Below are 112,004 nucleotides of genomic sequence, written 5' to 3' on the forward strand. Positions count from 1 at the left end.
AAATAGAGACGATCTGCTCAGTTAACAGATATATGTCAAACTCGCTCAAAGCATCAACAACTGGACTGGGAATTGTAGACAAGGCGCGGAAACGTCTTGGCTGGACGAAAACTAGTACGGCGCGTTGGTGGCAAGATGCTCATACTTCTAGAGCTACTTTACGGCGATTTTGGCAGGGCGATCGCATTCAGCAAGAAATTTTCATCGCTATTTGTCACGCTGTTGGCATTAACGATTGGCAAAGTATCGTAGAAATCCCTAATGCAGACTTCGAGGAAACTTCTACACAATACCTCGACTGGGATGAAGCACCTGATGTTGAAAGTTTTTACGGACGTAATCAAGAATTAACTCAGTTAGAAGAATGGATTTTAGGCGATCGCTGTAAACTAATCATCATCACAGGGATTGCTGGCATTGGCAAAACGTCTCTGGCTCTGGCTTTAGCTGACCGCATTCAGTTAAAATTTGATGGGTTAATCTGGAAAACTCTTCACTTTACACCATCCCTAGTTTCCCTTTTGGATGGACTCCTCCACACCTTTCAGCAAACTCCGGTTGATGATATTCTCTCAGATACCGCAAAACTCATCCATCATCTGCAACAGCGTCGGTGTTTGTTGATTCTAGATGGGTTGGATGAGTCAGAAAAACACTATCATCAATTTATCCAGCAATTAATCCGCGCTCATCATCAAAGTTGCATTATCCTCACCAGTCGAGAACAACCAAATATTATTGAATCGAATACTAAAACGGTTCGCAGTCTCACGTTAACAGGATTACCAAAAGATGATGCGGTGAAACTATTGCAAGCCAGAGGATTTACAGGTAAGGAAATCGGATTATCACCCCTAATTCAACTTTATCGCGGCAATCCTTTGGCACTCAAGCTTGTTACGCCGTTGATTCAGTCAGTGTTTGGTGGGAATATTGCGGCTTTTCTGAGTCAAAATGCGATAGTAATTGGCGATCGCTTGCGTGTTATCCTGAAGCAACAGTTTGAGCAACTGTGTGATTTAGAACAAAATATTCTCTATTGGTTAGCAATTTGGCAACAACCAATCTCTTTTAGCCGCTTGCAAACTCATTTACTGATTTCTCTCGACCCAGCTACAATTTTAGATGCTATTGTCAGTTTAGAAAGGCGATCGCTTTTAGAAAAATGGATTTGTAGTGATGCACCAGCTTTTACCTTACAACCACTGGTGATGAAAATTGTCACCGATGAATTAGTAGAACGTGGGACTCAAGAGATAATTCAGGTGGTGCAGAGTCAAAATATCGCTGATTTTAAAGTTCTGCGAACCCATTGGTTATTGCGTCCGGGTAGCGATGATATTGTAGGCGATCGCATTTTGCATCAACTACAAGAAAAACTCTGGCAGATTTATGGGGCAAATCTCGTACAAAATCTCCAGCAAATTCTATTACTTTTAAATAATAAATCCCCTTTAACAATTGGTTATATTGCTTGCAATATCACAACAATTATTAACCGATTAGGATAATAATATTGCTACCAAATTTTAGACATATTCAAGGAAAATCCTGGTAAAATTGGATCTGCGCTAACTGTCTCAGGATTTTCTAAACATTCTTCAGGTTGACCAGGACGATAAATATAAACTCGGCGGTGTTTGCGGTCGATTAAAAAACCTAACTGTACCCCTGACTCTTGCATATATTCTGCCATTTTATCTTTCAGGGGTTGGAGGTTGTCGCTAGGCGATCGCAGTTCAATGACAAAATCAGGACAAATGGGTGCAAATACCTGTTGTTGTTCTGATGATAAAGCATTCCAACGTTCTAATTTCATCCAGGAAGCATCAGGAGAGCGTTTTGCACCCGTGGATAATGTAAAGCCTGTACTGGAGTCAAAACAAATACCTGTACCATCTTTTTCTGACCAAACTCCTACCTGTAAAGCTACATTAAAGTTACGATTTCCTGTTTCTGAACCCGTAGGCGGCATAATTGAAATTTCTCCGAACTGATTCATTTCAATGCGTAAGTCACGATTTACTTGACAGAAATCAAAGAATTGTTCATCTGTCATTTGCATTGATGGTGGCATTTGGATCACAAAAGGAGATGACAGCATCATAGTTCAACATCCGACTTTATTTTCCATTCTTACGTAAATACAAAAAAACGCAAAGATAAAGCTTTGCGTCTTATATAAGAAACTACGTAAAAATTCATCTACTCAACACTGAATACTGATTTTCACTCAGCACGCGCTAAACGCCGCTAACAGCACTCATTACTCAGCACCGGCTAAACGCCGCGCTACCGCTAACAGCACTCATTACTTATTAGGCTGAGGAGTCATCCGTAAGTAGGGTTTAATTTCTTGGTAGCCTTTGGGGAATTTCTCTTTCAATACTTCTGGGTCTTTGAGAGAAGGTACAATCACACAATCATCACCATCTTTCCAGTCAGCAGGGGTAGCTACGCTGTAGTTATCGGTGAGTTGTAGTGAATCAATTACCCGCAACAGTTCATCAAAGTTACGTCCGGTGCTGGGGGGGTAGGTGAAGGAAAGACGCAGTTTTTTGTTGGGATCAATTACAAATACGGAACGCACTGTGACAGCTGCGTTAGCGTTGGGGTGAATCATGTCGTAAAGGTCGGAAACTTTACGATCTGCGTCTGCCAAAATGGGGTAATTAAGGGTGGTGCTTTGAGTTTCTTCGATGTCACCGACCCAGCCATTGTGAGATTCTACATCATCAACACTGAGAGCGATCGCTTTCACATTGCGCTTGTCAAATTCTGGTTTGAGTTTCGCAACTGTACCTAATTCAGTTGTACAAACTGGTGTATAGTCAGCAGGGTGAGAGAACAGCACTACCCAGCTATCACCAGCCCATGTGTAAAAATCTATGTCGCCATGTGTAGACGCTTGTGTAAAGTTGGGTACTGTATCACCAAGACGGAGAGCCATATAAGATTCCCTGTAGTTAAGTAAGGCTTATGTATTTTACCGTGTCGTCATGACACAACATCGGTTTCCCCATCGGCTTTTAGTGCTTTGTAACAAAATTTTAACTTTTTCGCAGCTAAAAGGCTATTTCAGATAGGGAACGATAACTCACGGATTCTGATTATTGCACAAATGGGATGTATTTGTTTTTTCTACACCGTGAACTAAATAATTTGATACCTTTTCGGGAATTGTCTGCATAGGGTTTGTGGTTTGTAGAGGTATGTAATCATCGAAAGTCAGTGATGCGGGATACCTATTTGACTTTTACAATACATCAGTAAAAATCAAAACAGTTTCTTCCCCATTCCCCATTCCCTATTCCCTAATAAATACATGATTTTCAAAGGGTCTTGGTCAATTAAGCGTTTGACAGCAGCCTTTGGTGTACTGTTACTAACCGCTTGTAATGGTAATGCCAACTCTGATGATAATTTTACGGGTTTGAAAGTTAAGCTTTTGGTGGGTAGTGCTTTGGGTGATTTTTGCACCCAAGCCGCAAAAAATTTTAATGCGACTCAACCGAAGTTAGATAACGGGACAGCATTTCGGGTAAGTTGTGAGGCGCAGGGTAGCGGCGACGTAGTTACCCAGGTAGTTAATTCTGCTACTCAGTTGAAAAATGGTACTTTATCAGCAGATGCGCCGGAATTACCCACGATTATTTCTCTGGATGGAGATATATATCACAGTCAGCTAATTTACCGCATTAACCAACTGTATCCAGGGCAAAATTATATTCCAGAAATTACCGATGCCCAGTTAATAGCAAACACGCCAATGGTGTTTATGGCGCAGCCAGATGTGGCTGAAGGGTTGAAGAAAGTCGCTGATCCTTATCAGGCTTTGGTGACGGCGAAAACTCACAAAGATATTGACCCAACTGCACCAGCGTTAACAGTTAACTATGTCCATACCGCGCCAACACGTTCTAATTCTGGGTTACAAACCTTGGTCGCTCAATATGCCAGTGTATCGGGTAAACGTCCAGAAGAGTTGACAGTTGCTGATGTGCAGAAGTTTCAGGCGCAAATTCAGCAAATTCAAAGTAAGATTACCCGTTACGGGGTTTCTACTAATTCTCTAGCCCAAGCGATGGTAAAAAATGGGCCGTTTTGGGCTTCTGTGGGGTCTGTGTATGAGTCTAGTGTGATTACGGCGAATTCTAGCTTACAACCAGGACAACAGCGTTATACAGCCGTGTATCCCAAAGTGACGTTTACTTCTAATATGCGGGCAATTATACCGAATGCGCCTTGGGTGAGTGGGGATGAAAAAGCTGCCGCAGAAAAGTTTATCACCTACTGGCGATCGCCGGAAACTCAAAAAATTGCTACCGATTTGGGTTTAAGGCCGGGAACTCCTGGTGTGGCTTTGGGTGGAAAGTTTGCGCCAGATTTTGGTGTGGACTCTCAAGCTAAGTATGATTCCCTCCGACCACCAAAACCAGAGGTGGTGGATGCAATGTTGAAGTCTTGGCAAGAAGCGTCTAAGAAACCATCGTTAGTGGTGGTAGTGGTCGATTCTTCCGGTTCAATGGAAGGAAATAAGCTACCAGCAGTACAAAACACTTTATTAAATTATGTGAAGAACTTGGGAGTTAAGGAGCAAATTGCCCTTATAGACTTTGATTCTGATATTCGTCCCCCAGTGTTAGTAGATGGTACACCCCAAGGGCGCGATCGCGGTCTGCAATTTATCAGTGGACTAAGAGCCGATGGTGGAACAAAATTATATGATGCGGCAATTTATGCACGCGATTGGTTACAAAAAAATCGTCGTCAAAATGCCATTAATGGGGTTTTAATCTTAACGGATGGTGAGGATTCTGGTTCGCAAACTTCTTTAGAACAACTATCAACTGAATTGCAAAAAAGTGGTTTTTCTACTGACCAAAGAATTGGCTTTTTTACAATTGGTTATGGTCAAGAGGGTGAGTTTAATCCTAATGCTTTGAAAAAAATTGCTGAATCGAATGGGGGGTATTATTCTCAAGGTAATCCAGAGACGATTTCGCGGTTGATGTCTGATTTGCAGGTGGAGTTTTAAACGCAAAGGTACGCGGAGTTTTTTATGGTGAAGTTAGTGAATCCGTTGTATTATCCGGTGGCTGTTTTAGTTGGTGGTTTAACTCTATTTGTTGGGGTGCGGTTGGGGAATTTGTCTAGTTTGGTAATGATACCTGTGGCGACTGGTGTGGCGGTGGCTGGTGCGAGTTTTTTCAAGTCTCGTGAAGGTGAAATATTAGAGTTAGATAACCCAGCGTTGGAACGGGAAATATTAACAGTTAAATCATCGGCTTTGGCATTAGCTAATCAAGCTAATGCTATGCGCTTAGAGGTGCAGAAACTATTAACTGATACCTTTCATGTGGAACTATTGACAACGGTTTTAATGAGTTGCGATCGCGCCGCCGAACTTCCTGGTAAACTTGATAAATTAGGAGTTAGTCTACATCACACAAATTCACTCCTTTCTATCGAAGCTTTACAACAGCAACTTACAGAAGTCAAAACCAAATTACCAAATAGTTCTGGTGTTGCTAAACGACATCTGAATCAATTAGCAGAGAGTTTAAAACGTAACATACAGTTAGCACAAGAAGGTGAAGATAGTCGTCTAGCTAGAGTCATCAATATTGCTACTCTAATTCAAGATTTTGCTGGTGTATTGCAAAAACTGCAAACAAGATTACGTACATCTGATTTAACTGACTCTGAGCAAATTAATGGTTTGCAATTAATTGCTGATGAACTCAATAGCCTTGCAGAAAATCTATATTTAGTAGTAAGACAATAATTATATTCAGTTTGTAGTAAGGGCTTTAGCCCTCAAAATCGAAAATCTAATTTTTTAACCGCAAAATTTGTTTGTATTGATAACCCTGGGATTCTTCACCTTCATTCAGAATATACATGAAGAAGAAAATCAGCCCTCTCAAAAAATTTACCTTTGCTGTCGTCGTTGCAGAGTCGTTGATAGTTATCCCTATGTTGGTATTGACGCTGGGTAAATCAGTTAACTTAAAATGTCAACGAATTGAGCCGAATTATGTCAAATGTCAGCAGCAGTTTAGCCATTTATATGGTTTGTGGTCAAATACGCCTACATCATTTAGATTAACTGGCGTGGAGCTAGAAGAGTATGTCTTTAAAGAAGATTTACCTGAAGGGACTTATATTTATCTCCAAACCAATAATCAAGGAGAAGAACTATATTTTTACGGAAGTAATTTAAAAATGGCATTAACAGATAAACAACGGCTGGAAACCCTACTAAGCAATAATGGTCAAGCATCCCTAGAAATCACAGTTAAAGATACTTATTTGAGTGCTTTAGATTTTCTGACAACCTTAGTAGGTCTCAACATTATTATTATCTTTTCGATAGCTTTATTCTCTTTGATTACTCTGATTATATTTGTGTTGACGCTAGTTACCGCTAGTTACTTCTTCAGTAAAACAAAATAATATGAAAAGCAAAAAATCTCAATTCAAGCGCAAAAAACAAGTTTTTACCTCTATTACGATTATCGCAGCAGCATTAGGTTTAACTTACGCCCCAATTCCTGGTTTACAGCAAACAGTGGTCATTGTTAGCGGGACAGAACTACAAGAACCACTACAACAACTCGAAGCTAAATTTGAGCAAGAAAACCCCAATATCAAGTTAGAACTCAAGTTTCAGGGTTCACAAGATATGATAAACAATTATGTTGACCAGAAAAATGATTTTAAACCTGCGGTGTTAATTCCAGCCAATGGAGAAATTTTAACAGAATTGGGCGATCGCCTCCGCACTACCACCCAAAACGAACCCTTTTATGAAACTCCTCAACCACTAGCTAAAACTCTACTTGTAGGTATTGCTTGGCCGGAAAGGGGTAAAGTTCTTTTTCCCAATGGACGCTTTCAATGGTCAAAACTAGAACAAGCAATGCAAGCTGGTAACTGGGGAAAAGTTGGCGGTGCAAGTAACTGGGGTAGTTTTGATTTTGTCACCACCGACCCCACGCGGTCTAGTAGCGGTCAGTTGACTTTAAACTTGTGGACACAATCAAAATTAGGTGGTGCTATTAACGCCGATAGTTTTAACAATTCATCAATACAAACGCTATTTAGTTTAATCAAAAAATCAGTTTATCAACCACCTCGTTCTACAGATATTCTCCTACAAGAATTTATTGTGAGAGGTGCTAATGATGCTGATGTCGCTACTGTATATGAAAGTGTAGCTTTATATCGTTGGCAACAATCAGCCGTCAGTAAAGGTAGACCATACCAAGTTTATTATTTAGACCCGTCAATTGAAACTACCGCCACCGCCGCAATTGTCAGGCGAGACGTAGACGCAGGGACAGCAAAAGCCGCCAAAAGATTTTTAGACTTTCTCACCCAACCAGAACAACAGGCTGTATTTGTTCAGTATGGTTTTCGTCCGATGAATAATAACGTTGACTTAAAGACTGTACCGAATAGTCCGTGGAATCACAATATTCCTGGTGTAGAAGTCAAGCCGAGTGTGAAAATTCTTCCACCACCTGATAGTAAAACAATTACAGAAATTCAACGTCAATGGGAAAGGGCGAATTAGGGAAATTCGCAATTCGCAATTCGCAATTCGCAATGGACTAACGTCCCGCTACGCTAACGCTTTTTCCGTATTGTAACGGGAATTTAGAAAGAGTCATAACACTGGTTGCTTGATAGAAGTCGTGGACTTAAACCCCTAATTTTTGAATTGCGTGATGTGAGTTAAAAATGGAATTAACCAAAGGATTGATAGTATTTTTCGTAATCTTCGTTTTATTTGTAGGGATTTTCTTCACTGGCTCAGAAAGTGAGTTTATCTTCTATCCTTTAATTGATACTCAATCACCTCCAGGTTTTACAGTGCAGAAGTTCGAGAGTATCAAACCAGGAATGACCAAATTTGAAGTATCGAAAATTTTACCAACACCGAAGTATTCATCAGAAGATGGCGGTTCATGGCATTATGGTGAAGATGGTGCAGCACCATTTGGTGATTTTGCGTGGTTTGACTTTACAATACACTTTGATGCAGAAGGAAAAGTGATGAAAACAGAACGCCAACAATTTAATGACTAAATTTTTACGGTCAACTGATTATAAGCTTGAATCATTTGGCGTGCGATCGCATCCCAGCTAAAATTTTCTAAAGCATAATTTCTCGCATTCAAACCCCGACGCTGACATTCTTGGGGATTTTGCAAAGCTGTTTGTAGTAATTCCACCAACGATTCTACATTTGTTGTTCCCACCCAACCAGATTCACTATCTCGCACCTGTTCCCAAATATGTACTTGGTCAGAAATTACCACGGGTTTTCCTGCTACCATTGCCTCAGCAACAGCAATACCAAAGTTTTCATAGTAGGAAGGTAAAACAAATAAATCAGCCGCCTGTAATAACCTGGTTTTTAATTCACCAGTGACAAAACCTGTAATTGTAGTGTGAGATTTTAAAGGCGAATTAGCAATTTGGTCTTTAATTTTTTGTTCATAATCTGGGTCTTGGGGACTCGCACCAGACAAAATAAAATGAAAATTATTTCCTAACTCTAGCAGCTTCTCCAAAGCTGGAATCAGCAGATTTAGCCCTTTTTTTGGGTCAAGCCGTGACATAAATAGCACCCAAGGGATATTCTCTTTTATTCCCCATTCCCCACTGATGAAAGTTTTAGCATTCTCAGGGGAAATTTGAGGCGGAATTACACCCAAAGGAATCACTAAATCTTTTGTATTAACACCAAATCTTGCTGATACTTTCGCTTCTTGCTCACTTGTAAAATGAATCGCAGCCGCATTAGCTAAATTACCCTTTTCAATAATTTCTACATATAGCTTTTTTAATTGTTTTTTCTTTAATAAATCAGCCGGATCAAGTGTACCTAAAGGACGTAAAATATAAGGTAAATTTTCCTGACGACATACTAAAGCCGCCGCACTACTTACAGGCGAGAATAAAGCGTGAATATGCGCTATATCAAACTCACTAGCATGATTTTTCAACCATTTGAGTAAATCTAGAGAAAATTTATAGCGACGAAATGGCGCGCAGCGAAAATAGATAATTTCATACCCATCCTGTGAAATGGGAACATTTAAAGGTACATCTAGAGGTTTTTGACCAGTATCACCATTACTATCTGTAGTTATTACCGTAACTTTCACACCTTCCTTAGCTAAAGCAGGTGCTAATCCCAAAACCATTTGACTAGGGCCACCATAAACCAAAGAAATAGAGGGAACAATTTGTAAAATTTTCATCTTTAGACAAGGGAGGAGTAATGAGTGCTGAGTGCTGTTAGCGGTAGCGCGGCGTTTAGCCGGTGCTGAGTGCTGAGTAATAAGTAATGACTATTGACTATTGACTATTGACTGATAAAACTCAAACTGCTGCTTGGCTAAAGCCTTATTTGTGTATTGAGTCATTGCTTTTTGATATCCCAATTCAGCTAATTTATGTGCTAAATCTGGCTTTTCTATTAGTTGTAATAAACAGTCTGCTAAAGCTTCTGCTTTACCTTCAGGAAATACCATACCAGCTTCACCAATTACATAAGGTATTTCGCCTGAGTCAGAACCAACCACAGGAACTTTACACGCCATAGCTTCAATAATTACATGACCAAATTGTTCTTTCCAACCAACGGAAGTCAGGGTTTTAAATTGATAGGTGGTTTCTGATGGTAGCACTAAGGTATTCATCAAATTAATATAATTAGCAACTTCATCATGAGGTACACTTTCTACAAATATCACTCTATCTTGTAGATTATTTTCGGCTGCTAATTGCACTAACTCTTCTTTTAAAATGCCACGCCCTAGTAACAATAATTTCCAATTTTTATCTTTTAGTATTACTAAAGACTGCAAAAGTGTTAATAAACCCTTTTCAGGTACAAATCTCCCCACAAACCCGACAACAAAATCATTCGCTGCAATACCCAACTTAGCGGCTAATTCCGGTTGTGATTTGGGTGTAAATAGTGTTTCGTCAACACCTAATTGTGGCATGACTTTAATTGCACCTTGATAACCTCTTTGTCGCAAAATTTCCGCCCCATCCTGATTACCGGAAATAATACCGTGACTATGATTGAGGTTATATTTTTCTAGTAAAGCTATTGGTGGTTTTAATTCGTAAGGTAAATTCCACCAAGTGAAAAAGATATTTTTCGCCTTTAGTCCTAATAACTGATTTAAGAAAATCATCTGAGTATAAGCTAAACTCCTAGAACCCTGTTCTACTTGAATGATCTGGGGGCGAAATTGTCGCAACAAGGAGATTAAATCAGCACCAAATGTTAGTAAGCCTTGATGATTTTGACTAAAGTTAGTAACTGGAACTATTTTAAATTTCCCTTCATCCCGATATTGAGTTTCAATGACTTTATTTTGTACACCGCCAGGTTTCCAGACTTTAGGAACTACAGCTGTTACTTCAATCCCTGGTTCTAACTGAGATAAGGCACGCAACTTTTCACAGTTGAGGTCTACAATATACGTATGACTTGCAACTAAGATTCTCATAAATATTTACTACTATTTAGCTGTCAATACTTAATTAAGTAGAACGGTGGAAATAATTAAAGGTTAGGGTTGGTAGTGAGGACTTCAGTCCTCTCTTAGAGACACTCCGCAAACAAATAAGGACTAAAGTCCTTACTACAAAACGAATTTCCCAATTTTTACATTGCTTAATGTAGTTTGGTTTTTTCGCACCGAATTACTTAGTTTTCACTAACGACTAATGACTAATGACTCTGAACTCTTAGTTATTGATTCTTGATCAAGACGACTATAAATTTGTCCATCATCCCAAAGAGATCGGATAAGACTCCGTAAAGCATTGAAAAAACCCAAGATATAGAAAATACCACGGGTTAAAACTTTAATTGGTGAACCACTTTTATGACAGGGGGGACGACCAAGGACGTGACAATCAAATAACCTGGCGTATAGACGTAACGCTTGGCTAACGGTGAGGTTTTTCATCGCCATCAGGAAATGATTGTGGTAGAAGGTGAATTGATATTCGAGCGATCGCATACTAATATCATGACACCCCCCTGTTTCTTCTCCTAAATGGACTAAACAAGCCTCTGGGTCATACCAAATTTTATATCCTGTCTGGCGGAACCTCAGACAAAAATCTGATTCTTCTCGGACAGCACTACCCCTAAATCTCTCATCAAACCGCAGTCCATACTTAGTGAAGATTTCCCGCCGGAAAGACATATTACAACCCCTCGCACTTAACACTTGTTGGGGCTTAATGGTATGTACTAAATCGATATGATACCAAGCAATCCCAGGGTTCATGGCCTCTGGGGGTAAATATTCAATCTCAAACTCTCCCTTAGACTCACCTAATTTCATTCTGTCAAACACCCGTCCAGCTACCGCCCCTATCTCTGGGCTTTGCAGATAATTTTTGACATGATTTGAGATATAGTCAGGCGTTAATTTGACATCATCATCAATGAAAATAATAATTTCACCCGCAGACCTTCTCACCCCATAATTTCGCGCCCCTGGTAAACTCGCCCAACTTAAGCGAAACCATTTAATTTTTGCTTTTGCGGCTAATTCTTCCAGATAGCTTTGTATGTCTGCTTGATGCGTCGGTGATTGATCTACTACCAAAACTTCAAAATTTGGGTAATTTTGATTTAAAACATCTGCAATGCTATCTCGCAGTGGTTCTTCTCGCCCATAGGTAGGGATAATTACAGTCACTAAGGGATGATGATTTGTGGAAGAATCAGAAAATTCCATAATTTTAACGTTTTTATACCCTTTATTTAGGTTTACATCTACTTAAATCTCAAACACTAAAGTCGTATAATTTTTAGAGTATGTTGCGTGCGATATCATTTTAGTTCCTCTAGCCTATAGGAAGCAAACTACACCACAGCGATCGCTCTCTAGTCAACCAAGTTTAGATTGACCTTACCGTAGCAGACGCACCACAACTGACGCACCCTACAGTTTAGATATTTTTTTATCTGGAAGTCCCTAACGAACGATTAACGATGATCTCTGTGAACCCACCCCTACAAATGTCTACAGAATTACAAGACTTTAATTCACATTAAAATCAATTGCCAAAAAAAGAACCAGGGAATATTTTCTCTGGTTCATAGATACAGACACAACAATCAATAACTAAATTATTTAGTTCAGCATGGAGTAAGTAGAGATACCACCTGAAATGAGCAAAAAACTTTTGCGGTTGGAGTGTTTATTTCTTGGTTTTTTGTACTAGAATCTACCTAGATAGTGCAGTCCTAAGATTGTTCCTGCTCCTAAAATGTGACCAAACGCAGTAGTTGCTAATAATGCAGGTAAACCGAAGCCACCGAAGAGATTAGCAGAAGGTAAAGCGGGTTCTGAACTGGGATGTTTGATGCTGGATTTACCAAAGGCAATGGCAATGATATTGGCAACAATCATGATAATGCCGATTGAGGGATTCCATTGCAATGGCGCAGTTGCAGCAGCGAGTAAGGTTGAAGTTAACACCTGAATAAGCTCCTGACATTTATTTTGATGATTGAGGATATCATCTGAAAAATCCCGCAATAAATTCAAGAGAAATTCCGATTTTGCATCAATATTTAACATTCATTTTCAATACTTCATAAATTTAGTGGTCTGACGTATTAAATATAAATGAGGGGTTTGTAGTTGCGATTTATCGCTGAAAAGTTAAATATGAGTCCTAAAGCTAAGTTCTTGATGTTGTATCTACTTTGACATCTTGATGAAGATTATTGTTATAATTCTTTAAGTTGTGATGCGATCGCCATCATCCGAAAAACCAATATATTGGAGGCGATCGCTAACAAGTGATGACTAATGACCAATCCCCTACCCGAAAGTAGGGGTTTTTTATTTTTAGGGGTGTGAGGGTGTGAGGGTGTGAGGGTGTAAGGGTGTGAGGATTTATATTGATTATTTCCCCTACACCCCTACACCCCTAAACCCCTACACCCCTATTTTCCAACAACCCGTTATGTCTGAGTAAAGACGCTGTACTTGGTTGACGACCACGGAATGATTGAAACACCTGCATGGGGTGTTGACTACCACCAAGAGCTAGTACAGTATCTCTGTAACGTCTACCGGTGGCTTTAATCGCTTCCTCGTCTTCTAGTCCCGCTTCTTCAAAGGCTGCAAAAGCATCTGCACTTAGCACTTCAGCCCACTTGTAACTGTAGTAACCTGCCGCATAACCACCTTCAAAAATATGCCCAAAGGCACACAAAAACGCATCCTCTGGAAGTGGGGGTAACACAGTCGTAGTTTTAGCTACACGGTGACGCACATCGGCGGCGGTTTCTTTCCCACCTGGACGATAGCGAGAGTGTAATTCTATATCTACACTACTAAAGTGAATTTGCCGCAAAATGGCACTACCACTCATGTAATTGCGCGCTGCTAGCAGTTTTTGATAATAATGCTCTGGTAGCGGTTCACCAGTTTCATAATGCTGCGCCATACTAAACAAAGTGGTGCGCTCATAACACCAGTTTTCCATAAACTGGCTCGGTAATTCAACTGCATCCCACTCGACGTTATTAATACCCGATGCTCCACTGTAGTCAACCTTAGTCAACATATGATGCAAACCGTGACCAAATTCGTGGAACAGGGTTTCAACTTCATAGAAAGTCATCAAGCTGGGTTTACCATCCACTGGCGGCGTTTGGTTACAAATTAAATACGCCACTGGTAAGCGGATAGACGTTACACCATTGTCCGTAATCTTGCGGCGATTGATACAGACATCCATCCAAGCACCACCACGCTTTTCAGCAGGACGGCTGTAGGGGTCTAGATAAAAGTAGGCGATGGGGCTACCTGTTTCATCCGCAATTTGGAAATAACGGACATTTTCATGCCAAACTGGGGCTTGACCATCAGCCGGGGTGACGGTGATGCCAAATAGCCGCTTTACTAAACCAAACAAGCCTGCTAAGACTTGGGGGAGAGGAAAGTAAGGACGTAATTCTTCGGCTGTGAAAGCAAATTTTTCTTCCCGTTGTCTCTCCGCCCAAAAACTTAAATCCCAGTGTCGCAAATTTTCGGCTTCGGCTGCACCTTTAGCAGCAGCAAAAGCTTTGAGAGCAGCTAAATCTTGGGTAGCAGCGTCATAACTGACACTACGCAACTCTTCTAAGAGTGCTTCCACCGCCTCGACATTGGGAGCCATTTTACTAGCTAAACTCAATTCGGCAAAATTCTCAAAACCCAATAAATTCGCTAGTTCTTGGCGTAATTCCAAAATTCGTTCGATGAGGGGGTGATTATCTAACTCCCCAGACGCAGCACGGGTGATGTAGGCTGTGTAGATTTTTTCACGCAAATCCCTGCGGGTACTATGCTGCATGAAAGGACTGTAACTGGGAAAGTCCAATGTAATGCGCCAAGGGCCATTTTCTGGTGTGGCGGTTTCTTCTCCTGCTGCGCGTGCTGCTTGTGCGGCTAAACTGAGTAAGCTTTGGGGTAAACCGTCAACTTCTTCTTTAGTGGTCAGGGTTAAACTAAAGGCTTTGGTAGCATCTAAGACATGGTTAGAGAACTTAGTAGAAAGTTCTGCTAATTCCATTTGAATAGCGTTGAAACGTTCCCGTGCTTCTCCTTCTAAGCCCACGCCAGAAAGTTCAGCATCACGAATAGCTGCTTCCACAATTCTTTGTTGTGCTGACTCTAAAGTCTGCCAACTATCACTAGCGCGGAGTTGTTTAAAAGCATTGTATATAGGTTGACTTTGGCCTAGTTTGTTCATGAACTGTATAACTTGGGGTTGTACAGTTTCATAAGCTTCACGCAATTCTGGACTATTTTTCACACCCATTAAATGATTAACTATGCCCCAACTCCAAGATAGTTTTTCACCCAGATGTTCTAGGGGTTCTACTAAATCATTCCAAGTGGGTTGGACATTAGCTTCTAAAGCGGTAAGTTGTTGGTCGAGTTCTGCCAACAGCTGCTCAAAGGCTGGTATGACTTGGTTTGGTGTGAGGTCAGCAAACGGAGGTAAGCCAGAACCTTTGAGTAGAGGATTTTTAGGAATAGAAGTATTTGCACTCATGGTTTTATTTTGAGCAGCAGTTGAAGGATAAAAATCGATTGTAATGTAATTTTTTTCTATTTTTCATGTAGTGATAACGGCAATCAACTGTGTTAACACTTAGCACAAAGTCACAGAAACGGTATAGAGTTTTGACACTTTTCCAGAGATAATCAATACCGATATAACCTTGGGTGCTGAGAAATGAAATTACTCCTCTCTGTTTTACTGACACCTATAGCCGTACTTTTAGCTTCTGGTCAGGCGTTAGCCGCACTGCAAACTAAAACTATCGAATATAAAGACGGGAATACAGTTTTAGAAGGCTATCTAGCCTATGACGATGCCATTAAAGGTAAACGTCCTGGTGTGTTGGTGGTGCATGAATGGGATGGCTTACAATCCTATGCTAAAAGACGCACTGAACAATTAGCAAAAATGGGTTATGTGGCTTTTGCTGCTGATATTTACGGTAAAGGTATTAGACCCAAAACTACGGAAGAATCAGGTAAACAGGCGACACTATACCGTCAAAATCGACCTTTATTAAGGTCAAGAGTTAATGCCGGGTTAAAAGTTTTACAATCAAATCCCCTAACCGATGTCAAACGTATTGCCGCCATTGGTTATTGTTTTGGTGGTGGGACTGTTTTAGAGTTAGCGCGTAGCGGTGCCAATATTGCCGGAGTGGTAAGTTTTCACGGCAACTTAGACACCCCCAACCCCGGCGATGCGAAGAATATCAAAGCGAAAGTCTTAGTATTACATGGTGCTGATGACCCATTTATCCCAGAGACACAGCTAAAAGCCTTTGAAACGGAAATGCGTCAAGCTAATGTAGACTGGCAATTAATTTCCTATGGTGGGACAGTCCATAGTTTCACCAACCCAGATGCCAAAGGTGAAATTAAAGGTGCAGAATACAACCCCATAGCTGACCAACGTTCCTGGCAAGCAATGCAGCAATTTTTCGCTGAGATATTCCGTAAATAGGGCATTGCGAATGGGGCATTGGGTATTGGGCATTGGGCATTGGGCATGGGGAAATAGTGCGGAGGTTATATGAATACTGGATTAATCTTTAATTAATATGGGAAATATTAATTCCCTATTCCCTATTCCCCATTCCCCATTCCCCAATATGCGTGCCATGATTTTGGAGTCACCGCGTCAACCACTGCGATTAGTTGACGTACCAATACCTGGTTTGAATGCTGGACAGTTGCTGATTCGGGTTCATGCTTGCGCTGTGTGTCGGACTGATTTGCATATAGTTGATGGGGAATTGACACACCCTAAATTACCTTTGATTTTGGGACATCAAATTGTTGGTACTGTAGAGGGGATTGCAGGTGATGTTCATAACTTCCAAATTGGGCAACGTGTGGGTGTGCCTTGGTTGGGATATACTTGCAATTCTTGCCCTTATTGTCTTTCTCATCGGGAAAATTTGTGCGATCGCGCTCAATTTACAGGTTACAATCTAGACGGCGGTTATGCGGAATATACTGTAGCTGACCATCGTTTTTGCTTCCCTCTAGACCCCAGTTATTCCGACTTGCAAGTTGCGCCTTTGCTGTGTGGCGGTTTGATTGGCTACCGCGCTTATAGAATGACTGGTGAGGCGCAAAAGTTGGGTTTTTATGGTTTTGGTTCGTCGGCGCATATCCTCATTCAACTCGCCCATCATCAAAATCGCCAAGTATTTGCGTTTACTCGCTCTGGTGATATCGCAGGACAAGAATTTGCCCGTCAATTAGGTGCAGTCTGGGCGGGGGACTCTGATGTATTACCGCCAGAACCACTAGATGCAGCCATTATTTTTGCACCAGTCGGGAAGCTTGTACCTGCGGCTTTACGGGCTGTGGCTAAAGGTGGTGTGGTGGTTTGTGCTGGAATTCACATGAGTGATATTCCCTCTTTCCCTTACAGTATTCTTTGGGAGGAAAGGGTGTTAAGGTCTGTAGCTAATTTGACGCGTCAAGATGGGGAAGAGTTTTTAGCTTTAGCACCGCAAGTTCCCATACATACTGAAGTTAACGCCTTTCCCTTAACTCAAGCAAATGAGGCCTTAGATGCGCTGCGTAGCAGCAAAATTGAGGGTTCAGCCGTATTAGTTGTAGAGTAAAGGAAAGTAGTGGTTAATAGTCAATAGTCATTAGTCATTAGTCATTACTCATTACTCATTACTCATTACTCAGCACGGGCTAAACGCCCCACTTCCGCTAACAGCACTCAGCACTCATTACTCATTAATCAACAGCCACACATTATCTATGGATGCGGAGAATATTCAACGGCGTTATACAGCAGGGGAGAGATATTTTCCCGCCGCCAACTTAATTCGAGCTAAGTTGATAAGAGCTTATTTACCAGGGATAAATTTATGGGGAGCAGACTTGAGTGGTGCTAACCTCGCGAGAGCTAAACTTTGGGGAGCAGACTTAAGTCGAGCCAATTTAGCTAATGCTAATTTGACTAGAGCGAATTTATGCGGTGTGAAGTTAAATGAGGCAAATCTGCGCGGTGCTAAACTTCATCTCACCAAGTTGTATGGAGCAGATTTAACAGGTGCTTATTACGATGACAGCACCCGCTTTTCTCAGGGTTTTGATCCTGTCAGTCGAAAGATGCACAAGTTTGAATGATTGCTTTTTACTCAATAACGCGCTTCACCTCAAAAACCCGCAAGCCTTCCGGGTGTTCATATTCGACTTTAACATCTTGCACCACTGCCGCAGGGGGGCCAGCATGACACCAGCGTAGTATCTCTTCCACAACCTCCCGCGCCCCTTCAAATACAGCTTCTACGCGTCCATCAGGAAGATTTCGCACCCAACCAGTTAAACCCAACTGGCTAGCAGTCTCGACAGTAGCGTAACGATAACCTACTCCCTGGACTCTACCGGAAATGAAGACGTGAGCGCGAACTAGTTTTGCTTGTGGTGTAGGATTTGGCATTGACCAATCTATACTTTACAATCACCAGTCTACATGGTTTGTGACTGAGGAACTGATATTTTAAATTAAAACTGCTAATGTAAAATTTTCAATTCTGCGTTGCTTATGTCTGAACTACCACCACTCAATACAGATACTATCTGGGGTATTCTCAATGATCAAATTGATGATGCAACAGTCATGCAATTAGTCTGGTATTACTTGGGTTATCGCTATGACTCTACAACAGACAAGTGGGATAACAGCTTGGTTACAGCAGAATGGCGAGATGAGTATCCAGAACCACCCAATTTTTTAGATAGCCGTCCTGCTACTATGAAGTTAACTCGCTCTATTCCTCAACAATATAAACAAATTACGAAGGAAAAGCTGGGTTTTAAGGGGTACAAAATTGGCACATTTACACCACGGGAAACTCGCAGAGCAACTGCTGCTAATTGGTTATTGAGTCATTTGCAGCAAACCATTGATCAAAGTAAATAATTAATCAAAGCAAATATTCGGTAAATATCACAGTTTCAAAAGAATGCGCTCCATATTTGAGAAGTTGTGATCATGCTATAAAATGGCTACCGAATATTTGCTTTTATATATATCTGTGGGTAGTAGACAATTACTGAGTATCTGATTCAGGAAAAATTGTTTGAAGATAGATTAATAAGTGACCTATTGATATATTACAGACTCAAACTCAGGATAGAGGAACTCAGCTATTAATTATATCCTCTGATTGATTTGCAAATTGATTATTAGTTAGAAAATAATCATGACTGACTTTTCATAATTTGATAAATTTTCATGAAAAATTCCATTGAATTTAAGTTATTTGCACCCTATAACAAAGGCGCGGCTGTCATAGGGGATTTCTCAGATTGGCAGGAAATTCCTATGGAAAAAGGCGATGATGGTTATTTTCGTACCCATGTTGACTTAGCAGATGGCACTTATCAATATAAATTTCGGGTACAGACAAACTCTTGGTTTTTTGAAGATGATCAGTGGGTTGATGTCACAGACCCCTATGCAACTGATATTGATGAATTAAGCGGCAAAGATAATGGTGTTATCCGCATCAAAGATGGGGAAATTATTGTTGATACTTATGTCTGGCAATATGATGATCAACCTTTACCAGCCGACCATGAATTAGTAATTTATGAATTACACGTCAGTGATTTTTCTGGTGGTGAGGATGATCCCTATGCACGGGGAAAATATAAACACGTTATTGAGAAATTAGATTACTTATGTGAATTAGGCATCAACGCTATTGAGTTAATGCCTGTGAAAGAATATCCTGGTGATTATAGTTGGGGTTACAATCCCCGCTATTTTTTTGCAACAGAATCTAGCTATGGTTCAACAGCAGATTTAAAACGTTTAATTGATGAGTGTCATCACCGGGGAATTCGTGTGTTAATGGATGGATTTATAACCACTCAGAAGCCTCTAGTCCCTTAACACAAATTGACCATGATTATTGGTACCACCATGCACCCCGTGACCCTGATAATAACTGGGGGCCAGAATTTAATTATGAACTCTATGATGAAAATTTAGATATCTATCCAGCCCGAAAATTTATCGGTGATACGGTGCGGTTTTGGATTGAAGAATATCATATAGATGGCATTCGTTATGATGCGGCTAGACAACTAGGTAACTATGATTTTATGCACTGGATTGTGCAGGAAACTAAAAAAACTGCCGGTGCAAAACCATTTTATAATGTGGCAGAACACATCCCAGAAACTACTAGCATTACTAATGTTGACGGGCCGATGGATGGCTGTTGGCATGATAGCTTCTATCACACCATCAAAGCTCATATTTGCGGCGATACCTTTGACTTAGAGAACCTCAAAGATGTGATTGACTGTAAGCGTCAAGGCTTTTTAGGTGCAACTAATGTGGTGAATTACTTGACTAACCATGACCATCATCATCTCATGGTGGAGTTAGGCGATCGCAATATTTTTGCCGAAGAAGCTTTTAAACGCGCTAAACTCGGCGTAGCTATCCTATTAACATCTGTCGGTGTACCCCTAATTTGGATGGGTGAAGAATTTGGGGAATACAAACCTAAACAGCAGGAATCAGCAAAAATAGATTGGCAACTCTTAGGTAATGACCTAAATAGTAGTTTATTTGAATACTACAAAGGCTTGATTCAATTACGTAAAAATAACCACGCTCTCTACACAGAAAATATTGATTTTATTCACGAAAATCACGAAGCTAAGGTATTAGCTTACAGTCGTTGGAATGAAGAAGGTTCTCGCGTGGTTGTAGTTGCGAATTTCTCCGAAAATTTCCTTGCAGGTTATCACGTTCCTAATTTCCCCTGTGGTGGTACATGGCACGAGTGGACAGGAGATTATGACGTAGAAGCTGGTGATGATGGGATTATGACTGATATTGGGCCTTACGAAGCCAAAGTATTCGTTTGGCAGTAATAAAATATACCGAAATCTCAGGTTCAACTTCTAGGGAGAGGAAATACTCTCCCTTTTTTATTGCCGTAACCCTAGCTGTTATGTCTGATTTTTCTGACTTGCCAAAAAAGTAAATGAATCTGTATCCTGTGTTTCATTTACAATATGGATACTAATCGGACTCAAAAATCCATCTCAACCATCAAGACAACTTCTCCATGCACAACAAATTATTTAACACCAATATTAAAAATTGCCACGTTCTCTTAACCCCTAACGAAATAAAATCTAAAGTACCCTTAACAAAAACTGCGGAACAAACTGTTTGGCGATTTCGCAAAGAAATAGAACAAATTTTAGACTTTCAAGATAGACGTAAATTTATAGTAGTTGGCCCCTGTTCAATTCATGATCCAGAAGCGGCATTAGAGTATGCAAAACGACTGAAAGATTTAAGCGATCGCGTCCAAGATAAGCTGCTATTAATTATGCGGGTTTATTTTGAAAAACCCAGAACAACAGTAGGATGGAAAGGCTTAATTAATGACCCTAATATGGATGATTCTTTCCATGTCGAAAAGGGACTAATAATTGCGAGGAAACTATTAGTGCAATTGTCAGAATTAGGATTGCCTAGTGCTACAGAAGCCTTAGATCCCATTATTCCGCAATACATTGGCGAATTAATTACTTGGTCAGCAATTGGCGCACGCACAACTGAATCCCAAACTCACCGCGAAATGGCCAGTGGGTTATCAATGCCTGTAGGGTTTAAGAATGGTACAGATGGCAACATTCAAGTTGCCTTAAATGCCTTGCATTCTGCTAGAACTCCCCATAATTTCTTAGGAATTAATCCTAAAGGACAGGTGAGTGTATTTGAAACTAAAGGTAATGCTTACGGTCATGTAATTTTACGCGGGGGTAGTCAACCTAACTTTGATGCTGAGAGTGTACAACAGGTAGAAACACAATTAAAACAGGCTAATTTACCGCCGCGTATTGTCATTGATTGTAGCCACGGCAATACGAATAAAAATTACAAATTACAATCGTCTGTGTTAGAAAACGTCGTCCAACAAATTATTGATGGTAACACATCTATTGTGGGGATGATGTTAGAATCACATCTATCTGAAGGCAATCAACCAATTAATTGTCCCAAAGAGGAACTCAAGTATGGGGTTTCTGTAACTGACCCCTGTATCGGTTGGGAAGAAACAGAAAAAATTATTTTAGCTGCCCATGAACAGTTAAAGTAAGAGCAGCTAACACCATTTTGGATTTTATGCCAAGAATCGAATGTAGATTGGCGAAAATGGTTAAAATCTTAACTTCTTATACTGTGTCGGTGTCAGTACCTTTTCACAGCAGCTAGTGCAGAATTTAGGTATCATTATCATTTGGTAGGTCTTGTTGACAATACTTGACCTATCTTTTTTTACCCTAAAACGGTCACGCTCCTCTACTGAATAAGCTTCAGCCCCTTTGTCACCCCGTCAGAAAATCTATGTAGTTGATTTTTATCCACACACCTACTTACATCATTTCTTCTCAGGTCATGAAAAATGGCTATTTTATTTGTTTGATCAGATTTCAAAAATAATAAATGAGAAAAATACTTGAATGATTGATACATTTAATTGAATGACAGTATCATCTTCTGAGTTGGATAAAAATCACAAAAATGCGATTATGCAGACCCTCAAATTTACTGTCTACACTAATCCAGTTCGGGAATACTCATTTGATAATACGTATTTTGTTGACGAAAAGTGTTTAGTTATTGGTAGTGGTCAAGATAGTCAAATAGGAATAAGCGATGCCAGTATAGATGTACGTCATGCCGTTATTCTCAAAAAAAATCATCAATACTATTTAGCGGACTTAGACACTACTCAAGGTACAAGACTAGGGGCTGATAAACTACAACCCAAGCAAGTTTATCTTTTATCCAATGAATCTTTAGTACAAGTTGGTAATGTAATTATTGAAGTAACAATTACCACAACAAAAACAACTATAGTATCTCCATCAACTACCCCAACCCAAGTCATAAATTCTACATCGCAGACCAAATCAGGCTTTAGGTTAGACGCAATTAACTTAAGAAAATCCAGTCGTCCATTGTTTGGTACAACACTAATCAATAATATCTCACTATCCATCTTACCCAGAGAGTTTGTTGTAATAGCTGGAGTCAGTGGCGGTGGTAAGTCTACCTTGATGGATGCACTGAACGGACAACGCCGAGCCAGAGGAAAAGTGTTGGTAAATGGTAGTAATCTTTACACTAACTTCAGTGCATTCAAAGATAAAGTTGGCTACGTGCCACAAGATGACATAGTTCACCCAGAGTTAAGTGTTGTGGAAGCACTCAGCTATGCGGCCCGGCTAAGGTTGCCATCGCAATCGCCAGCAGAAAGGAAACAGCGAGTGCAAGAGGTACTAGAACAATTGCAACTGACGCAACGGCAGAATGTAGCCATCGGCAGATTGAGTGGAGGACAACGCAAACGAGTTTCCATAGGGGTTGAGTTAATTAGTAATCCTCGCTTGTTTTTCTTAGATGAAGCCACATCAGGCTTAGATCCTGGCACGGAATTGCAAATCATGGAACTGCTACGGAGTTTAGCCAATGCTGGAAGTACCGTAGTGTTGATCACCCACGCTACTAAGAATGTAGAGATTGCCGATATGGTAATATTCTTGGCCAAGGGTGGAAGATTGGCATACTTTGGCCCATCGAAACTGGCATTGCAGTATTTCAAAGTTCAAGATTTCGATGCTATCTACGATAAAGTAGAGCGTCAGTTCACACCCCAAGAATGGGAAAAAAATTTTGTATTGTCCGGTTACTACAAAAAATTCATTAGCGATCGCCTAGAAACGATTCCACAAAACAACAGCCCATCAGCAGAAAAGCCGGACTTTAATCAACAACTAACAGTATTGTGTCAGCGTAATTTGAATATTCTCTTCAAAAACAGGGTAAGCTTGGCACTGATAATTTTGGGTGCGCCGATTCTGGGATCACTGAACTTTGCTCTGTGGAAATCAGATTTATTCAGCACAAAAACTGGAATGCAGGACAAGCAATTACGATGTTGTTTGTCACAGTGATCATGGCGGTAATGTCGGGAGCATTAGCTACCATGCCAGAGATTGCCAAAGAGAGAGCAATTTTTCACCGTGAGCGTAGTGCAGGGTTGGGTGTACTTCCTTATATTTTATCTAAACTGCACTTAGCATTGATGTTGGCACTTTACCAGTCGCTGGTGCTATTGATCTGTATGGTGCTGGCAGTGAACATTCCCCAAGTCAATAACATTTTGATAGGAATGTATTGTAGTCTGTTTTTAGCCTCATTTGGCAGCATGGTATTAGGCTTGTTAGTATCAACAATTTCACCAAGTCAAAGTGTTGCCCCCTTATTAACAATTGTGGTGTTAGTTCCCCAGGTAGTATTCGGCGGCGGTATTCTACCCGTGAATGAGTTTCACACTGTAGGACAAGCCATCAACCAAGTCATGCTCACCAAATATCCGTTTGAGACTTTGGTGTCAATGACTGAGTTGGGTGCAGATGTAGCTGATGACCCCTGCTGGCAGAAAACTAAACAGAAAAATAAAACACTATCAAAAGTAGAATTAGCCAAATGTAATTGTTATGAACAGGAAGTATTTAATAAATGTGAATTTCCAGGGATTGGAAAAGTTAAAAAAACTTTATCTTTAAATGCAGACTTATTAAAAGTACGCCTGTTAATTCAAGGTATTTTTGATAGTTATGGTGATATTTTCAGTGTTAATGTCTACGAAAGTTGGTTGTCAATGCTGAAAATTATCGGGGGGATGACTCTTATTCTATTCCTGTGTCAATTTATCAAAGGTTGAACTATACAGACAATGATCAAGGTTAGCTTGAAAACCCCTGAGAAATAGTAAGGAAGTTGTGCCTTTCGTGCTTTATCCAGGATGATGAAGCATCCCTCAAGGGAAGCAAGCTACGCGTTAGCGTCTCGGAGAAAAGTCTATGTCGGTATAAGCAATTGGCTAACTTGTATTTCTAATATAAGTAGAACGACTTGAAAAAACCAAACTATGTAAAGTAATGTAAAAAAACTGAATTTAGTTCGTAGTAAGGACTTTAGTCCTCTCTTAAGGACTAAAGTCCTCACTACAAACCTTTAATTATTTACACCGTTCTACTTAGGAACGAGTTTAATTATTGTCAAATTTAGCGTTTAGCAGATATCTAAACATACTAAACACCTGCATATAAATTATCTAAACATTAGATATAGAAAAAATAAACGCTACATGAATAAAAAATAAGCCTATTTTTATATCTTATATATATTGAATTTTCTCCAAAATCAATGGATGATTTAAATCAAATGATACAAATAATTGCTGAAAAATAATATGTAAGGCGATGCCTGAAATTATCGTCAAAATTACGAATATCAATTGGGATAAATCATGTTACAAGGATGGATACAAATAGCATTAACGCTATTAATTGTCGTGGCAATAACTCCCTTTTTTGGGCGATATATGGCGCGTGTTTACCAAGAGCAAAGAACTTTTCTTGACCCGGTTTTGCATCCAGTTGAGCGCATACTTTACTCTTTGGTGGGTGTTGCCACTAAAGAAAATATGACGGGTTGGCAGTATGCAAGAGCTATTTTGTACAGCAACATAGTTATGGGGTTGCTGATTTTCTTTATCCTGATGAGTCAAGGATGGTTGCCTTTTAATCCCACCAAAATAGATGCGCCAACGTGGGATACAGCATTACACACAACCATATCGTTTATTACCAACACTAACCAACAACACTATTCTGGTGAAACCTACCTCAGCTATGCCAGTCAAATGTGGGGTCTTGGTTATCATATGTTCACCTCGGCGGCGACTGGGTTGGCGGTGGGGATTGCCTTTATTCGCGGGTTGACTGGTAGACCTTTGGGTAACTTTTATGTGGATTTGATTCGCTCAATTACGCGGGTTTTGTTACCTATTTGTATTGTAGGTGGAATTGCCTTGATGGCGGCTGGTGTTCCCGAAACCTTAGCTGGGCCAGTTATTATCCCTACTTTAGAAGATCCTAATATAAGTCAGGCGATCGCACGCGGCCCTGTGGCTCATTTTGAAATTATTAAACAGCTAGGAGAAAACGGCGGCGGCTTTTTTGCCATCAACTCTGCCCATCCTTTTGAAAATCCCAACGGCTTTTCTAACTTAATTCAGGTTGTGGCCATGCTGTCAATTCCCACAGCCTTAATTTACACTTACGGTTTATTTGCTAACAACACTAAACAAGCTTGGTTAGTTTATGGCATGGTAGGTGTGATTTATATCGCGTTTATCATCATTACTGCCATTGGTGAATATAACGGTAATCCGGCTATCAACTCCCTACTGGGAAGTACACAACCGAACTTAGAAGGAAAGGAAGTCCGGTTTGGTTGGGCGCAGTCTGCTTTGTTTGCTGTTAGTACAACCGGCACTATGTGCGGTGCTGTTAATAGTTTACATGATTCCTTCATGCCCAACGGCGGTTTTGTCACCCTCTCGAATATGTTTCTGCAAATCATTTGGGGTGGACAGGGTACAGGCACAGCATACTTGTTTGCTTACTTGATTTTGGCAGTATTTGCGACAGGTTTAATGGTGGGACGCACACCAGAATTTCTAGGACGCAAAATCGAAAAGCGGGAAGTTGTACTCGCAAGTTTTCTAATTCTCTTAGTTCACCCCATCGCCATTATGATACCTGCTGGCATCGCTTTAGCATTTCCCGATCAACTAGCAGGAATCAGTAACCCCGGCTTTCACGGTTTTGCTCAAGTTATCTATGAATACGCCTCCGCAGCAGCTAACAACGGTTCGGGATTTGAAGGCTTAGGGGATTCTCAACCATCGCCAATAGCCATTGCAGCCGGTGCAAAAACTACCGCAACTGCTTTATGGTGGAACCTCAGCACTTGTTTTAGTCTCCTCGCCGGACGCTACATTCCTATTATCGGGTTACTGTTACTAGCAGATAGTATGTCTCGCAAACAACAAGTTCCTTTCAACGTTGGTACATTACGCACTGACACCGGACTATTTACAGGCGTAACCGCAGGCGTAATTTTAATCCTCGGCGCGCTGACATTCTTCCCAGTTTTAGCATTCGGCCCCATCGGTGAAGCCTTTTGGATTGCTAGAGGGATTGGATGAGTCATTTGTTATTTGTCAAGCTGAGAATTTGAAGCTCAAAGACTCAACATTCAGCCTCAAAGGCTCAATGTTCAAGTTCTAAGGCTCAACTGTCAGCCTCAAAGGTTCAACGTTCAGGTTCTAAGGCTCAACTGTCAGCCTCAAAGGTTCAACGTTCAGGTTCTAAGGCTCAATTGTCAGCCTCAAAGGCTCAACGTTCAGGTTCTAAGGCTCAATATTCAAGCTCAAAGGCTCAATGTTCAGGTTCTAAGGCTCAACTGTCAGGCTTAAAGGCTCAACATTCAAGCTTCAAGGCTCAACTGTCAGCATCAAGGGAGCAAAAGACCTTATAAATTTATCGCAAAGTTTGTTTTACCAGTTTCTTTTCTACTCCTGTTGTCTTCCTTATCTCCTCAGTCCCCATCATTTATGACAACTAATATAGACTCATCTCCTTCACCTCGCCCGCCTCGTGTTCCTCACGGAACGCGTGACTCACGCAGACATACACCCAAAGCAGATATGCGGGGGCTTTATCAAAGGGCAATCAAAGAATCTTTCGTCAAGCTGCATCCCCGCATTGCCGTCAAAAATCCCGTAATGTTCGTGGTTTGGGTAGGAACAATCGTCACTTTTTTAGTAACTCTCGACCCCAATTTATTTGGTACTTTACAGGTAAATGTCAACCAACAACGCCTATTAAACGGCTTAATTACCTTAATTTTATTTTTTACAGTTGTGTTTGCCAACTTTGCCGAAGCAGTCGCCGAAGGACGCGGTAAAGCACAAGCAGATTCCTTGAGGTCAACCCGTTCCGATACTACTGCCCGCAAAATACTGCCCGATGGTACAATTCAGCAAATCAACTCCACAGAATTACGCCGCAACGACTTGGTAAAAGTCATTGCCAATGATATGATTCCCGCCGATGGTGAAGTAATTCAGGGTATCGGTTCAGTTGATGAGTCAGCGATTACGGGAGAATCTGCGCCCGTACTCAAACAACCAGGTACAGATATTGCTAGTTCTGTGACTGGAGGTACACGTTTACTTTCAGATGAATTAACAATTCGCATCACCGCCGACCCTGGTCAGGGTTTTATTGACCGGATGATTTCTCTCGTAGAGGGGGCAGAAAGAACAAAAACACCTAATGAGATTGCCTTAACAGTATTGTTAGCCGTACTCACCCAAGTTTTCTTAATTGTGGTGGCTACCATGCCGCCCTTTGTTAACTATATTGCCAACTTTATCAGCATTGTGTTTGGGGCAGAAGCCGGAAACAGCTTGCGTGCAGGTGCTAGCGTTGCCATCTTAATTTCCCTGTTGGTAGCTTTAATACCCACTACCATCGGTGGTTTACTCAGTGCGATCGGCATTGCTGGTATGGATAGAGTCGCTCAATTTAACGTCATTGCCACCTCTGGACGAGCTGTAGAAGCCTGCGGTGATATTAATACCCTGGTGCTAGATAAAACTGGTACAATTACCCTGGGAAATCGCATGGCTGATGAATTTATCCCTGTCAACAGTTACTCAGTCACAGATGTAGCGCGAGTAGCTTTAGCTGCCAGTGTGTTTGACGAAACACCGGAAGGTAGATCAATTATTAAACTAGCTGAAAGTTTGGGTGTAAAGGTTGATTTCGACTCCAAACAAGCCGAAGGTGTGGAATTTTCCGCCAAAACTCGCATGAGTGGGACTAACTTACCCAACGGTAAAGAAGTCCGTAAAGGTGCAGTAGATGCAATTAAAGGCTTTGTCCGTTCTCGTGGTGGTCGAATTGCTGATGATGTGGATGCAGCTTATGAAAGAGTTTCTCGTTTAGGTGGTACACCTTTAGCAGTTTGCCAAGATGACCAAATTTTTGGGGTGATTTATCTCAAAGATATCGTCAAACCGGGCTTGCGGGAAAGATTTGACCAACTGCGGCGGATGGGAGTTAAAACTGTCATGCTGACGGGTGACAACCGCATTACCGCCAGTGTCATTGCTCAAGAAGCCGGAGTCGATGACTTCATCGCCGAAGCCACACCAGAAGACAAGATTAGCGTAATTCGCTCCGAACAATCTCAAGGTAAACTGGTGGCCATGACTGGTGATGGTACTAACGACGCACCTGCATTAGCTCAAGCTAACGTCGGGTTAGCCATGAACTCTGGAACTCAAGCCGCCAAAGAAGCCGCTAACATGGTGGACTTAGATTCTGACCCCACTAAGTTAATTGATTTGGTGACAATTGGGAAACAGTTACTCATCACCCGTGGCGCGTTAACAACATTCTCCATCGCCAACGATATTGCTAAGTATTTCGCCATTATCCCCACAATTTTTGCGGCGGCTGGGATTGGCGCACTCAACATTATGGGTTTAAAAAGCGCGCAATCTGCGATTATTTCCGCCCTAATCTACAACGCTTTAATTATTCCCGTCCTAATTCCCCTAGCACTCAAAGGCGTGAAATTCCGTCCCCTAACAGCAGATCAACTATTAAAACGCAACATCTTCATTTATGGCGTAGGTGGAATTATTGCGCCTTTCATTGCGATCAAACTCATTGATGTGATTTTACCTTTGAGTTGAGGGGTGTAAGGGTGTAAGGGTGTAAGGGTGTAGGGGAAAGACACTTTAATTCTTTGTGTCTTTGCGCCTTTGCGCCTTTGCATGAGTAAAAAATCATCCCACTAATCAGCAAAGCCTACTTTATTTCTCAAAACTATGATCAAACCTCCTCGTGTAAATATGTTTCCTCTACTGACACCACAAGTATTCGCCCAAATACTTGCAGGAATAAACGAAATTTGGTTGCAATGGCGTAAACAAAAACTGCCTTTGTATTTGTTCTTAGCAATGTGTTTCAACCTTGTAGTTGCGCCTGTTGTTTATGCTGCAACTGGGGAACAGTTTTCACACTTTCAAGCTTGGGCTTTAGGACTGTTGGGACTAGTAACATTAAGCCTTTCTACATATTTGTTTTTTGTAATGTTTGTACCGGAGAAATTCTAATGAGTTTTGCAACAGAAGCCAGCCGAGCAGTTCGTTCTACTATAGTCCTTTGGGTAATTGGCGCAATTATTTATCCGTTTGCAATGATTGCCTTTGGACAGATTGTGTTTCCATCTCAAGCTAATGGTAGTTTGATTAAAGATAGCCGAGGTCAAGTTGTTGGTTCTAGTTTAATTGGTCAACCGTTTAGTAGCGATCGCTATTTTAACTCTCGTCCTAGCACCACCAGCTACAGCACCGCCGACCCGAAAAAAGATGATGCGAAAGTCTTACAAACAGGAGTCTCCGGCGCAAGTAACTTAGCTCCTAGTAATTCAGCTTTAATAGAACGCATTAAAGGTAAAGACGACCCAGATCCCAGCAAACGGGTAGAAGGTGATTTCAACCGATTAAAAGCCGCAGACGTACAACCTACCGCAGATTTAGTTTACACTTCTGCTTCCAGTCTTGACCCCCACATTACCCCGGAAGCCGCCAGAGCGCAAGTTAATCGTGTTGCCAAAGCGCGAGGAATACCACCCCAACAATTAGAAACTTTAATTAATCAAAATACTGATGGTCGCTTTTTGGGAATCTTTGGTGAACCTGGGGTAAATGTTTTGAAATTAAATCTGGCTGTAGATGCTTTAAAGCCTGCGAGTTAAATCAGAACAACTCTCATGATTACACTAGAAAAAATCAAAACATTGATTTGTTTTCAATTCATTGTCTGGATGCTATTTACATCTCTCTATTCCTGGTGCATTTTGGGATGGAAAGATCAATATTTTTCCTTGTTATCTGGCGTAATTTTGCTCACAGATGCTCAAGAAATACAACTTTTTCAGCGTGAACGTGGTGGTGTCAGACGTATAGGAAATCATAGCCAGAGAAATATCGCCAAGATAACTTTGAGCAAATTAGTTTAAATCCTACAAGTTAAGGAGTAATCCGTTGTATGTGCGGCGGTTTTCCTAATAACCAAAAAGACCTACAGCCTTCAGCAACAATTAGTGGTTCTGGATTTAATTCGTCAGATAAATTACTCAGCGATCGCTACCGTATCATTAAACCTCTAGGACAAGGCGGCTTTGGGAAAACTTTTCTCGCTATCGATGATCAATCCCCCCCCAATAGCCCATCAAACCTTTGTGTAATTAAACAATTTTTACCCCAGTCTCAAACAGAGTACAATCATCAAAAAGCCTTTGAACTATTTCAACAAGAATCTCTCCGGTTAGCTGAACTTGGTAAACATTCTCAAATTCCTGAATTACTAAATACTTTTGAGGAAGAAGGTCAACAATATTTAGTTCAAGAATGGGTAGATGGACAGAACTTAGAACAAGAATTAGCTGAAGTTGGAGCATTTAATGAAGCTGAAATTAGGCAATTACTTGGTGAATTATTACCTTTATTACAATTTGTTCATGCCCATCAAGTAATTCACCGAGACATTAAACCTGCTAATATTATCCGTCGCCGCCAAGACCGCCAATTATTTTTAGTAGATTTCGGTTCTGCTAAATATAACGGGCAAAGTTTACTAACCGGAACCATGATTGGTAGTGCTGAATATGCGGCACCAGAACAGATTCGAGGTAAGGCTATATTCGCTAGCGACCTTTACAGCTTGGGTATAACTTGTCTACATTTACTAACCCAGATGTCACCATTTGACCTCTATGATTGCAGTGAAAATGTTTGGATATGGGACTCATATTTAGTTGAGCCGATCAGTCCAGCTTTAGAGAAAATTCTCGGCAAATTGGTGCAACCAGCAACTAAAATCCGCTATAATTTTGCAGCAGAAGTGCTGATAGAATTACATAAATCACCAAAATATTTTGGTGATTCATCAAATCCATCTACTAACACAAATAATGCCGAATTTGAAACTCCTGACTTTGGGTTGGGGTGTAAAGCATATTTACTGGGTTCTGTAACATCATGCCGAAATAGTTCTGTTGCATCTGTGACTATCTTTGACCCTAAAAGTAACACCTGGCATTACATACCTGCTAAAACTGAGGGTGGCGAACTGGCGCGAAAAGTAGCAGCATTTTTAACTCCGCGTCTAGCTTCCGTACAAGAGGAAAAATCGATTGCTGTTCATAAACAAGCTAGGAACAAACTAAATAAGATGTATCAGATAATTGTCACTGCGATCGCTCTTACTATCGCTTGTCTAGCTTTAGCAGTAGAATCAAACTCGATTTCTCCCAATTTAAAGGTTGAAATCTCAAAAAATTTCCAACAGCTTATGAAATTAGGAAGAAATTGACAGCCACTACATAAAACAGCAATGTCTGTTACTGTCTACTTTCATTTTTGGCAATTTCACCACTTCATTAAAATAAAATCAAAGGATTTATGAGACAAAAAGAAACAGTATTTGTCATCCCTACCCATCGCTTAAGAGATGTAGCCCAAACCGTTGAAAAATATGATGAAAACTTTTGGGCTAATGGTCATGCCACCAAAATTATGATATTTGATGATTCCAGCATTGCAAATTACGAAAAATACTATCCCTTATTGGAACAAACCAAAACAGTTAACGATGTATTTTATGTTGGACCTCAAGAGAAAGAAAAGTTTATTACTTTTTTAAACGACAGATTACGAGATAAAAAACTAGAGTCACTTGTCAAGAACTTATTTCGACCTAGTTACGGCGGAAATCGTAACTTCACATTGATGTACACCCTCGGACATTTAATGGTTAGTGCAGATGATGATATGCGACCTGATGCACTCATAGAAACTAGCCCAGAATCTCTATCACCAGATGAAATTTGTCGCGGTAAACTAATCAAATCTCATCAGGAAGGCGGATACATTCATAAATCTTTCGATTTACTGACTGCTTTTAATGATGTTTTAGGTAAAAAAGCCAGCCATGTACCAGAAAACTACGAAGCTGGGGAGTATTTACTTGATACAGCAATGGATTTAGAAACAAATACGACCAAGGGTTATTTTACAGAAAACTCTTTGTTATTACAAAAAGGGAGAGTCTTAAATAATTCGATTGTCAAAATTGCTCAAACATTCCGCACAGGTACTAACGACATTGATACACTTGACTTTGTGCATATGTATCTCAATGATGAAAATCAAATTAGTCCTTATGACCTGAATGATTATTACATTCTCACCAATTTTAGACCTGTTGTGACTAACAAAAACTGGCGCATGGATTGTGGCGTTGCTGGATATGACAATCAGTTAGGATTGCCCCCATTTTTTCCCACTCGACTTAGGTTTGAAGATTATATCTATAGGCTCTGGATACAACAAGAGGGTGTTGTGGCGGCGCACGTTGATGCCGTTCAAAACCATATCCGCAACAATTATATGCGTAATCCTCTAGCCAGTGAAATTTTTAATGAAGAAATATGCAGCCTGCTCAAAAAGAAAATTAAAAGCAGTGTCTATCATATTGATGATTTGGGAATCAAGTTTGATTATTCTGGTGAAGTTACTTTACTCGATTCTGAAGAAATTTTAGCAAAAATTTCTTCCATACACGAGCAGGTAGTTCAAGCTGCACTGTCTACACAAAATGAAGAACGTAGACAGTCTCTACAATTATTCGCCAATAACCTATCGAGGGTATTTTATGGCTTTGAGCCAGATTTCTTTCAGCAGAATGTTTCTAGAATAGTTGATGATGTGATTAGTCAATTTCATGCTTCTTTAGAAATCTGGCCGACTTTGGTAGAAATTTGTTACTTACACAAAGATAAAAAAGATTTGCCACAAGTCAGAGTTAAGAATAAGAAAGTTAAGTCAAAAAACGGATTTAAAGCTGGTGAGATAGTAGCGTAAGGGATTTCCCACTAGAAAAATATACAATTGCTGTGGTGAGCAGTTAAAATATTTACTAACCAACATACTGATAGGAGATTCTTAGGTATTTTTGGCAAAATTGGAATCAGCTTCCGCAAGCTGAACCTAGTACAAAATTCTTTTTGCAAGAAACCCTTAAAAGCCTAGAAAAATCACCTATCTATGTCCAATAACTCGACAATTTCCCCTGACAGTTCTTACATTCGTCCTTACCGACGTGGAAAGCATAAAATTTTCATCGGGATGGCTCCTGGTGTCGGTAAAACTTACAAAATGCTGGAGGAAGCACATCAACTTAAACAAGATGGTATTGATGTTGTAATTGGCATTTTAGAAACTCATGGACGCAAAGAAACCGCAGAAAAAGCTACGGGGCTGGAGGTGATCCCTAGAAAAGTCACCATCCGAGAAAACATTACTTTGCAGGAAATGAACACAGATGCAATATTGGAGCGTTCTCCCCAACTTGTGTTGGTTGATGAACTTGCTCATACTAATGTACCTGGTTCGCAGCGAGAAAAACGATACCAAGATGTAGAAGTGATTTTAGCCGCCGGAATTGATGTCTACTCTACTGTCAACATTCAGCATTTAGAAAGTTTGAACGACTTAGTTGCAAGAATTACAGGTATTGTAGTGCGAGAACGTATTCCAGACCGCCTCTTGGATGAAGCTGATGCTGTTGTAGTCATTGATGTTACTCCCGAAACTCTAGAAGACCGCTTGCAAGAGGGCAAAATCTACGCTCCTGAGAAAATCGAGCAGTCCCTGAAAAACTTTTTCCAACGTCGCAACCTGATTGCTTTGCGAGAGCTGGCTTTGCGGGAAGTAGCGGATACAGTTGAGGAGGAAGCAAACACTTCTACCTCAAAAGGACAAAGCTGTAATATTCATGAACGAGTTTTAGTTTGTGTGTCTACCTACCCTAACTCGGTGCAATTGCTCCGTCGCGGCGCACGCATCGCCAATTATATGAATGCGCGGCTTTATGGTGTTTTTGTAGCCGATCCTGAGCGATTCCTCACCAAAAAAGAAAGTGTACATATTGATACCTGCGAGAAGTTATGTCAAGAATTTGGTGGTGAATTTTTATACGTCAAGAGTCAAAATGTCGCCCAAGAAATTGCCCAAGTTGCAGCTAAGTATTACATTACTCAAATTGTCATTGGTGAAAGCCAACAGCCTCGATGGAAAAGATGGTTGAAAGGCTCTTTTACACAGAGATTAGTAGACCTAATTCGACATCAAAATATTGATTTACATATTATCGCTACCGAGCAGTGATCAGACAATCACAAAATGGTCAGTCAATTTTAGATTTTGGATTGTTATACCAATTCTCCAAAATTAATATTCAACTATTATGCACTCCGACACAGGGAGAGGGACTCATTGTTAAATGTTTGAATAATCCGGAGTGCTTTTAGTTGTTAATTCTAAACTTGCAGTGTTTGTCACTCCATGAAGGAATTGTTCAAATAGCTGAAAGAATTTATAAAAAGCATCTTTTTCATCAGTGGAATTTGAGAGAATAATACTATCCCAACTTTGACTGGAATTAATATTAAATTTAATTTGTATCCATTCTTGAAAATTATCAAAGTGTTTTTCTTGTTCTGTACGCGGTAATCCTAATTCCATTCTCGCTTGACTATAACCGATCAATAACATATTTAATCTAGTAATAGAACATTGTCCTATATACATTCCTGGTCTTTGCTTAATTCTTTCTAATAGATGGTAAAGGTATTCATTTTTGACATCTAACATATCTCTTAATATCCTTAAAATTTAATTTCTGTGATTTGAAATTGCTGACCAAAATGTACTAAGCCCTGAAATAAAAGATTTGCCATCCATTGCTCTCTGGGAATGCCGGCTGGATGATGATTATCAAAAACTGTTTCTATATTATTAATAATAACGGCAATACCTTGATGACGACCATTAGTAGAGATGGCTTCTTCAGGAAATGCTTCATCATAAATAAAGCTGTTTGATCCTGTGGATGCTCCTGTATATAACTTAATCAGCTTGCCAGAGATTCTTTCGGAAATTAAGTAGTCTTTGATGGCTTGACTACATTCTACACATTGGAAGTTGTCATAGCTACTGGCAATAGTATAAATTTGACGCAGTTGTTCGGGATGAAGATAAATGGAATGCAACTCCTGTAAAAATGCAATATTTGCATTCTAATACATATCCCGCATCCAATAATTTTACAAGTCTAGATTCAGACGGAAATAGTAATAGGTAATAGGCAACAACCCATTACCCATTCACTATTATTTACTTGCCAAATGTTGATACGTTTGCCAACGGGCATCAACTTCAGCTTGTGCTTGTGCTAGGAGTTGTTTAGCTAGCTCTGGTTTACTCTTGGTGAGCATTTTGAAGCGATTTTCTTGATACATGGATTGCTCTACTGTTTGCGTAGGCGATCGCATATCCAATTGTAAGGGATTTTTGCCCTGTTCTCGCAGTATTGGGTTATGGCGATACAATAACCAGCGTCCTGAGTCTACTAGGGTTTTTTGATGATTCATCCCGGTGGTCATGTTAATACCGTGGGCGATGCAATGGCTGTAAGCAATAATGAGCGATGGCCCGTCAAAAGCTTCCGCTTCTAAGAAGGCTTTGAGAGTTTGGTCATCCTTTGCACCTAACGCCACACTCGCGACGTAAACATTACCGTAATTCATCGCCATTAAACCCAAGTCTTTCTTCGGCGCAGGCTTACCACTGGCGGCGAATTTGGCAACGGCGGCGCGGGGTGTGGCTTTGGAAGATTGTCCGCCGGTGTTGGAATACACTTCTGTATCCATGACTAAGATATTCACATTGCGACCACTGGCTAAAACGTGGTCAATACCGTGAAAGTCTATATCATAAGCCCAACCATCACCGCCGATAATCCAGACGCTTTTCTTCACTAAGTAATCAGCTAACGATTTGAGGATGTAGATTTTGGATTTGACGTTGGAGTCATGAGTCTGAATTTGGTCTAACTTTTGCTTTAACAAGCTTACCCGTTCCCGTTGTTCCCAAATCTCAGCTTCGGTTTTTTGGTCGGCTTTGAGAAGGGAATTAACTAAGTTATCTCCTAACTCGCTGCTGAATTGTTGTAATAGTTCGGCGGCAAATTCCGCTTGCTTATCTAGTGAGAGACGATAACCAAAACCAAATTCGGCGTTATCTTCAAATAAACTATTCGACCATGCGGGGCCTCTACCATCGGCGTTTTTCGTCCAAGGGGTGGTGGGGAGATTTCCACCGTAAATTGAGGAACAACCTGTGGCGTTGGCAATAACTGCGCGATCGCCAAATAGTTGTGTTAATAATTTTAGATATGGTGTCTCACCACAACCAGCACAAGCACCAGAAAATTCAAATAATGGTTCTTGCAGTTGTTGTTGACGAATTTGGTTGAGTTTGAGTTGTCGGCGGTCAGGGTTGGGTAAACTCAAGAAGAAATCCCAATTTGCTTTTTCTTGTTCCTTTAAAGGTAACTGCTGCGCCATGTTAATCGCCTTTAAGGATGGCTCAGATTTATTTTTGGCTGGGCAGACATTAACGCAAATAGCACAGCCTGTACAGTCTTCTGGGGCTACCTGGATGGTAAATTTTTGGTTGGCGAAGTCCTTATCTTTGGCGTTGACTGATTTGAAGGTAGAGGGCGCATTAACTAATTCACTCGGTTGATAAACCTTAGAACGAATTGAACCGTGGGGACAAACCATGACGCATTTACTGCACTGAACGCAGACATCGGCATCCCATACGGGGATTTCTTGCGCCACGTTGCGTTTTTCCCATTTCGCTGTACCTGTGGGAAATGTCCCATCTGGTGGTAGTGTACTGACAGGTAAGTCATCACCTTGCCACACCATAATTTTACCCAGAACTTCCTGAACAAATGCCGGGACGCTGCTGGGAAAAGGGTTTTGGGTAGATGCTTCTACATCTATCCATTTACCTTTTTCCTCTAAGGGAATTGTTACCTGATGTAAATTATCTAGGGTTTGGTCTACGGCTTGCAGGTTCATGCGGACAACTTCCGCGCCTTTTTTACCGTAAGTCTTTTCAATTGCTTGTTTAATTTTGGCGATCGCTTGTTCTTGTGGCAATACCCCCGCCAAGGCAAAGAAGCACACCTGCATAATAGTATTGATTCTGCCACCCATGCCACTATTACGGGCGACTTGGTTGGCGTTGATGACGTAAAGTTGCAGTTGCTTGTCTAAAATCTGTTGCTTGACTTTCAGGGGGAGATGTTCCCAGACTTTATCTGCATCGTGGGGACTATTAATTAAAATTGTTGCCCCAGTCGCCACCGCTTTTAATACATCTATGCGTTCCAAAAATCCCCAGTGATGACAACCGATAAAGTTAGCTTGGTCGATGAGGTAAGTTGAACGGATGGGTTGAGAACCAAAGCGCAGGTGAGAAACAGTCATTGAGCCGGATTTTTTGGAATCATAGACAAAATAGCCTTGGGCGTAGTTGTCTGTTCCTTCCCCAATAATCTTAATGGAGTTTTTGTTAGCTCCCACCGTCCCATCAGAACCTAACCCATAGAACATCGCCCGCACCACGTTATCAGGTTCGGTGGAGAAGTTGGGGTCAAAGTTTAAGGATGTGTGGGTAACATCATCATTAATGCCGATAGTAAAGTGATTTTTCGGTGTAGCCTGAGCTAAGTTATCAAATACAGCCTTTACCATCGCCGGAGTAAATTCTTTCGAGGATAAACCATAACGTCCCCCGATAACTTTGGGCGAAATCTTCCCTGCTTCATGAATAGAGGTGACGACATCTAAATATAAAGGTTCGCCTGCGCTTCCTGGTTCTTTGCTGCGGTCGAGGACTGCGATCGCTTTTACACTATTAGGTAAAGCTTGGATAAATCTCTCTACATCAAAGGGGCGATACAGTCTAACCTTGAGAACGCCGACTTTTTCACCCCTGGCGTTCAGATAATCTACGGTTTCGTGGACTGTTTCACAACCAGAACCCATAATGACAATGACGCGATCGGCATCACTCGCGCCGTGATACTCATAAAGTTTGTAAAATCTACCTGTGCGTTCTCCGAATTTATCCATAATTTTTTGGACAATTTCAGGACAAGCGTTGTAATAGGGGTTTGCACCTTCACGGGCTTGGAAGTAGACATCAGGGTTTTGGGCTGTACCGCGCAGTAATGGACTTTCTGGAGTCAAGGCGCGGGCGCGATGGGCGAAAATTTTGTCTTCATTAATGAGCGATCGCAAATCATTATCTGACAATAACTCCACTTTCTGCACTTCATGGGAGGTGCGGAAACCATCGAAGAAGTGTAAAAAGGAAACTCGCGCTTCTAAAGTTGCTGCATGGGCTATCAGTGCAAAATCATGACTTTCCTGTACTGATGCTGAACACAGCAATGCAAAACCAGTACCACGGGCTGCCATGACATCACTATGATCACCGAAAATAGATAGTGCATGGGTAGCCAAAGACCTAGCCGCAACGTGAACTACAGTGCTAGTTAATTCCCCCGCAATTTTGTAGAGGTTGGGAATCATTAATAACAGTCCCTGGGAAGCGGTGAAGGTGGTACTCAAAGCACCTGTTTGCAGTGCGCCATGTACAGCCGCCGCCGCCCCGCCTTCACTTTGCATCTGCACCACATGGGGAACAGTCCCCCACAAATTCGGACGACTTTCCGCCATCCAAGCATCTGCCCATTCGCCCATTGCGGAGGAAGGTGTAATGGGGTAAATTGCGACTACTTCATTTAATTTGTAAGCTACACGGGCAACAGCTTCATTCCCGTCAATCGTAGCAAAGGTTTTATTCATTCTGTTCTCCCTGTCTCAACAATTCAAAATACTTTCCGAAAAACAAGCTACAAAATTCAAAATTAAGACAGCCAACTTTGATCAGCTTTTCTGAGTTTGGCTGTGTTGTGGAATTTTGAATAATTGCTCGAACTTGGATGCAGAGAACCCATACTTATAGAAGTATTAAAAATAGCCAGAGCCAGGAATTAGGCGATTTTATGTACGATTTGGGCGTAAGAAATTAAACATTGACCCTAAGAATTATGCTTAACTATATAAATATGCAATGTGGCTAGTGGCTATTAATTTATTTGACGAAATACTTCGCATAATATTATCTCATTTACAAAAATATATTTATTCACAAATATTAGTAATGTACTCAATATCTAGAAATCAAGATTAATCAGACTTTCAGGTTGATTATGATTGAGTGTAGGGTACAGGTGCGGGATGGCAGCCAAAAATGTTCACACTCAACCATCAATAAAACTCTGTTTTAGATATAGCAATCTTTCAATGTGAGAGGATATGTAAACAGTGATAAAACTAACATCACGATATTCTGTCAATAGCAAAAATTCTGATTTAAATAGCTTGATGAAAGCAATAAATTTATCTTCGTCAAATAACTTAACACTAGAATAATGGGCAGTATAATCGTGACTAATACTACAGTATGAATTATATACAGTAGAATGCCCCAATTCATCTATTCTTGATATGATGCGACACACAAAGTTGTTATATTACTGACATTTTTGGGCATTTTAATAGTAGTAATAATTTTCTCAAGTCATCATCAGTCATTGAGCTTATGACATCTCAAGCATCTAAATTTCCGGAAATTTCTGGCTACACGATTACTGAGCAAATTTACCAGGGTTCACGTACTGCCGTGTATCGAGCAGTACGTGAAAGTCAGAAATTACCAGTTGTAATTAAGGTGCTGCAACAAGAATATCCCACATTTGGCGAATTGGTACAGTTTCGCAATCAATATGCGATCGCCAAAAATCTACCCATCACAGGCATTATTCCACCTCTGAGTCTAGAAACCTTCGGTAATGGCTACGCCCTAATCATGGCAGACTGGGGTGGCATCTCCCTAGAAACATATCTTCAGCAATCTTCTTTAGACCTAGCAGACATTTTGTCCCTTGCCATCCAATTGGCAGATATTCTCCACCAACTACACCTACATCGCGTCATCCACAAAGACATTAAACCCGCCAACATCCTTATTCATCCACAGTCCAAACAAATTAAACTCATAGACTTGAGCATAGCTTCCCTACTGCCCAAACAAATCCCAGAAATCCAAAACCCCAACATCCTAGAAGGCACTTTAGCTTATCTTGCCCCTGAACAAACTGGACGCATGAATCGCGGTATTGATTATCGCAGTGACTTTTATGCCCTGGGTGTCACTCTGTATCAATTGCTCACAGGTCGCTTACCCTTCCTGACGAACGACCCCTTAGAATTAGTACATTGTCACATCGCCAAAATTGCCCCACCTGCCCATACAGTCAATACTGATATACCGCCAATTTTGGGGGCAATTGTCGCCAAACTCATGGCTAAAAACGCCGAAGACCGTTATCAAACTGCCTTGGGACTCAAGCATGATTTAGAGGAATGTTACCGCCAATGGCAACAAACTAAGTCAATTGCGGCATTTGATTTAGGACAAAGGGATTTATGCGATCGCTTCCTCATCCCCGAAAAACTCTACGGTCGAGAAATCGAAGTCCAAACCCTACTGGATGCTTTTGCACGGGTAGCCCAAGGCACATCAGAAATGATGCTAGTGGCTGGTTTTTCGGGTATTGGTAAAACATCTGTTGTCAATGAAGTACATAAACCGATTGTCAAACAACGGGGTTACTTCATCAAAGGCAAATTTGACCAATTTAATCGGAATGTTCCCTTGGGTGCCTTTGTACAAGCTTTTCGGGACTTAATAGGACAATTACTCAGTGAAAGCGATCGCCAATTGCAACACTGGAAAAACCAGATTCTCGCAGCACTGGGAGAAAATGCCCAAGTAATTGTAGAACTGATTCCCGAACTAGAACGGGTTATTGGCGCACAACCGCCAGCACCAGAATTATCAGGAACCGCCGCCCAAAATCGCTTTAATTTATTGTTTCATAGGTTCATTCAAGTCTTTACCACCCCCGCACACCCGTTAGTGATGTTTGTGGATGATTTGCAATGGGCAGATTCAGCTTCCCTGAATTTGATTCAGGTATTAATGTCGGAGACGCAAACAGGCTGTTTATTACTGTTAGGGGCGTATCGAGATAATGAGGTGTTTGCCGCCCACCCATTAATGCTGACTCTCGGCAGTATGACCAAAGCTGGGGCAAAAATCCAGACCATCACCCTACAACCCCTGAGTTTTACCAGTCTCAATCACCTGATTGCCGACACCCTTCATGCACCTACATCCATAGTGCAACCACTGACACAACTAGTCATGCAGAAAACTCAGGGTAATCCCTTCTTTGCTACCCAGTTTTTGAAAGCATTATATCAAGACCAGTTAATTCATTTTGACGCGAATGCAGGGTATTGGCAGTGTGATATTGTGCAAGTGCAAGATGCGGCTTTGACTGATGATGTGGTGGAATTGATGGTGTGGCAATTGCAAAAACTGCCAACAGCAACCCAAGAGATTTTAAAATTAGCGGCTTGTATTGGCGCGCAGTTTGATTTAAATACCCTGGCGATCGTTTCCCAGCAATCCCCCACAGAAGTGGCAACAACGCTGTGGAAAGCACTACAGGAAGGATTGATTCTGCCCCACAGTGATTTGTACAAATTCTATTTGTCAGAAACTCAAACGACACAGCACACCCCACAGGAAACCTTTAATTATCGGTTTCTGCACGATCGCGTCCAACAGGCTGCTTACTGTTTAATCCCAGAAGCGCGAAAACAGATTACTCACCTCACTATTGGCAAATTATTATTAGAAAAAAGCAATCCCTCTTTCCAAGATAGTCATTTATTTGAAATTGTTCATCAGTTAAATTGTGGTATTGTACTGATTACAGAATTAGAGCAACGTTATCAATATGCTCAATTAAATTTACAAGCAGCTTGCAAGTCTAAAAACTCTACTGCATATAATGCAGCTTTCAATTATCTCGAACAGGCAATGCAATTTCTGCCGCCGAATAGTTGGGAGCAAAATTATGATCTCACACGTTGTATATATGAATCAGCAGCAGAAGTGACATTACTTAGCTGTGATTTTGAAAAGATGGATGCTTTAATTCAGATAGTTCTAAAAAATACAAATAACTTGTTAGACCAAGTCAAAGTATATGAAATAAAGCTGCAAGCTTATGAATTACAAAATCAGCAGATGCAAGCGGTTAAAATCGGCCGACAAATCCTGCAAAAGCTAGGAGTTACACTGCCAGAATTGATCACAATTACAGATATCCAACAACGGGTACAACACACACTGACTCAACTATCAAACTACACCTTAGAAGAGTTAATTAATTTACCTACTACTCAGAATGCGACTGCTACGGCAGCAGCGCGCATCATCACTAGTTTAGTTCCTTCTATTCATCAGTCTCATCCCCTTCTATTTCCAATAGTTGCCTGTGAAGAAGTTAATCTATCCCTACAATACGGAAACTCAATTTTCTCCGCACCAGGATATGCAGATTTTGGTATTGTTGTTAGCTCTGTCTTATACGAAATAGAAGCAGGTTATCGTTTTGGACAGCTTGCACTCCAGTTAATGGAGAAATTTAATGAAAGTTCTGTTCAGAGCATGGTGATGTTTAAAGTAGCCGCATTTAATCAATCCCATCAACAAAATATACAAAATGTCATTTCTTTATTGAATAAATCCTACCAAATGGCCATAGAAACAGGCGATTCTGTTCACGCGCTAGTTTCGACTTCATTTAGATTGTTATACTCATATTTGAGTACAGAAAAACCTTTGCCAGATTTATTAGCAGAGGTGGAGGTTTATCAATCAAAATTTGCTACGAGTCAACATTTCCAGACTTGGATATATATTATCTGCTCATCTATTCAGAATTTCACTAAGTTGAGTAAAAATCCAGATTGTCTAGGGTCGGTTGATGCTGAAAATGAAAAATTATCTGTTCTACTCACAGAAAATGATGAGTTAGCTCTGCATCTATTTTATTTGCACAAATTAATCCTAAGTTATTCATTTGGTTGCTTTGAGAATGCAATTCAGATAGCAGATCAAGGAGTTCAATATCTGAAAGCTGGTATTAGTATGCCATCCGCCCCAGCTTACTACTACTATGATTCATTAACCCGGTTAAAATTATACTCCCATCATCAAACTTCATCTCAGGAGGAGCTTTTATCGAAAGTTGATTCCAACCAAGAAAATCTCTTGGTTTACGTGAATGCTGCTCCCATGAATTATCAGCATAAATATCACTTAGTAGAAGCAGTGCGTTTCCATGTGTTGGGTAAGCGAACGGAGGCTATGGAGTTTTTTGACTGCGCCATTGCAGGAGCAAAAGCCAACAAATTTATTCAAGATGAAGCCCTAGCGAACGAATTAGCTGCCAAATTCTATCTCAATTGGGGCAAAGATAAATTTGCCGCAGGCTACATCCAAGAAGCTTACTACTGTTACAGTCGCTGGGGTGCCAAAGCTAAAGTTGCCGACTTGGAAACTCACTATTCCGAATTGCTGCGTCCAATCCTACAACAAACGGTGAAATCAGTTGATATTTTGACTACGCTGATGACTATTGCGGCACCTGCGGTATCAGTTCATGATGATACTGATAGCAGTTCCATCTATCAATCTCTGGATTTTGGGACTCTCCTGAAAGCTTCTCAAGTCCTCTCTAGAACCATTCAACTAGATGAGTTACTAGAGAAACTTACCCAAATTATTCTGCACAACTCAGGAGGCGATCGCTGTGCGTTACTGTTCCCCAATGAAACTGGAGAATGGCAAGTGCGAGCGATCGCCACACCTGATTATGTACAACTTATTGCGGAACCGCTCACCAATAATCCCAATATCCCGGTCAAATTAATTCAGTATGTTAAAAATACTCAAGAAACTGTGGTGATTAATGAACTCAAAACTGATTTACCCGTAATTGATGATTATCTCAGGGAACGTCAACCCAAGAGTATTTTGTGTCTACCACTGCTTAATCAAGGTAATCTGATTGGTATTTTATACTTAAAAAACCGGCTCACCAGTGGTGTTTTCACCCGCGATCGCCTCTTAATTATCGACTTTCTTTGCACCCAAGCTGCCATCTCTCTAGAAAATGCCCGTCTCTATCAACAGGCGCAAACATATACCCAACAGCTTGAGCAATCCCAATTGCAGGTAGTACAAAGCGAAAAAATGGCATCTCTGGGAAATTTGGTGGCTGGGGTTGCCCATGAAATCAATAACCCTATCGGTTTTCTCAATGGCAGCATCAGCAACAGTAAAGAATATGTACAAGATTTACTTGGGCATTTAGCTCTTTATCAACAGCATTATCCCCACCCAGTTGAACCAATTCAAGAGAATGCCGAAGATATCGATCTGGAATTTCTTTCGGAAGACTTACCAAAGTTACTCACTTCGATGAAAGGAGCAACGGAGCGCATCACAGATATCAGTAATAGCCTCCGTACCTTCTCTCGTGCTGATACTGAATACAAAATCTCTGCTAATCTCCATGAAGGACTCGATAGCACATTGTTAATTTTGAAATATCGCCTCAAAGCCAATGAACATCGCCCAGCGATTCAAGTCATACAAGAGTTTGGAGATTTACCCCTAATTAAATGCTTCCCTGGACAGTTAAACCAGGTATTTATGAATATCCTGGCCAATGCCATTGATATGTTTGACGAAATGGCACAAACTCAATCTTTTCAAGAACTGGAAGCAAACCCCCAAATAATTACCATTCGTACTGAAGTCATTTCCAACCAAGTTTATATCCGTATCCGCGATAATGGCAAAGGTATGAAACAAGAGGTACAAGAGAAAATATTTGACCATTTATTTACTACCAAAGCGGTAGGAAAAGGCACAGGATTGGGATTAGCGATCGCCCGCCAAATTGTGGTCGAAAAACATGGCGGTAACTTAATTGTATGGTCTGAGCCAGGTGAAGGAACTGAGTTTACTATACAAATTCCTATTAGAGATAAATAGAAAGCAATCAAGTCTATGAGCTTTGCATATTCAACTGTGCGATGCAAAAACATCACAGCAAAAATGATGGCGATCGCTACTCAAAAACTGTGATTAATAACTAAAATACCCGCCATTTTTCACGACTCAGAAAAAAGCCGTTCCCAGTGGTATTGGTGCAAGTTAAGCCAGTTCTGCGGGATACACAGGTAAAACCGCCATTACTCCAACTACTACCATAGGGAAGCACATATTTATTGCGATCGCGGATAGTATCACTAATACATAAAATATTCGGTTTACCAAATTCCGATAATAATAACCCATCGCCCCAATCGAATTCACAAAATCCTCGATATGGTTGAGGTGGTCTAGGTCTTAGTGAACTACCAATTTCACAACGCAATTTTTCCTGTTCTTCCCCGACTAACTCACATTGAATATTGCCTGTAGGGGTTTGAAAGCCTGTTGTTTGCGCTAAACTCGATGTTGGTGTAAGTATAGCACTCAGGGAAGTTATAGCGAAAAATAGTAATATTTTTTTATACATAAATGCCCCCTTTGTAGAGTTATGTAAAGAGAGCGATCGCCCTCAAATCAATTATCTAATGCAACACCAGTATAAATAAATTTTTCCCTACTTGCTAATATCTTCATGATTAACTAAAAATCTTCAAATTTATCAACTACTGAGTTATAAGTTTGGTTTTTCAGTAGCACAAAATAGCTTTAATAAAAAAGAGATAGGTTAATTCAACCTATCTCTTTTCAGCTTGTTATGAAATTGATCATCATTAGTTTGGTGGATCTAAACGATTCACAACTGTTGCCCACAAAATCATCGGTGAACCAACTCCTAAACAGAACAACCACTGTTGTAAATTCAAAGGTGCTGTTTCAAACACTTCATTAATAATAGGCACATGAGCAAAGACAATCTGTAATAAAATCGCTCCAACAATCCCAAAGCCAATTGCTGGAATATCAACATTTTCTTTTAGTCTTCCTTCCATCTTCGCTATCAGATTGGGAATTAATTGACTAATACTCAACAGATAAAATATTCGTCCAGCAATCAGAGAGTTAATAGCCATTGTTCTAGCTAAATCTAGATTGCCTGTAGTTTGACGAATATATTCAAACACGCCAAATATGACAATCCAGTTAAAGAGTGAAATTGCTAAAATTCGCTGTATGCGGCTACCTGATAATAAAGGTTCATTGGGATGACGGGGTGGTTGTTGCATCACATTTTGTCCTTTGGGTTCAAACGCCAGAGGTACTGTCATCGTGATGGAGTTCAACATATTTAACCAGAGGACTTGTAGAGATAAAATCGGTAAATCTCTGGCTAATAATGTACTAATTAAAATCGTCATTGATTCCCCACCATTCACAGGCAAAATAAAGCAAATGGCTTTGATGAGATTTTTATAAACGGCTCTTCCTTCTTCCACCGCCGCTTCAATGGAGGCAAAATTATCATCGGTGAGTAGCATATCAGAAGCTTCTTTGGCTACTTCTGTACCTGCGCCACCCATTGCAATACCGATGTCTGCTTGTTTTAAAGCCGGTGCATCGTTGACACCATCCCCTGTCATGGCGACGACTTCGCCTTTAGATTGTAAGGCTTCAACTAGACGCAGTTTTTGCTCTGGTGCTACACGGGCGAAAACTACACCTTCCTCTGCAACTTGGGTGAGTTCGGTTTTATCCATTTGGGCGAGTTCTGCGCCTGTGAAAGCCAAAACTGAGCCATTTTTGTTAATTCCCATTCTCCGCGCGATCGCCTGTGCTGTGACAGCGTGATCTCCTGTAATCATCTTTACCTGAATTCCGGCTGTTTGACAGGCTTGCACGGCTTTAATCGCACTTTCACGGGGAGGATCAATCATCCCTTGTAAGCCTATAAAGATTAACCCTTCAGCAATATCTGGATGATCGACTGTATTCTGCCCATATACTACAGGTTTTTTCGCTAAAGCCAAGACTCGCAAGCCTTGACGCGCCATAATATTCACTTCCCTCTCAATTTTGGCGCGTGATAATGTGTCTACACAATCTAAGGGGTGGGGTTGTCCTTCGGTGTTAAGAATCAGCTGACAGCGTTGCAAAATAGCTTCTACAGAACCCTTCACATAGATAGTTTTACCTCTGGGTGTCTCATGTAACGTAGCCATGTATTGATAATCTGACTCAAAGGGAATGCCATCTAGTCTAGGCATTTTCTGGGTTAAGGTAGACTGGCTGAAACCAGCTTTATTCGCTGACGCAATTAAAGCCCCTTCCGTGGGATCTCCCATCACTACCCATCTACCATTTTTCCTTTCTAGATGGGAATCATTACAGAGTAATCCCGCTATCAGACAATCTTGTAAACCTTTGTCGCTGTTTAAATCTACTGGTTGTTCATCAATTAAAACTTCCCCATCGGGTGCATAACCTACGCCTGTGACTGTATATTGATGTCCCCCTGCATAGATAGACTGGACTGTCATTTGATTTTCTGTCAATGTCCCCGTTTTATCGGAACAGACGACAGTCGCACTACCCAATGTCTCGACGGCTGGTAATTTACGAATGATGGCGTTGCGGCGCGCCATGCGGGAAACACCTATGGCAAGAGTTACAGTTACTACTGCGGGTAGACCTTCGGGAATCGCACTAACTGTTAAAGCAACTGCGGCTTCTAGAGCTTCGTTAAAGCCTCTAAAACTCAACCCGACGACGAAGCAAAGAGTAGCTAGTCCCAACACCATATATAGCCAATTTTGGCTAAATTTATTAAATTTACGAGTTAATGGTGTAGAAATATCAGTATGCTGCTCCATTAACTGAGATATTCGCCCTGTTTCTGTACTGTTACCTGTAGCAACGACTATCCCAGTACCTTGTCCGAAGGTGACAAAACCTCCCGCATAGGCCATATTTTTCCGTTCCGCTAGAGGTGTATCTAGTTGAAGAATTCGTGTATCTTTTTCAACAGCTACAGATTCACCTGTGAGAGCCGATTCATCAATTTGCAAGTTACGAGTTTGAATTAAGCGTAAATCTGCGGGTACTTTGTCGCCGGAGGTTAATAACACCACATCCCCTGGGACTAATTCCCGTGAGGGTACACGGACTTTCTGCCCATCCCGTAAGACTGTAGCTTCGGTGGTAATGGCTTTAGCTAACGCAGAGATGGCACTTTCGGCTTTTGACTCTTGAATAAATCCGATAATGGCGTTGGTAGTTGTTACACCCCAAATTACTCCGGCGTTAACAAAGCTACCTGTGACAGCTTTGACTAAACCAGCACATAACAAAATAATTAGTAGTGGTTGGTTGAATTGCAATAAAAACTTTAACCACCAAGGTTTGGTTTTTTTGGCGGTGAGTTCGTTTGCTCCCACCTGAGTTAATAGATTTTCGACTGTATGACTATTTAAACCCGCCTCGGCGTTAGTTTGCAAACGGGCGATCGCTTCCTCAATATCCAAGGAATGCCAAATTGTCGGCTGTCTCTCTTCTGGTGTCGCAAGGGTAGATACAGCTTGAACCATAATTATTAAATTTCCATAAATACGTGTTTCACATAAGTTAGCACTAAAAATTAGTGTAAACAAGCAAGCTGCACTATAAAAAATAAATAATTACTATAATTAATCTCAATGCTTCAAAATCGAGTATGCTTGCCAATACAGTCAGGAATGAGGACAAAGGCGAAAAAGTTGTGAGTGTGGATTTGTCTACCCCGTTGCAGTTAATTGGACGCTCAATCGAGTTTCAGCGCATTGTAGAAGTTTTAGCCCAGGATGGCGATTTGTTAATTACCGGAGTTCCTGGTAGTGGTAGACGTACACTAGTTAGAGGAGGAGCGCAGGAAGTAGGAGCGATCGTACTGGAGATAGATTGTATCCGTGCTACTGATGGAGAACGATTTTTACAGCTATTAGCAGAAGCAATTAACCAGAGTTGGGAAGCAAAAAAAATTCAGGCTTGGGTAGAAAAGAATGCTCAAGAGTTTTTGACTTTCCATCATGAGAAGAAGCTCAAAGTGTTACGGAATCTCAATCAAAAGCAATTATGGCAAACGTTTGAATTGTTACTGCAACTACCACAAATTATAGCTGTAGATTTACAGCAGCGAGTAGTGCTAATTTTACATAGCTTTCCTCATATTCGCTCTTGGGATCGTCATAATTTATGGGAAATGACATTTCGGCAGAAAATTAATCAAGATAGTGAAGTTAGCTATGTTTTAATCGCCACTATTGCCGAGAAAAGTAACTATTTAGATGAGAATAATCATCCCTTAGAAACTATACAATTGCCCCCCTTAGCTAATGATATTTTGGCAATGTGGGCAAGAGAAATATTGCATAAAGAAGGATTAACTTTTGACTCCCGTTCCCAAGCCCTGCAAATTTTTCTAGAAGCTGTACAGGGACATATCGGTGATGCAATGGTACTAATTCGTCGGTTACAAATTCTCCGTTCTTCTCAGGGTTTAATTACTGAGCAAGATGTGGAAAAAGCCATCGCGGAATTATTAAAAGATTTATCAATGACTTATGAATCTTTATTGATGATATTACCAGCAAATCAAGTGCATCTTTTAGAAAGTTTAGCTTTAAACCCGACTGAGAAACCCCAAAGTAAAGACTATATTCAAAAACATGGTTTATCTAGAGGTGGTAGTCTACAGGGAGCGTTAACGGGGTTGCAACATAAGGGTTTAATTTATGGTGCAGAACAAGGTTATAAGTTAGCAATGCCTTTATTGGCTTTGTGGTTGCGGCAGAGATTGAGGTGAGTCAATAGTCATTAGTCAATAGTCATTAGTCAATAGTCATTAGTCAATAGTCATTAGTCAATAGTCATTAGTCATGATTCTAGCGTCTTTCTTTGCGTCTACCCTTCGGGAACGGCTTCGCCGAATGCGCCTTTGCGTGAGGCAAAAAAAAGATTTATGCAAGAGGTGTATTAGTCATTAGTCATATGAATTATCAATATGTTTAAGCTATTGAAATGGGGGAAAAAAATCTTCTTGAAATTCGTGGCAAGTATGATTTTTTATACTAGTATTCCTTTGCCTTATATCAATGGCTTAGAATTTCAGGATGTATCCCGTTTTGCTCCGGTGGTGGGATTAATAATTGGGGGAATTCTGGGCTGTTTGGATGTGGGGATGAGTTATCTGGGTGTACCGATGTTAACTCGTAGTGCTTTGATAGTTGCTGTGTGGATGGGTATCACTGGGGGACTACATTTAGATGGGGCGATGGATACGGCTGATGGTTTGGCTGTGGGGAATCCAGAACGTAGACTGGAAGTGATGGCGGACAGTGCTACAGGTGCATTTGGGGCAATGGTAGCGATCGCCTTAATATTATTAAAAACCACTGCTTTAACTGATATCACAGATAACCGTTGGCTGATATTGATGGCTGCTTGTGGCTGGGGACGTTGGGGACAACAGCTAGCAATTTGCTGTTATCCTTACCTAAAACCCACAGGTAAAGGTGCATTTCACAAACAAGCCATCAGTTCCTACCAAGATTTATTTCCTGGGTGGTTGTTAATGTTGGCTGTGAGTAGCTTGTTTTACTTGCTAGATGGCAACAGGATAATTTTACCCCTAACAATAGTGATAGCTGGGAGTGCGATCGCTGCTTGCACAGGTGCTTGGTTCAATCGCAAATTAGGTGGACACACAGGCGACACCTACGGCGCAGTCGTAGAGTGGACAGAAGCGTTATTTCTATGCGTACTCACCACCCTATAAAACCAATTCGCAATTCGCAATGGGCTAAACGCCCCGCTTCCGCTAACGCAATTCGCAATTTATTCAGCCACCCACAAGGGGGAGTGGCGTGGGCGGGTTTCCCGACTTGAGAGAACTGGCGTTGGGGTTTTTACCTACCTTCTCTACGAGAGGCTACGCCAAGGGAAACAAGGATTTTTTCGCCCACCAAGGGTTTTAGCGTAGCGGGATGCAAGTCCGGTTTTGAACTTAGCTTTCTCCGATAAATACTCAGCACTCAGCACTCAGCACTCACTACTCAGCACTCACCACTCACTACTCAGCACCCTACTTCATTGGCTGTAATTTCGTCACCTTTAATTTAAAAGGCCCTACTCCAGTTTCGCCAAAAGAACGGACACGAATAATAAAAGTCCCTGTTTCGTTGATGCGGGTAAACAGTAGAGAATTGCTAGTACCGTCGGGGCCATCGTCATTTTCGGCTAATGTTGAACCGTCGGGTGCTAATAATGTAATGATGCTATCAAAACTTTCGGAACTTAAATCAACGGCTAAGTTATCACCCTTATTCAATTTAACAGCATAATCACGAGCAAACCCACCTTGACCTGTGGGGATATCTTTTTCGGAGAGGGTGTCACTGATTTCTTTAAAATCAGTCAACATAATTGGACTGTACAACTTACTGTTTTGAGCAAAAGTTGTGGTTGTCGTGATACCAATTACAAATAATGTTGTGGGCAATAGGATAATTCTACGGAAATTATTAATAATAAATTTACTGAGCATAATAGGCAATGTTCCCAAAATCACAGGGCAATTTGGTTAATTATAGATTTTTCACAGATAAATTGACCATTAATTTTTGCTGCTTTTGTCTTTGAGGGGAGTAGCCACGGCGGCTAATCCTAAGACGACAATTCCCGCTTGACGCAGGGTGGTGACAGCAGATTTAGCAGTTGCACCGGTAGTATAAATGTCATCTATTAGCAACACTGAGGCGTTTTTGTGGCGTTTGAGCAAATCTGGCTCAATCACAAAAGCTTCAGCCAAGTTTTGCTCTCGCTCAGATACTGATAAGCCAAACTGCGCCTGTGTTTCACGGATTCTGGTCAAACCATTGAGCTTTAATTTTAAGCCAGTGGTTTGACAAAAGCTTTGAGCAATTAACGCCGCTTGGTTATAACCCCGTTGTTTTTGTTTGTTGGCGTGCATGGGAATGGGGATGACTACGATTTGTTTCTCTTGATGAAGGGAATGTAATAACCAAGTTTCTCCTAACCATTGTCCTAAAGGTCGAGCGATTTGGGGCTGATTCTCATATTTCATCACCGCGATCGCTCGTTTGACAAGCCCACCATATATTCCCCAACTCAAAACAGGTATTGGCGGTTTCCACAAAGCTTGGGGTTGGGGGTGATGACATTTTTGTAATTGCCTAGTGCAGTTTTCGCAAACTACACCAGATGTAGAACGCTGGCACAAAGGGCAGTTAGACTGCAAAAATAAATCTAGAAACCCTTTGAGCATAATTTAATACCTTCCCCATTCCCTATTCCCCATTCAAATATTTCACATACACGCGATCGCAGCGTGCAGTTTCTAAACCCGTAGCTGGCTGATAACCGTGGTTCTCATATAATTTGACTGCTTCGACCAACACACTGGCGGTTTCAATCCAAATTTGCTTAAAACCACGGGCAGCGATCGCTGCTTCTAACTGTTGTAACAAATATTTCCCTAATCCTAAACCCCTTACACTTGGTAAAAGATACATTTTTCTAATTTCTACGGCATTTTCTCCGCGATGGGTGGGATGATATGCCCCCGTACCAACTATTTGGCTTTGGTGTTCAATTACCCAAAATTCGCCTCCTGTACTTAAGTAGCATTCTTCTACTTCCAGTACATCACGGTCAGCTCCTTTGGGTTCCCAACCCAGCCCGTATTCTGATAACACGTAACTGATGATAGCGGCGGCTTTAGTGCGATCGCTTTTTTGCCAGTTACGAATTAAGAAATCTTTATAGTAGCTGTGCATTACTGTGTGTGGGTCAGGTGTGTACAGAAAAGTCTTCTGGATTTATTCCCGAATTTTACCCAGCATATAGCTTCTCTAGCTGATTCTAACTCAGGTAAAGCCTCAAAGCATGAATTTTACCTATGCTTAATAGTCAGCAAGCCAAGGTTTTGGGATGGAGTTGGAGGTAAGTATAACTGTGTAAATAATTCAATGCTTGTAGTCAGGACTTTAGTCCTAAGAAAAGGGCTGAAGCACTCACTACTAGTTTGATTTATGCTCACCGACTGACTTAAATGCGATCAGATAAGTCTTTTATGCTAATATTATATCTTATAATTACGGGTAACGTAACTCATAACAGGCACTGCCTTCTTATGACTAAGTATGTATGTCTTCCTCAGATGAATACCCTAAATACAAGGATAAAAGAACAGAGAGATTTGCATTAGGAGAAAGGGTTAAAGAGTTTCAATCTTTTGAAAGACAAGCACAAAAAAGACTGGATATTTTAGAAGCAGCCCCAAATAAAGAAGCTTTGATGCAATTACCAAGTAATCGTTTTGAGTCGTTAGGAGGTGATAGAAAAGGTCAGTATAGTATCAGAATCAATGAACAATGGAGAATTTGTTTTAATTGGCCTGATGATTTTCTGAAGCCCTTCAATATAGAAATTACAGATTATCACTAAAGGAAAGTTAAATGGCACGTCCACCAATTCACCCTGGCGAAATTCTTGCTGATGAAATTGCTGAACTAAATATGAGTGCAAGTGATTTAGCGCGTGTTCTTCATGTTCCTAAAAACAGAATCACTGAAATTATTAATGGGAGACGAGGAATAACGGCCGATACAGCGTTGCGATTAGGACAATATTTTGGCACTGGCGGAGAATTTTGGCTCAATCTCCAGAAAAACTATGAATTGCGGTTAGCTGAACAAAAAGTTGGCAAGGAAATTCAAGAAACTATCTGTCCTCGCGTCTTAGTATCCTAATTTATCAAACTTTTATTTGACACGAGGATTAAATCAAATTGAAGCTAATGCCTAATTTGAGTGAAACTTTACTCAAGTGATGGCAAGAGTTCTCAATATAAAAAAGCAATAACTGTTGCTGTTGCAACTCAATATTGAAATTGCCTCCATCACTTTGAGCATAGATATCAAATAAGATTTAGTAGTATCCTAATTCAAGCTACTCACATTGCTGAAAATTTCAATTAAGTTGCCATCAGGGTCACGAAAATGGGCTGTTCTTAAACCCCATTCTGGACGATCCATTGGCTGAGTCACGATAATGGCATTATTTTCTTTGAGATGATAATACAACTCATCAACATTATCTACAGCAAACACCAAAGCCATTTTGTTTTGACAATCCATTGCTGACGGCTGATAAGCACTGGGAATAGCTTCCGCCATTAATTCTTTTCTAAACAAAGCCAGTTTAATATAGTCGCCTGTGTGTAACTCGGCGTAACCGCTATTTTCATCACCCCAATCTATGACAAACCCCAAGACATCCCGATAAAAAAGAAAGCAGTCTTTGTAATTGGAAACTAGTAGCCTGATATGTGTTAATTGTAGAAACATAAATAATGTGTGGTTCTATTAACTATGAATTCTCGGTTCTGGATGTAAATTTGCTAGCAAATCGCTTTCAATTACTGATAATTCATCTAGCCGTTGATTGACAATCTCTCGGTCAAAGTAAGTGTCTGCTAAAACCCAATAAGTACCAAAGTGTCTTGCTTCAGATGCCATTAAACTTCTATAAAATTTAGCTAATTCTAAATCAGGACAGTGTACGGCTAATAGTCCTAACCGTTCATGGCTACGGGCTTCAATTAACCCCGTTACCAGTAGGGAGTCTAAAAACCGTTCTGGTTCTTGAGGGCGGACAACAGCTTTTAAACCTGCACCGTAGGGAGGCGGTGGTAAGGGTGCTAGAGGGATATTTCTTTTTTCTAGCCACTGATTGACTAATTCAAAATGTTCGAGTTCTTCACGGGCGATCGCAGTTAATTCTCTCACCATTTTAGTATTAGAAGGGTAGCGAAACATAAAGTTTAATGCCACACCAGCCGCTTTACGTTCACAGTGAGAATGATCAAGCAAGATGATGTCTAAATTAGCGATCGCTTGTTTTATCCAAGCATCACTAGTAGGTTGCTTGAGGGCATTGATAGTTTTTAATGCAGAAATAGACACAGGGAGATAAAACTTAATAACTTTAGTTTGATATTGATTTTAATGTGAGTAATGATATTTTGCGTTATCTGTGATTAAAAAGGTTAGGTGATCGCTGTTCGTAATATAATTCAAAGCATTGCAGACATGAGGTGTTAGTTACTTGACATCAATTATACCCACACTCACTGCAATATTCATGGCTAGCCGTCAATAAAAAAATTCTAGCCCAGCTCACCTTAGTATTTATCAGCAATTGATAAGCAGCTACAAGTACCTGTAAAAATAGATATTATACTCAGCTAGATTAAATTATTGCCTTCTAGCTTCCGTCTAAATTAAGTAAATCACCAGAATGTAAGAAAACGCTGACCTCATGCCACAATTGCTACTGTTGACTCAGATCCAATCGTACTAATAGAGACTAAATTCTCTGACATTCTGGTGCTATCTTAGCGGTATCTCCGCCATTAGGGTAAAAGTAAAGGGCTTTGAAAGCATATAACAGTTATCATGAACTTATTGTATCAAGACACACATTTTGCTTTTGGTTTTGTTGGGACAAGAATTAATATGAAGAATTTTATAGATTTCTATCTTCTATGAAATAGGTAAAAACCCATAAATTGAGAAAATACCAGTTGCGTTAAGTGAGCTAAACAAGAATTACTTGTAAACTAGGTTTACTTTAATTGCATATATTATTAAAATAACTTCAGCAAAAAATTCGCAGAACTTTACATGGACTGGATTACACTACTGCGATCGCTACAGTCTGATTTTATCAAAAGGTTATCATCTGGTTGTTTACTGCATTGCGAAACCGAAGGTCAATACAGTGAGTTAACAGTCATTTCCGGTGAACGATTAAAAGCCTTGCGGAATTTTTGCTGGCAAATGGCAGAAAAATATAAACGAGTTTCGCCAGTGCGGGATGTTTTCATTAGCTACCTCAAAGGGAAATTAGGTGAGGAAGTCGTTAAAGAACGTCTAGCTGATTTGATTACAGAAGTAGACTATGAAAAGCGATTTGGCGGAGATGGTAAAATAGATTTTACCCTGACATCTGATCCATCAATTGGCGTTGAAGTCAAATCTCGCCACGGTAGCATTGAGCGAGTAAGATGGTCAGTTAGTTCAGAAGAAGTAGAAAAAAATGCAGTGGTAGTTTGCATTTTAATTCAAGAAGCTGTGCATGAGGCTCAATCAGAATATCACCTATTTTTAGCTGGGTTTCTCCCCACCAGAATGATTAAGTTAAAGACGGGTAGTATCTCTTTTGGGATTGAGCAATTATTGTATGCGGGTGGATTGTATGCCTATTTAGAATATTTACAATCTCACAACAATCGTCATCCGATTACTCAAACCTATATACTAGAGAAACAGCAAATTAAAGCAGAGATACAGCAACCAATCATCGCTAGAAAAGCTGAAAATAACAACGCCTTTATTTACAACAATCAAGATTTGAATATAGATTGCAAAAAATTAGGCGATGAATGTTTAGCTAAAGGGGAATATACAGAGTCTATCGATTATTATAGTCAGGCATTGAAATTAGATTCAGGCAACACAGAAATATACTATCAACGTGGTATTGCTTATCATCAACTCGGAGATTATGAAAGAGCGATCGCAGATTATTCTCAAGTCATCAACCTCAATACAAATGATGCTAAAGCCTACTATAGACGCGGTTCAGCACTATCACAAATAGGTAATTATGAGGCAGCAATTAATGATTATACCCAAGCGATTCTCATCAATCCTCATGTCGCTATCACCTATAAAAACCGTGCCGAAGCCCGTTCCTTTTTAGGAGATAATCAAGGCGCAATTGAAGATTATACTCAAGCAATTAAAATTAATCCCCAGTATGCAGATATCTCCAAAAATCCTGATATTGCCCGTTATCTTGTCAAATACCAGCCGGGATTTAATCAAATAATTCCGATTAAATCACAGGATGCCAATGCTTATAAAAATCGGGGTAACGTGCGGGCTGAAATTGGTGATTATCAAGGTGCGATCGCAGATTATACCCAAGCCCTACAGATTAATCCCCATCTAGCTGATGTGTATTATAATCGGGGCAATTTGCGCTGTGATCTAGGTGATGAAGAAGGGGCGATCGTAGATTACACTCAAGCTATCCAAATTAATCCTAATTATGCCGATGCCTACTACAATCGTGGCAATGTTTACACTGATATGAAAAATCTGCAAGCAGCAATCACAGACTTTCAAAAAGCAGCAAATATTTATCATCAAGAAGGAAATTTAGCAGCCCTTAAAGATGCAAAAGATAGAATATTAGAAATAGAAATCATAGCATCTATAGATGTGTTAAATTTTTAAATATTGTGTACTCAGTTACATACTTCCAACAGTATTTTTCCGACCTATGCGTAATTGTGATTGAAAAATGGGAAATACAAATTTAGTAATCGCCTGAAATCAGAGTTTACAACATGATTTTAAGTTTAAAAAAACTCACTCAAGTTTGTGCTGTCCTATTATTACTCAGTGCTAGCAGCATCCATCAATCAGCTATAGCTAACACCAACAATCAAAGACAAACATTAGCAAAGCAGCACATTAAATCAGCTAATTCTCAGACGAATCCAGTTTTTCAAGCAATTTTGCCTAAATTAAAGCAAAATAGCCGCATTAAAATTTTATTACCTAAATATATTCCTGAAGCTGACGGCACAAACCCAATTTACGCCATTCTCGAAACATCCACACCCAAAAAATATGACATTCTCTTGGGATTCACCCCTGACTGCAATGGTGGGACAGCTTGTCGTTTAGGTGTAGTATCGGCTGAAGCCGTGACGCGCAAAACACCACGCCTCACTGGTAAACGCGTCGTTTTAGCTAAAAGAATCACTGGTTACTTTGTCGATTCTCGTTGTGGTGCTAACTGCTCAGACGCTACCCTAACTTGGCGGCAACAAGGCGTACAGTACAGTCTAGGGTTAAAAGCCGGTAAGCGTGAATCTTTAATTGAAATGGCTAACTCTGCTATTAGTCCATGAGTTGAGGGAGTGCTGAGTTATGAGTGCTGAGTGGTGAGTAGTGAGTGCTGTTAGCGGTAGCGCGGCGTTTAGCCGGTGCTGAGTGATGAGTGTTCATGGAGAAATAAATTCTACCTTGTCCCCAATCCCCAATCCCCAGCGAAGCACTGAGCTTGTCGAAGTGTCCCCAATCCCCAATCCCCAATCCCCAGTCCCCAGTCCCCAGTCCCCAGTCCCCAGTCCCCAGTATCAAAAATATTTACCCATATTCGCAACATCGTCAATGCAGCTTAAGTCTTATTATGAGCAATAAGGGATAAATCTAAGTATCTGGGAATGTGAGGAATGTCAAATCTGGTAAAACGTAAGTCCCGTAAACCCAAACTCAAACGCCGTCCTTTAGGATTAATCTTGACCATTCTACTTTGGAGTTTGGTTATGGGTTGGTTACTAGCCATAGCTACTAGCGCGCAAAGTGCCACCCCCACATCAGACATTGGTACAGTTGACGTAGTTCCTGCCAGATATCAACTAGGACAAGAACTATATTTAGAAAATTGCTCTAGTTGTCACATTGCATTACCACCGGCGGTTTTGCCCACCCAAACTTGGAAAAACATCTTAGAAGAGTCACAACACTACGGCGTAAATATCAAGCCTTTATTAGATCCCAGTCGGAATCTAGTGTGGAGATATCTTTCCACTTTCTCTCGTTCTCACTTAAAAGACGAAGCAACACCTTATCGGGTGAGTAATTCTCGCTATTTTAAAGCATTACATCCCCAAGTCAAGTTACCGCAACCTTTGCAGATCAGCAGTTGTGTCAGTTGTCATCCGAGTGCGAAGGAGTATAATTTTCGCAAGTTGGGTTCGGAGTAGGGATTGGGGATTGGGGACTGGGGATTGGGGATTGGGGATTGGGGATTGGGGATTGGGGACAAGGTAGACTAGGTAGACTAGGTAGACTAGGTAGACTAGGTAGACAAGGTAGATTTTATTTCTTCACTCACTACTCAGCACTCATTACTCAGCACTCAGCACTCAGCACTCAGCACTCATTACTCAGCACTCAGCACTCATTACTCAGCACTCAGCACTCAGCACTCAGCACTCCTCACTCACCACTCCTCATCTGTGGGCGAAATGATACTATTAAAGGAGTTTACAATTTAAACCGCGAAATCAAACGGATCATCTAGATATATAGATGGAACCTTAATTTTGCTATTTTGCTGTTTTTGAGTTAATTTCCCTCTCATACCTATCCATTACTTACATACAATGGCTAGGTTGGGTTAAGTTCTTATAATCAATATAATAATCAAACCCTTTTAATTCCCATCCCCTCAATTTAGTTCCATAATCTGCCATGCTAAAACTCTTGTTGGGCGACCCCAACGCTCGTAAGCTGAAAAAATACCAACCCTACATTACAGAAATTGATCTTTTGGAAGAAGAGATACAAGCTCTTTCTGATGAAGATTTGAAAGGCAAAACAGCAGAGTTTAAACAAAGGCTTGCCAAAGGCGAAACCCTTGATGATCTTCTGCCAGAAGCCTTTGCCGTGGTGAGAGAGGCAGGAAAACGAGTCTTAGGGTTGCGACACTTCGATGTCCAGTTATTGGGCGGTGCGATTCTGCACACTGGGCAAATTGCGGAAATGAAAACCGGCGAAGGTAAAACCCTAGTGGCTACTTTACCGAGTTATTTAAATGCTCTTACAGGTAAGGGAGTACACGTAATCACGGTGAATGATTACCTGGCTCGTCGGGACGCAGAATGGATGGGACAGGTGCATCGTTTTCTGGGTTTGAGTGTGGGTTTAATTCAATCAACCATGAATCCCAGTGAACGTAAGAAAAATTATGATTGTGATATAACTTACGTTACTAACAGCGAAGTCGGCTTTGACTATCTGCGAGATAACATGGCTACATCAATGGCTGATGTAGTGCAGCGTCCTTTTAACTACTGTGTAATTGACGAAGTAGACTCAATCTTAGTTGATGAGGCGCGGACACCCTTAATTATCTCTGGTCAGGTAGAAAGACCGACAGAAAAGTATCTCAAAGCGGCGGAAATTGCTTTGACGCTGAAAACTGAAGAACATTATGAGGTGGACGAAAAAGCTCGTAACGTTCTCTTAACAGATGAAGGTTTCGCAAAGGCGGAAGAACTTTTGGGTGTAACAGATTTATTCGACCCCGAAGATCCTTGGGCGCACTTTGTCTTTAATGCAATTAAAGCCAAAGAACTGTTCCTCAAAGATGTGAATTACATTGTCCGCAATGGGGAAGTAGTAATTGTTGATGAATTTACCGGACGGGTGTTACCTGGAAGACGCTGGAGTGATGGCTTACACCAAGCCATTGAAGCTAAAGAACACGTAGAAATTCAGCCAGAAACCCAAACCTTGGCAACAATTACTTATCAAAACTTGTTCTTGCTGTATCCCAAATTGTCAGGGATGACAGGAACAGCGAAGACAGAGGAAGCTGAGTTTGAGAAGATTTACAAATTAGAAGTTACAGTTATTCCCACCAATAGAATCAGAAAACGGGAAGACTTATCTGATTTGGTATTTAAGAAAGAAACAGGTAAATGGCGGGCGATCGCTAATGAATGTGCCGAAATGCACGAACAAGGCAGACCCGTCCTAGTGGGAACTACTAGTGTAGAAAAATCGGAATATCTCAGCCAATTACTCAAAGCACAAGGCATTCCCCACGAATTACTCAACGCTAGACCAGAAAACGTAGAACGGGAAGCGGAAATTGTCGCTCAGGCAGGAAGAAGAGGGGCTGTAACTATCGCTACCAACATGGCGGGGCGTGGTACGGATATCATCCTTGGTGGTAACTCCGAATACATGGCGCGCTTGAAACTGCGGGAATATTTGATGCCTCGAATTGTCAGACCAGAGGACGAAGATGTATTTGGTGTACAAAGGGCATCTGGTTTACCTGGGGGACATGGCGGCGGTCAAGGTTTCACCCCTGGGAAGAAAGTCAAAACTTGGAAAGCTTCACCAGAGATTTTCCCCACCCAACTTTCTCAAGAAGCCGAAAAATTATTAAAAGAAGCTGTAGATTTTGCGGTGCGTGAGTATGGCGATCGCGCTTTACCAGAACTAGAAGCAGAAGATAAAATCGCCGTAGCCGCCGAGAAAGCACCCACCGACGACCCCGTAATTCAGAAATTGCGGGATGCTTACAAGCGGGTGAAGCAGGAATACGAAGAATTTACCGAACGCGAACATAATGAAGTGATAGAACGGGGTGGACTGCACGTCATTGGTACAGAACGCCACGAATCACGCCGGATTGACAACCAGTTGCGGGGACGCGCCGGACGACAAGGCGACCCTGGTTCAACAAGATTCTTCCTGAGTTTAGAGGATAACCTACTGCGGATTTTTGGAGGCGATCGCGTTGCCGGTTTAATGGAAGCCTTCAACGTAGAAGACGATATGCCCATTGAGTCGGGAATGTTAACCCGCAGTTTAGAAGGCGCGCAAAAGAAAGTTGAAACCTACTACTACGACATCCGTAAACAGGTGTTTGAGTATGACGAGGTGATGAACAACCAACGCCGCGCCATCTACGCCGAACGTCGCCGGGTTTTAGAAGGTCAAGACCTGAAAGAACAGGTGATTAAGTACGCTGAGAAGACGATGGACGATATCGTTGACTACTACATCAACCCTGATTTGCCCTCGGAAGAGTGGGAACTAGACAAATTGGTGGAGAAAGTTAAGGAGTTCGTCTATTTGCTATCTGATATGCAGGCTAGTCAATTAGAAGACATGGGAATGGGCGAGATTAAAGCCTTCCTGCATGAACAGGTACGCATTGCCTATGACCTCAAGGAAGCGCAAATTGACCAAATTCAGCCAGGATTGATGCGTCAAGCTGAACGTTTCTTCATCTTGCAGCGCATCGATACCCTGTGGCGGGAACACCTGCAACAAATGGACGCTTTGCGTGAGTCCGTTGGTTTGCGTGGTTACGGACAGAAAGACCCGCTTATTGAGTATAAGAGCGAGGGTTATGAGTTGTTCTTGGATATGATGGTCAACATCCGCCGAGATGTGGTCTACTCGCTGTTCATGTTCCAGCCGCAGCCGCAGCCAATGGTGCAAACTTCTGAGATGGTGTAAGGAAATAATTTGACGCAAAGACGCAGAGGCGCAGAGAATTTTAGAAGTGCCTCTGCGTTTTTTTGGCGTTGCATAAATGCGGGATGAATTGGGACTTTTATACACAGCAGAATATTGATTCTTTGCGCCTTTGCGCCTTTGCGTGAGACAATTCATATTCTCAATCAGCAACGCCGGAGTTTTCAAAATTGAGACTTACAACCGCTTTTCCATCAGAGCATCAAGTTTCGCTAGTATTGTTAAGCCTTCTTCTGGCTTGCCAACAGCAGCCATTGCTTTAAATCTTGTGTAGGCATCATATTCTGCCAAAGCAATAGTAGAAAGTTCTTCAATCAGTTTATTGACACTGATACCTTTGGCTTGAGCAAGTTCTTTCAATCTATTATGCTTATCCTCTGGTAAACGGATAGTTAATGTTGACATTTTGTTTAGCTCCTAATAATTTCTTCTGGTTTTAAGATTGATAAGTTCGGAAACAATAATTGAGCATTTTGGAAATCTTTAACATTGTAAGTTGCAATGATTTGAGCATTTCCCGCAACTGCTAACTCAATTAAATGATTATCAGCTTCGTCTTTTAAATTAGGTCGCCATAAATAGTAAATAGAAATCCATTGACTTACGCTCATTAATGATGCTAGTAAAACAAAAATTTCTTCACTATTTAAAGGGCATTTGGCAATAATTTCTTCTCTTTGAATTACCGATTCATACTCAGAAAATAAAGCATTACCCATTAAAGGTTGATATTCACCTGTCAAGCAGCGTCTAATCAGTTCTCGACTTATACCTTGAGAGCTAATAAGCGCACTAATAAAAACACTGGTATCAACTACAATTTTAATCGCCATGTAATTATGATAGCATATACGCTATCATAAAACCTCTAGCTAAAAGAACTAATCACTCGTCTCACCTTGTCAATCTGGTAGGATGCTGTAGTATAAACATACTGATAAATCCTGGCTTGGGAGTCGCTAGGGTGAAAAAATCTGGATTATCTGGTATGAACTACTTGCTAATTTTTCATTAATTGATACACTTGTCCTTCATTATCCCTATGATTTAGCACCTATGGTGCATATTAAGCGCGTCGAACTCACTAACTTTAAATCCTTCGGTGGGACTACCTCAGTTCCTTTGCTACAGGGGTTCACCGTCATCTCTGGGCCAAACGGTTCGGGGAAGTCGAATATTTTGGATGCGCTGCTGTTTTGTTTAGGACTGGCTAGTTCTAAGGGGATGCGCGCCGATCGCCTACCGGATTTGGTGAATAATACTCAAACGGCGAAAAGTCGCGCGGCGGTAGAAGCTAGTGTGACTGTGACTTTTGATTTATCTGATTTGGTAGATGCTAGTGATCAGTTAAGAGTAGTTAACAGTGATGAAGAATTATTACAAAATGAGGAACAAACGGAAGAGCAGCCAACTGTAAATGGCAATGGTAATGGCCATAAGCCAACAGAATGGAGTGTCACCAGAAAGTTACGGGTGACTCATCAAGGGACTTATACGTCGAATTACTATGCTAACGGTGTATCCTGCACACTGACGGAGTTGCATGAGCAGTTGGAGGATCTGCGGATTTACCCAGAAGGGTATAACGTGGTGCTGCAAGGGGATGTAACTAGTATTATCTCGATGAATGCTAAGGAACGTCGGGAAATTATTGATGAGTTGGCTGGGGTGGCGGCTTTTGACCGTAAGATTAATCAGGCTAAGGCTACTCTGGATGAGGTGAAGGAAAAGGAAGATAGTTGTCGGATTATTGAGAATGAGTTAACTTTACAGCGCGATCGCCTGTCTCAAGATAAAGCCAAGGCAGAGAAGTATCAAAAGTTACGAACAGAATACTTGCATAAGCAATCTTGGGAAGCGGTGTTATCTTGGCGTTCTTTGCAAGCACAGCAGGAAAAGTTAGCGACGGAAATTCAAGCGGGCGATCGCAATTATGCGGAATCTACTACTCAACTTACAAGTCTGAATGGGGAAATTGCCCAAAAAACGGCGGAATTAGAGCAACTCAATGCCCACGTTAAAGCTTTGGGTGAGGAGGAATTATTAGCAGTACAATCTACCCTGGCTACCCAAGAGGCGGAACGCAAGCAACTGGAACGTCAGCAAGCGGAGTTAACTAACGCTTCCCAAGAATCTGCAAGGCGGTTGACGCAAACTCAGCAGGAAATTCAACAGCATCACCAGGGTTTGAGTGAAATCGCCCAAGCACAGGGTTTAGAACAGCAATCTATTGTCTATTGTCAGCAGCAACGGGATGAAGCTCAACAAGCTTTAGAAAAGTCCCGTGAAGCCGCCGCAGCGATCGCTACAGCTTCGGAAGCTTGGGTACAGCAACAAACTGCACTCAATCGTCAGATTGAAACTTTGCTGCAAACTCTAGAACCACAGCGCACTGAACAAGCACAACTGAGAGAACGGAATAATCAGTTACAGGAGTTAATTCAAGAGGAAACGCAGTTAATTGCTAATTTAGAGCCGCAATTAGTAGAAAAACAAGCGGAATGTTCTAAGTTAGAAGCCGAGTTTAATACTTCTAGTGAACCCATTCAAGATTTAGCTCAAAATCTCACCGCCACTGAACAGGAATTACAAATCCAGCAAGAAACTCAAAAGCGGTTATTGCAAGAACAACGGGAAAAGCAGCGTCAGTTAGATAAAATCGATGCACAAACTCAAGCACAGCAAGAAGTCCAGGGAACGCAAGCCAGTAAGGTGATTATTCAGTCAGGATTACCTGGCGTTTGCGGCTTGGTGGTGCATTTGGGACGGGTTGAACCCCGTTATCAATTGGCGTTAGAAATTGCGGCGGGGGCGCGTTTAGGGCATATTGTCGTGGACGATGACGGAATCGCCGCCGCCGGAATTGAATTACTCAAGCAAAAACGCGCCGGAAGAGCAACTTTTTTACCCCTAAACAAAATTCAAGCTCCTAAAATAACCCAAGATGCAACATTGCGGTTAGCTAACGGCTTTGTCAGCTATGCGGTGAATTTAGTAGAATGCGATCGCCGTTATCGGGATGTATTTAATTATGTTTTCGGTAACACAGTTGTATTCAGCAATTTAGAACAGGCGCGGAAAAATCTCGGTTTATATCGCATCGTCACCTTAGATGGGGAATTACTAGAAACTAGTGGCGCGATGACTGGCGGTAGCATGAACCAGCGTTCCGCGTTACGTTTCGGGAAAGGAGAAGCGGCGGAATCAGATGAAGCCGTGGCGTTAAAGCAGCGTTTGCAGGATATTGATAGAATTTTAGACCGTTGTACGGAAGCGATCGCTACTTTATCATCTAGAAGTAAGCAATTATCCCAAGAACTCACGGAAGCGCGTCAAGCAAGGCGAGAACAGCAGTTGCAATTGGAACAGTTGCAAAAAGATATTAAAAGTTTAACAGCCCAGTTAGAAGGGACGCGATCGCAACTCACCCAAAACACCGAAAAATTTCACACCGCCCAAACTCGTCTGGAAGTATTAGATAATGAACTCCCAGGACAAGAAACGCAATTACAGCAATTACGCCACACCCTAGCCGATTTAGAAGCCTCCCAAACCCCCAGCGAATGGCAACAAATCCAAGGGACAATAAAAATCCAAGAACAGCAATTACAGCAACGGGAAACCGCTTTTAGAGAAGCCGAACAACGATTAAAAAATTTAGAGAATCAACAACAACGTCTGCAAGAACGCATCCAAGAAGCCGAACAACGCATCACCCAATATCAACAAGAACAACAAACCCAACAAACCCAAATCGCCACCCTCAGCACTCAGCACTCAGCCCTCAGCACTCAAATCGCTGCTACCCGCGCCCAAATGAGTGAAATGGAGAAAAATTTGGGTGAAGAGAAACAAAAACGGGACGCATTAGAACAACAAGTGCGATCGCATCTCCTGCGTCAGCAACAATTAGAATGGGAAATTCAAAAGCTAGAAGAAAGCCAACTCAAACGGCGTGAAGATTTAGCAGCCCTGCAAAGCCAATTACAGGAACTCGCCCCCGAATTACCCAATCCTTTGCCGGAAGTCCCCGATCAGGTAGACTTAGAAGAATTGCAGAAAGAATTGCGATCGCTAGCCAAACGCTTACAGGCAATGGAACCTGTGAATATGTTGGCTTTGGAAGAATACGAACGCACCCAAAACCGCCTCGAAGAACTCAGCCAAAAATTGCAGACATTAGAAGCCGAACGCACCGAATTACTTCTAAGGATTGAAAACTTTACCACGTTAAGACAACAAGCCTTTAAAGAAGCCTTCGACGCTGTCAACGAAAACTTCCAATCAATTTTCGCTACCCTGTCCGATGGTGACGGCTACCTGCAACTCGATAACCCCGAAGATCCCTTTGCTAGTGGCTTAAATTTAGTCGCCCACCCCAAAGGAAAACCAGTCCAAAGACTCGCTTCTATGTCTGGGGGAGAAAAATCCCTCACCGCTTTAAGCTTTATATTTGCGCTGCAACGCTACCGCCCTTCACCCTTTTACGCCTTTGATGAAGTAGATATGTTTCTGGATGGGGCAAACGTTGAACGTTTATCAAGAATGATTAAAAAACAGGCACAACAAGCCCAGTTCATAGTTGTGAGTTTACGTCGTCCGATGATAGAATCAGCCGAACGCACCATTGGCGTTACTCAGGCAAGGGGAGCTTACACCCAAGTTTTGGGAATTAAATTACAATCTTCCCATACATCTGCTTGAGTTTTTGTTAATAATAGTGTATAGATAAACCGGATTCGAGATCAGGACTCCGTATAGAATGACCTCTGAACAAATAATTAGGCGTTCCGACATATTAAATACCCAGGTAATTACCCGCGACAATGGCAAACGATTAGGTATAGTCAGCCAAGTTTGGGTAGATATTGATCAAAGAGAGGTTGTGGCTCTTGGTTTGCGAGACAGCCTGATCTCTATCTCTGGTCTACCGCGCTATATGTACCTGAGCAGCATCAACCAATTCGGTGATGTCATCCTGGTAGATAATGAAGATGTCATCGAAGACGTTGAAGTTGAAGCTTTCAGCAACTTGATGAACTGGGAAGTCATCACCGAGACAGGTGAAGTCTTAGGTAGAGTGCGGGGCTTTAAGTTTGAAGCTGAAACAGGTAAGTTAACCTCCATTATTATCGCCTCCCTGGGAGTTCCGCAAATTCCCGACCAGTTTTTGAGTACCTACGAAATATCAATCGAAGAAGTTGTCAGCACAGGCCCCAGTAGATTGATTGTATTTGAAGGGGCTGAAGAACGAGTTAACCAATTAACAGTCGGCGTACTAGAAAGACTAGGTATCGGTAAAGCACCTTGGGAAAGAGGCGCAGAAGAAGAATACTACTCCGCACCCCGCGCTGTCGCACCCTCTAATCAACTCCCCAGTGGTGTACCATTACAGCCACCCAAGCCCAAAGTCCGCACCCCCGAACCTGTAGCCATAGAAGAAGAATGGAATGAGGACTACATAGAAGAAGAAAGACCACGGCGTGAAGTCATGAAGGCGCGGTCTTACGAGTCCATTCAATACGAAGAAGACGAAGAAGATAACTGGGGTAATGAAGCCGCAGACAAAGACAGATATAAAGAACCACCAGCTAAACCCTACAAGCCCTACAGCAACGATTACGACGACTATGATGATGTAGAAGGCGACGCTTGGGAAGATACACCCCCACAACCTGTGAATATTCCCAAGAAAGTCAAAGAAAGACAGCCAGAATACGAAGAAGAAAGCGGATATTAACGGCTTTACATAAAAATACCCCAGTTTTGATTCACAGGACTGGGGTTATTTTATGGTTTTTATAAATTTACTTTAGTGCTTCAAATACTTGATTATTCAACTTCTAATTGATATAGTCGCAACCCTTTCTTAGCACTCAAATCAAATTGCAATCCCACTTCCATTTCAGTAGTTGCTTGCAGATCATTCACTGGCTTATCATCAATTTTAATACTATTAATAGCAACTAAATAACAACAAGATGTATTTTCATTGACCAGGAAAACTTTTTCCCCAACAGATAATTTAACCTCTTTAACTATTGCAACCACTGCATTAGATTTCTTAAACCACTCAGTAATTTTTCCAAATTCTCTAATCTGCCCTATGAATTCCTTACGTTTTATCACCTCATAAGTTACTAATTCGGCAAGTGCCTGAGATAAAGAATCTACAAAGTCGCATAATTCTAATAATGCACTAGCACCAAGAACCTGATCAGGAAATCCATGTGCTGCATCATTACGATAGGCAATAAATTCATTAAGTTCACCTTCCGCAGTATTTTGATTTCCTCTAATTTCTTTTAAGAAATTTTGGATGGATCTATGTTTCTCTACCCATATCCAAGTATTTGGTATGCCAGCATTTGCAAATAGTCTTTCTAGAGTTTCCTTCCGTAAGTTCTGTTCATGAATAAGAAAAGCATCTGGCAGTAATTCATACTGTTTTTCACCGGTATTTCCATAAAATAAACCTTGCATAACTTTTTCAGAAGTCAGATGTTCATACCTGCTTTTCTTAAGTTCAGTTAGTAATCTTCCTACTCCCATCTGGTGAGTATTTCTGATTGTTTCCTCTAAATCTGAATAACGTTGATATAAGCCTGGTAAAAGTATTAACCAATCACTGATTAATTCTTCTACAAAACGCTCATAGATTGCATATAATCGTGTTACTACAGCACAGTGGTCGTAAATTCTCCACTCTTTCGCTTTCGGTATATCTTGTAAAAGTTTACCTATTATGATTTCTGTTTCTTCGTGTATTTCTGTCTTCATAACAGCATCCGAAGCAAACGCGATCTCCATCAGCCTATCATTAGTTTTAATAATGGAACGGACAGTATTAATATTAACTCTTACTGTCATTAATATATTCTGAAACATCGCTATTTTAACCTGCGATGACTTGAGATAGCATTTCATCAAATAATCTGATTCTTTCCTTCATATCAGACTGGGTTCGCCCTCCACCAGTAAATAGTTTGGATGTATCTTCTCGGAACAGTCTTTTTGTTTGCTCAATTACCATTAACTTTCTTTCCAACAAAGTCTCTGCATTTGATAAATGTCTACTAAAGCCGACCATAACCGCATCATAATAAGCTTTATAAGATTTGTCTTGCCATGTGTCAGTATTAGGATCAAATGGTTTAAATAAATTATTTGAGTATATTTGATGTGCTAAGTTAATGGTTTTGACGAAAATATCTTTAAGAAATTCTATATCTTCGTCGGAAAAATTTAAACTTTTCATCATATATAAATCCAGGAATCCTTCCATACCTCTCCGAAAATCTTCTATATGACGTAAAGCAAAAAAACGAAGAACTAGCTCAGTATCTTCCATCTTCTTATATAGATTATTTTTATTAAGTTCATCCTGATTATCAATTGGAATTTCCCAAGCTTCCGCAAATGTAGAATTATTAGCAAGATTAAGTAAGAGTTGATTAAATTTACCATAATACAGGCAGTTACGTACTTCTTGGCGACTTAAAGCGACACCACCTGTATTTAGTCTTTCAAAGGCAAGTTGCTTTAATTGCAATGCTTCTTCAGGATCAGACGCTGATTCGGTAATCAAAACTATAGATGATATGGAGCGACGATCAATACCCGCTTTTACTTTGATCGGAAGATCAGCATATGTCTTACCATTTAGTTCTGGCCAAAGTTCTAGTCCTGTCAATTTCAAACGGTTACTATAAAAATCATGCAGTGCAGTAATTCTTTGTTGACCATCCATAACTTCATAACAGTTAAAATCTTTCTCGTAAAGCACAATTGGAGGTACAGGAATGTTAATCAAGAATGACTCTATTAATCTTGATTGCTTCTTTGCATCCCATCGAGTTCTTCTTTGGTAAAAAGGACGCACATCCATATATCCAGGCTTTTTTAAAGCTTCCACAAAACTAGGTAGCTTTTCACGGTTCATTTCAGTTAATATTCTTTGCTCACCAGACTCATACTTTTTGTTGATATCATAATCAGACATTCTGATTTGATTTCTAGAGGGTGATTTTTCCCACATTTTTTGCTCTGTTGGTGCAAGAAGAATCATTGTCTATATCCTTATAAATATAAGACTGTTAATTTCTATCTATAATTATATCTTATTATTGATTATGCAAATAATGTACGAAAGGGCTATCTTTTATTAGTAGTCCGCCACAAATATTATTCCAATAAGATTTATATAACTGTACCAACACTAGTTACATAGCAATTTATGTAATATATTTGTCTTGTAAGATTTATAAAAAAAGTAAATTTCCTATTCTCTATCTTCTATAAAAAATGGTAAAAGTGCAACTTGCTTATCCTAAAATCCCAGACAGCAAAAATTGTCCGTGGGAACGCTGTATAGCTTTTGAAAAATATGATGGCACCAATCTCCACTGGGTATGGGATTGTGAACTGGGTTGGTATGCTTTTGGTACACGTCGCGATCGCTTCGATCTTGATGATATGGGAATTGCACAATTCAATCAAGCACATCCAGGGCTAGAAACTGCGACTGAGATTTTTCAGAAAGATTTTGCTATTCCCTTAGAAACAGTGTCCACTTCTCACGAAGAACTATTGATTCCACTCAACCCAGAAGTAGAGGCTAATATTATCGGTGGTGTTAAACTAACTTCCACTAATGAAGGTGGTAGAAATTCTACTAACATCAGTATTGAAGAAAATAATGCTAAAATTCGCGTCGAACTTGGAAAAGTAACACCAAACCAAACTTTTAGTAATAAATTTGGCAACTGTACCTCCTATTTTAATAAATTTACTGGTCAATTGAGTTTTTCTTGTACTTTAAAAGATACTTATCCAATTTAAAAACAAATTTGTGTCGTGGTAAATTTTACCAAGGTAATCTATTCCCATCCCATGAAAAAAATTGCCCACTATCACTTTTTTGTAATTTTTCAATAACTGCTAGTAATTGAGTAACAGTACGTTCAACTGAGAATAGTTTTTCTGCTGCTACATTGCGTTGGAATGGTCGAGAAAGTTGTGTATCAGTTGTACCAGGATGTAAAGTTATAACTACAGTATTAGGACAACTTCTAGCATACTCAATCGCCACATTTTTCATAAACATATTAAGTGCAGTTTTTGAGGCGCGATAACCATACCAACCACCAAGTTGATTATCAACTATGCTGGCTAGTTTAGCTGATATGGTAGCAAAAATAGCAGGCTCATTATTACGAAATAGGGGCAAAAGATGTTTAGCTAGAAGTACAGCACCAATACTATTTACTTGGAAGTAACGTAATAAATTATCTGCATTAATTTGTCTTAGGCTTTTTTCTGGTTGTAAATCTCCGTCGTGCAGTAGTCCGACACAATTAATTACTAAGTTTAATTTATCGGTTTGAGTGCGGATTTTTTGTGTAGCTTCAGAAATTTGTGATTCATCAGTAATGTCTAACACCAAACAAGTTAGACGGGGAGAATATTTATCTGCTAATGCTAGTAATTCAGCAGCAGATTCTGGTTGGCGATAAGTTGCATAAATATTGGTGATTCTTTCATCTTGCAGTAATTGCTTGACGAAACCTAACCCAATACCTTGACTTGCTCCTACAATTAGGGCATTACCATGATTAATTTCAGCAAAATAAGACATATTAGTATTAATTTATGATTTGGGTATTATCTCTATAAAATTACCACTTTGTCTATCACAAACCACTATAAATTCACTATTAGGCATTCTGAGGGACACAGGAATCATTTCCGTTGGTATTTCCCATAAAATACCTCCGTCTACCATACCAACACCTGGCAATGCGATGACTGTAATCTCTCCTGGTTTTAAACAACCAAGAACTTTCACTGGAATATTATCAAACATGATCTTGGGAATGGGGAAGGGAAAAATGTACGGATTTTTTCAACAATCAAACATGAATCATAATATTCAACTCCTTGATTAAGGTGATATTTCACCAAAAATAAACAAATAGATATTTTACTTGCCAATACAAAATTTACTAAAAATTCTATCAAGGACAGATTCAGTTACTTCTTCGCCAGTGATTTCTCCTAGTGCTTGAATTGCACCTCTTAAATCAATTGTCCAAAAGTCTAAAGGTAGCTGTTGGGTAATTGTGGCTTGTACTTGCGCCAGAGAAACTTTAGCTTGGGTGAGTGCAGCAGCTTGTCTTTGATTAATAGCTAAATCCATATCAGCCGCTTGTACTTTACCGGCTTGAACTATATCTAAAATTGCAGTTTCTAGAGCATCAATACCCTGTTTTTGGGCTGCGGCTGTGTGGACAATATGAGTAATATTGTGGGCAGATTCTAAAGAGTTAATTAATTGCTGTTCTACTAAGTCGATTTTATTAATTACCAGAATTAATGGACGGTGTTGTACTTGTGTGTAAATTTCTTGGTCTTCATCTGTCCAACCTGTAGCAGCATCGATGGTGAACAAAACTAAATCTGCTGTGTTGGCAGCTTGGCGCGATCGCTCGACTCCTATTTTCTCTACTCGGTCGGCTGTTTCCCGAATGCCTGCTGTATCTAGTACCTGTATGGGAATTCCCCCCACCACAAGCTGTGACTCTACGACATCGCGAGTTGTGCCAGGTAAGTCAGTAACAATGGCGCGATCGCTCTGACTCCACGCATTCAACAAGCTAGATTTACCCACATTCGGACGACCCACAATTGCTACTTTTAACCCTGTACGCAGCAGTTCACCTTTGTCTTTTGTAGCTAATAATTTAGTAATCTCTGCGGCGATACAATCAATATCTGCTATTATCTGTTTATCCTCCAACGGAGGCAAGTCTTCCTCAAAATCGATCCGAGCCTCAATCTCTGCTAATATATCCAGACAGTTAGCGCGTAACTGCCGGATGGGATGAGCTAATTTTCCCTGTAACCCAGCTAAAGCAGTTTGAGCCGCCTGGGGTGATTTCGCACCAACTAAATCAGCAATACTTTCTGCTTGGGTTAAATCTAATCTGCCATTCAAAAAGGCGCGCAGGGTAAATTCTCCAGGCTGTGCCAGTCTTGCACCATTTTCTAAACACAGTTGCAACACCTGCTGCACAGCCATAATTCCGCCGTGACAATGGAATTCCACCACATCCTCACGGGTGTAAGAACGAGGTGCTTTCATGATGAGTAACAAAGCCTCATCGACAAGCTGTAGTGTTTGGGGATGGCGAATGTAACCGTAGAGAATCCGGTGACTTTCCCAAACTTGTCGCCCTGGGGCGTAAAACAGAATTTGAGCAATAGTCATGGCTTCAACACCAGACACCCGCACAATACCCACACTACCCTGTTGGGGGACAACAGCAGTAGCGATCGCAGCAATAGTTCCAGTCGTGGCGAATTGTTGAGACATAGGGGGAGGGGTGTAAGGGAAGGGTGTAGGGGAAGTCAAGGGAAAACTATTGACTAGCCTTTATTCTCAAATGGTAAGTATTTAGACTAATTTGAGATCATACAGCAAGGTAAAATCTATCTGTAAAGTAGAAAATCACAACAGAAGAATCAAAATCTACTTTTCCTAGTCCCCAGCCCCAGAAAAAGTAAAAAGGAAAAGATACTTTACCTTTTTCCTTTTGCCTTTTGCCTTTTACCTTTTGCCTTTATCCCCAGTCCCGATTTTAGAGTCAGAGAGGAATTGACAGTGGAGCAGAAAATTAACTGCGCGCAAGCCTGCATTAACGGTTGTGTTTTAGGGGATCAATGCCCAAACATTGAGTATAGAGAAGCCGCATCAAAATTTATCGCCGAGACTTCTTTGGATAGAATGCTACAAATTGCGGAAGAACGTCTCAAGCGAAAGATGACAGAACCACCGAAATGGGTTTTTCCTGACGAACAGTAAATAACCCTGGAAAATTAAATAGTATTTGGATCTATACCTAATTCTCGCAGCTTCGCCTCCAAGCGATCGCTGCGTTGTTTTTCTTGTTCAGCACGCTGTTTTTCTTGTTCAGCACGCTGCATTTCCAGGTGTGCAACTTCTGCTGGTGTCAGCACGAGTTCACCGTCAGCTGTGTAGAACCGTAAACTCTGCTGTTCAACCCCCAAATATAACTCTAACTGCTGACTCCATAACCTACCTTGGGGGTTGGGTGTTATTGGTTCATATTTACCAGCCAGTAAAACAAACCCAAGGAATTCTAAATTATTTGGATCAAACCAAAAGTATTCCGGCGTGCGGAATATGTCTTGGTAGATTTGTTTTTTCAAGCCTCTATCAGTAGACGAAGTAGAATCTGATAGTAGTTCTATAATCACATTGGGATACTTTCCGTCTTCTTCCCAAACAACCCAACTTTTACGGGGTTTGCGTTCTGTTCCCAATACCACGAAGAAATCGGGGCCGCGAAAATGTTCTGATTTTAACTGTCTTGGACTATAAAAAATAGTGAGATTACCAGCCGCAAAAAAATCATTGCGGTCTTGCCACAACCATTCTAAGGTGTTTAATAACAGGATTAATTGCTGTAAATGTAAATAACTTTCCAAAGGTGGCTCATCACTGTATAAATCCCCTGGAGGAAAGATAACATATTCTGGGTTTGTTAAATCTTCAGCTACAGACATGGCAGCAAATCTCTCAGTCCTATAAATTTAGCCTAACAAAAATATATATAGGGAATAGGGCATTGGGCATTGGGCATTAGGCAGAGGGTATGAGAAATACTGTCTACCTTGTCTACCTTGTCCCCAATCCCCAGTCCCCAGTCCCCAGTCCCCAGTCCCCATTCCCCATTCCCCATTCCCTATCCCCCATTTCCATTAATATCAATCCCTAGCGCAATTTGATAAACTTGACTCCGATTCAGGGAAGTATATTTAGTCAATTGTCGGCTAGCTTGCGATCGCGATACACCTTGACGAATTAATTGTTCTAGTTCAGTTTTGAGTTGTGCTTCTGTCAGTAGGGTTTGACTGGGGGATTTCCTGCTACTACTAAAGTGTATTCCCCTTGGGGTTCTTTTTGTTGATAATGGGCGATCGCTTCCTCAAGACTTCCCCTCCAAAATTCTTCATACAACTTAGTTAACTCCCTCGCCAGTACAATTTGGCGATCGCTTCCCCAAATATCTGCTAAGTCTTGTAAAGTATCTCGTAATCGGTGCGGCGATTCGTAGAAGATTATAGTGCGAGATTCTGTTTGTAAAGTTTCCAAATGTTCCCGCCGTTGCTGACTTTTCGCAGGTAAAAACCCCTCAAACACAAACTTATCTGTAGGTAATCCCGCCGCACTCAACGCTGTAATCGCTGCACTCGCACCAGGAATAGGTACTACGGGGATTTTCGCTTCAACGCAAGCCTTCACCAATTCATACCCAGGATCAGAAATTCCTGGCATACCAGCATCACTGACTAAAGCGATCGCTTTACCATTTTGTAAATGCTCTAATAATTCTGGGATGCGACTACTGCGATTATGTTCGTGGTAACTTGTCTGCGGTGTTTTCACCTGTAAATGTTGTAAGAGTTTCCCCGTGTGGCGCGTATCCTCAGCCGCAATCAAATCCACATTCTGCAAAATCCGCACCGCCCGCAAGGTAATATCTTCTAAATTACCGATGGGTGTACCGACTATATATAGTGTTCCTGGTTTGGGATCTGTCTGCATGAATGGGGACTGGGGACTGGGAATTGGGGATTGGGGATTATGACTATTAACTATTGACTATTGACTAATGACTACTAACGCCTTATTTGTAGGTTTAATCACCTTAGACTTAATTTACTTAGCTGAATCTGCCCCTCAAAATAATCAAAAGTTAGTTGCATCTGACTACACTGTAGCAGCAGGTGGCCCAGCTACTAACGCGGCTGTAACTTTTAGTTATTTAGGGAATCAAGCTACAGTTTTAGGTGTGTTGGGTTCGCACCCGATGACACAATTAATTAAGGGAGATTTAAGTAAATATCATGTAGCGATCGCTGATCTTGCACCTAGCATCAATACAGCACCACCTGTATCCTCAATTATTGTCACCCAATCTACAGGTGAACGAGCAGTAATTTCTATCAACGCCGTGAAAACTCCGGCCGATGTTGCCTCAATTCCACCAGATATCTTAAAGAATATAGATATTGTCCTCATCGATGGACATCAAATGCAAGTGGGATATGCGATCGCTAACATGGCTAAATCTCTCAATATCCCCGTAGTTATAGACGGTGGTAGTTGGAAAGCTGGTTTTGAGCAAGTCTTACCATTAACAGATTACGCCATTTGCTCGGCTAACTTTCATCCCCCCAATTGTCACTCCGAAGCAGAAGTTTTCGCCTATCTCCAAACTTTGGGAATTCCTCACATCGCCATTACCCACGGAGAACAACCCATTACCTATACCAGTCAAGGTCAATTTGGGAATATTACTATACCTGCCATCCAGCCAGTTGATACACTAGGTGCTGGAGATATTTTTCACGGTGCTTTTTGCCACTATATTTTACAAGCTGATTTTACTCAGGCTCTCAACCAAGCAGCAAACATTGCAGCCGCAGCTTGTCAACATTTTGGTACGCGTCGCTGGATGGAATTAAGGAGTGAGAATACATGAAGGACTTACAAGAAATACTAGCGATCGCTCGTGCCGTTGGTTGGGGTGCAGCAGAAATATTACAATCCTACTATCACGGCACTGCCACAGACTCTAACCTCAATATCCAATATCAACAAAACGAACCTGTCACTGTTGCAGATGTCACTGTCAGTCAATACATCTTACAAAAGCTACAAGCTGCTTTAGGTAACGCAGATTTTGCTTACGTTAGTGAAGAAACCTATAAATCTCAACTTAATCAACAGCATACACATGATTGGGTATGGATTATTGATCCTCTAGATGGCACGCGTGACTTTATCGACAAAACCGGAGATTACGCAGTTCACATCGCCCTAGTGCAAGCACACAGACCAGTGTTATCTGTGGTAGTTTTACCAGAAAAAGGGAAACTATACTATGCCACTAAAGGCGGCGGTACATTCGTCGAAACCCGCGATGGTATTTTTCCCGTCAACCTGCTAGCTAGTCCCAACACCAAGCCTATTGAAGATTTAACCCTAGTTGTGAGTCGTTCTCATCGCCACCCCACCTTAGAATATTTATTGCAAAATTTACCCCTACACCATCAAAAAGCTGTGGGTAGTGTCGGCTGTAAAATCGCTACCATTCTAGAACAACAAGCAGACATTTACATTTCTCTGTCTGGGAAATCAGCCCCCAAAGATTGGGACATAGCCGCACCAGAACTGATTTTGACAGAAGCCGGCGGACAGTTTACTCATTTCAATGGAAATCTGCTACAATACAATACTGGCGATGTCAATCAATGGGGTGGATTGCTCGCAAGTAATACTCAGTATCACAATACCCTGTGTCAAGCAGCAGCAGAAATATTAGAGCAGCTAGCAAACACCTCCCATTAGGAAAACTTTCCTGGTGATGCACTGCCCTTAAATTTTCATTTATATTACCCAGTTGTTACAGCGAATCCTCTATCGCTGTGTTATGCTTGTGAATATCAGAATTATCTTCGGTTGAGTAACTCCTTTTGATTTATAAAAAGCGTCTCTCCGAATTTAACTCTCTACACTTGTTCAATTCGGAGACATTGTATGTCAATTTATATCGGTAACTTGTCCTATCAAGTTACAGAGGAAGACTTGAAGCTTGCCTTCGCAGAATATGGCAAGGTTAATCGCGTTCAGCTACCAACTGATCGTGAAACAGGTCGTCCTCGCGGGTTTGCCTTTGTTGAAATGGCAACAGAGGCTGAAGAAAGTGCTGCCATTGAAGCCCTTGATGGTGCTGAATGGATGGGGCGCGATCTGAAAGTTAACAAAGCTAAACCCCGTGAAGAAAGAAGCCCTCGCGGTGGCGGTGGCAGTTGGGGTAATAACAATCGCGGTGGTCGCCGCTACTAAGAGATTTTTTCACAAAATTAACTTTAGAGTCTCCAGCAGATAAAGCCAAAGGCTCGACCTGCTGGGATATTTTTTTTGTCTCCAGTCTTCAACTATTCATCCACATAAAGGAGGAATGAGAATGACACAAGTAGTTTTAGGGGAGAACGAAGGCATTGATTCAGCATTACGGAGATTTAAACGGGAAGTTTCCAAAGCGGGAATTTTCCAAGACATGAGAAAGAAACGTCACTTCGAGACACCGTTAGAAAAAGAAAAGCGGAAAGCAGTTGCTAGACATAAGCAAAATCATCGAAACCGTTCTCGCTACAGGTAAGCTGCATATCTTTATAGACAAGCATCTATTAGCAAAATAGTCGCATCAGCTTCAAGTAACCTTACATTAAGAACCTCGCTTTCTTTAAGAATGCGGGGTTCTTATAGTATTTTGGATTTTGGATTTTAGATTTTGGATTGAAAACCTAGATTCTTATACCAATTCACGAAAATCTTGAAACAGATCCAAATCCGAAAACCCTTGTCAAGTCAGGATTTCTCAATTGCGTAAAGCCTGCGGCATAGCTGCGCTTAGAGCGTAGCGGGACGTTAGTCCATTGCAAATTGCGAATTGCGAATTGCGAATTGGTATTAGCCTATTCCCAAATCTTGAAACAATACTACCTATCGCAATTCAGTATCACATTCGATTTCCATGTCGTAAATACCAATAAATTAACCAAGCTAAAATCCCAAAAAATAAATTTAGTAAAAATCTACTGAATATAAACCACAAAATATCAGAATATAAAAGCTGTGCTGGACTTAAAGGACTGAGAACTCTTACTAACAAAAATAGCCCCAAAATTGCATTTCCACCCAACATCATCGCCAAGAATAATAATCCTCTTTGCCAGTAACGATGTTGGCGTGTACGCCCAGATATTAATATGATGGGTGGTTGATTTTGAACTCGGTGTAGTAGCTGTTCCATACGCCAAAACATCCACAACAGCAACGGAAATAAACCATAACTAAGCAACTGTAAAGCAGAAGCATAACGTCCAGCAATAGAAAAAATATTGACTAAAGCATGAAAAAATAGAGAATTAATCCAAGCCAAAATAAATAAATTTTTATATCGATTTATCTGCGCCGTTGCTGATAAATATCTTCCTAAAGCATATCCCCAAGGCGCAGAGAACATCGCATGGACTGGTGTACCGATGCTGCGCTCAAAAATCGTGGCTGTACCATGATACAAATAAATCCAATTTTCTTCGGCGGTGAATCCTAAAGCAGCCGCAATGGTAAAGAAGAAAACACTAGGCGATCGCAGTTGATACCGACGCTGTAAATATAATGTGGGGATGATAACTGCAATTAATTTACACCCTTCCTCAATGGGAGCGATCGCAATCAACTGTCTGACAGTAGCACCAAAAATCCCACGCTGGATTTGTCGCCAATGCAACCATCTGTGAGCAACAGTTTCAAAACCTAATTGTAAACCCAAAGCTAAAAAACCAGATACTGCCCCAACCACAAATAACAACAACAGAAGTTGCACAGGTGGGGCAATGCTGACGCGGTAATAGTAATAACCTAAAAATAGCAGTGGTGGTATAACTGCCCACAGCAGTAAGACAAAATCATTAACAGCCACTCACTTGAGCAATAATAGCGCGATGACGAGGAGTATTACTAGTAATAGCTGGTGTTTGGAAACCTGCTGTTACTAAAGCTTGCTCAATATCCAAACTAAAATATTCATCCAAATACGGCTCTGTACTTTTGAGCAAAGTTAAAATATACGGTGGCATTTTTTTATAGATTTCCGATTGTGGATTCATATCCATAATTCCAATGTAACCACCAGGACGCAATACACGCCGCGCCTCAGCTAAAATTTGCCGAGTTGCTGACTGGGGTAATTCATGACAGACAAGACAAATGGAGACTAAATCAAAACTAGCATCTGGTAAACCTGTAGATTCAGCTTGAGCATGAACCCAGTTAATCTTAGCTTGACGCTGTTGAGCGCGATAGTGAGCAACCGCTAAGAAATAGGGAGACAAATCTAAGCCTGTGACTTTGGCTTGGGGATAGAATGCTTGTAGAGTAAATGAACTTAAACCCACACTACATCCCATATCCAGAATAGTTTGTGGCGCGTGAGAAATTTGAGCTTTGAGAAGATCATGGTAACTTTGGCGTAATTTTGCATCACCTTGCGCCTCAGTCCCCTGCCAAATTTTAGCGTGAACCGCGTAAGCTGCTGGTTCTACTTCAAAAGCCGCTTGCCAACTCAGATTCCCTGTTTCGTAAGCATGAAATGAAGTCAGATAATAGTCTGGATAAGCAAGCTGGGGATTTTGAACTTGAGCTAAATCCTGTGTCCAATCACGCGCCTGGAGAGTTTTAACTTCATTTGTCCAAGGTACGCCAATTTTTTCAGCCCGTTTAATCATCATTTGGCGCGCTTGGTGTTTAGCAAAACTAGCTACAGGCTTAATTCCTAGTATGCCATTCACCAAGCGAGAAGCTAGGCCAGGAGCAGTTTTTACAGCAGCAGTCATAATTTAGTTTGCATGGAATAGCCTTTTTTAAAATACAGCAGAATATGGGATGTGGGGTATGGGGCATGGGGAATTGGGCATGGGGAATTGGTATTACACGCTTGCGTCCTTATAGCTTCACATTTATAAGTATAAAAAGTTTGCTCATAGTATAGGGTTTTTACGTTGAAATTAGAGATTATTTTGTCTGTTGTCAAAACTGTAAGCTGCTTTTTAAAGGTGTTTTAGAGATGAGTTTGTCATTTGTTGCTGCTGTGGGTTAATTTATCGGTTAGTCGTTTAGATAACTTCATTGGGTGACAATCTTTGTAACAAACAAATGGCAATTGTGAATAAAAGTAACAAAACTGCCATCAAAACGGTTTACTGGCTTGACAACAAAGAAGCTAGTCGATAACGTTATATACATACCCGGGTAAGGCCACTAAAGAGTGATATGCAAACTAAGCAAAAGGTTACGTTGTATTTGTCGCCAGAACTGCACAAAAAGCTGAAGATTCGATCAGCCATCGATTCTGAGCATATGTCAGACCTTGCTGAACGTGCAATTTTCTTCTACCTGACTAACTCAGAAATAGTAGAGGAGGTTGAAGCATCAGCTTATGGTAGGACTCACAAAGTTTACTCATGTCCTACTTGTGAAAGTTCATTGGTGCTAAGAGACGGGGAATTAGTTAACTTAGGTAATCAACCAGGCGTAATAGGCCAAGATCATCCTTCCCTAGATGAAATGGTTGAAGCGGAAACCCATCCCAAGGGTGAGGAAGAATTAGTCCCCTGCTAGGTAGGAATTAAATAGGTAATTCTTATTTTTCGGTTGTTGTAACCAACAAAACGATGTCTTTACTGTACTAGGGTCTCAAGAAGGTCGATTTATGAAAGAAGAGCTCAATATTCTCATTCAAGCTCAATACCCACTAATCTACCTTGTGACCTCCGAGGAAGAGAGGGCAGAGCAAGCAATTTCCACAATCGCCCAAGTGTTAAGACCCCAACGCCGTGTGTTTGTGTGGACAGTAACTCATGGCATCGTGGAGTATGGTCAACCCCGGAGTGTAAGTCAACACAACACCGTTTCCCCAGAGGCGGCGATCGACTGGATCATCCGGCAAAAAGAACCTGGTATATTTATTCTTAAAGATTTACATCCATTTATTGATGCTCCCGCGACCACAAGGTCATTACGTGATGCGATCGCTAGCTTTAAGGGTATGCAAAAGAACATCATATTGATGTCTCCCATGCAGCAAGTACCCATCGAACTGGAAAAGGAAGTAGTTGTTTTAGACTTCCAACTCCCCGATATGTCTGAGTTAAATAAAGTATTAACTCAACATCTCGATCAGTATCGGGGGCGGCGGTTGACCACAGAAGCGCGGGAAAAACTCCTCAGAGCTGCTTTAGGTTTAACCAAAGACGAATCTGAGAAAGTGTATCGTAAAGCGCAAGTCACCACAGGGCGGTTGACTGAGGAAGAAGTAGATATAGTTCTATCGGAGAAAAAGCAACTCATTCGCCGCAATGGTATCCTCGAATACATCGAAGAAGATGAAACCATTGATGCAGTAGGTGGCTTAGAAGAACTGAAAAAATGGCTCAAACAACGCTCTAACGCCTTTACAGAAAGAGCCAGAGAGTATGGACTGCCCCAACCCAAAGGGATGTTAATTCTAGGTGTTCCTGGTTGCGGTAAGTCACTGATAGCAAAAACAACGTCCCGGTTGTGGGGTTTACCACTATTGCGCTTAGATATGGGTCGAGTTTACGACGGCTCGATGGTGGGACGAAGTGAAGCTAATCTGCGTAACGCCCTCAAAACAGCAGAATCAATTTCCCCAGCAATTTTGTTTATCGATGAGTTAGATAAATCCTTTGCAGGAAGTTCCGGTTCTGGTGATTCCGATGGGGGTACATCAAGTAGGATATTTGGGTCTTTCCTCACCTGGATGCAAGAGAAGAAATCTCCAGTATTCGTCATGGCTACAGCCAACCGCGTAGAACGCCTACCTGGGGAATTCTTGAGGAAAGGTCGTTTTGATGAAATTTTCTTTGTGGATCTGCCCACACCCGAAGAAAGATGTGATATCTTCAAGATCCACCTCAATAAACGCCGTGAAGACATCACCCGCTTCGATTTAGAGCAATTAGCCAAGATGTCTGATGGCTTCTCCGGGGCAGAAATTGAACAAGCACTAATTGCGGCAATGTATGAAGCCTTTGCCCAAGATCGCGAGTTCACCCAATTAGATATTATTGCGGCACTTAAAGCCACCTTGCCACTGTCTCGCACGATGCAAGAACAGGTCACAGCCTTAAGAGACTGGGCAAGACAGCGCGCTAGACCAGCCGCATCCTCCGTTGCTGAATATCAGCGAATGGAGTTTTAAAAGCTTTCCCTTGCTAACCCAGGGGGAAAGGCTAGCCAAACCCGCTAGCAGTTACGAAAACAGCCGCACCCTAATCATCGCGGCTTCCCAAAAAAACCGTTGTCCTAATTTCTCAATCTTCTCATTGGAGGAAACCCAAATGTCTCATTTTAGCACTCTTCGCACCAAAATCACCGATGCCGAAATTTTGAAAGCTTCCTTGCGCGACCTGGGTATCAGCGTAAAAACAGAAGCTGATGTACGCGGTTATAACGGTCAGCGCGTTCGTTCCGACATCGTTGCAGTATTGGAAGGCGAATATGACTTAGGTTGGTCTCGCAACAGCGATGGTTCTTTTGACCTCATCGCTGACCTGTGGGGTGTTGCTAAGAAGCACAACCAAACCGAGTTAATCAACTCCATCAACCAAAAATACGCTGTTAACAAAACCTTGGCAGAAGTAAAACAGCGCGGTTTGCAAAACGCAAATGTGAAATTAGTATTGCAATAACAATTTCTCTGCGCGTTCCCAAAGCTGCACGGGTTAACCAAGTTATAGCGGTTAGCCCGCTTTTTTTATGGGTACAAACATTCTCTACACTAAACCAGCTTGAAAAATTTGGGTTGGGGTGAGGTTTAATTCAGGAAAGGTTTGGGAGATAATGCGTAGCCGCTCTGCGGCTTGTCGCCAGACATCGCACTCTTGAAACTTACTGATTTGGTATTCTCCATCCACTAAATTACAGACAGAGATTGTTCGTTGTTTGGGACTACCGATAAAATTGCGCCCACCCAACGCAGCATAGTCTACAATCCAATATTCAGGGATACCCATCTCCTCATAATCAGCATATTTTAAGTAGTAATCGTCCCGCCAGTTAGTTGAGACAACTTCAATTATCAAAGGTATTGTCGCACCTAAGCTAACGATAGATTCTTTTTTCCATAATGTTTCATTGACCAAATTTGCCTGATTTAGCACCAACACATCAGGAAAATAACCAGAATCTTTTTCCAGAGGTCTAACTATAGCTTGGTTGGGGATAATATAGGGGAGGTTTAAGCGGTCAAATTCAACCGTGACTTTTCTAGCTATCCCTCTTATGTCACTTTCCGGGAGGGCAATCGCTAGAAGCCCTATGAGGCAATCAATACAAGCTATTCTATTAGAAAAAAGTTGGTCTTGTATTTATTATTAGAAAATAATCGCGCAAACGCCTGTTATACAAAAGCTCTAGAATTCAGAAATGGCAAAAGTTTTCGGAGAGTGACAGAAGAGGGCTAAGTAAACACGCAAAATTAATTACAGTCATTGCGAGTGTTCGCGTCTCATTGGCACAACCTTTCGTAGATAAGAGAAGCGAAGTAATAGCTAATCGTCATTCATTTTGGTGCGTTACGGCTTACGCCTAGAACCCCTCTATACCTATACACTATTTTAGCTGGGTCAGGTCAGTAGCCTCTGTACTTCTGGAATTATAAAATAATGTAAAAATTTTTACTGGTTTTTTGATAATTAAAGATTAAAACATTTATTGTATACATGAAATTTGACTATGAATACAAAACAAATTACGGAGTTTTCTCTGCAAGACGGAACAAAATTTTTAGCGGAGGTGGATGAGCCAGAGGATAGCAACTCCTTGGTGCGTGTTGCTAGAGCAGATACAGGACAAATGGTTGTTGAGGCGAAAAAGAAATTTGATGATGTACTAGAGCAAATACAACCTATAGCCTCAGCAATTATCACTAAACTGAGTCAGCTAAAGACACCGGCTGATGAGGTGGAGGTGAAGTTTGGGATTAAGTTAAATGCTGCTGCGGGTGCGATTTTCACTTCTGTAGGTGGTGAAGCTAACTACGAAATCACCTTGAAATGGAAGCAAGACAAGGTTGAGTAAGAGATGGTGGTGAGTACAGAAAATTATATTCAATCTTTGAGGTCAGCGATCGCCCGGATTTTTCATACTCACGGTGCGGTTGTTGGGGTGGGTTTTTTAGTCTCTGGGCGCAGTGGCAATTATATGATGACTTGCGCTCATGTTGTGGCTGCGGCTTTGTCTTTACCAGAGGACACAGTTGCAGTTCCTAGTGACGATATCTATTTAGATTTTCCTCTGATTGCACCAGGAGAAAAATTCCCGGCTCAAGTTATTTTCTGGAGAGAAGTCGGTAATTTATCCGCCTGTGAAGATGTTGCGGGACTACGAATCAAAGCGCAGTTACCGCCAGGAAGCCAAGCCATTAAACTCATCCCCACAGATAATATGTGGGGACACAGTTTCCGTACTTTCGGTTTTCCTCAAGGACACAATGATGGCGTTTGGGGGACGGGTTTGTTGCGAGACAGTCAAGGAAAGGGATGGGTACAAATCGAAGATAGTAAGGTGACTGGTTACAGAGTAGAACTTGGCTTTAGTGGTGCGCCGGTATGGGATGAAAACTTGGGTAGGGTGGTGGGAATGGTGGTAGCAGCAGAGAAAAAGCGCGTAGATATCAAAACGGCTTTTATGATTCCCACGGATATCTTAATGCAAGCTTGGAATGAAATTACCCCATCTGTATTGTCAAATGCAGGTATCCAGACTCACAGCAGCCGAGTACAACAACTGAAAATCAAAACCTTGCAACAACGTTTTGAGGCTCTAAGTAGTGACTATGAAGCAGCTTATAACCAACTTAACTATACACTCAGCGCAGGCGATCGCAATCTCATCCAACGTCAAATCAACACTATCTTACTAGACCTGGAGCAAGTACAAAGCGAACTTGATGCGATCAGTCTTTAATTTACTACCTCAATCCTATGACAAATTCTGGCGATTTACGTAAGAAGCATCTACAACAACTAATAGCCCATTTAACAACTGAAATTGAAATCATTAGTCAACAAAGATTGCAAACTCTAGATGATGTTGCAAAAAATAAATTGCAAAGGCAACTAGATGATAAATTTCAAGAACTAGAAACAGCAGAATCTGAGTTAGAACAACTAAATCCAGAAGCCGGCGAAGAAGTTGAGCTAGATAAAATTCCTTTTACTAATCGTGATGCCGCAATTAGGGAAATTACCGCCCTAAATTCTCCTCCCTATCGCCTAGTTATAGCCCCTGAAGGCTACGGAAAAACAGAATTTCTCAAACAAATTCAAAAGCGATTTCAAGAATTACAATGGTGTTGTGCTTATGCTGCCATATCTAGTTATGACAGTATTACAGAATTAGAAAAAAGATTAGCGATCGCACTGCAACTGACTTCCCCAGCCGGATATGAATTAAATTCTGGCGAACGGTTAGATTTACTATTACGTAAAGCCTGGTCTAAATGGCAATTACAAGATAAAGATAAAAAAGGTATTGTACTATTAATTGATTTAGATGGTAGCCCTCCTAGTAAACAACGTTTAAATGAAATATTTCATGATTTAAAAGAATTTGCTTGGAGAATTCAAGAATCCCTGAAAGAATTCCAGTTTTTTAAGGATAATTCTCGCCGGTTGCGAGTTGTGATTGCGGCTCGTTGTTTGACTGATATTCCTTTAGAGCGAATTTTTGCTAAATTACCACTTTCTCCGTTTAACTGGGAAGTCATTCAAGATACAGCCACAAAATATCTCAAACCAATTGAGATGACCTCAGAAAGTATTGCATTGTTAGCCAGTCATTTACTGTATTTAACTGGTGGTCATCCAGGCGGAATTGCTGAAGCATTAAAAGTTTATCGTAGTGGTGGTTACACTGTTAATTGGTTTTTAACTAGTTATGGTCATCAATTATGGGAAAAAATTCTTAAAAAATGTCGAGACCAGATTAGAGAAAGTTTGACCAGAGAAAATAGTCATCTATATGAATCAATTGAAAAATTAAGTATATTTCCTATTATTAATAGCACCTGGATATTAAAGGAAGCCATTAATAGATTTCAACTACCTTTTATTGATGATAGTTTTAAATTAAATACCGAATTAACCAAAACATCTATTTTCACTCGTGATAAAACAGTCATCAAAGATGGGATGACACGACGATTATTAGTAATTGGACTGCTAAAGGAAAGTTCGCCAGAACATTTTCAGAATATGTGTTGTCAAGCGGCTGATATCTGCTGGGAATATATCCATCAGCTAAAAGCTAAAAATGATTCTGGCAATGCGGGGATTTGGTCGATGCAATATTTTTTTCAAAAGCTTCAGCAACACGCTGGCTTTATTAATTGTGGCAATCATAGTCTCGCTTATAGACAAGAACTTCGCGAAAATTTCTTTGCAGAAACCGTTGAGGAAACTATTGGTATATTCCACAATACAGACCGCGAGCAAATTCATGAGTTTTTATCAACGTTAAAGTCTGAAATTGAACAAGATTGGGAATTTCAATTTCTTGTCAACTACTATCTACACAACGATGAATATAATGACATACCCTATAGAAATTTAATTCAGAAACTAGATGAAGCGATTGAAAATAACTGATTCAGGAGTTGATCATGTCTGGACTAGATAAATTAGAATTTGTTGGTCGTGAAGAACAACTCAAACGGATTATTTCTCTGGTGCAAGCTGTTGAGAAACAACATATAATTTTAGTGGAAGGTAGGGGCGGTATTGGGAAAACTTGGTTACTCCATGAATTAAAATCTCGCCTACATCAATGTGACATTGGCACAAGTGAAATCATAGATTGTGATATTCCTGTCTTTAAGGATGCAGGAGATTTATGTACACAAGTTGCCAAACAACTATACGATAACACCTATCAAGAATGGTTACTCCGGTTAAAACGACTCAGGGAAGATGAAAACCGTCTGAGTAAAATCGCCTATGAACAAGAACGCCAACAATTAGAAAAGTTCTTAGTCGATGCTATTAACCGCAAATCCCAACAACAGAAAATTGTATTTCTCGTTGATACAATTGAAAAATTAGGACAACCAGAGACGAGAGAAGATGCTTGGAAATATATTAGTGATTTATGTCAGCAATTAGACAACGCCGTATTTATTTTAGCTGGTCGTCCTAGTATTGCCCATCAAATTTTAGCAATTAATTCACCTACAGATAATTTCACCTATTTAGAGTTAAATGAATTTACCCATGAGGATGTGCAAACATACATTCTTTCTAAAGAAGAACAGCTACATTTCACCCTTGAAGAAAACCTAGTCAAAAAGATTGTCATGCTTTCGGGTGGCAGTCCCATTATGATTGAATTTGGCGTAGAGTATGCTTATCGCCAAGTTATTCCAGATTGGTTAGAAACGGAAGATGTGGAAACTATCCCCAGTAGGTTGCAAAAAACTGGTGGATTTGAAGCGGAGATGGTGCGACATATTACACAGTTGCGGACATCAATGGATAGACTGACTCTCATACTTTCCAGGATTCACCCATTAAATAGTTATGATATTGCTAACTTATTAGAATTATCTCAAGACGAGGCTGAAAGATTATTTATTGATGCTCAAAGTTATTTCTTTATTAAACCAGTCATGGGTGGTTCTCAAATATCATTACATGATATTGTCCGAGACTTAGTAAATAAATATGTCTGGCCGGATATTGACCCTGATAGAGAGTGGAGAAAACGCGATAGTCGGCTTGCGGCTAAATATTTTGAGCAGCAAGATTATGAATTAGGCCCCCAAAAAAGAACATTAGAGATACAACGAATCTCTGATCATTCTCAGCAAGCGGCTAATCTGGATTTCTTAATTGAAGAGATTAAACAACTGCGAGAATTTAAGACTAGACAATGGCTGTGGAATGCTTTATACGCAAACCCCCAAACAGGATTTGAAACTTGGTATACAGTAACTGATAGGATACGCAGTCAATCTAAGAAGTTTAGCTTGGTGAATCAGTTATTAGGGATTGCCAAACAATTTGAAGCAGAATTACATCCCGATCAAATCATGAAGTTGAAAATTTTTGAGTCACGGATTGTTCATGCTTTACAAGATAAAAATGCTACCAAAAATGAAGTAGAAAAGTTAGAGGTGATGTTAGCTCAACAGTCTGCTGATTCTGTGCATCAAGCAGATATTTGTAATGTTTTGGGGATGTTAAATGCTAAATTGCATCTCTATAATGATGCTTTAAAATATCAGCAAAAGTGTTTATCTCTAGTTTTAGATAGAAAATTATCAGCCGTAGTTCCCAATGTCGCTAACCAAGTTGGTTATCTGTATCGTCAACTGAATAATTATCAAGCCGCCGAGGAATTTTACAAACTCGGTTGGGATGCAGCAATGGAAATTGAATCTCCCAATAAAGGTTTAACTCAAGTCATGGCTAGTATTCAAAATAACTTGGGATATCTCTACGGAATTCAAAAAAATTACATCAAAGCAGAACAGTGTTTTAAAGCTGCTATTGATATGTGGACAAGTGTAGAGACGGAACGAGAAATTGCTAATGCTGAAATCGCCTCTGCTACTATTTGGCGGAATGAGGGGAATTATTTAAAAGCTCAAAACCTACTAGAACGAGCCTTAAGCCGTTGTGACAGTGAAGAAAACGACAATCGGCTTTTGTGTAGAGGATACTTTCAATTAGGTTTAAATCAATGGTTTAGTGCTGAGGTAGAAAATCCAGCAATTTGGGATGTGACTCAGGTAAAGTGGGATATGAACTTGCTGAGTTTAGCTCAAGATGCTTTAGAAAAAAGCCTCAAACTAGCCGAGAAATACGGTATTGAAGAAGAATTACCAGGAATTTTACATCAAACTGCTAGTGTCTATTGGCATCTAGGGTTTCAAAACAGCGATCGCACTCTACAAGCACAAGCTCTCAAACTCAACGATCGCTCCTACAATACGAGTCTAGAATACAATGATATTCACTACGCCATCGATAGTCTAGTCGGTAAAGCAGAATTTGATTATTATGCCACAACCTATGAGAAGATTGCTGATTATGCTAAAGAATTAGGCGATCGCTTCCCATCCTATGAAAATGTTCATGGACTATATTTTGGTCGAATATTACGCATAGAAGGTGATGTCGCCTTTCAACAAACAAACTACGACATTGCTTTTAGTAAATATGCTCAAGGTATACCTAAAATTTTTGGGGATGGAGGCTTTGGCCCCTATTCAATTCAACATGAATTAAATCTACTCCAAAATAAAATCGCACGCCTACCCATTGAACTTGCTAAAACTCTCATCCAGCAACTTAAATCCCAATGGCAAGATATTAAAGCACTTAAAGAATGGTGCGATCAACAAATGTTTCTCACTAGAATCCGTGCAAACAAATAGCCATCTTCTCATGCTTAGTCAAACAATTGAACCACCCAAAATTTTAGTTTCTCTTGATACTAACAACACCCCAACTGGACAATGCGACTGTGATGGCGGAGACTGTGCTTGTGATTTATCTCCTTTAGCAGTGTTACCATCTGATATCAAATCATCTCCAGCAATGTTTGATAAATTTGTGAGAGTTCCCAACTCACAAATCATGAATTTAGATGATAGTTATTCTATCTGTTATGATAGTCATCATCAATTAGCAGTTTTAAATAAATCAGCCTTAAATTTATTAACAAGCTTTACCAATCCCCATAACTTACAAGACATCGCTCTAGATTATCCTGATATTGAATTAATAACCTTACAGCAAGCTATCCAAAAACTATCTCAAGCCCGTTTAATCATCCCTGAAAATTACTCATGGCAACTTAACGAAATCCCTGATACTTTAACAGCATGGTTACATATCACTGACCGTTGTAACTTAAGGTGTGACTACTGTTATCTGCCTCATTTACCAACAGATATGTCACCCGATATAGGCAAAGCAGCCATAGAGTCTACATTTCGTTCTGCCACTTTAAATAATTACCGTCGCGTCAGACTCAAATATGCAGGTGGAGAAGCATTACTATGTCCTACGTTGATTCAACATCTCCATTTGTACGCTCAATATCTCAGCCAAGAAACAGATATCGCCTTAGATGGGGTTGTTCTCAGCAACGGCACATTAATTACACCTAAAATTATCGAAATGCTGCAAAAATTAAACCTGCGGCTGATGATTTCACTAGATGGATTATCCAACTTCCACGACAGTCAACGCTGTTATGCAAGTGGTAAAGGTTCATTTTCAGACGTTGAACGAGGAATTAAAATCGCGTTGCAAAATGGTCTGACTCCCGATATTTCCATTACAGTTAGTGGTAGGAATGCAGCCGGATTACCTGCCTTAATGGCATGGATATTAGAATATGATTTACCCTTTAGTTTAAATTTTTATCGAAAAAACGAACTCTCAGCTAATTACCAAGACTTGCAACTAGAAGAATCTCAAATTATTGAGGGAATGTTAGCAGCATTCCAAGTAATTGAATCGCAATTACCCCATCGGAGTTTACTAGGTTCATTAATTGACCGTGCCAACTTAGCATCGCCTCATAAACGTACCTGTGGAGTTGGACAAAGCTATCTCGTCTTTGATTACAAAGGACAAATTGCTAAATGCCAAATGCAACTACATAAAACTATATCCTCAGTTGACAATCCAGACCCTTTAAGTGTGATACGACAAGATAAAATCGGTATTCAGAATTTATCTGTCGAAGAAAAAGAAGGCTGTCGTACCTGTGAATGGAAATATTGGTGTACAGGTGGTTGTCCTTTAGCAACATTTAAAGCCACAGGTCGTTATGATATTCAATCCCCAAATTGCAATATTTACAAAGCACTATATCCTGAAGCTGTACGGCTAGAAGGCTTACGCTTGATCAAATATAGCTAAGGGGGGAAGTAATGAGTAATGAGTAATGAGTAATGAGTAATGAGTGCTGACTAAGGGACTTCTAGATAAAAAAATATCCAAACTGTAGGGTGCGTCAGTGCGAGAAAAACTGACTATACCAAAAGATTATTCATACTGACGCACCCTACTAAGCTGTTTATTTGGGATAATTTATTTTTTGGTGTTCCCCTTATTGACTATTGACTATTGACTACCCAAGATACAGCCGCTACGTGGGGGAAGTGTTAATGATAGGCTTTCGCCATGCCAGTTAAACTCTGCTTGACCGTATAACAATTTTTGGGGTTGAGTCTGTAAATTGGTGATATCTACATCAGCTTGTACTGGTGCTGTACCAACATTCACCGCAATAATTAATTCCTCTTGCCCTAACTTACGGGCGAAAATATACAATGTTCCTTGGGCGGAAATGACTTGATACTCACCTGTACGTAAGGCTGGGTAACTGTGACGTAAAGCGATTAATTGGCGGTGAGTTTGGTAAATGTCTCTATCCCAGCTAGCTTCTAGGGGAAAACCACGGCGGGAGTCGGGATCTAATTTTCCTGGTAAACCTACTTCATCCCCATAATAGATACTCGGCGCGCCGGGAAAGGTGAGTAGTAGGAGGGTGGCTAACTCTACGCTGTCTTTATCTCCACCGGCGATACTAATTAATCTGGCTGTGTCGTGGCTAGCGAGTAAATTGAGTTGAGTAAGCTGAATTTCCCAAGGGTAAAGTTCCAGTAATGCTGTGATTTTGGCGGCGTACTCGGCTGCAAATAACGGTGGGTGTGGTTGATAGTCACGGCCTTGGATTTGTTCTAAGACTACGCGATCGCCTGCGGTAAAAGCAATGGTCGGCCCGGCAAATAAATAGTTCATTACGCCGTCAAATTGCGTTCCATCTAGCCACTCGCGGGAATCTCCCCACACTTCCCCCACAATATAAGCTTCGGGGTTAATGGCTTTGACGCGATCGCGAAATTCTTGCCAAAAGCCGGGAGTCTTAATTTCAAAGGGAACATCCAACCGCCAGCCGTCAATACCGAATTTAATCCAGTATTCAGCAATTTCCATGATATATTCCCGCACTTCTGGGTTATCGTGGTTAAATACTGGTAAAGCGCGGTTATTTGCCCAACCCACATAATTAGCGGGTAATTCACCCGTGTACGGCGCAAGCGGCCAGCCCTCAATTTTGAACCAATTTAACCAAGGTGAATAGGGGCCATTTTCCAAAATGTCATGAAAAAAGAAAATTCCTCGACTAGCGTGATTAAACACTCCATCGAGAACAACTTTAATATTTCTTTCGTGGGCTGCATCTAGTAATTCTTTAAAAGCCGAATTTCCCCCTAACATCGGATCTACTTGATAGTAATCATGGGTGTGATAGCGGTGATTACTAGCTGATTGAAATATTGGTGTGAAATAAATGGAATTAATGCCTAAATCTTGGATGTAATCTAATTGTTCCATGATGCCCCATAAGTCACCACCCTTGTAACCTTGCAGTGTGGGCATAGCCTCCCAATCTTCCCAAGAAGCATTTTGCAGTAAGCGTTTGCGAGTTTGTTTACTTTTAGCGAATCTATCGGGGAAAATTTGGTAGAAAACTGCGTGCTTTACCCAATCTGGTGTTTGAATTTGCATGATTGTTGAGTGCGTAGTTCAGTAGTCATTTTGACTTTAAACTAAATATTTGCGGTTCTCACTTCTGGTAGAAAAATTTTAGTCAATAGTCAATAGTCAACAGTCATTACTCATTACTTACTACTCAGCACTCAGCACTCAGCACTCATTACTCTACCTTGTCTCCCCTGCCCCCCTGCCCCATTCCCTCTGCCCAAAATTCAGTTTTGCCAAAATTCTTTTCCGATAATCTTTGATCCCCCCCTTACCAGAGGCTACATACAGTCCTAAACTGTAGGTGGGAATCAAAAGGCAGTCGGGAGACATCTTGTGAAAAAGTATTAGCAATTATCCTTGGAGGTGGCGCGGGTACTCGCCTGTATCCCCTCACCAAACTACGTGCTAAACCCGCAGTACCAGTAGCAGGGAAATACCGCCTAATAGATATCCCTGTTAGTAACTGCATTAATTCAGAAATTTTTAAAATCTACGTTCTCACGCAATTTAACTCAGCGTCTCTTAACCGTCACATTGCCCGCACTTATAATTTTAGCGGTTTTAGTGAGGGTTTTGTGGAAGTGCTGGCTGCACAGCAAACACCAGAAAACCCGAACTGGTTTCAGGGAACAGCCGACGCTGTACGCCAGTATATATGGTTGTTGGAAGAATGGGATGTGGATGAGTACCTGATCTTATCGGGGGATCACCTCTACCGTATGGACTACCGTCTATTTGTCCAACGCCATCGGGAAACCAACGCGGATATTACCCTTTCGGTAATCCCCATAGACGATCGCCGCGCTTCAGATTTTGGTTTAATGAAAATTGACCAATCTGGGCGGGTAGTTGATTTTAGCGAGAAACCCAAAGGCGACGCTTTAGCGCAGATGCAGGTTGATACCACTGTTTTGGGATTAACTCCAGAACAAGCAGCCCTACAGCCCTACATCGCCTCGATGGGGATTTACGTATTTAAAAAAGACGTTTTGATCAAACTTTTGAAAGAATCTTTAGAACGGACTGATTTTGGTAAGGAAATTATTCCTGATGCCGCCAAAGATCACAACGTTCAAGCTTATTTATTCGATGGCTATTGGGAAGACATCGGAACAATAGAAGCCTTTTATAATGCCAATTTAGCCCTCACACAGCAGCCATTACCACCCTTTAGTTTCTACGACGAAGAAGCCCCCATTTACACCCGTCCTCGTTACTTGCCACCCACAAAATTGTTAGATTGTCAAGTGACAGAATCAATTATTGGTGAAGGCTGCATTTTGAAAAATTGCCGCATTCAACACTCAGTTTTAGGAGTGCGATCGCGGGTAGAATCTGGCTGTATCATCGAAGAATCTCTACTGATGGGTGCTGACTTCTATCAACCTTCTGTAGAACGTCAGTGCAGCATAGATAAAGGTGATATCCCCGTTGGTATTGGCCCAGATACCATCATTCGCCGCGCCATCATCGACAAAAACGCCCGCATCGGTCACGATGTCAAAATTATCAATAAAGACAACGTGCAGGAAGCCAACCGCGAAAGTCAAGGTTTTTACATCCGTAGCGGAATTGTAGTCGTCTTGAAAAATGCCGTAATTCCCGATGGAATGATTATTTAGTCATTAGTCATTAGTCATTAGTCATTAGTCATTAGTCATTAGTCATTAGTCATTAGTCATTAGTCATTAGTCATTAGTCATTAGTCATTAGTTAATATTTTGACTATGAACCGTTGACAAAATAATTGGCAACCGTTAATTGTTGGGGTTTCCAGCCCCACTGGACTGTAATTGCGAATTGCGTTAGCGTAGCGGGACGTTAGTCCATTGCGAATTGGTTTGACTGTTGACTATGGACTCTTGACTAAATGACTAAACTACAGTTGCTAATTGGTCTTCCTGGCAGTGGTAAGTCAACCTTGGCACAAAAATTAATCACAGAATGCCCCCAGATGCTACTGATTTCTACAGATGCCATCAGGGGGCAATTATTTGGTGCAGAATCAATACAAGGGTCTTGGCTGTTAATTTGGCGGGAAATTGAACAACAATTACAACAGGCGATCGCTAAAAATAGAGATGTTATATTTGATGCCACCAATGCCCAAAGATCCCATCGTCGAGAAATCATTACTCTTGCTCATGATCTGGGCTTTACCTACATTAGAGGAATATGGGTACAAACTCCAGTTTGGCTATGTTTAGCACGTAACAAAAAACGTCTTCGCCAAGTCCCAGAAGAAGTAATCTTACGAATGCACCGCCAACTGCGCGACGCACCCCCTAGTTTGGCAGAAGGACTAAGTGAGATTGTTAAACTATGGGTGTAGGGAATGGGGAATGGGGCATTGGGCATTGGGCATTGGAAAAAGGAGACAAGGTAGACAAGGTAGAAGTAATGAGTAATAAGTAATGAGTAATGACTAATGACTATTAACCAAAAGGTACTAAATTATGAGCCGAATTAATCCTTATACACTGCAAATGCAGATTACGCGGATGTTTGAGCAAGGACAATCATTCTTTGCAATTACTAAAGTCCAAGAATGGTTGAAAGAACGTAATCAAAATCCTTTAGATTACGATATTCTATTCCATCAAAAACCTGCTCCTCCTGGTTCAAAGGAAGTGATGGTGGTGGAAATTGAGTTACGGCGTAAGGATGGACAACCTGTAGATCCTTGGTTACAAGAACAAGCTAACCTGCACGCTTGATATTTTTCATGGATAAATTCCCCTGTAAGCCGCCTGTGTGAATCAACAACAGGCGATCGCCTACAAAACACCCTTTTTGTATCATATCTATCACGCCATAAAACATTTTTGCGGTATATACGTAATCTAGGGGTATACCGTAGGTGCGGGTAAACTCATCGCTAAATGAGAACAGCTCATCATTAACCTTGGCATAACCCCCAAAATGATAATCGCAGACTAATTCCCATGATGCGGGGGTGGTAAATGGGATGGGAAGACCAGAGGCGTGGTATTGTGTTAGTAAATTGGTGATGTCTTGACTGAGAAAGTCACCATTTTTTAATACAGGAAAACCAAGCGATCGCTGTTTTGGTTTTAAAGCTAAAGTTAATCCCGCCAAGGTTGTCGCTGTTCCACAAGCTACACAAACCGTATCAAATATTTCATTAACTTCCGCGAGTATCTCTGTACATCCACGCACACCATCGAGATTACAGCCACCTTCAGGAATGATGAATGCTTCGCCAAAACGCTGACGCAACCATGCTTGTAGTTCTGGCGTATGGCGTTGGCGGTAAGTTTCTCGGTCAATGTAAACTAACTGCATCCCCTGTTCAACAGCAAAACTTAAGGTGGGGTTGAGGGGTAGTCGTTCTTCACCACGAATTACGCCGATAGTGCGAAAACCTAACAGATTTCCAGCCGCAGCAGTGGCGTAGATGTGATTAGAATAAGCCCCACCAAAAGTCAGAATTGTGGTGTAATTTTGTGCGTTAGCTGTTAACAAGTTGTATTTTAATTTGAACCACTTATTTCCATTTACCAACGGGTGCATTAAATCAAGGCGTAGTACAGATAGTTCTACTCCAGCACGAGTAAAAATTTCGCTGTTAATTTTTTGCGTCGGCGGTGGAATTAAGTTCAAAGACAATTTGGTCATTAGTCAACAGTCCATAGTCAACAGTCATTAGTCAACAGTCCATACTCATTACTTATTACTTATTACTTATTACTTATTACTTTACTCATTACTCAGCACTCAGCACCGGCTAAACGCCGCGCTACCGCTAACAGCACTCATCACTCATCACTAAGCAATACTGCCGCGTTTTCTTGCTTCTTTGTAAGAAGTACCGACATTTTTCAAGCCAGCTTTAATCATTTGTTTCTCTAATAGCGCAAAGAAACGACTACGATCGCCACCTCTAACTACAGCTTGATTATGGGCTTCTGCGATCGCCACAGGATAACCATAGCCTTTTTGTACCTGTGCCAGCATCAACCCCAAAGCTTGATTTAGCATATCTGTATTTTCTGCTACCCATGAGGGAATTTCTATCCTCGCTATTTCCGTCCCCACATGAACATAACAAAAATAGATAGTTTGATCCCCGTACATTTCTAGAATACGGTTATTGCTACGCCACATTGGCCCCCGTTGTCCTGGTTTTAGTTGCGTTGTCCATAAAGCAGTATCGCGCAGAGGTTCAAAAACTTTACAAGGGACTTTTTCTAATTGATTAGGACAATAACTGACACAATCTGGTGCAGGATGGGGACAAGCCAACAACCGTAAAAAATTCACCCCTTCCACATTCCGAGAAGCACTCAAATAACCCATCAAAGGAATTTGTACATCTCGCATTTGCTGCCAAGCTTCCAGAATCACAGGTAAAATGCGATCGCGTGCATCAGTCGGTAATTGTTCCAAAAACCAGTAAATTAACGAACCATCTACCATTGCGAGGGTAGGGATTGGGGATTGGGTACTGGGTACTGGGGACTGGGGACTGGGGAATTGGGAATTAAATTTTTCTTCCCCTGCTCCCCCTGCTCCCCTGCCCCCTGCCCCCCTGCTCCCCAGTCCCTTCGCTAACTCAGCCAACACCGTCGCTTCCGATGCAGTACGGCGATAACTCATCCAATCCTCAGTTTTAATTCCCCATTGTCGGGACATATATAAATCTTCTGGGCGGTAAAATACCTCTGGCAAACTATCCATAATCGGATAGCGATTCTGCCCATAGTGAAGGACTACCCGACCGATATTTAGGAGATAACAGTAAGCTATTTCATGATGGTTAGGGGCGATTTGTGAACCATCAGTAGCAATTACGGTGTGTACTTTGGGAGGGATGGGAATATCTATGCAAGTATTTAACGGCTCAAGGGGTGTAGCACTAGCAAAGAGAATGCGATCGCGCCATTTTTCCTGGAGTGCAATCACCTCATTTTGACACTCAATCGCCTTTTGAAAATGCTGTTGTGCCAACTCCAAACGTTGACGACTCGCCGCAGCCTCTTGGGAAAGATGCTGACTTAAACCCTGCATTTGTCGCGCTAATTTCGTTAAATCAAGCATAGGAGTGCTGAGTGCTGAGTTGTGAGTGCTGAGTTGTGTTAGCTATAGCGCGGCGTTTAGCCGATGCTGTTAGTGGAAGCGCGGCGTTTAGCCAGTGCTGAGAAATAAATACTACCTTGTCTACCTTGTCTACCTTGTCCCATTCCCCATGCCCTAAATTTAGAGCCACCCAGCAAAATCCTTAGCAAATTGAGACAGGGATAGTAATTTAATTTCTTGATTGTTTTGAGCAGCTTTTCTTTCTGGTTGGGTATTATAACCCCAATCAGCTAGGAAAAGCTTGACTTGTTTTAAGTCTGTTTGTTGTTGGACTAACTCTAAGGTTTTGAGTCTATCTTCAATAAACCATAAGTTATCAGGCTGGATATCAACTGCTGTGATTAGTTCTCGTAAAGTTTCGTATTTAGGACGCTTGACTTCTTTGCCGAAAATCGCGCTGGGTGGTAACTCTACACCTTCCCGTTGCAATAACTGCTGTATAAATCGTCCTTCTTTGGTAGAAACAATATATACATTTACCTGAGTGGCGATCGCTAATTTCAGTCTTTCTATCACCCCAGGATAAAATCTATGTAGACTCAGCCAGCCATCTAAGTCTGTAGCTATCCATTCATCCCGCAGGCTATCTAATTTAATTGCAACTTCTTTTGCCTGTAGCTTGTCAGCTAACAAAATCTGTGGAGTAATGCTGATCCAATCCTGAAGAATTTTGTCTTCGGGAACGTCATCAATCAAAGCTTTGATTAACACTGGCATTTCCCAACCTGTTTCAATCACAGGTCGGAGACGATAGAATCTCAAAGCTAAATCATCCGGCGGTGTATCGTTAGCAGGCGACCAAATTTGACAGTAAGCGCGCCACGCTACCTCAAAATATTCAATAAGTCCATCACAAATCACACCATCAAAGTCTAAAGCTAAAATTTTTGGACTGCTTGCTGTCATGGTTCTGAGGGGTAAAACTGCTGTTGTCAGCTTAACTAATTACAATGAATATTTTCTGTAGTTAGATGTATCAATCAGTAAAAGTTGGAAATCAGAAGAATCTTTCCCTCATGCTTCCCCCGATTCCCAAAGCGATTGTATATTTTTAACTTAGAAGTCCCTTACTTCCCTGAATCCCACGCCAGATGCTACAGTCTGCAAGCCGCAAGAGCGCAAGCTCATAACTCAATACAGTTCAGTTAAGAAAATAGTTTGTAGTGTACCCCTCCGGGGAAGCAAGCTACGCGCAGCGTCTCGTAGAGAGGACTTTAGTCCTCATCTAAGGACTGAAGTCCTTACTACGAACTTTTCCTTACTTCACAAACCCCATATTTTAGCCTTAACTGAACCGTATTGGCTCATAACTGAAAAGAAGAAAGCAGAATGCCAATAAGCGAACCTAAGAGTAAGACTAAACTGCTGATCGAACTGACACCAAAACCAATAACCCGCTTCTTAGGAGCTTGATAATATCCCCAAGCGTATGCAATTCTTCCTATCAACCAAACTACACCAATTCCCGTTGCCCAAGATGGACTAACGTAAACAGAAAATAACCATACCCCAGGTAAAAATAAAACTAACTGTTCTAGAGTGTTTTGTTGGACTCGCAGCACTCTTTCAAAGTTTGGATTTCCCGTCATTTGAGGAGCAGGTACATTGTACTTGACTCTATATCTACTGACATTAATTGTTAAACCCAAGTACAACAGCAGTGCTAAAGCAGTAATCAGACTAACTAAAGGTGACATATAACAATCCCAACAAATCAAAAAATTGATACCAATTCGCAATGGACTAACTTCCATTGCGAATTGCGTTAGCGTCTCGGAGGGCGTTGCTGAATCAAAGTATGAAATGCAAAAATTACCCTTGTTTTTCTTTGCACCTTTGCGTCTTTGCACGGCAGTCGCTCATGGGGGAAACCCCCAAGACCGCGCTGCCTCGCCTTTGCGTGAGACAATTCATATTCTCAATCAGCAACGCCGTCTCGGAGAGAAGTCCATTGCGAATTGCTTTAATAAGACAGTTGCCATCTACGTTTCATCCAGAAACCCGTTGCACCAACAGCAATAATTCCTACTATTGTTCCAGGTTCGGGAACAGAAGCCGAAGCAATAGTGGCTTTACCTGTACCAGTAGTTTGAACGCACGGACTCGAAGGTGGACAAATTCTCACAACTTCTGATTCAATTTGTCCTAGAAAAATAGAGGTATTTAGAGGACTTGTAACTCTCCATCGCACTTGAAAAAACGTCTGTATTCCCGCAAAAGGAGAAGAACCACTGACTATTCCTTGACCTGTCACATCAGCTATTAAATCTTTGCCATCAACCCTATATGAACCTGTCTCAAAAGGAGCAATAGGAACAGATGGTAGTCCCAAAGCCTTCAAAAGTGGAAAATCAAGTAAAAAGTTGAGATTAAAAGTAGTTTGTTTAGTGTCAGTATCAAAGGTGACTACACTGGGTAAATTGGGGTTTTGGCTTGCAGAAATCACCCCTGTAGGGATTTCTCTTCCACCAATTGGTAAATTAACTGAATCAAAAGTGCCATGAAAATCAGAAAAAGTCTGTTTAATAGTAGCGGCTGACGCAGATTTAGACAGTACAGCAAATACTAAAGTTACTGAAGCAAGACAGCAAATAGTTTTTCTGGCGGACATACTAACCTATTACTTGAATTATTTTTTTTGCTTGAGAAGGAGTATATAGCAACCCAAAATCATCGAAACAAACTTTTGGTTTTCTGTTTACAAATCTCATCACATTGCTCTGAATAATTTGAGCATTTTACTTTTAGTGAATTGATGCAAAACTCTCGTAAAGCAACCAGCTTTAACTAATCAAACTCTTAACTGATTCAGCGAAAATTTGCGGTGCTTCCACTTCAGGCGAGTGACCTGCTTTTTGAATATAGACTTCTTGAGAATCAAGAGTTAACTGGCGCGTTAGACTTTTATCAGTGTGTGCATGAGAACCATCACATTCTCCCCAAATAATCAAGCTGGGTTGTTTAACTGGTTCTAAATCCGGTTGCTGTTCTTGCAAGTAAAATTGAAAGCATGAAGCCAAAGAAAAGCGCGCTCCCAACTTGTAAGACTCCAGTGCAATTTTTGTTAATTTTTGTGCCGTTTGAGATTCTGCAATTACCAGGTCAAACCAGCCACTACAACGCTTTTCTTTTAATAAATGTAAAGCTATCTGACCCAAAAAAGGCGTAGAGAGAATACCTTGAGGATCTCTTCCTTTCTTCCACTCCAAAGCACCTTGCCAAGTGGGAATTTGGTTCAGCACCATGTGAGAAACTAATTCAGGGTGCAAATTAGCAATTTTGATGGCACAAAAGCCCAAAAGACAAGGAAAACTTAATATGTACGGGGCTAAATTGAGACAGTTGAGAAATTCCACCAAGACAGTTGTAATAAAGTCAAAATCATACCGAAAACCGAATTTCTTGGGAAAAGAAAATCCAAACCCTGGAATTTCAAAGACAATTACTGTGAAATAGCGAGAAAGTTCAGCTATTGTCTGATCATAAGATTCGATGGTTAAGGGTGGGTCTGTGTTGAGTACAATAGGGGGTTTATTCTCGCCAGTAATGCAATAGCGTATCCACGTTGTACCCAAATCCATAAATTGAATATTAGGACGAGAACGAATAGCAGGACTGTGAATAATCGAGGAACTTCTGAAAGTGGGTAACACCGTATCCAATAAGGCTGCAAACATATTCAATCAAGTTGTTTTTGAGTAGATAATGTGAGTCTCATCAACAGTTAAGAAAGAAGCAAGGGAGCAGGAAAGAAATTGAATTTCAGTCACCAAGCAGAATTAATTACACAACTTTTCTCTGTTCCCTTCTTCCCACAATGAATTTCTCAAATCAGCCGTAGGGAGTGACGGTAGCTAAACCTGTAGCCACTAAGTTTTCTTTAGTTCCTTTCACAGAAAAGACATCAGCCCTGGTGATCACTTGGCTAAAAGTTGATTTAATTACATAACCTCTAGCAATCAATTTTTCCCCAACCGCAGGAGCGATAAAGTTTAGTTTGTATTCAGCCGTGACCACATCACCAACCTTAGATGCTGCTGCCCAACAACAGGCACTATCAATTAAAAAGCCAATTACAGCTCCGTGGGTAAAACCATTATGTTGTTTTAATTCTTCTCGCATCGAGACAATTAATTCAGCAAAGCCATCTTCACAAGCAGTAATTTCTGTGTTCATCCAGACTGTAAAGGGAGAGGTTTTAATGGCTTCTCGTAGTGAGACGATGTTTGCAGGAGTTCTGATTTTCGCCACAGGTTTGGTCAGTTTTTCGGTCTTGACTGTAGTATCCATAATGTAAGAAAGTCCTGATGTTGTGCGATCGCTTATTTAGGAAACACCAAAAATCAATGATTCCCGCTTGTTTTTTCTGTACACTTTTTTCTTCCCCTAAACCCCTACACCCTTACACCCCCATACCCTTTCTTGAAAGATTCTGGAATTAATTCAACCGTTTCGCCTTTACCTGTTCGGGAGTTGGTCGCTTGACATTTGTAGCCCAACCAAGTTTTTCCAGCAGGCTAATAAATGAACCACTGGGATCTATTTGCCACCAATCAATGTTGAGGAGGGCAGAACCAGGAAAAGCATGATGATTGTTATGCCATGCTAGTCCCAAAGAGGGAATCGCGAGAAACCAAATGTTACCACTGTGACTATTAGCTTGATCAATAAAGGGACGAGTTCCAAACAGATGACACCCGGCGCGAATAATTAAATCTCCCATGAGAGTCATCACTAAGAATCGAAAACATCCCCCCCACAGAAAAGCAGTCCACGCACCAGCAACAGTCCCAGTCAAGACCAACCCTAGCAAGGCTGGTAAAACGAAAGATGCCAAAACAATGCCATAAAAAGAGTTATTGATGATGACCATTGCAGGTTCAGCAAGTAAATCCTTGGCATATTTTTCGGGTGCAGCCATTTGGCTGGTTTTAGAGTTATATTTCCAGCCAAAAAAGGAATGCCAAATATTTCTGATTCTAGATAAAGGCTGTTCTGCATCAATGTAATAGGGAGTATGGGGATCACCTTGTTGGTCTGCATAGATGTGATGCCGACGATGATAGGCTACATACTCAAGAATGGGTGATTCACCCGTCATTGAACCAGCAACCGCTAAAAGAATCCGTAGGGGTTTGATGACTTTATAGCTTTTGTGGGCGAAGAGTCGGTGCATTCCCGCTTCTCCCGCTAAACCCACAAAGTTAAACATGAATAGCAAAATTCCCAAGTCAATCCAACTTATGCCTTGACGCTCAAAAGAAGCGATCGCAGCTATTGTTCCCATGACGCTGATCATATCGATCATGGGATACCACGCATATCTAATCCATTTCCTCACACCAGATAAGGCTTGATATTGAGGATAGCGATCGTCTATTTCTGTAGCTGGGAAAACTTCTGTGACTTCTGTGACAGAATACTGCTCTGGGGTATCAACTAAATAGCTTGCTTGTTGCATTGTCATATATTTTACCTATTAATTTTTAGATACTTTCCTTAACTGTTTCGAGAGTTTCTAGTTGTTGCAACAGATACAGCAACTTAGTACGCTGTCGTTGAATTTTGCCACTAGTAGTTCTGGGTATAGTATTTGATGCTAACAGGACGGTATCATGTACTGTGAGTTGATAATGGTTATAAACAGCAGTCCGAACAGCTTGTTTAATCTCCTCTGCGTAGTAATCAACTTGCTGTGCGAATTGGCGAACCACTTCACTCACCACCACCAGTTTTTGCGAGTAAGTTCCAGAAATCGAGAAGGCTGCACAATTGACTTCCGTAAAAGCGGGGTGAGACAGTTTCACAGTTTCCTCAATATCTTGGGGATAATAGTTTTTCCCATCAATGACAATCAAATCTTTAAGTCGCCCCGTAATATAAAGTCGCTGTTGAGAATCCAGAAAACCTAAATCTCCTGTCCGTAGAAAGTTCAAGCCATCCCGATAAACGAATGTTTCTTGGTTTTTCTCAGGTTGTTGCCAATAACCGCGTGTAATACTCGGCCCAGCAATCCAAATTTCTCCGATGTGATGAGAAGGACATTCTTTGAGAGTTTGCGGATTGATGATGCGTAAGCTTAGTTCTGGCATCACCTCACCATTGCTAACTACAGTGCGGGTATTACCGTGTTGCGGGGACGCATCGGCATCTAAAACTTCATCGCCGCTACAAGGGATAGTCAAAGCCAAAGGTTCTGCAAATTTATTCGTGCCACTGACAATTAAGGTAGCTTCTGCCAAACCATAACAAGGTAAAAAGGCAGATTTTTTAAAGCCGTAGGGAGCAAAGGTATGAGTAAACTCTTCTAGGGTTTGCAGTTTGATATGTTCAGCCCCGTTGTAAGCTACATCCCAAGAGGTTAAAGACAATCCTTCCAGCGATGAGGGATCGACACGTTGAATACAGAGATCATAGGCAAAATTCGGCCCCCCTGTAGTTGTCACTCCCTTATCTGAGATGGTTTTTAACCAAAGTTTCGGACGTTGCAAGAAAGTCACTGGAGACATGAAATAACAGGGGAATCCCACATATAAGGGCTGAAAGATACTACCAATTAGCCCATATCGTGAAATAAAGGCACCCAAGCTAACCCAACACTGTTATTGCTGTGGCCAAAGGTGCGCTGAATCATTTTTTGGTTAGCAATGATATTCTCATGACTAACTATCACGCCTTTGGGAAAAGAGGTAGAGCCAGAGGTATATTGCAAAAAGCCAATTTCGTTATTTTGTCGGTCAACTGGGGTGGTCAGAGGTTCTATATCTGCCAGAGTGGGGAAAGTGTGGAGGGGAAGGGACGCGGTTAAACCCTCTTTTTCAAATAAGTCTCGGATGCTGGTATCTGTGACGATTAAACTAGCACCACAATCAGCAAAAATCCGTTGATAGTGTTCGCAGTTATGTTTGCGGTTGGGTGAACTCAGGGGAACGGGAATGCGATTGGTGTAAAGACAAGCGAAAAACGTAATGACAAATTCAGGGCTAGTGGGTAACTGAATGGCGACGCGATCGCCGCTTGTGGTTTTTTCGCTCAACCATGTGCCTAACTGTTGAACTGCTGTTAATAAACTACCGTAAGTGAGATGAGCGTATTCCCTACCTCTAGTATCGAGAAAGTAGTATAGGGGTTGATGGGGTTGGCTCTCTGCTCTCAAGAGCAATTTGTCAATCAAACTATTTAAATGACGAGAACTCATTAGTTTTCTTCCTGAATTTCAGGGAAAGGCAATAGTGCGTAGTTAAAGCCCTTATTTTGCCGAAATGGATAGAGGTGAAAGGGCTAAAACCATTGAAATTTTTATCTGAGTAGAAATGACTCTAGATTGTGGAATCAGCAGGGGTAAAAGTCACCGGTAAATTGGTTAAGGTACGAGTGATAAAACCCTCTGGATGCCAACGATAATTATCAGTCGCCAATTTCATTTCCTGTACCTGTTCACAGAGGTAAGTAAATAAAAGCTGTCCTTCTAGTCGGGCAATCATTTGTCCTAGACAATTATGGATACCATGCCCAAAAGCTATCTGTGTCGCTGCATCTCGCGTGATATCAAAGGTATCAGCATTTGCAAATTGCGCCTCATCTCGGTTGGCGGAAGCCAAACACAGAAGCATTTTCTCACCTTTGTGAATAGTTTCAGAGCCTATTTGTAAGTCGCTGACTGCTAGACGTACTGTTTGTTGTAAGGGAGGATCAAAGCGCAGAATTTCATTAATGACTTGTTTGGCTGTAGCTTTACCTTGGCGGAAAATCTGCCACTGTTCAGGATGTTGAATAAAGGCTAGAACTCCGTTAGTTAACAATCCTTTAGAGGTTTCATGACCAGCTACATACGTCATCACACAGGCTATACCTAACTCACTGTCTGAGAGTTGGTCTTCTCCGACTCTGGCCTGAATTAATTTACTTAATAAATCTCCTCCGAGATGGGTTTTACGGTAATCAATGATTTCTTGAAAAATAGCGAGGCATGATTGTAAATCTTGTTCAATGCGCCGGATACGCATTTTAGTTAACAAACTCGGTTCTAAGATAGAACGCACGCGATGAATATATTCATCGATAGGCTGGATATATTCCTGGGGAATGCCCAGTAAATGGGAAAGAGTATATAAGGGTATTTGATGGGCAATCTGGGCAAAGTCAAAACTTTCGGAATGAATTTGTGGTGTCACTAATTCCGTAATTAGCTGTTGAACATGGGCAGTATGAGCATTAATGTTAGTGTTACTAAAAGCTTGTCCTGCCAAGCGACGTAAGCGACCATGATCTGGCGGGTCAGTAAAGACGATCGCTTTTTTGCCTAATTCCACTAAACCAGGAATATCACCAACCTTTTGCTGCACTACGTATTGAGGAATGTAGTTAACACTAACTGCATCGGAGTTCAACACTTGGATAATATCTTGATATTTGGTTATTACCCACATATCTAAGGTATTGTGAATCGGATTGTGTTGGCGCAGTTGTTTATAGGTAGTGTAAGGATCTTCTCGGAAGCCCGGTGCAAAAGGGTTAAATTTAACGGGAGATTGGGCGGTAGTAATCACAGACATGACTCCTTATTAGCAGATGTCAGATTTTTATTTAGCTAGGGATTGCATTTCAAACCGGAGGAGTAGGATTTGTCCGAAGTAAAAACCTGCTACCGCTAACTTCAGATATTGCTCGTATTTCAGATAGAGTTCTTCGCCAAATTGCTCGATAACTAGTGGTTTTTGACGGCGGAGGTTCTTCAGCCACAAATCGCAAGTCTTACCATAATGGATGCGATCGTTGCGGTAGGTTTTGACTTCAAATAACCCATCGGAGGCCATGAAAATCTCACCAGGACGAGGTAATTCGGAATCAGGGAAAATCTCTGTTTGGGTGAAGACATTTTTATCTTCAGCGTTTAATGACCCGTAGGCGATGGTTTGCAACGATAACTTACCTTTAGGTTTTAACCACTGTTGGCAACGGCTGAAAAACTCTCGATAAACGCTGATTTTTTCGTCTGACGAGGCTTCTGGTTGGGCAAAATGTTCAAAAGCACCAATTGAGACGATCGCATCATAGGAGTCTGTTGGCTGATGGACAATCCAACTTTCTTCTCTGACTTGGATCTGAGGACTATTGAGAGTGCAGATGTGTTGATATTGATTGTGGCTTAAGGTCAAACCTGTAGCCTGATTCTGAGGGTTTGAGTGGATATGACGTTGCATTAATGCACCCCATCCACAGCCAATATCTAGTAGTCTTTTGCCGGTTGTTGCACCCGAAGCTTGCAGATGCCAATCAATTTTTCTGTGCTGTGCTGCTTCTAGGTCATCATCCAACGTAGGGCTATCCCATAAACCAGAAGAGTAGGTCAAAGTAGAATCTAGCCAAAGCTGATAAAATTCGTTGCTGACATCGTAGTGGTGCTGGATGGCTGCGGCACTACCGCCACGGTTGCTGATACTTGCTACCATTTGTTTCACACTCCTAAGCAGCATTTTCTAGAGAGTTTTCTGTTTGTGTCATTTCCGCTAGATGAGCAGACACTTGAGCAATTGTATTGAACTCAAAAAACAAAGCCGGACTGAGTTCAAAACCTAACCATTCTTCTAAATCTCCTACGAGGGATACTGCGGCTGAAGAATTAAGTCCAAATCTTTCAAATTCGTAGTTCTCGTCAATCTCATCGGACTCGACTTCGAGAATATCAGCTAAGTAGGCTTTGATCCATTGGCTGATTTGTTGTTGAGTTTTCATGACATACTCCTTGATTTACAGTGCAAATAGTGTTGATGAATTAGGCGTTGATTTCTCGTGCTTGAATTTTGTCTGGGGTAGGAACTTTCACATCCCAAGCTAGATGTAGAACTTGTAGTAGTTGAATGAACCAGTAGCCAGGATCTAAGCGATACCACTCCAAACCAAAGGAAGCTGAAGCCGGAAACGCATGGTGATTGTTGTGCCATGACTCACCGAAGGTCAATAGGGCAATCAGTCCAAAATTATGACTGTGTTCTTCGGTTTCAAAACGCTTCGCACCAAAGCAATGCAAGAAGGAATTGATTGCCCAAATGGTGTGTCCTCCCCAGAGGATTCTCAAGACTCCTCCCCAAATAAACCCAGCTAATGCTCCCGCTAGACTCCAGTGGTACAGACCTCCTAAAACGGCAGGTAATATTAAGCCTAAAGAAGCCCATAGATAGTAGTAGCGATCAACTCTGATGAGAGTTTTGTTTTTAATTAAATCTGGTACGTAGTGGACAACGCTGGGATATGGATGCTTGTACATCCAAGTCAAGTGGGAATGAACTAAACCACGAATGCGATCGCGCCAATCACTACCATGAAGATTGGGTGAGTGTGGATCACCAGGTTTATCACTCAATTCATGGTGGCGACGATGTAACGCAGACCACGAAATCACACCTCCTTGACCCGCCATTGCACCCCAAATAGCCAACATAGCTTGCACGGCTTCATGGGTTTTGTAGGAACGATGGGTAAATAAACGATGGTAGCCAGACGATACGCCAAATCCTGTAATTAGCCAAAATAAAACAAACAGGAATAGCTCAAATGCTCCGAATGGCAAATAAGGTATTAACGGCAGAGCAATTAAGGTTCCTACAAATGGCAGGATTTGGAAGAGGATAAAATGCCTCTTTTGTAGACTATGTAGAAAAGGGTTATCCACCACTTTTTTCCGCTTTGTATTGTCAGTTAAAATTGACTCGACATCTACTAATTCTGTATTCATTTGCATTTACTCAAGCTGGTAATTTTGTATTGCTGAATCAGGTTGTTAAATCTATATAGTCCGCTTAAAAACGTCATCATTTCAGGTTAGTAATTAGAGACAAATATATTTCACTAACGTCAATAAATGAATGAACAGAAGACTATAGATTTGTGAATCTTTATGCTGAATGCAATCAATTTAAGCCGCATTTAGCTTATCGACATTCAGTATAAACTTCAGTTCATCTTGCCTATCAGCAAAGCTTGTTATCTGTAAATACATCTTGAATGATGAAGTTTATGCAAAAGATTACTCAATTTATTCTAAAAAAATAAAAATCACTGCCGTAGTGCTTGATAGATAAGGCTTTGTAATTGTTAAGGATTGTAAATAGATATATTTAGAAGTGGTATTTAATTAGGTAAAAAAATAATTTTAAGCATAAGAATAATAAAAAGAGCAAGATTAGAAGTTAACAACAAACACAGTTAAATCCGCTTAAATCAATAATTCACTTCAAGCATAAGAATAATAAAAAGAGCAAGATTAGAAGTTAACAACAAACACAGTTAAATCCGCTTAAATCAATAATTCACTTTCAGCATATGAATAATAAAAAGAGCAAGATTAGAAGTTAACAACAAGCACGGTTAAATCCGCTTAAACTAGTGATTAAACTCCTTACATCTATACTTTTAGGTTTTCTTTGCTTTACCTAATCAGTGTGCGTTCAATTGGGTACACAACTATGACCTCAGCACCGCAACTACTAACCGATCCATTTTTGCAATTACCAACAGCTAATTCTGTCAGAGTAGTTTGGTTTACTGAGTTTGCAGGCCAGCAACATCAAGTTAACTATGGAGACAATTTACAGCAGAAAGTAGTTGCAACTACCACAAAACTTAGTCGCACCAGGGAAGACCAAAACTCACACATCCCCAACCCACCCCAAAAACCAGTTAATCGCGATATCTGGCGACATGAAGCTGAGGTAACTGGTTTAACTCCAGGTGTGCGGGTTAACTACCGTGTCACCAGCATTAGAGAAGATGGAGAAAGCATCAGCAGCGATGTTTTTACCCTGACATCCAAACCCCAACCCAACACACCGTTAAAAATTCTCCTCACCTCAGACCATCAACTCAAACCCATGACCGCCGCAAATCTGCAAAAAGTGGTGGAAACGGTGGGAAGAGTAGATGCAGTTTTGTTTGCTGGTGATTTAGTTAATGTTCCTGACCGTGCTTCTGAATGGTTTGATGATCTGCGAGGGAACGCGTTTTTTCCAGGCTTACAAGGTCGTGCTAGCTATGAAATGGAATATAACGGCGTGAAGACAACCTATACAGGTGCAAACATTATTCAACACGCACCTATGTATACTTGCATTGGCAATCATGAGGTCATGGGTAGGTTAGCCAGAACCGACAGCTTAAACGGAGAATTTAATGATACGATTCCCCTTAATGTTGCCCAAAGATTATATAGCGGTCAATCTTTAATTGATCACTCATTTAATATATATACCTATGAGGAGATTTTGACATTGCCTCAAAGTCGAGAGGGTGGTAAAAAATATTATGCTGTTACTTTTGGTGATGTGCGCTTAGTAGTTTTATACATTACTAATATGTGGCGAACTCCCAAGTTAGATGCTGGGTATAATGGGAGATATAAAGAAGCTGACAGCAATCTCCATCAGCCAGAAAGCTGGGGTTATGGGCAGATAATTTATGAGCCAATTGCTCAAGGTAGTCAGCAATACAATTGGTTAGAAACAGAACTCAAGAGCATAGAGTTTCAACAAGCAAAATATAAAATCGTCATGTTCCATCACCCACCACATACTTTAGGTGATAACATCGTTCCCGCCTACACTGATCCTGTACAAATTATTGAAAGGGACACTGAAGGTAAAATCAAAGCTGTGCGTTATGAGTATCCCAAGGAATCAGATTATATTATTCGTGATGTTATTCCTTTATTAGAAGCTGCTCAAGTGCAATTAGTATTTTATGGTCATTCCCATCTATGGAATCGCTTTATTAGTCCTAGTGGAATGCACTTTTTAGAAACCTCTAATGTTGGTAACTCTTATGGTGCTGCGTGGAGTGATAAAAAACGAGAAATACCTTTTGGTTATCAGGAAGAATATACAGCTATAGGCGACCCTAATGGCTTAGAACCTGTGTTACCGACAATCAGTCCTTTAGTGGATGAAAAACGGTCAGTC

95 protein-coding genes and 5 pseudogenes are annotated in these 112,004 nt (G+C 41.0%); 52 read left to right on the forward strand and 48 right to left on the reverse strand.

The genetic code is table 11. The annotated features are described in order from the left end of the window. Positions 1–1,511: NB-ARC domain-containing protein (locus tag CV014_RS05585; protein WP_236141122.1), on the forward strand; the 1,511-nt coding region annotated here is incomplete at its 5' end. Positions 1,512–1,519: 8 nt separating this feature from the next. Here CV014_RS05585 and CV014_RS05590 read toward each other — a convergent pair. Beyond that, positions 1,520–2,104 (reverse strand): Uma2 family endonuclease, encoded by a 585-nt coding sequence (locus CV014_RS05590; RefSeq protein ID WP_236141204.1) that lies wholly within the window; start codon positions 2,102–2,104, stop codon positions 1,520–1,522. A gap of 207 nt (positions 2,105–2,311) precedes the next feature. After that, the gene (locus CV014_RS05595; RefSeq protein WP_103136130.1) at positions 2,312–2,950 is read right to left on the reverse strand and encodes a peroxiredoxin; all 639 of its coding nucleotides are present in this window, start codon (positions 2,948–2,950) and stop codon (positions 2,312–2,314) included. Positions 2,951–3,325: 375 nt separating this feature from the next. Here CV014_RS05595 and CV014_RS05600 point away from each other — a divergent pair, with 375 nt between their 5' ends. From CV014_RS05600 to CV014_RS05620, 5 genes are all read left to right on the forward strand, one after another. Beyond that, entirely contained in the window at positions 3,326–5,038 is a 1,713-nt protein-coding gene (locus CV014_RS05600; protein WP_236141123.1) for a VWA domain-containing protein, read from the forward strand. A 24-nt stretch (positions 5,039–5,062) separates the two neighbouring features. Beyond that, entirely contained in the window at positions 5,063–5,788 is a 726-nt protein-coding gene (locus CV014_RS05605; protein ID WP_236141124.1) for a hypothetical protein, read from the forward strand. 116 nt (positions 5,789–5,904) lie between these two features. Further along, the gene (locus CV014_RS05610; protein WP_236141125.1) at positions 5,905–6,459 is read left to right on the forward strand and encodes a hypothetical protein; all 555 of its coding nucleotides are present in this window, start codon (positions 5,905–5,907) and stop codon (positions 6,457–6,459) included. Position 6,460: 1 nt separating this feature from the next. Continuing rightward, the gene (locus CV014_RS05615) at positions 6,461–7,582 is read left to right on the forward strand and encodes a substrate-binding domain-containing protein (protein ID WP_236141126.1); all 1,122 of its coding nucleotides are present in this window, start codon (positions 6,461–6,463) and stop codon (positions 7,580–7,582) included. A 167-nt stretch (positions 7,583–7,749) separates the two neighbouring features. Further along, complete coding sequence (locus tag CV014_RS05620) at positions 7,750–8,097, forward strand: hypothetical protein (RefSeq protein ID WP_236141127.1); 348 nt, start codon at positions 7,750–7,752, stop codon at positions 8,095–8,097. Here the strand turns inward: CV014_RS05620 and hpsP are convergent. From hpsP to CV014_RS05645, 5 genes are all read right to left on the reverse strand, one after another. Beyond that, entirely contained in the window at positions 8,094–9,278 is a 1,185-nt protein-coding gene (gene hpsP, locus CV014_RS05625) for a hormogonium polysaccharide biosynthesis glycosyltransferase HpsP (RefSeq protein ID WP_236141128.1), read from the reverse strand. The two genes, CV014_RS05620 and hpsP, sit on opposite strands and share 4 nt — an antisense overlap. A gap of 90 nt (positions 9,279–9,368) precedes the next feature. Then, positions 9,369–10,544, reverse strand: coding sequence for a hormogonium polysaccharide biosynthesis glycosyltransferase HpsO (gene hpsO / locus CV014_RS05630; protein ID WP_236141129.1), 1,176 nt, complete (start codon positions 10,542–10,544; stop codon positions 9,369–9,371). A gap of 210 nt (positions 10,545–10,754) precedes the next feature. Next, positions 10,755–11,792, reverse strand: coding sequence for a hormogonium polysaccharide biosynthesis glycosyltransferase HpsN (hpsN, locus tag CV014_RS05635; protein ID WP_236141130.1), 1,038 nt, complete (start codon positions 11,790–11,792; stop codon positions 10,755–10,757). A gap of 486 nt (positions 11,793–12,278) precedes the next feature. Then, positions 12,279–12,539, reverse strand: coding sequence for a photosystem I reaction center subunit PsaK (psaK, locus tag CV014_RS05640; RefSeq protein ID WP_236141205.1), 261 nt, complete (start codon positions 12,537–12,539; stop codon positions 12,279–12,281). 457 nt (positions 12,540–12,996) lie between these two features. Continuing rightward, positions 12,997–15,114 (reverse strand): M3 family metallopeptidase, encoded by a 2,118-nt coding sequence (locus CV014_RS05645; protein WP_236141131.1) that lies wholly within the window; start codon positions 15,112–15,114, stop codon positions 12,997–12,999. A 183-nt stretch (positions 15,115–15,297) separates the two neighbouring features. Here CV014_RS05645 and CV014_RS05650 point away from each other — a divergent pair, with 183 nt between their 5' ends. From CV014_RS05650 to CV014_RS05660, 3 genes are all read left to right on the forward strand, one after another. Then, complete coding sequence (locus CV014_RS05650; protein ID WP_236141132.1) at positions 15,298–16,086, forward strand: dienelactone hydrolase family protein; 789 nt, start codon at positions 15,298–15,300, stop codon at positions 16,084–16,086. A 148-nt stretch (positions 16,087–16,234) separates the two neighbouring features. Beyond that, a complete protein-coding gene (locus tag CV014_RS05655) occupies positions 16,235–17,221 on the forward strand; it encodes a zinc-dependent alcohol dehydrogenase family protein (RefSeq protein ID WP_236141206.1) in 987 nt (328 codons plus the stop codon). A 148-nt stretch (positions 17,222–17,369) separates the two neighbouring features. Then, on the forward strand, positions 17,370–17,741 hold the full coding sequence (locus tag CV014_RS05660) for a pentapeptide repeat-containing protein (protein WP_236141133.1): 372 nt from the start codon (positions 17,370–17,372) through the stop codon (positions 17,739–17,741). A gap of 7 nt (positions 17,742–17,748) precedes the next feature. Here the strand turns inward: CV014_RS05660 and CV014_RS05665 are convergent, their stop codons facing one another. Further along, a complete protein-coding gene (locus CV014_RS05665) occupies positions 17,749–18,054 on the reverse strand; it encodes an acylphosphatase (protein WP_236141134.1) in 306 nt (101 codons plus the stop codon). Positions 18,055–18,159: 105 nt separating this feature from the next. Between CV014_RS05665 and CV014_RS05670 the strand changes: the two genes are divergently transcribed. From CV014_RS05670 to CV014_RS05730, 13 genes and pseudogenes are all read left to right on the forward strand, one after another. Further along, positions 18,160–18,537: a DUF1823 family protein gene (locus CV014_RS05670; RefSeq protein ID WP_236141135.1), complete on the forward strand. Its 378-nt coding sequence runs from the start codon at positions 18,160–18,162 to the stop codon at positions 18,535–18,537. A gap of 315 nt (positions 18,538–18,852) precedes the next feature. Beyond that, a pseudogene (locus CV014_RS05675) lies at positions 18,853–20,510 on the forward strand (alpha-amylase family glycosyl hydrolase). A gap of 197 nt (positions 20,511–20,707) precedes the next feature. Beyond that, positions 20,708–21,751, forward strand: a complete 1,044-nt coding sequence (locus tag CV014_RS05680; protein WP_236141136.1) for a 3-deoxy-7-phosphoheptulonate synthase — start codon at positions 20,708–20,710, stop codon at positions 21,749–21,751. Between the two features lie 385 nt (positions 21,752–22,136). Continuing rightward, positions 22,137–23,612 carry an ATP-binding cassette domain-containing protein gene (locus tag CV014_RS05685; RefSeq protein WP_236141137.1) on the forward strand — a complete coding sequence of 492 codons (1,476 nt, stop codon included), beginning with the start codon at positions 22,137–22,139 and terminating at the stop codon, positions 23,610–23,612. Then, the gene (locus CV014_RS05690; protein ID WP_236141138.1) at positions 23,540–24,385 is read left to right on the forward strand and encodes an ABC transporter permease; all 846 of its coding nucleotides are present in this window, start codon (positions 23,540–23,542) and stop codon (positions 24,383–24,385) included. The genes CV014_RS05685 and CV014_RS05690 overlap by 73 nt, the downstream gene beginning before the upstream one ends. A 588-nt stretch (positions 24,386–24,973) precedes the next feature. Next, the gene (kdpA, locus tag CV014_RS05695) at positions 24,974–26,719 is read left to right on the forward strand and encodes a potassium-transporting ATPase subunit KdpA (RefSeq protein ID WP_236141139.1); all 1,746 of its coding nucleotides are present in this window, start codon (positions 24,974–24,976) and stop codon (positions 26,717–26,719) included. A 408-nt stretch (positions 26,720–27,127) separates the two neighbouring features. Continuing rightward, a complete protein-coding gene (kdpB, locus tag CV014_RS05700; protein ID WP_329608336.1) occupies positions 27,128–29,281 on the forward strand; it encodes a potassium-transporting ATPase subunit KdpB in 2,154 nt (717 codons plus the stop codon). 135 nt (positions 29,282–29,416) lie between these two features. Next, positions 29,417–29,704, forward strand: coding sequence for a potassium-transporting ATPase subunit F (locus CV014_RS05705; RefSeq protein WP_442946887.1), 288 nt, complete (start codon positions 29,417–29,419; stop codon positions 29,702–29,704). Further along, positions 29,704–30,348, forward strand: a complete 645-nt coding sequence (gene kdpC / locus CV014_RS05710; RefSeq protein WP_236141140.1) for a K(+)-transporting ATPase subunit C — start codon at positions 29,704–29,706, stop codon at positions 30,346–30,348. The genes CV014_RS05705 and kdpC overlap by 1 nt, the downstream gene beginning before the upstream one ends. Positions 30,349–30,363: 15 nt before the next feature. Continuing rightward, positions 30,364–30,612, forward strand: a complete 249-nt coding sequence (locus CV014_RS05715) for a hypothetical protein (protein WP_236141141.1) — start codon at positions 30,364–30,366, stop codon at positions 30,610–30,612. Between the two features lie 29 nt (positions 30,613–30,641). Continuing rightward, positions 30,642–31,967, forward strand: coding sequence for a serine/threonine-protein kinase (locus tag CV014_RS05720; protein WP_236141142.1), 1,326 nt, complete (start codon positions 30,642–30,644; stop codon positions 31,965–31,967). Between the two features lie 89 nt (positions 31,968–32,056). Further along, complete coding sequence (locus CV014_RS05725; protein WP_236141143.1) at positions 32,057–33,517, forward strand: hypothetical protein; 1,461 nt, start codon at positions 32,057–32,059, stop codon at positions 33,515–33,517. A 183-nt stretch (positions 33,518–33,700) separates the two neighbouring features. Next, positions 33,701–34,822: a sensor protein KdpD gene (locus CV014_RS05730; protein WP_236141144.1), complete on the forward strand. Its 1,122-nt coding sequence runs from the start codon at positions 33,701–33,703 to the stop codon at positions 34,820–34,822. Positions 34,823–34,933: 111 nt separating this feature from the next. Here the strand turns inward: CV014_RS05730 and CV014_RS05735 are convergent, their stop codons facing one another. From CV014_RS05735 to nifJ, 3 genes are all read right to left on the reverse strand, one after another. Then, complete coding sequence (locus tag CV014_RS05735; RefSeq protein WP_236141145.1) at positions 34,934–35,308, reverse strand: hypothetical protein; 375 nt, start codon at positions 35,306–35,308, stop codon at positions 34,934–34,936. Positions 35,309–35,322: 14 nt separating this feature from the next. Further along, positions 35,323–35,706: a papain fold toxin domain-containing protein gene (locus CV014_RS05740; protein WP_236141146.1), complete on the reverse strand. Its 384-nt coding sequence runs from the start codon at positions 35,704–35,706 to the stop codon at positions 35,323–35,325. 120 nt (positions 35,707–35,826) lie between these two features. Continuing rightward, on the reverse strand, positions 35,827–39,384 hold the full coding sequence (nifJ, locus tag CV014_RS05745) for a pyruvate:ferredoxin (flavodoxin) oxidoreductase (protein WP_236141147.1): 3,558 nt from the start codon (positions 39,382–39,384) through the stop codon (positions 35,827–35,829). A 799-nt stretch (positions 39,385–40,183) separates the two neighbouring features. Here nifJ and CV014_RS05750 point away from each other — a divergent pair. Further along, positions 40,184–45,565, forward strand: coding sequence for a trifunctional serine/threonine-protein kinase/ATP-binding protein/sensor histidine kinase (locus tag CV014_RS05750; RefSeq protein WP_236141148.1), 5,382 nt, complete (start codon positions 40,184–40,186; stop codon positions 45,563–45,565). A gap of 100 nt (positions 45,566–45,665) precedes the next feature. Here CV014_RS05750 and CV014_RS05755 read toward each other — a convergent pair whose 3' ends face one another. Together CV014_RS05755 and CV014_RS05760 are read right to left on the reverse strand one after the other, a co-directional pair. After that, on the reverse strand, positions 45,666–46,094 hold the full coding sequence (locus CV014_RS05755; RefSeq protein ID WP_236141149.1) for a DUF6636 domain-containing protein: 429 nt from the start codon (positions 46,092–46,094) through the stop codon (positions 45,666–45,668). 244 nt (positions 46,095–46,338) lie between these two features. Continuing rightward, positions 46,339–49,089 carry a cation-translocating P-type ATPase gene (locus CV014_RS05760; RefSeq protein WP_236141150.1) on the reverse strand — a complete coding sequence of 917 codons (2,751 nt, stop codon included), beginning with the start codon at positions 49,087–49,089 and terminating at the stop codon, positions 46,339–46,341. Between the two features lie 125 nt (positions 49,090–49,214). Here CV014_RS05760 and CV014_RS05765 point away from each other — a divergent pair, with 125 nt between their 5' ends. After that, positions 49,215–50,342, forward strand: coding sequence for an ATP-binding protein (locus CV014_RS05765; protein ID WP_236141151.1), 1,128 nt, complete (start codon positions 49,215–49,217; stop codon positions 50,340–50,342). Positions 50,343–50,540: 198 nt separating this feature from the next. Then, the gene (cobS, locus tag CV014_RS05770; RefSeq protein WP_236141152.1) at positions 50,541–51,314 is read left to right on the forward strand and encodes an adenosylcobinamide-GDP ribazoletransferase; all 774 of its coding nucleotides are present in this window, start codon (positions 50,541–50,543) and stop codon (positions 51,312–51,314) included. Between the two features lie 306 nt (positions 51,315–51,620). Here cobS and CV014_RS05775 read toward each other — a convergent pair whose 3' ends face one another. The 3 genes from CV014_RS05775 to CV014_RS05785 all read right to left on the reverse strand — a co-directional run bounded on the left by CV014_RS05775 (position 51,621) and on the right by CV014_RS05785 (position 53,334). After that, positions 51,621–52,082, reverse strand: coding sequence for a PPC domain-containing protein (locus tag CV014_RS05775; protein WP_236141153.1), 462 nt, complete (start codon positions 52,080–52,082; stop codon positions 51,621–51,623). A 69-nt stretch (positions 52,083–52,151) separates the two neighbouring features. Beyond that, positions 52,152–52,823, reverse strand: a complete 672-nt coding sequence (locus CV014_RS05780) for a ComF family protein (protein ID WP_236141154.1) — start codon at positions 52,821–52,823, stop codon at positions 52,152–52,154. A gap of 22 nt (positions 52,824–52,845) precedes the next feature. Further along, positions 52,846–53,334, reverse strand: a complete 489-nt coding sequence (locus CV014_RS05785; protein ID WP_236141155.1) for a GNAT family N-acetyltransferase — start codon at positions 53,332–53,334, stop codon at positions 52,846–52,848. A gap of 370 nt (positions 53,335–53,704) precedes the next feature. Between CV014_RS05785 and CV014_RS05790 the strand changes: the two genes are divergently transcribed. Both CV014_RS05790 and CV014_RS05795 read left to right on the forward strand, forming a co-directional pair. Further along, positions 53,705–54,004 carry a type II toxin-antitoxin system RelE/ParE family toxin gene (locus CV014_RS05790; RefSeq protein WP_103138304.1) on the forward strand — a complete coding sequence of 100 codons (300 nt, stop codon included), beginning with the start codon at positions 53,705–53,707 and terminating at the stop codon, positions 54,002–54,004. A gap of 11 nt (positions 54,005–54,015) precedes the next feature. Further along, positions 54,016–54,309, forward strand: coding sequence for a HigA family addiction module antitoxin (locus tag CV014_RS05795; RefSeq protein ID WP_236141156.1), 294 nt, complete (start codon positions 54,016–54,018; stop codon positions 54,307–54,309). Positions 54,310–54,498: 189 nt separating this feature from the next. On the opposite strand, the gene CV014_RS05800 is transcribed toward CV014_RS05795, so the two are convergent. Both CV014_RS05800 and CV014_RS05805 read right to left on the reverse strand, forming a co-directional pair. Continuing rightward, the gene (locus tag CV014_RS05800) at positions 54,499–54,906 is read right to left on the reverse strand and encodes a VOC family protein (protein ID WP_236141157.1); all 408 of its coding nucleotides are present in this window, start codon (positions 54,904–54,906) and stop codon (positions 54,499–54,501) included. An 18-nt stretch (positions 54,907–54,924) separates the two neighbouring features. Continuing rightward, a complete protein-coding gene (locus CV014_RS05805; protein WP_236141158.1) occupies positions 54,925–55,524 on the reverse strand; it encodes a tRNA-(ms[2]io[6]A)-hydroxylase in 600 nt (199 codons plus the stop codon). A 720-nt stretch (positions 55,525–56,244) separates the two neighbouring features. On the opposite strand from CV014_RS05805, the gene CV014_RS05810 reads away from it, so the two are divergent. After that, positions 56,245–57,864, forward strand: a complete 1,620-nt coding sequence (locus tag CV014_RS05810; protein WP_236141159.1) for a tetratricopeptide repeat protein — start codon at positions 56,245–56,247, stop codon at positions 57,862–57,864. Between the two features lie 113 nt (positions 57,865–57,977). Beyond that, a complete protein-coding gene (locus CV014_RS05815) occupies positions 57,978–58,547 on the forward strand; it encodes a hypothetical protein (protein WP_236141160.1) in 570 nt (189 codons plus the stop codon). On the opposite strand, the gene CV014_RS05820 is transcribed toward CV014_RS05815, so the two are convergent. Beyond that, a complete protein-coding gene (locus CV014_RS05820; protein ID WP_236141161.1) occupies positions 58,537–58,779 on the reverse strand; it encodes a hypothetical protein in 243 nt (80 codons plus the stop codon). The genes CV014_RS05815 and CV014_RS05820 overlap by 11 nt on opposite strands. Positions 58,780–58,871: 92 nt before the next feature. Between CV014_RS05820 and CV014_RS05825 the strand changes: the two genes are divergently transcribed. The 3 genes from CV014_RS05825 to secA all read left to right on the forward strand — a co-directional run bounded on the left by CV014_RS05825 (position 58,872) and on the right by secA (position 62,685). Continuing rightward, positions 58,872–59,405, forward strand: coding sequence for a cytochrome C (locus CV014_RS05825; RefSeq protein ID WP_236141162.1), 534 nt, complete (start codon positions 58,872–58,874; stop codon positions 59,403–59,405). 38 nt (positions 59,406–59,443) lie between these two features. After that, complete coding sequence (locus tag CV014_RS05830; protein WP_236141163.1) at positions 59,444–59,725, forward strand: hypothetical protein; 282 nt, start codon at positions 59,444–59,446, stop codon at positions 59,723–59,725. Between the two features lie 170 nt (positions 59,726–59,895). Continuing rightward, the gene (gene secA, locus CV014_RS05835) at positions 59,896–62,685 is read left to right on the forward strand and encodes a preprotein translocase subunit SecA (RefSeq protein ID WP_236141164.1); all 2,790 of its coding nucleotides are present in this window, start codon (positions 59,896–59,898) and stop codon (positions 62,683–62,685) included. 195 nt (positions 62,686–62,880) lie between these two features. Here secA and CV014_RS05840 read toward each other — a convergent pair whose 3' ends face one another. Both CV014_RS05840 and CV014_RS05845 read right to left on the reverse strand, forming a co-directional pair. Further along, a complete protein-coding gene (locus CV014_RS05840; RefSeq protein ID WP_236141165.1) occupies positions 62,881–63,108 on the reverse strand; it encodes a toxin-antitoxin system HicB family antitoxin in 228 nt (75 codons plus the stop codon). A 5-nt stretch (positions 63,109–63,113) separates the two neighbouring features. Continuing rightward, positions 63,114–63,536: a putative toxin-antitoxin system toxin component, PIN family gene (locus CV014_RS05845; RefSeq protein WP_236141166.1), complete on the reverse strand. Its 423-nt coding sequence runs from the start codon at positions 63,534–63,536 to the stop codon at positions 63,114–63,116. Between the two features lie 223 nt (positions 63,537–63,759). Between CV014_RS05845 and smc the strand changes: the two genes are divergently transcribed. Together smc and CV014_RS05855 are read left to right on the forward strand one after the other, a co-directional pair. Beyond that, complete coding sequence (smc, locus tag CV014_RS05850) at positions 63,760–67,407, forward strand: chromosome segregation protein SMC (protein ID WP_236141167.1); 3,648 nt, start codon at positions 63,760–63,762, stop codon at positions 67,405–67,407. Positions 67,408–67,465: 58 nt separating this feature from the next. Further along, positions 67,466–68,443, forward strand: a complete 978-nt coding sequence (locus CV014_RS05855) for a PRC-barrel domain-containing protein (RefSeq protein WP_103138315.1) — start codon at positions 67,466–67,468, stop codon at positions 68,441–68,443. 92 nt (positions 68,444–68,535) lie between these two features. On the opposite strand, the gene CV014_RS05860 is transcribed toward CV014_RS05855, so the two are convergent. After that, positions 68,536–69,573: an MAE_28990/MAE_18760 family HEPN-like nuclease gene (locus CV014_RS05860; protein ID WP_236141168.1), complete on the reverse strand. Its 1,038-nt coding sequence runs from the start codon at positions 69,571–69,573 to the stop codon at positions 68,536–68,538. A 25-nt stretch (positions 69,574–69,598) separates the two neighbouring features. Beyond that, positions 69,599–70,771 carry a DUF262 domain-containing protein gene (locus tag CV014_RS05865; protein ID WP_236141169.1) on the reverse strand — a complete coding sequence of 391 codons (1,173 nt, stop codon included), beginning with the start codon at positions 70,769–70,771 and terminating at the stop codon, positions 69,599–69,601. Between the two features lie 236 nt (positions 70,772–71,007). Here CV014_RS05865 and CV014_RS05870 point away from each other — a divergent pair, with 236 nt between their 5' ends. After that, positions 71,008–71,544, forward strand: coding sequence for a hypothetical protein (locus CV014_RS05870; protein ID WP_236141170.1), 537 nt, complete (start codon positions 71,008–71,010; stop codon positions 71,542–71,544). Positions 71,545–71,569: 25 nt separating this feature from the next. Here CV014_RS05870 and CV014_RS05875 read toward each other — a convergent pair whose 3' ends face one another. The 3 genes from CV014_RS05875 to mnmE form a co-directional block, all read right to left on the reverse strand. Further along, a complete protein-coding gene (locus CV014_RS05875; RefSeq protein ID WP_236141171.1) occupies positions 71,570–72,340 on the reverse strand; it encodes an SDR family NAD(P)-dependent oxidoreductase in 771 nt (256 codons plus the stop codon). A gap of 12 nt (positions 72,341–72,352) precedes the next feature. After that, a complete protein-coding gene (locus CV014_RS05880) occupies positions 72,353–72,568 on the reverse strand; it encodes a hypothetical protein (RefSeq protein ID WP_236141172.1) in 216 nt (71 codons plus the stop codon). A gap of 117 nt (positions 72,569–72,685) precedes the next feature. Next, the gene (gene mnmE, locus CV014_RS05885; RefSeq protein WP_236141173.1) at positions 72,686–74,077 is read right to left on the reverse strand and encodes a tRNA uridine-5-carboxymethylaminomethyl(34) synthesis GTPase MnmE; all 1,392 of its coding nucleotides are present in this window, start codon (positions 74,075–74,077) and stop codon (positions 72,686–72,688) included. Between the two features lie 288 nt (positions 74,078–74,365). Between mnmE and CV014_RS05890 the strand changes: the two genes are divergently transcribed. After that, positions 74,366–74,566: a hypothetical protein gene (locus tag CV014_RS05890; protein ID WP_236141174.1), complete on the forward strand. Its 201-nt coding sequence runs from the start codon at positions 74,366–74,368 to the stop codon at positions 74,564–74,566. Positions 74,567–74,580: 14 nt separating this feature from the next. Here the strand turns inward: CV014_RS05890 and CV014_RS05895 are convergent, their stop codons facing one another. The 3 genes and pseudogenes from CV014_RS05895 to rsmI form a co-directional block, all read right to left on the reverse strand. Then, positions 74,581–75,291 (reverse strand): Uma2 family endonuclease, encoded by a 711-nt coding sequence (locus tag CV014_RS05895; protein WP_236141175.1) that lies wholly within the window; start codon positions 75,289–75,291, stop codon positions 74,581–74,583. Between the two features lie 32 nt (positions 75,292–75,323). Beyond that, positions 75,324–75,467 carry a hypothetical protein gene (locus CV014_RS05900; protein WP_236141176.1) on the reverse strand — a complete coding sequence of 48 codons (144 nt, stop codon included), beginning with the start codon at positions 75,465–75,467 and terminating at the stop codon, positions 75,324–75,326. A gap of 3 nt (positions 75,468–75,470) precedes the next feature. Further along, a pseudogene (gene rsmI, locus CV014_RS05905) lies at positions 75,471–76,333 on the reverse strand (16S rRNA (cytidine(1402)-2'-O)-methyltransferase). Between the two features lie 67 nt (positions 76,334–76,400). Here rsmI and CV014_RS05910 point away from each other — a divergent pair. The 4 genes from CV014_RS05910 (at position 76,401) to rpsU (ending at position 78,956) form a co-directional block, all read left to right on the forward strand. Further along, a complete protein-coding gene (locus CV014_RS05910) occupies positions 76,401–77,273 on the forward strand; it encodes a sugar kinase (protein ID WP_236141177.1) in 873 nt (290 codons plus the stop codon). Continuing rightward, entirely contained in the window at positions 77,270–78,142 is an 873-nt protein-coding gene (locus CV014_RS05915) for a 3'(2'),5'-bisphosphate nucleotidase CysQ family protein (RefSeq protein ID WP_236141178.1), read from the forward strand. The genes CV014_RS05910 and CV014_RS05915 overlap by 4 nt, the downstream gene beginning before the upstream one ends. A 189-nt stretch (positions 78,143–78,331) precedes the next feature. Then, entirely contained in the window at positions 78,332–78,640 is a 309-nt protein-coding gene (locus CV014_RS05920; protein WP_236141179.1) for an RNA recognition motif domain-containing protein, read from the forward strand. Between the two features lie 121 nt (positions 78,641–78,761). Further along, a complete protein-coding gene (gene rpsU / locus CV014_RS05925) occupies positions 78,762–78,956 on the forward strand; it encodes a 30S ribosomal protein S21 (RefSeq protein ID WP_103137440.1) in 195 nt (64 codons plus the stop codon). A 360-nt stretch (positions 78,957–79,316) separates the two neighbouring features. Here rpsU and CV014_RS05930 read toward each other — a convergent pair whose 3' ends face one another. Further along, entirely contained in the window at positions 79,317–80,282 is a 966-nt protein-coding gene (locus tag CV014_RS05930) for a PrsW family intramembrane metalloprotease (RefSeq protein WP_236141180.1), read from the reverse strand. Further along, on the reverse strand, positions 80,272–81,195 hold the full coding sequence (locus CV014_RS05935) for a class I SAM-dependent methyltransferase (protein ID WP_236141181.1): 924 nt from the start codon (positions 81,193–81,195) through the stop codon (positions 80,272–80,274). The genes CV014_RS05930 and CV014_RS05935 overlap by 11 nt, the downstream gene beginning before the upstream one ends. A 436-nt stretch (positions 81,196–81,631) precedes the next feature. Here CV014_RS05935 and CV014_RS05940 point away from each other — a divergent pair, with 436 nt between their 5' ends. The 3 genes from CV014_RS05940 to CV014_RS05950 all read left to right on the forward strand — a co-directional run bounded on the left by CV014_RS05940 (position 81,632) and on the right by CV014_RS05950 (position 84,072). Then, the gene (locus CV014_RS05940; RefSeq protein WP_103137437.1) at positions 81,632–81,979 is read left to right on the forward strand and encodes a hypothetical protein; all 348 of its coding nucleotides are present in this window, start codon (positions 81,632–81,634) and stop codon (positions 81,977–81,979) included. A gap of 91 nt (positions 81,980–82,070) precedes the next feature. Beyond that, the gene (ycf46, locus tag CV014_RS05945; protein WP_236141182.1) at positions 82,071–83,582 is read left to right on the forward strand and encodes a stress-responsive protein Ycf46; all 1,512 of its coding nucleotides are present in this window, start codon (positions 82,071–82,073) and stop codon (positions 83,580–83,582) included. 139 nt (positions 83,583–83,721) lie between these two features. Further along, a complete protein-coding gene (locus CV014_RS05950) occupies positions 83,722–84,072 on the forward strand; it encodes a DUF1257 domain-containing protein (protein ID WP_015136553.1) in 351 nt (116 codons plus the stop codon). A gap of 84 nt (positions 84,073–84,156) precedes the next feature. Here CV014_RS05950 and CV014_RS05955 read toward each other — a convergent pair. Further along, positions 84,157–84,654, reverse strand: a pseudogene (locus CV014_RS05955) (Uma2 family endonuclease); the annotation flags it as partial. Between the two features lie 463 nt (positions 84,655–85,117). Here CV014_RS05955 and CV014_RS05960 point away from each other — a divergent pair. From CV014_RS05960 to CV014_RS05980, 5 genes are read left to right on the forward strand one after another with little or no spacing between them, the layout of a single operon-like run. Continuing rightward, positions 85,118–85,462, forward strand: a complete 345-nt coding sequence (locus tag CV014_RS05960; RefSeq protein ID WP_103137090.1) for a CU044_2847 family protein — start codon at positions 85,118–85,120, stop codon at positions 85,460–85,462. 3 nt (positions 85,463–85,465) lie between these two features. Continuing rightward, a complete protein-coding gene (locus tag CV014_RS05965; protein WP_236141183.1) occupies positions 85,466–86,350 on the forward strand; it encodes a trypsin-like peptidase domain-containing protein in 885 nt (294 codons plus the stop codon). A 17-nt stretch (positions 86,351–86,367) separates the two neighbouring features. After that, positions 86,368–88,032 (forward strand): ATP-binding protein, encoded by a 1,665-nt coding sequence (locus tag CV014_RS05970; RefSeq protein ID WP_236141184.1) that lies wholly within the window; start codon positions 86,368–86,370, stop codon positions 88,030–88,032. A 14-nt stretch (positions 88,033–88,046) separates the two neighbouring features. Next, the gene (locus CV014_RS05975) at positions 88,047–90,821 is read left to right on the forward strand and encodes a tetratricopeptide repeat protein (protein WP_236141185.1); all 2,775 of its coding nucleotides are present in this window, start codon (positions 88,047–88,049) and stop codon (positions 90,819–90,821) included. A gap of 10 nt (positions 90,822–90,831) precedes the next feature. After that, positions 90,832–92,319, forward strand: a complete 1,488-nt coding sequence (locus CV014_RS05980) for a radical SAM/SPASM domain-containing protein (protein WP_236141186.1) — start codon at positions 90,832–90,834, stop codon at positions 92,317–92,319. A 204-nt stretch (positions 92,320–92,523) separates the two neighbouring features. Here CV014_RS05980 and CV014_RS05985 read toward each other — a convergent pair whose 3' ends face one another. Continuing rightward, a complete protein-coding gene (locus CV014_RS05985; RefSeq protein ID WP_236141187.1) occupies positions 92,524–93,975 on the reverse strand; it encodes a glycoside hydrolase family 13 protein in 1,452 nt (483 codons plus the stop codon). Between the two features lie 311 nt (positions 93,976–94,286). On the opposite strand from CV014_RS05985, the pseudogene CV014_RS05990 reads away from it, so the two are divergent. The 3 genes and pseudogenes from CV014_RS05990 to CV014_RS06000 form a co-directional block, all read left to right on the forward strand. After that, positions 94,287–95,573: pseudogene (locus CV014_RS05990) on the forward strand (glucose-1-phosphate adenylyltransferase); the annotation flags it as partial. 248 nt (positions 95,574–95,821) lie between these two features. Then, positions 95,822–96,283: an AAA family ATPase gene (locus tag CV014_RS05995; RefSeq protein ID WP_236141188.1), complete on the forward strand. Its 462-nt coding sequence runs from the start codon at positions 95,822–95,824 to the stop codon at positions 96,281–96,283. 124 nt (positions 96,284–96,407) lie between these two features. Beyond that, positions 96,408–96,668 carry a hypothetical protein gene (locus CV014_RS06000; protein ID WP_103137098.1) on the forward strand — a complete coding sequence of 87 codons (261 nt, stop codon included), beginning with the start codon at positions 96,408–96,410 and terminating at the stop codon, positions 96,666–96,668. Here the strand turns inward: CV014_RS06000 and CV014_RS06005 are convergent. From CV014_RS06005 to CV014_RS06075, 15 genes and pseudogenes are all read right to left on the reverse strand, one after another. Then, a complete protein-coding gene (locus tag CV014_RS06005) occupies positions 96,652–97,590 on the reverse strand; it encodes a 1-aminocyclopropane-1-carboxylate deaminase/D-cysteine desulfhydrase (protein ID WP_442946888.1) in 939 nt (312 codons plus the stop codon). The genes CV014_RS06000 and CV014_RS06005 overlap by 17 nt on opposite strands. A 150-nt stretch (positions 97,591–97,740) precedes the next feature. Then, the gene (locus CV014_RS06010; RefSeq protein WP_236141189.1) at positions 97,741–99,012 is read right to left on the reverse strand and encodes a DNA double-strand break repair nuclease NurA; all 1,272 of its coding nucleotides are present in this window, start codon (positions 99,010–99,012) and stop codon (positions 97,741–97,743) included. After that, positions 99,005–99,181 carry a hypothetical protein gene (locus CV014_RS06015; protein WP_236141190.1) on the reverse strand — a complete coding sequence of 59 codons (177 nt, stop codon included), beginning with the start codon at positions 99,179–99,181 and terminating at the stop codon, positions 99,005–99,007. Before CV014_RS06015 ends, CV014_RS06010 begins: the two co-directional genes overlap by 8 nt. After that, positions 99,172–99,957, reverse strand: a complete 786-nt coding sequence (locus CV014_RS06020) for an HAD family hydrolase (protein ID WP_236141191.1) — start codon at positions 99,955–99,957, stop codon at positions 99,172–99,174. Before CV014_RS06020 ends, CV014_RS06015 begins: the two co-directional genes overlap by 10 nt. A gap of 398 nt (positions 99,958–100,355) precedes the next feature. Further along, on the reverse strand, positions 100,356–100,748 hold the full coding sequence (locus CV014_RS06025; protein WP_236141192.1) for an MAPEG family protein: 393 nt from the start codon (positions 100,746–100,748) through the stop codon (positions 100,356–100,358). A gap of 266 nt (positions 100,749–101,014) precedes the next feature. Continuing rightward, positions 101,015–101,662 carry a PEP-CTERM sorting domain-containing protein gene (locus CV014_RS06030; RefSeq protein ID WP_236141193.1) on the reverse strand — a complete coding sequence of 216 codons (648 nt, stop codon included), beginning with the start codon at positions 101,660–101,662 and terminating at the stop codon, positions 101,015–101,017. Between the two features lie 172 nt (positions 101,663–101,834). Further along, on the reverse strand, positions 101,835–102,728 hold the full coding sequence (locus tag CV014_RS06035; protein ID WP_236141194.1) for an alpha/beta fold hydrolase: 894 nt from the start codon (positions 102,726–102,728) through the stop codon (positions 101,835–101,837). 154 nt (positions 102,729–102,882) lie between these two features. Next, positions 102,883–103,341 carry a PaaI family thioesterase gene (locus CV014_RS06040; protein ID WP_236141195.1) on the reverse strand — a complete coding sequence of 153 codons (459 nt, stop codon included), beginning with the start codon at positions 103,339–103,341 and terminating at the stop codon, positions 102,883–102,885. A 148-nt stretch (positions 103,342–103,489) separates the two neighbouring features. Then, the gene (locus CV014_RS06045; RefSeq protein WP_236141196.1) at positions 103,490–104,518 is read right to left on the reverse strand and encodes an acyl-CoA desaturase; all 1,029 of its coding nucleotides are present in this window, start codon (positions 104,516–104,518) and stop codon (positions 103,490–103,492) included. Positions 104,519–104,537: 19 nt separating this feature from the next. Next, positions 104,538–104,987 carry a hypothetical protein gene (locus tag CV014_RS30575; protein WP_442946889.1) on the reverse strand — a complete coding sequence of 150 codons (450 nt, stop codon included), beginning with the start codon at positions 104,985–104,987 and terminating at the stop codon, positions 104,538–104,540. Between the two features lie 105 nt (positions 104,988–105,092). After that, positions 105,093–106,249 (reverse strand): annotated as a pseudogene (locus tag CV014_RS30580) (AMP-binding protein); the annotation flags it as partial. A gap of 121 nt (positions 106,250–106,370) precedes the next feature. Beyond that, on the reverse strand, positions 106,371–107,606 hold the full coding sequence (locus CV014_RS06060) for a cytochrome P450 (RefSeq protein ID WP_236141199.1): 1,236 nt from the start codon (positions 107,604–107,606) through the stop codon (positions 106,371–106,373). A gap of 27 nt (positions 107,607–107,633) precedes the next feature. Next, positions 107,634–108,503 (reverse strand): class I SAM-dependent methyltransferase, encoded by an 870-nt coding sequence (locus tag CV014_RS06065; RefSeq protein ID WP_236141200.1) that lies wholly within the window; start codon positions 108,501–108,503, stop codon positions 107,634–107,636. 13 nt (positions 108,504–108,516) lie between these two features. Further along, complete coding sequence (locus CV014_RS06070; RefSeq protein WP_236141201.1) at positions 108,517–108,786, reverse strand: acyl carrier protein; 270 nt, start codon at positions 108,784–108,786, stop codon at positions 108,517–108,519. Positions 108,787–108,826: 40 nt separating this feature from the next. Next, positions 108,827–109,786, reverse strand: coding sequence for an acyl-CoA desaturase (locus CV014_RS06075; RefSeq protein WP_236141202.1), 960 nt, complete (start codon positions 109,784–109,786; stop codon positions 108,827–108,829). Between the two features lie 730 nt (positions 109,787–110,516). On the opposite strand from CV014_RS06075, the gene CV014_RS06080 reads away from it, so the two are divergent. After that, the coding region (locus tag CV014_RS06080; protein ID WP_236141203.1) for a purple acid phosphatase family protein at positions 110,517–112,004 on the forward strand (1,488 nt) is incomplete at its 3' end.

It is taken from the genome of Nostoc sp. CMAA1605 (genome assembly GCF_021596505.1).
Classification (GTDB): Bacteria; Cyanobacteriota; Cyanobacteriia; order Cyanobacteriales; family Nostocaceae; genus Trichormus.

What these genes read in the sequence shown, in the direction of transcription:
- CV014_RS05685 (WP_236141137.1), top strand. Translation starts at nt 22,137, where the DNA reads ATGACAGTATCATCTTCTGAGTTGGATAAAAATCACAAAAATGCGATT.
- CV014_RS05650 (WP_236141132.1), top strand. Translation starts at nt 15,298, where the DNA reads ATGAAATTACTCCTCTCTGTTTTACTGACACCTATAGCCGTACTTTTA.
- CV014_RS05725 (WP_236141143.1), top strand. Translation starts at nt 32,057, where the DNA reads ATGAGACAAAAAGAAACAGTATTTGTCATCCCTACCCATCGCTTAAGA.
- CV014_RS05815 (WP_236141160.1), top strand. Translation starts at nt 57,978, where the DNA reads ATGATTTTAAGTTTAAAAAAACTCACTCAAGTTTGTGCTGTCCTATTA.
- CV014_RS05895 (WP_236141175.1), bottom strand. Translation starts at nt 75,291, where the DNA reads ATGTCTGTAGCTGAAGATTTAACAAACCCAGAATATGTTATCTTTCCT.
- CV014_RS05845 (WP_236141166.1), bottom strand. Translation starts at nt 63,536, where the DNA reads ATGGCGATTAAAATTGTAGTTGATACCAGTGTTTTTATTAGTGCGCTT.
- CV014_RS05870 (WP_236141170.1), top strand. Translation starts at nt 71,008, where the DNA reads ATGGTAAAAGTGCAACTTGCTTATCCTAAAATCCCAGACAGCAAAAAT.
- CV014_RS05855 (WP_103138315.1), top strand. Translation starts at nt 67,466, where the DNA reads ATGACCTCTGAACAAATAATTAGGCGTTCCGACATATTAAATACCCAG.
- CV014_RS05985 (WP_236141187.1), bottom strand. Translation starts at nt 93,975, where the DNA reads ATGCAAATTCAAACACCAGATTGGGTAAAGCACGCAGTTTTCTACCAA.
- hpsP (WP_236141128.1), bottom strand. Translation starts at nt 9,278, where the DNA reads ATGAAAATTTTACAAATTGTTCCCTCTATTTCTTTGGTTTATGGTGGC.
- CV014_RS05715 (WP_236141141.1), top strand. Translation starts at nt 30,364, where the DNA reads ATGATTACACTAGAAAAAATCAAAACATTGATTTGTTTTCAATTCATT.
- CV014_RS05790 (WP_103138304.1), top strand. Translation starts at nt 53,705, where the DNA reads ATGTCTTCCTCAGATGAATACCCTAAATACAAGGATAAAAGAACAGAG.
- CV014_RS05735 (WP_236141145.1), bottom strand. Translation starts at nt 35,308, where the DNA reads ATGTTAGATGTCAAAAATGAATACCTTTACCATCTATTAGAAAGAATT.
- CV014_RS05875 (WP_236141171.1), bottom strand. Translation starts at nt 72,340, where the DNA reads ATGTCTTATTTTGCTGAAATTAATCATGGTAATGCCCTAATTGTAGGA.
- CV014_RS05645 (WP_236141131.1), bottom strand. Translation starts at nt 15,114, where the DNA reads ATGAGTGCAAATACTTCTATTCCTAAAAATCCTCTACTCAAAGGTTCT.
- ycf46 (WP_236141182.1), top strand. Translation starts at nt 82,071, where the DNA reads ATGAAAGAAGAGCTCAATATTCTCATTCAAGCTCAATACCCACTAATC.
- kdpC (WP_236141140.1), top strand. Translation starts at nt 29,704, where the DNA reads ATGAGTTTTGCAACAGAAGCCAGCCGAGCAGTTCGTTCTACTATAGTC.
- CV014_RS06005 (WP_442946888.1), bottom strand. Translation starts at nt 97,590, where the DNA reads ATGACCAAATTGTCTTTGAACTTAATTCCACCGCCGACGCAAAAAATT.
- CV014_RS05860 (WP_236141168.1), bottom strand. Translation starts at nt 69,573, where the DNA reads ATGACAGTAAGAGTTAATATTAATACTGTCCGTTCCATTATTAAAACT.
- CV014_RS06045 (WP_236141196.1), bottom strand. Translation starts at nt 104,518, where the DNA reads ATGACAATGCAACAAGCAAGCTATTTAGTTGATACCCCAGAGCAGTAT.
- CV014_RS05785 (WP_236141155.1), bottom strand. Translation starts at nt 53,334, where the DNA reads ATGCACAGCTACTATAAAGATTTCTTAATTCGTAACTGGCAAAAAAGC.
- mnmE (WP_236141173.1), bottom strand. Translation starts at nt 74,077, where the DNA reads ATGTCTCAACAATTCGCCACGACTGGAACTATTGCTGCGATCGCTACT.
- CV014_RS05780 (WP_236141154.1), bottom strand. Translation starts at nt 52,823, where the DNA reads ATGCTCAAAGGGTTTCTAGATTTATTTTTGCAGTCTAACTGCCCTTTG.
- CV014_RS05880 (WP_236141172.1), bottom strand. Translation starts at nt 72,568, where the DNA reads ATGTTTGATAATATTCCAGTGAAAGTTCTTGGTTGTTTAAAACCAGGA.
- CV014_RS05595 (WP_103136130.1), bottom strand. Translation starts at nt 2,950, where the DNA reads ATGGCTCTCCGTCTTGGTGATACAGTACCCAACTTTACACAAGCGTCT.
- CV014_RS05680 (WP_236141136.1), top strand. Translation starts at nt 20,708, where the DNA reads ATGCACAACAAATTATTTAACACCAATATTAAAAATTGCCACGTTCTC.
- CV014_RS05605 (WP_236141124.1), top strand. Translation starts at nt 5,063, where the DNA reads ATGGTGAAGTTAGTGAATCCGTTGTATTATCCGGTGGCTGTTTTAGTT.
- CV014_RS06060 (WP_236141199.1), bottom strand. Translation starts at nt 107,606, where the DNA reads ATGTCTGTGATTACTACCGCCCAATCTCCCGTTAAATTTAACCCTTTT.
- CV014_RS05920 (WP_236141179.1), top strand. Translation starts at nt 78,332, where the DNA reads ATGTCAATTTATATCGGTAACTTGTCCTATCAAGTTACAGAGGAAGAC.
- secA (WP_236141164.1), top strand. Translation starts at nt 59,896, where the DNA reads ATGCTAAAACTCTTGTTGGGCGACCCCAACGCTCGTAAGCTGAAAAAA.
- CV014_RS05915 (WP_236141178.1), top strand. Translation starts at nt 77,270, where the DNA reads ATGAAGGACTTACAAGAAATACTAGCGATCGCTCGTGCCGTTGGTTGG.
- CV014_RS05755 (WP_236141149.1), bottom strand. Translation starts at nt 46,094, where the DNA reads ATGTATAAAAAAATATTACTATTTTTCGCTATAACTTCCCTGAGTGCT.
- CV014_RS05670 (WP_236141135.1), top strand. Translation starts at nt 18,160, where the DNA reads ATGTCTGAACTACCACCACTCAATACAGATACTATCTGGGGTATTCTC.
- CV014_RS05775 (WP_236141153.1), bottom strand. Translation starts at nt 52,082, where the DNA reads ATGCTCAGTAAATTTATTATTAATAATTTCCGTAGAATTATCCTATTG.
- hpsN (WP_236141130.1), bottom strand. Translation starts at nt 11,792, where the DNA reads ATGGAATTTTCTGATTCTTCCACAAATCATCATCCCTTAGTGACTGTA.
- kdpA (WP_236141139.1), top strand. Translation starts at nt 24,974, where the DNA reads ATGTTACAAGGATGGATACAAATAGCATTAACGCTATTAATTGTCGTG.
- CV014_RS05935 (WP_236141181.1), bottom strand. Translation starts at nt 81,195, where the DNA reads ATGACTGCTGCTGTAAAAACTGCTCCTGGCCTAGCTTCTCGCTTGGTG.
- CV014_RS05795 (WP_236141156.1), top strand. Translation starts at nt 54,016, where the DNA reads ATGGCACGTCCACCAATTCACCCTGGCGAAATTCTTGCTGATGAAATT.
- CV014_RS05940 (WP_103137437.1), top strand. Translation starts at nt 81,632, where the DNA reads ATGCAAACTAAGCAAAAGGTTACGTTGTATTTGTCGCCAGAACTGCAC.
- CV014_RS06000 (WP_103137098.1), top strand. Translation starts at nt 96,408, where the DNA reads ATGAGCCGAATTAATCCTTATACACTGCAAATGCAGATTACGCGGATG.
- CV014_RS05705 (WP_442946887.1), top strand. Translation starts at nt 29,417, where the DNA reads ATGATCAAACCTCCTCGTGTAAATATGTTTCCTCTACTGACACCACAA.
- CV014_RS05610 (WP_236141125.1), top strand. Translation starts at nt 5,905, where the DNA reads ATGAAGAAGAAAATCAGCCCTCTCAAAAAATTTACCTTTGCTGTCGTC.
- CV014_RS06070 (WP_236141201.1), bottom strand. Translation starts at nt 108,786, where the DNA reads ATGAAAACTCAACAACAAATCAGCCAATGGATCAAAGCCTACTTAGCT.
- CV014_RS05620 (WP_236141127.1), top strand. Translation starts at nt 7,750, where the DNA reads ATGGAATTAACCAAAGGATTGATAGTATTTTTCGTAATCTTCGTTTTA.
- CV014_RS06030 (WP_236141193.1), bottom strand. Translation starts at nt 101,662, where the DNA reads ATGTCCGCCAGAAAAACTATTTGCTGTCTTGCTTCAGTAACTTTAGTA.
- CV014_RS05720 (WP_236141142.1), top strand. Translation starts at nt 30,642, where the DNA reads ATGTGCGGCGGTTTTCCTAATAACCAAAAAGACCTACAGCCTTCAGCA.
- CV014_RS05900 (WP_236141176.1), bottom strand. Translation starts at nt 75,467, where the DNA reads ATGGGGAATGGGGAATGGGGACTGGGGACTGGGGACTGGGGACTGGGG.
- CV014_RS05910 (WP_236141177.1), top strand. Translation starts at nt 76,401, where the DNA reads ATGACTACTAACGCCTTATTTGTAGGTTTAATCACCTTAGACTTAATT.
- CV014_RS05865 (WP_236141169.1), bottom strand. Translation starts at nt 70,771, where the DNA reads ATGATTCTTCTTGCACCAACAGAGCAAAAAATGTGGGAAAAATCACCC.
- CV014_RS05950 (WP_015136553.1), top strand. Translation starts at nt 83,722, where the DNA reads ATGTCTCATTTTAGCACTCTTCGCACCAAAATCACCGATGCCGAAATT.
- CV014_RS06025 (WP_236141192.1), bottom strand. Translation starts at nt 100,748, where the DNA reads ATGTCACCTTTAGTTAGTCTGATTACTGCTTTAGCACTGCTGTTGTAC.
- CV014_RS05995 (WP_236141188.1), top strand. Translation starts at nt 95,822, where the DNA reads ATGACTAAACTACAGTTGCTAATTGGTCTTCCTGGCAGTGGTAAGTCA.
- smc (WP_236141167.1), top strand. Translation starts at nt 63,760, where the DNA reads ATGGTGCATATTAAGCGCGTCGAACTCACTAACTTTAAATCCTTCGGT.
- CV014_RS05965 (WP_236141183.1), top strand. Translation starts at nt 85,466, where the DNA reads ATGGTGGTGAGTACAGAAAATTATATTCAATCTTTGAGGTCAGCGATC.
- CV014_RS05960 (WP_103137090.1), top strand. Translation starts at nt 85,118, where the DNA reads ATGAATACAAAACAAATTACGGAGTTTTCTCTGCAAGACGGAACAAAA.
- kdpB (WP_329608336.1), top strand. Translation starts at nt 27,128, where the DNA reads ATGACAACTAATATAGACTCATCTCCTTCACCTCGCCCGCCTCGTGTT.
- CV014_RS05730 (WP_236141144.1), top strand. Translation starts at nt 33,701, where the DNA reads ATGTCCAATAACTCGACAATTTCCCCTGACAGTTCTTACATTCGTCCT.
- CV014_RS05800 (WP_236141157.1), bottom strand. Translation starts at nt 54,906, where the DNA reads ATGTTTCTACAATTAACACATATCAGGCTACTAGTTTCCAATTACAAA.
- CV014_RS05760 (WP_236141150.1), bottom strand. Translation starts at nt 49,089, where the DNA reads ATGGTTCAAGCTGTATCTACCCTTGCGACACCAGAAGAGAGACAGCCG.
- nifJ (WP_236141147.1), bottom strand. Translation starts at nt 39,384, where the DNA reads ATGAATAAAACCTTTGCTACGATTGACGGGAATGAAGCTGTTGCCCGT.
- CV014_RS06010 (WP_236141189.1), bottom strand. Translation starts at nt 99,012, where the DNA reads ATGCTTGATTTAACGAAATTAGCGCGACAAATGCAGGGTTTAAGTCAG.
- CV014_RS05600 (WP_236141123.1), top strand. Translation starts at nt 3,326, where the DNA reads ATGATTTTCAAAGGGTCTTGGTCAATTAAGCGTTTGACAGCAGCCTTT.
- CV014_RS05970 (WP_236141184.1), top strand. Translation starts at nt 86,368, where the DNA reads ATGACAAATTCTGGCGATTTACGTAAGAAGCATCTACAACAACTAATA.
- CV014_RS05810 (WP_236141159.1), top strand. Translation starts at nt 56,245, where the DNA reads ATGGACTGGATTACACTACTGCGATCGCTACAGTCTGATTTTATCAAA.
- cobS (WP_236141152.1), top strand. Translation starts at nt 50,541, where the DNA reads ATGTTTAAGCTATTGAAATGGGGGAAAAAAATCTTCTTGAAATTCGTG.
- CV014_RS05660 (WP_236141133.1), top strand. Translation starts at nt 17,370, where the DNA reads ATGGATGCGGAGAATATTCAACGGCGTTATACAGCAGGGGAGAGATAT.
- CV014_RS05825 (WP_236141162.1), top strand. Translation starts at nt 58,872, where the DNA reads ATGTCAAATCTGGTAAAACGTAAGTCCCGTAAACCCAAACTCAAACGC.
- CV014_RS06020 (WP_236141191.1), bottom strand. Translation starts at nt 99,957, where the DNA reads ATGACAGCAAGCAGTCCAAAAATTTTAGCTTTAGACTTTGATGGTGTG.
- CV014_RS05980 (WP_236141186.1), top strand. Translation starts at nt 90,832, where the DNA reads ATGCTTAGTCAAACAATTGAACCACCCAAAATTTTAGTTTCTCTTGAT.
- CV014_RS06075 (WP_236141202.1), bottom strand. Translation starts at nt 109,786, where the DNA reads ATGAATACAGAATTAGTAGATGTCGAGTCAATTTTAACTGACAATACA.
- rpsU (WP_103137440.1), top strand. Translation starts at nt 78,762, where the DNA reads ATGACACAAGTAGTTTTAGGGGAGAACGAAGGCATTGATTCAGCATTA.
- CV014_RS05655 (WP_236141206.1), top strand. Translation starts at nt 16,235, where the DNA reads ATGCGTGCCATGATTTTGGAGTCACCGCGTCAACCACTGCGATTAGTT.
- CV014_RS05765 (WP_236141151.1), top strand. Translation starts at nt 49,215, where the DNA reads ATGCTTGCCAATACAGTCAGGAATGAGGACAAAGGCGAAAAAGTTGTG.
- CV014_RS06065 (WP_236141200.1), bottom strand. Translation starts at nt 108,503, where the DNA reads ATGGTAGCAAGTATCAGCAACCGTGGCGGTAGTGCCGCAGCCATCCAG.
- CV014_RS05840 (WP_236141165.1), bottom strand. Translation starts at nt 63,108, where the DNA reads ATGTCAACATTAACTATCCGTTTACCAGAGGATAAGCATAATAGATTG.
- CV014_RS06040 (WP_236141195.1), bottom strand. Translation starts at nt 103,341, where the DNA reads ATGGATACTACAGTCAAGACCGAAAAACTGACCAAACCTGTGGCGAAA.
- CV014_RS05590 (WP_236141204.1), bottom strand. Translation starts at nt 2,104, where the DNA reads ATGCTGTCATCTCCTTTTGTGATCCAAATGCCACCATCAATGCAAATG.
- CV014_RS05615 (WP_236141126.1), top strand. Translation starts at nt 6,461, where the DNA reads ATGAAAAGCAAAAAATCTCAATTCAAGCGCAAAAAACAAGTTTTTACC.
- CV014_RS05665 (WP_236141134.1), bottom strand. Translation starts at nt 18,054, where the DNA reads ATGCCAAATCCTACACCACAAGCAAAACTAGTTCGCGCTCACGTCTTC.
- CV014_RS06035 (WP_236141194.1), bottom strand. Translation starts at nt 102,728, where the DNA reads ATGTTTGCAGCCTTATTGGATACGGTGTTACCCACTTTCAGAAGTTCC.
- CV014_RS05750 (WP_236141148.1), top strand. Translation starts at nt 40,184, where the DNA reads ATGACATCTCAAGCATCTAAATTTCCGGAAATTTCTGGCTACACGATT.
- hpsO (WP_236141129.1), bottom strand. Translation starts at nt 10,544, where the DNA reads ATGAGAATCTTAGTTGCAAGTCATACGTATATTGTAGACCTCAACTGT.
- CV014_RS05975 (WP_236141185.1), top strand. Translation starts at nt 88,047, where the DNA reads ATGTCTGGACTAGATAAATTAGAATTTGTTGGTCGTGAAGAACAACTC.